The sequence below is a fragment of the Pseudaeromonas sharmana genome (assembly GCF_042649925.1).
GTDB classification, from domain to species: domain Bacteria; phylum Pseudomonadota; class Gammaproteobacteria; order Enterobacterales; family Aeromonadaceae; genus Pseudaeromonas; species Pseudaeromonas sharmana.
In genome coordinates, this window is sequence record NZ_JBHSAF010000002.1 from 1 (window position 1) to 114,711 (window position 114,711).

At 58.4% G+C, this 114,711-nt stretch carries 102 protein-coding genes (1 of these 102 only partly in view); 76 read left to right on the plus strand and 26 right to left on the minus strand.

What is annotated here, in order from left to right; genetic code table 11:
- Positions 1-127: 127 nt before the first annotated feature.
- Together ACFOSS_RS03460 and ACFOSS_RS03465 are read right to left on the minus strand one after the other, a co-directional pair.
- Positions 128-1,288 (minus strand): CinA family nicotinamide mononucleotide deamidase-related protein, encoded by a 1,161-nt coding sequence (locus ACFOSS_RS03460; protein ID WP_377150652.1) that lies wholly within the window; start codon positions 1,286-1,288, stop codon positions 128-130.
- Between the two features lie 64 nt (positions 1,289-1,352).
- Positions 1,353-2,621: an HD-GYP domain-containing protein gene (locus ACFOSS_RS03465; protein WP_377150653.1), complete on the minus strand. Its 1,269-nt coding sequence runs from the start codon at positions 2,619-2,621 to the stop codon at positions 1,353-1,355.
- Positions 2,622-2,791: 170 nt separating this feature from the next.
- On the opposite strand from ACFOSS_RS03465, the gene metA reads away from it, so the two are divergent.
- A complete protein-coding gene (gene metA, locus ACFOSS_RS03470) occupies positions 2,792-3,709 on the plus strand; it encodes a homoserine O-acetyltransferase MetA (protein ID WP_377150654.1) in 918 nt (305 codons plus the stop codon).
- Here the strand turns inward: metA and ACFOSS_RS03475 are convergent.
- Entirely contained in the window at positions 3,706-4,032 is a 327-nt protein-coding gene (locus tag ACFOSS_RS03475; protein ID WP_377150655.1) for an MGMT family protein, read from the minus strand. The genes metA and ACFOSS_RS03475 overlap by 4 nt on opposite strands.
- A gap of 116 nt (positions 4,033-4,148) precedes the next feature.
- On the opposite strand from ACFOSS_RS03475, the gene metH reads away from it, so the two are divergent.
- From metH to ACFOSS_RS03505, 6 genes are all read left to right on the plus strand, one after another.
- The gene (metH, locus tag ACFOSS_RS03480) at positions 4,149-7,874 is read left to right on the plus strand and encodes a methionine synthase (protein WP_377150656.1); all 3,726 of its coding nucleotides are present in this window, start codon (positions 4,149-4,151) and stop codon (positions 7,872-7,874) included.
- Between the two features lie 229 nt (positions 7,875-8,103).
- Positions 8,104-8,856, plus strand: coding sequence for a hypothetical protein (locus ACFOSS_RS03485; RefSeq protein ID WP_377150657.1), 753 nt, complete (start codon positions 8,104-8,106; stop codon positions 8,854-8,856).
- A 98-nt stretch (positions 8,857-8,954) separates the two neighbouring features.
- Positions 8,955-9,959, plus strand: a complete 1,005-nt coding sequence (locus tag ACFOSS_RS03490; RefSeq protein ID WP_377150658.1) for a LacI family DNA-binding transcriptional regulator — start codon at positions 8,955-8,957, stop codon at positions 9,957-9,959.
- Positions 9,947-10,471, plus strand: coding sequence for a GNAT family N-acetyltransferase (locus ACFOSS_RS03495; protein ID WP_377150659.1), 525 nt, complete (start codon positions 9,947-9,949; stop codon positions 10,469-10,471). Before ACFOSS_RS03490 ends, ACFOSS_RS03495 begins: the two co-directional genes overlap by 13 nt.
- Before the next feature lie 34 nt (positions 10,472-10,505).
- Complete coding sequence (locus tag ACFOSS_RS03500) at positions 10,506-11,237, plus strand: hypothetical protein (protein WP_377150660.1); 732 nt, start codon at positions 10,506-10,508, stop codon at positions 11,235-11,237.
- Positions 11,238-11,601: 364 nt separating this feature from the next.
- On the plus strand, positions 11,602-13,230 hold the full coding sequence (locus ACFOSS_RS03505) for a methyl-accepting chemotaxis protein (RefSeq protein WP_377150661.1): 1,629 nt from the start codon (positions 11,602-11,604) through the stop codon (positions 13,228-13,230).
- 51 nt (positions 13,231-13,281) lie between these two features.
- Here ACFOSS_RS03505 and ACFOSS_RS03510 read toward each other — a convergent pair whose 3' ends face one another.
- The 5 genes from ACFOSS_RS03510 to uvrA all read right to left on the minus strand — a co-directional run bounded on the left by ACFOSS_RS03510 (position 13,282) and on the right by uvrA (position 19,572).
- Positions 13,282-14,193, minus strand: coding sequence for an AraC family transcriptional regulator (locus ACFOSS_RS03510; protein ID WP_377150662.1), 912 nt, complete (start codon positions 14,191-14,193; stop codon positions 13,282-13,284).
- A gap of 302 nt (positions 14,194-14,495) precedes the next feature.
- A complete protein-coding gene (locus ACFOSS_RS03515) occupies positions 14,496-14,897 on the minus strand; it encodes a DUF2750 domain-containing protein (RefSeq protein WP_377150663.1) in 402 nt (133 codons plus the stop codon).
- Between the two features lies 1 nt (position 14,898).
- Positions 14,899-15,294 (minus strand): DUF2750 domain-containing protein, encoded by a 396-nt coding sequence (locus ACFOSS_RS03520; protein WP_377150664.1) that lies wholly within the window; start codon positions 15,292-15,294, stop codon positions 14,899-14,901.
- A gap of 95 nt (positions 15,295-15,389) precedes the next feature.
- Complete coding sequence (locus ACFOSS_RS03525) at positions 15,390-16,256, minus strand: sulfurtransferase (protein ID WP_377150665.1); 867 nt, start codon at positions 16,254-16,256, stop codon at positions 15,390-15,392.
- 481 nt (positions 16,257-16,737) lie between these two features.
- Positions 16,738-19,572, minus strand: a complete 2,835-nt coding sequence (gene uvrA, locus ACFOSS_RS03530) for an excinuclease ABC subunit UvrA (protein WP_377150666.1) — start codon at positions 19,570-19,572, stop codon at positions 16,738-16,740.
- A 233-nt stretch (positions 19,573-19,805) separates the two neighbouring features.
- Here uvrA and ssb point away from each other — a divergent pair, with 233 nt between their 5' ends.
- The 3 genes from ssb to ACFOSS_RS03545 all read left to right on the plus strand — a co-directional run bounded on the left by ssb (position 19,806) and on the right by ACFOSS_RS03545 (position 25,603).
- A complete protein-coding gene (gene ssb / locus ACFOSS_RS03535; protein ID WP_377150667.1) occupies positions 19,806-20,399 on the plus strand; it encodes a single-stranded DNA-binding protein in 594 nt (197 codons plus the stop codon).
- A 281-nt stretch (positions 20,400-20,680) separates the two neighbouring features.
- On the plus strand, positions 20,681-21,262 hold the full coding sequence (locus tag ACFOSS_RS03540) for a flavin reductase family protein (protein ID WP_377150668.1): 582 nt from the start codon (positions 20,681-20,683) through the stop codon (positions 21,260-21,262).
- A gap of 162 nt (positions 21,263-21,424) precedes the next feature.
- Positions 21,425-25,603 carry a PAS domain S-box protein gene (locus ACFOSS_RS03545; protein ID WP_377150670.1) on the plus strand — a complete coding sequence of 1,393 codons (4,179 nt, stop codon included), beginning with the start codon at positions 21,425-21,427 and terminating at the stop codon, positions 25,601-25,603.
- Between the two features lie 76 nt (positions 25,604-25,679).
- On the opposite strand, the gene ACFOSS_RS03550 is transcribed toward ACFOSS_RS03545, so the two are convergent.
- On the minus strand, positions 25,680-27,314 hold the full coding sequence (locus ACFOSS_RS03550; RefSeq protein ID WP_377150672.1) for a methyl-accepting chemotaxis protein: 1,635 nt from the start codon (positions 27,312-27,314) through the stop codon (positions 25,680-25,682).
- A gap of 163 nt (positions 27,315-27,477) precedes the next feature.
- Between ACFOSS_RS03550 and ACFOSS_RS03555 the strand changes: the two genes are divergently transcribed.
- The 26 genes from ACFOSS_RS03555 to tldD all read left to right on the plus strand — a co-directional run bounded on the left by ACFOSS_RS03555 (position 27,478) and on the right by tldD (position 57,258).
- Positions 27,478-29,406 (plus strand): EAL domain-containing protein, encoded by a 1,929-nt coding sequence (locus ACFOSS_RS03555; RefSeq protein WP_377150673.1) that lies wholly within the window; start codon positions 27,478-27,480, stop codon positions 29,404-29,406.
- Between the two features lie 95 nt (positions 29,407-29,501).
- Entirely contained in the window at positions 29,502-30,374 is an 873-nt protein-coding gene (locus tag ACFOSS_RS03560) for an MSHA biogenesis protein MshI (RefSeq protein WP_377150675.1), read from the plus strand.
- Entirely contained in the window at positions 30,371-30,985 is a 615-nt protein-coding gene (locus ACFOSS_RS03565) for a PilN domain-containing protein (RefSeq protein WP_377150677.1), read from the plus strand. Before ACFOSS_RS03560 ends, ACFOSS_RS03565 begins: the two co-directional genes overlap by 4 nt.
- On the plus strand, positions 30,982-31,623 hold the full coding sequence (locus tag ACFOSS_RS03570) for an MSHA biogenesis protein MshJ (protein WP_377150678.1): 642 nt from the start codon (positions 30,982-30,984) through the stop codon (positions 31,621-31,623). Before ACFOSS_RS03565 ends, ACFOSS_RS03570 begins: the two co-directional genes overlap by 4 nt.
- Positions 31,616-31,939 carry an MSHA biogenesis protein MshK gene (locus ACFOSS_RS03575; RefSeq protein ID WP_377150679.1) on the plus strand — a complete coding sequence of 108 codons (324 nt, stop codon included), beginning with the start codon at positions 31,616-31,618 and terminating at the stop codon, positions 31,937-31,939. The genes ACFOSS_RS03570 and ACFOSS_RS03575 overlap by 8 nt, the downstream gene beginning before the upstream one ends.
- Positions 31,936-33,582, plus strand: a complete 1,647-nt coding sequence (gene mshL / locus ACFOSS_RS03580; protein ID WP_377150680.1) for a pilus (MSHA type) biogenesis protein MshL — start codon at positions 31,936-31,938, stop codon at positions 33,580-33,582. The genes ACFOSS_RS03575 and mshL overlap by 4 nt, the downstream gene beginning before the upstream one ends.
- 5 nt (positions 33,583-33,587) lie before the next feature.
- Complete coding sequence (locus ACFOSS_RS03585; RefSeq protein ID WP_377150682.1) at positions 33,588-34,472, plus strand: ExeA family protein; 885 nt, start codon at positions 33,588-33,590, stop codon at positions 34,470-34,472.
- Positions 34,469-35,617: a tetratricopeptide repeat protein gene (locus ACFOSS_RS03590; RefSeq protein ID WP_377150683.1), complete on the plus strand. Its 1,149-nt coding sequence runs from the start codon at positions 34,469-34,471 to the stop codon at positions 35,615-35,617. The genes ACFOSS_RS03585 and ACFOSS_RS03590 overlap by 4 nt, the downstream gene beginning before the upstream one ends.
- Positions 35,618-35,619: 2 nt before the next feature.
- The gene (locus ACFOSS_RS03595) at positions 35,620-37,326 is read left to right on the plus strand and encodes a GspE/PulE family protein (RefSeq protein ID WP_377150684.1); all 1,707 of its coding nucleotides are present in this window, start codon (positions 35,620-35,622) and stop codon (positions 37,324-37,326) included.
- The gene (locus ACFOSS_RS03600; protein WP_377150686.1) at positions 37,326-38,552 is read left to right on the plus strand and encodes a type II secretion system F family protein; all 1,227 of its coding nucleotides are present in this window, start codon (positions 37,326-37,328) and stop codon (positions 38,550-38,552) included. Before ACFOSS_RS03595 ends, ACFOSS_RS03600 begins: the two co-directional genes overlap by 1 nt.
- Entirely contained in the window at positions 38,552-39,013 is a 462-nt protein-coding gene (locus ACFOSS_RS03605; protein ID WP_377150687.1) for a hypothetical protein, read from the plus strand. Before ACFOSS_RS03600 ends, ACFOSS_RS03605 begins: the two co-directional genes overlap by 1 nt.
- Positions 39,014-39,153: 140 nt before the next feature.
- Entirely contained in the window at positions 39,154-39,792 is a 639-nt protein-coding gene (locus ACFOSS_RS03610) for a type II secretion system protein (RefSeq protein ID WP_377150689.1), read from the plus strand.
- A gap of 58 nt (positions 39,793-39,850) precedes the next feature.
- Positions 39,851-40,303: a type II secretion system protein gene (locus tag ACFOSS_RS03615; RefSeq protein WP_377150690.1), complete on the plus strand. Its 453-nt coding sequence runs from the start codon at positions 39,851-39,853 to the stop codon at positions 40,301-40,303.
- A gap of 107 nt (positions 40,304-40,410) precedes the next feature.
- A complete protein-coding gene (locus tag ACFOSS_RS03620; protein ID WP_377150691.1) occupies positions 40,411-40,926 on the plus strand; it encodes a type II secretion system protein in 516 nt (171 codons plus the stop codon).
- Complete coding sequence (locus tag ACFOSS_RS03625; protein WP_377150692.1) at positions 40,916-41,497, plus strand: type IV pilus modification PilV family protein; 582 nt, start codon at positions 40,916-40,918, stop codon at positions 41,495-41,497. Before ACFOSS_RS03620 ends, ACFOSS_RS03625 begins: the two co-directional genes overlap by 11 nt.
- A complete protein-coding gene (locus ACFOSS_RS03630; protein ID WP_377150693.1) occupies positions 41,497-42,276 on the plus strand; it encodes a prepilin-type N-terminal cleavage/methylation domain-containing protein in 780 nt (259 codons plus the stop codon). Before ACFOSS_RS03625 ends, ACFOSS_RS03630 begins: the two co-directional genes overlap by 1 nt.
- A complete protein-coding gene (locus ACFOSS_RS03635) occupies positions 42,266-42,715 on the plus strand; it encodes an MSHA biogenesis protein MshP (RefSeq protein ID WP_377150694.1) in 450 nt (149 codons plus the stop codon). Before ACFOSS_RS03630 ends, ACFOSS_RS03635 begins: the two co-directional genes overlap by 11 nt.
- On the plus strand, positions 42,715-46,404 hold the full coding sequence (locus ACFOSS_RS03640; RefSeq protein ID WP_377150695.1) for a DUF6701 domain-containing protein: 3,690 nt from the start codon (positions 42,715-42,717) through the stop codon (positions 46,402-46,404). The genes ACFOSS_RS03635 and ACFOSS_RS03640 overlap by 1 nt, the downstream gene beginning before the upstream one ends.
- Before the next feature lie 147 nt (positions 46,405-46,551).
- A complete protein-coding gene (locus tag ACFOSS_RS03645; protein WP_377150696.1) occupies positions 46,552-47,595 on the plus strand; it encodes a rod shape-determining protein in 1,044 nt (347 codons plus the stop codon).
- A gap of 45 nt (positions 47,596-47,640) precedes the next feature.
- Positions 47,641-48,651, plus strand: coding sequence for a rod shape-determining protein MreC (gene mreC / locus ACFOSS_RS03650; protein WP_377150697.1), 1,011 nt, complete (start codon positions 47,641-47,643; stop codon positions 48,649-48,651).
- Positions 48,648-49,133, plus strand: coding sequence for a rod shape-determining protein MreD (gene mreD / locus ACFOSS_RS03655; protein ID WP_377150698.1), 486 nt, complete (start codon positions 48,648-48,650; stop codon positions 49,131-49,133). The genes mreC and mreD overlap by 4 nt, the downstream gene beginning before the upstream one ends.
- Positions 49,133-49,702 (plus strand): Maf family protein, encoded by a 570-nt coding sequence (locus tag ACFOSS_RS03660; RefSeq protein ID WP_377150699.1) that lies wholly within the window; start codon positions 49,133-49,135, stop codon positions 49,700-49,702. Before mreD ends, ACFOSS_RS03660 begins: the two co-directional genes overlap by 1 nt.
- A gap of 23 nt (positions 49,703-49,725) precedes the next feature.
- Positions 49,726-51,195 (plus strand): ribonuclease G, encoded by a 1,470-nt coding sequence (gene rng, locus ACFOSS_RS03665; protein ID WP_377150700.1) that lies wholly within the window; start codon positions 49,726-49,728, stop codon positions 51,193-51,195.
- Positions 51,195-54,986, plus strand: coding sequence for a YhdP family protein (locus ACFOSS_RS03670; RefSeq protein WP_377150701.1), 3,792 nt, complete (start codon positions 51,195-51,197; stop codon positions 54,984-54,986). Before rng ends, ACFOSS_RS03670 begins: the two co-directional genes overlap by 1 nt.
- Positions 54,986-55,822: a carbon-nitrogen hydrolase family protein gene (locus ACFOSS_RS03675; protein WP_377150702.1), complete on the plus strand. Its 837-nt coding sequence runs from the start codon at positions 54,986-54,988 to the stop codon at positions 55,820-55,822. Before ACFOSS_RS03670 ends, ACFOSS_RS03675 begins: the two co-directional genes overlap by 1 nt.
- Positions 55,813-57,258: a metalloprotease TldD gene (gene tldD, locus ACFOSS_RS03680; protein WP_377150703.1), complete on the plus strand. Its 1,446-nt coding sequence runs from the start codon at positions 55,813-55,815 to the stop codon at positions 57,256-57,258. Before ACFOSS_RS03675 ends, tldD begins: the two co-directional genes overlap by 10 nt.
- A 73-nt stretch (positions 57,259-57,331) precedes the next feature.
- Here tldD and yjgA read toward each other — a convergent pair whose 3' ends face one another.
- Positions 57,332-57,865, minus strand: a complete 534-nt coding sequence (gene yjgA / locus ACFOSS_RS03685) for a ribosome biogenesis factor YjgA (protein WP_377150705.1) — start codon at positions 57,863-57,865, stop codon at positions 57,332-57,334.
- Between the two features lie 103 nt (positions 57,866-57,968).
- On the opposite strand from yjgA, the gene pmbA reads away from it, so the two are divergent.
- Positions 57,969-59,312, plus strand: a complete 1,344-nt coding sequence (gene pmbA, locus ACFOSS_RS03690) for a metalloprotease PmbA (RefSeq protein WP_377150984.1) — start codon at positions 57,969-57,971, stop codon at positions 59,310-59,312.
- Between the two features lie 45 nt (positions 59,313-59,357).
- A complete protein-coding gene (can, locus tag ACFOSS_RS03695) occupies positions 59,358-60,032 on the plus strand; it encodes a carbonate dehydratase (protein WP_377150706.1) in 675 nt (224 codons plus the stop codon).
- A 107-nt stretch (positions 60,033-60,139) separates the two neighbouring features.
- On the opposite strand, the gene ACFOSS_RS03700 is transcribed toward can, so the two are convergent.
- Positions 60,140-61,234: a porin gene (locus ACFOSS_RS03700; protein WP_377150707.1), complete on the minus strand. Its 1,095-nt coding sequence runs from the start codon at positions 61,232-61,234 to the stop codon at positions 60,140-60,142.
- A gap of 240 nt (positions 61,235-61,474) precedes the next feature.
- Between ACFOSS_RS03700 and glpX the strand changes: the two genes are divergently transcribed.
- Entirely contained in the window at positions 61,475-62,482 is a 1,008-nt protein-coding gene (gene glpX / locus ACFOSS_RS03705) for a class II fructose-bisphosphatase (protein WP_377150708.1), read from the plus strand.
- Positions 62,483-62,546: 64 nt separating this feature from the next.
- Here glpX and ACFOSS_RS03710 read toward each other — a convergent pair whose 3' ends face one another.
- On the minus strand, positions 62,547-62,939 hold the full coding sequence (locus ACFOSS_RS03710) for an acetyl-CoA sensor PanZ family protein (RefSeq protein ID WP_377150709.1): 393 nt from the start codon (positions 62,937-62,939) through the stop codon (positions 62,547-62,549).
- 126 nt (positions 62,940-63,065) lie between these two features.
- Between ACFOSS_RS03710 and ACFOSS_RS03715 the strand changes: the two genes are divergently transcribed.
- The gene (locus tag ACFOSS_RS03715) at positions 63,066-63,320 is read left to right on the plus strand and encodes a YkgJ family cysteine cluster protein (protein ID WP_377150711.1); all 255 of its coding nucleotides are present in this window, start codon (positions 63,066-63,068) and stop codon (positions 63,318-63,320) included.
- A 10-nt stretch (positions 63,321-63,330) separates the two neighbouring features.
- Here ACFOSS_RS03715 and envC read toward each other — a convergent pair whose 3' ends face one another.
- Together envC and gpmM are read right to left on the minus strand one after the other, a co-directional pair.
- Positions 63,331-64,578, minus strand: a complete 1,248-nt coding sequence (envC, locus tag ACFOSS_RS03720) for a murein hydrolase activator EnvC (protein WP_377150712.1) — start codon at positions 64,576-64,578, stop codon at positions 63,331-63,333.
- A gap of 8 nt (positions 64,579-64,586) precedes the next feature.
- Positions 64,587-66,125, minus strand: coding sequence for a 2,3-bisphosphoglycerate-independent phosphoglycerate mutase (gene gpmM / locus ACFOSS_RS03725; protein WP_377150713.1), 1,539 nt, complete (start codon positions 66,123-66,125; stop codon positions 64,587-64,589).
- A 220-nt stretch (positions 66,126-66,345) separates the two neighbouring features.
- Between gpmM and ACFOSS_RS03730 the strand changes: the two genes are divergently transcribed.
- The 3 genes from ACFOSS_RS03730 to gpsA are packed head-to-tail and all read left to right on the plus strand — an operon-like array spanning position 66,346 to position 68,307.
- On the plus strand, positions 66,346-66,777 hold the full coding sequence (locus tag ACFOSS_RS03730) for a rhodanese-like domain-containing protein (RefSeq protein WP_377150714.1): 432 nt from the start codon (positions 66,346-66,348) through the stop codon (positions 66,775-66,777).
- A 48-nt stretch (positions 66,778-66,825) separates the two neighbouring features.
- A complete protein-coding gene (gene secB, locus ACFOSS_RS03735; protein WP_377150715.1) occupies positions 66,826-67,299 on the plus strand; it encodes a protein-export chaperone SecB in 474 nt (157 codons plus the stop codon).
- Positions 67,300-67,302: 3 nt separating this feature from the next.
- Complete coding sequence (gene gpsA, locus ACFOSS_RS03740) at positions 67,303-68,307, plus strand: NAD(P)H-dependent glycerol-3-phosphate dehydrogenase (RefSeq protein ID WP_377150717.1); 1,005 nt, start codon at positions 67,303-67,305, stop codon at positions 68,305-68,307.
- Positions 68,308-68,350: 43 nt separating this feature from the next.
- On the opposite strand, the gene nfuA is transcribed toward gpsA, so the two are convergent.
- The 3 genes from nfuA to amt form a co-directional block, all read right to left on the minus strand.
- On the minus strand, positions 68,351-68,929 hold the full coding sequence (gene nfuA, locus ACFOSS_RS03745; RefSeq protein WP_377150985.1) for a Fe-S biogenesis protein NfuA: 579 nt from the start codon (positions 68,927-68,929) through the stop codon (positions 68,351-68,353).
- Positions 68,930-68,948: 19 nt separating this feature from the next.
- Positions 68,949-69,704 carry a ComF family protein gene (locus tag ACFOSS_RS03750; RefSeq protein WP_377150718.1) on the minus strand — a complete coding sequence of 252 codons (756 nt, stop codon included), beginning with the start codon at positions 69,702-69,704 and terminating at the stop codon, positions 68,949-68,951.
- 82 nt (positions 69,705-69,786) lie between these two features.
- Entirely contained in the window at positions 69,787-71,256 is a 1,470-nt protein-coding gene (amt, locus tag ACFOSS_RS03755) for an ammonium transporter (RefSeq protein ID WP_377150720.1), read from the minus strand.
- Positions 71,257-71,559: 303 nt separating this feature from the next.
- On the opposite strand from amt, the gene bioH reads away from it, so the two are divergent.
- From bioH to ACFOSS_RS03770, 3 genes are all read left to right on the plus strand, one after another.
- A complete protein-coding gene (gene bioH / locus ACFOSS_RS03760) occupies positions 71,560-72,333 on the plus strand; it encodes a pimeloyl-ACP methyl ester esterase BioH (RefSeq protein ID WP_377150721.1) in 774 nt (257 codons plus the stop codon).
- A 69-nt stretch (positions 72,334-72,402) separates the two neighbouring features.
- Positions 72,403-72,645: a flagellar biosynthesis protein FlgE gene (locus ACFOSS_RS03765; protein WP_377150722.1), complete on the plus strand. Its 243-nt coding sequence runs from the start codon at positions 72,403-72,405 to the stop codon at positions 72,643-72,645.
- Entirely contained in the window at positions 72,645-73,526 is an 882-nt protein-coding gene (locus ACFOSS_RS03770; protein WP_377150723.1) for a putative metalloprotease CJM1_0395 family protein, read from the plus strand. Before ACFOSS_RS03765 ends, ACFOSS_RS03770 begins: the two co-directional genes overlap by 1 nt.
- A 98-nt stretch (positions 73,527-73,624) precedes the next feature.
- Here the strand turns inward: ACFOSS_RS03770 and ACFOSS_RS03775 are convergent, their stop codons facing one another.
- Complete coding sequence (locus ACFOSS_RS03775; RefSeq protein WP_377150724.1) at positions 73,625-75,916, minus strand: Tex family protein; 2,292 nt, start codon at positions 75,914-75,916, stop codon at positions 73,625-73,627.
- A gap of 199 nt (positions 75,917-76,115) precedes the next feature.
- Between ACFOSS_RS03775 and greB the strand changes: the two genes are divergently transcribed.
- Positions 76,116-76,652, plus strand: a complete 537-nt coding sequence (greB, locus tag ACFOSS_RS03780) for a transcription elongation factor GreB (protein WP_377150725.1) — start codon at positions 76,116-76,118, stop codon at positions 76,650-76,652.
- A gap of 197 nt (positions 76,653-76,849) precedes the next feature.
- Here greB and pckA read toward each other — a convergent pair whose 3' ends face one another.
- From pckA to hslR, 3 genes are all read right to left on the minus strand, one after another.
- Positions 76,850-78,472, minus strand: a complete 1,623-nt coding sequence (gene pckA / locus ACFOSS_RS03785; RefSeq protein WP_377150726.1) for a phosphoenolpyruvate carboxykinase (ATP) — start codon at positions 78,470-78,472, stop codon at positions 76,850-76,852.
- A 310-nt stretch (positions 78,473-78,782) separates the two neighbouring features.
- The gene (gene hslO, locus ACFOSS_RS03790; RefSeq protein WP_377150727.1) at positions 78,783-79,667 is read right to left on the minus strand and encodes an Hsp33 family molecular chaperone HslO; all 885 of its coding nucleotides are present in this window, start codon (positions 79,665-79,667) and stop codon (positions 78,783-78,785) included.
- 26 nt (positions 79,668-79,693) lie between these two features.
- Positions 79,694-80,098: a ribosome-associated heat shock protein Hsp15 gene (hslR, locus tag ACFOSS_RS03795; protein WP_377150728.1), complete on the minus strand. Its 405-nt coding sequence runs from the start codon at positions 80,096-80,098 to the stop codon at positions 79,694-79,696.
- 178 nt (positions 80,099-80,276) lie between these two features.
- Here hslR and gspC point away from each other — a divergent pair, with 178 nt between their 5' ends.
- The 12 genes from gspC to ACFOSS_RS03855 are packed head-to-tail and all read left to right on the plus strand — an operon-like array spanning position 80,277 to position 91,470.
- Positions 80,277-81,191, plus strand: a complete 915-nt coding sequence (gene gspC / locus ACFOSS_RS03800; RefSeq protein WP_377150729.1) for a type II secretion system protein GspC — start codon at positions 80,277-80,279, stop codon at positions 81,189-81,191.
- A 23-nt stretch (positions 81,192-81,214) separates the two neighbouring features.
- Positions 81,215-83,221 (plus strand): type II secretion system secretin GspD, encoded by a 2,007-nt coding sequence (gene gspD / locus ACFOSS_RS03805; protein ID WP_377150730.1) that lies wholly within the window; start codon positions 81,215-81,217, stop codon positions 83,219-83,221.
- 24 nt (positions 83,222-83,245) lie between these two features.
- Positions 83,246-84,751, plus strand: a complete 1,506-nt coding sequence (gene gspE / locus ACFOSS_RS03810; RefSeq protein WP_377150986.1) for a type II secretion system ATPase GspE — start codon at positions 83,246-83,248, stop codon at positions 84,749-84,751.
- Position 84,752: 1 nt separating this feature from the next.
- Positions 84,753-85,973, plus strand: a complete 1,221-nt coding sequence (gene gspF, locus ACFOSS_RS03815; protein ID WP_377150731.1) for a type II secretion system inner membrane protein GspF — start codon at positions 84,753-84,755, stop codon at positions 85,971-85,973.
- Positions 85,974-86,023: 50 nt separating this feature from the next.
- Complete coding sequence (gene gspG, locus ACFOSS_RS03820) at positions 86,024-86,458, plus strand: type II secretion system major pseudopilin GspG (protein WP_377150732.1); 435 nt, start codon at positions 86,024-86,026, stop codon at positions 86,456-86,458.
- A complete protein-coding gene (gene gspH, locus ACFOSS_RS03825) occupies positions 86,455-87,120 on the plus strand; it encodes a type II secretion system minor pseudopilin GspH (protein WP_377150733.1) in 666 nt (221 codons plus the stop codon). Before gspG ends, gspH begins: the two co-directional genes overlap by 4 nt.
- Positions 87,117-87,479 carry a type II secretion system minor pseudopilin GspI gene (gene gspI, locus ACFOSS_RS03830; protein ID WP_377150734.1) on the plus strand — a complete coding sequence of 121 codons (363 nt, stop codon included), beginning with the start codon at positions 87,117-87,119 and terminating at the stop codon, positions 87,477-87,479. The genes gspH and gspI overlap by 4 nt, the downstream gene beginning before the upstream one ends.
- Complete coding sequence (gene gspJ / locus ACFOSS_RS03835; RefSeq protein WP_377150736.1) at positions 87,466-88,080, plus strand: type II secretion system minor pseudopilin GspJ; 615 nt, start codon at positions 87,466-87,468, stop codon at positions 88,078-88,080. Before gspI ends, gspJ begins: the two co-directional genes overlap by 14 nt.
- The gene (gspK, locus tag ACFOSS_RS03840) at positions 88,077-89,063 is read left to right on the plus strand and encodes a type II secretion system minor pseudopilin GspK (RefSeq protein ID WP_377150737.1); all 987 of its coding nucleotides are present in this window, start codon (positions 88,077-88,079) and stop codon (positions 89,061-89,063) included. Before gspJ ends, gspK begins: the two co-directional genes overlap by 4 nt.
- Positions 89,060-90,244 carry a type II secretion system protein GspL gene (gene gspL, locus ACFOSS_RS03845; protein WP_377150739.1) on the plus strand — a complete coding sequence of 395 codons (1,185 nt, stop codon included), beginning with the start codon at positions 89,060-89,062 and terminating at the stop codon, positions 90,242-90,244. The genes gspK and gspL overlap by 4 nt, the downstream gene beginning before the upstream one ends.
- Complete coding sequence (gspM, locus tag ACFOSS_RS03850; RefSeq protein ID WP_377150740.1) at positions 90,241-90,714, plus strand: type II secretion system protein GspM; 474 nt, start codon at positions 90,241-90,243, stop codon at positions 90,712-90,714. Before gspL ends, gspM begins: the two co-directional genes overlap by 4 nt.
- Before the next feature lie 3 nt (positions 90,715-90,717).
- Positions 90,718-91,470 (plus strand): type II secretion system protein N, encoded by a 753-nt coding sequence (locus tag ACFOSS_RS03855; protein ID WP_377150741.1) that lies wholly within the window; start codon positions 90,718-90,720, stop codon positions 91,468-91,470.
- Positions 91,471-91,544: 74 nt separating this feature from the next.
- On the opposite strand, the gene yrfG is transcribed toward ACFOSS_RS03855, so the two are convergent.
- Complete coding sequence (gene yrfG, locus ACFOSS_RS03860; RefSeq protein WP_377150742.1) at positions 91,545-92,231, minus strand: GMP/IMP nucleotidase; 687 nt, start codon at positions 92,229-92,231, stop codon at positions 91,545-91,547.
- Positions 92,232-92,304: 73 nt separating this feature from the next.
- On the opposite strand from yrfG, the gene nudE reads away from it, so the two are divergent.
- Positions 92,305-92,862, plus strand: coding sequence for an ADP compounds hydrolase NudE (gene nudE / locus ACFOSS_RS03865; protein ID WP_377150743.1), 558 nt, complete (start codon positions 92,305-92,307; stop codon positions 92,860-92,862).
- Positions 92,863-93,118: 256 nt separating this feature from the next.
- Here nudE and metJ read toward each other — a convergent pair whose 3' ends face one another.
- Positions 93,119-93,439 carry a met regulon transcriptional regulator MetJ gene (gene metJ, locus ACFOSS_RS03870; protein WP_377150745.1) on the minus strand — a complete coding sequence of 107 codons (321 nt, stop codon included), beginning with the start codon at positions 93,437-93,439 and terminating at the stop codon, positions 93,119-93,121.
- 173 nt (positions 93,440-93,612) lie between these two features.
- On the opposite strand from metJ, the gene metB reads away from it, so the two are divergent.
- From metB to ACFOSS_RS03890, 4 genes are all read left to right on the plus strand, one after another.
- Positions 93,613-94,773 carry a cystathionine gamma-synthase gene (gene metB, locus ACFOSS_RS03875; RefSeq protein WP_377150747.1) on the plus strand — a complete coding sequence of 387 codons (1,161 nt, stop codon included), beginning with the start codon at positions 93,613-93,615 and terminating at the stop codon, positions 94,771-94,773.
- Positions 94,774-94,794: 21 nt separating this feature from the next.
- On the plus strand, positions 94,795-97,224 hold the full coding sequence (locus ACFOSS_RS03880) for a bifunctional aspartate kinase/homoserine dehydrogenase II (RefSeq protein WP_377150748.1): 2,430 nt from the start codon (positions 94,795-94,797) through the stop codon (positions 97,222-97,224).
- A 167-nt stretch (positions 97,225-97,391) separates the two neighbouring features.
- Positions 97,392-99,095, plus strand: coding sequence for a sensor domain-containing diguanylate cyclase (locus ACFOSS_RS03885; protein ID WP_377150749.1), 1,704 nt, complete (start codon positions 97,392-97,394; stop codon positions 99,093-99,095).
- A gap of 263 nt (positions 99,096-99,358) precedes the next feature.
- Positions 99,359-101,035 carry an amidase gene (locus ACFOSS_RS03890; RefSeq protein WP_377150750.1) on the plus strand — a complete coding sequence of 559 codons (1,677 nt, stop codon included), beginning with the start codon at positions 99,359-99,361 and terminating at the stop codon, positions 101,033-101,035.
- A gap of 62 nt (positions 101,036-101,097) precedes the next feature.
- Here the strand turns inward: ACFOSS_RS03890 and ybaK are convergent, their stop codons facing one another.
- From ybaK to argE, 3 genes are all read right to left on the minus strand, one after another.
- Positions 101,098-101,559, minus strand: a complete 462-nt coding sequence (ybaK, locus tag ACFOSS_RS03895; RefSeq protein ID WP_377150751.1) for a Cys-tRNA(Pro) deacylase — start codon at positions 101,557-101,559, stop codon at positions 101,098-101,100.
- Positions 101,560-101,699: 140 nt separating this feature from the next.
- Positions 101,700-104,330, minus strand: a complete 2,631-nt coding sequence (gene ppc, locus ACFOSS_RS03900; protein WP_377150752.1) for a phosphoenolpyruvate carboxylase — start codon at positions 104,328-104,330, stop codon at positions 101,700-101,702.
- A gap of 145 nt (positions 104,331-104,475) precedes the next feature.
- Complete coding sequence (gene argE, locus ACFOSS_RS03905) at positions 104,476-105,621, minus strand: acetylornithine deacetylase (protein ID WP_377150753.1); 1,146 nt, start codon at positions 105,619-105,621, stop codon at positions 104,476-104,478.
- Between the two features lie 212 nt (positions 105,622-105,833).
- On the opposite strand from argE, the gene argC reads away from it, so the two are divergent.
- From argC to rplV, 12 genes are all read left to right on the plus strand, one after another.
- A complete protein-coding gene (gene argC, locus ACFOSS_RS03910; RefSeq protein ID WP_377150754.1) occupies positions 105,834-106,841 on the plus strand; it encodes an N-acetyl-gamma-glutamyl-phosphate reductase in 1,008 nt (335 codons plus the stop codon).
- 14 nt (positions 106,842-106,855) lie between these two features.
- Entirely contained in the window at positions 106,856-107,635 is a 780-nt protein-coding gene (gene argB / locus ACFOSS_RS03915) for an acetylglutamate kinase (protein WP_377150755.1), read from the plus strand.
- A gap of 51 nt (positions 107,636-107,686) precedes the next feature.
- The gene (locus ACFOSS_RS03920; protein ID WP_377150756.1) at positions 107,687-108,604 is read left to right on the plus strand and encodes an ornithine carbamoyltransferase; all 918 of its coding nucleotides are present in this window, start codon (positions 107,687-107,689) and stop codon (positions 108,602-108,604) included.
- Positions 108,604-109,815, plus strand: a complete 1,212-nt coding sequence (locus tag ACFOSS_RS03925) for an argininosuccinate synthase (protein ID WP_377150757.1) — start codon at positions 108,604-108,606, stop codon at positions 109,813-109,815. Before ACFOSS_RS03920 ends, ACFOSS_RS03925 begins: the two co-directional genes overlap by 1 nt.
- 66 nt (positions 109,816-109,881) lie before the next feature.
- Positions 109,882-111,270, plus strand: coding sequence for an argininosuccinate lyase (argH, locus tag ACFOSS_RS03930; protein WP_377150759.1), 1,389 nt, complete (start codon positions 109,882-109,884; stop codon positions 111,268-111,270).
- Between the two features lie 318 nt (positions 111,271-111,588).
- Entirely contained in the window at positions 111,589-111,900 is a 312-nt protein-coding gene (gene rpsJ, locus ACFOSS_RS03935; protein ID WP_005307944.1) for a 30S ribosomal protein S10, read from the plus strand.
- 23 nt (positions 111,901-111,923) lie between these two features.
- Positions 111,924-112,562: a 50S ribosomal protein L3 gene (gene rplC, locus ACFOSS_RS03940; RefSeq protein ID WP_377150760.1), complete on the plus strand. Its 639-nt coding sequence runs from the start codon at positions 111,924-111,926 to the stop codon at positions 112,560-112,562.
- 17 nt (positions 112,563-112,579) lie between these two features.
- Entirely contained in the window at positions 112,580-113,185 is a 606-nt protein-coding gene (rplD, locus tag ACFOSS_RS03945) for a 50S ribosomal protein L4 (protein WP_377150761.1), read from the plus strand.
- Positions 113,182-113,487 carry a 50S ribosomal protein L23 gene (rplW, locus tag ACFOSS_RS03950; RefSeq protein WP_449301174.1) on the plus strand — a complete coding sequence of 102 codons (306 nt, stop codon included), beginning with the start codon at positions 113,182-113,184 and terminating at the stop codon, positions 113,485-113,487. The genes rplD and rplW overlap by 4 nt, the downstream gene beginning before the upstream one ends.
- Before the next feature lie 15 nt (positions 113,488-113,502).
- Positions 113,503-114,324 (plus strand): 50S ribosomal protein L2, encoded by an 822-nt coding sequence (rplB, locus tag ACFOSS_RS03955; protein ID WP_377150762.1) that lies wholly within the window; start codon positions 113,503-113,505, stop codon positions 114,322-114,324.
- A 20-nt stretch (positions 114,325-114,344) separates the two neighbouring features.
- Positions 114,345-114,623, plus strand: coding sequence for a 30S ribosomal protein S19 (gene rpsS, locus ACFOSS_RS03960; RefSeq protein WP_377150763.1), 279 nt, complete (start codon positions 114,345-114,347; stop codon positions 114,621-114,623).
- A 10-nt stretch (positions 114,624-114,633) separates the two neighbouring features.
- Positions 114,634-114,711: the 5' portion of a 50S ribosomal protein L22 gene (gene rplV / locus ACFOSS_RS03965; protein ID WP_377150765.1), read on the plus strand. The gene runs 255 nt beyond the window's last position; the window shows 78 of its 333 coding nt (coding positions 1-78); it begins with the start codon at positions 114,634-114,636; its stop codon lies off the right edge, out of view.

Below are 114,711 nucleotides of genomic sequence, written 5' to 3' on the forward strand. Positions count from 1 at the left end.
GGCTCAGTCGGTAGAGCGCACCCTTGGTAAGGGTGAGGTCCCCAGTTCGATTCTGGGTATCAGCACCAGCATAAAAGACCCCGCTTCGGCGGGGCTTTTGCTTTTGTGCTTTTGAAAAGGGAGCCGCTTAGTGCGGCTCAATCAACTCACTGCGTTGCAGTGCCTCGTACTCGGTGATGACGTTCAGTCCAGCAAGATAGCGACGCAGCATCTCGCTGGCGGCAAAAGCGATCACCTCCTGCCGTAAAACCAGGTTTTTTGTCCATGGCTTCAACGTCTGAGCCCATACGCGGCAGCCATCTTTGAGGAGTATGGGATACCCGGAATCGCTTTCGCGGCCGACTGCGACCATCAGATCGGTTTCCGCGGCAAAGTGATTGCGCAATGACTCTGCTGTGTCGGCTAATGGTTCCAAAGAGCCGGCGAGGTGTGGCAATGCAGTTCCAAGATGAGTCATCAGGCGCCCTCGTGTTGCATCTTCACATATCCTTAACGGACGTGCACCGAGTAGATGCCGAATCGTCGCGGCGTGCTCCAGTTCGTCGCGGGCAATCAGATAGGGTTCGATGACGGCAAGCAGTTGACGCTCTGCCTGTTCAAAATCGGTCGCTGCCGCATTTTGACTGATCAGCTTGAGCTCTATGATGGGCATTGACGAACGGTAACCGAGATCGATGTGTGCTGGCCAGGTTTGTGTATCCAGACGATCGCTTAATGTGGACTCCGAGACGCCAAAGGTGAAAAAACGACGGACCTCAGTCTGGGCGACGTTCAGATAGTGTTTGATATCCGGGATGATGTGCTCATCCACCATCAATTTGAATTCACTAGGAACGCCGGGTGTGAAGTAGCAACGAGCACGACCAATCTGCATGTGAAAACCACAGGCAGTTCCGACCGGATTATCAATCATACTTGCGCCGTCTGGTAGCATCGCCTGCTTGCGATTGCTCTCTGGCATGCTGCGGCCACGAGATGCGTACCGTTGCAGCAGCAACGCTAGCCAATCCTGATGGAGTTGCAGGTCAACGCCGGCAGCCCGAGCGGCGGCTTCCGTGGTTTTATCATCCGACGTCGGCCCCAAACCACCATTAACCAGCAGCACATCAGCCACCTGACTGCGCTCTTGCAATATCGCAACCAGATCGTCCATGCGATCGCCTACCGTGTGCCGGCGTCGCACCTGGCAGCCCTGTTCAAGTAGGCGCTGAGATAACCAGGCTGAATTGGTATCGACGGTAAAACCGGTGAGGACTTCATCACCGGTAGCAATGATTTCAATGATCATGGTGCTACTCCCTGTAAGGCAACGAACATACGCTGCCTGCTAACAGAGGGTCAAGCATCGGGTATCAGGCCTTGCCACTGAGATTGCTGTGCTCGAAGTAGAAGCTGATGCGTGTTCTCGGATTCAGGTACTCAAACACCGGGGGGGGTAATCGTGTCGGAGCCAGTACCTTGCCGATGGAAAGGCCGACATCCTCCAGATCTATGATGGCGGCCTCCTGCCTTGGGATGGAGGGATCATAGAGCATCACGCTGGGATAGAGCAGTCGCTTCGAGTTGACCGACATCACCAGCCCGATCTGGCCATTGGATAGTTGCACAACACTGCCCGGTGGGTAGATGCCAAGCTGTTTGACGAGCAGGCCAATGTAATCCTTGTTCAATTGCTTGGTGCGATTCTTGAACATGAATGAAAGGACGGCATGGGGCACCCTGGCCTTACTTTGATCCTGCGGATGGCAGAGCTCATCGTATTCATCGACGACACTGACCAGTTGCGTCAACTTGTCGAGTTGGGCCTCTTTGAGACCATCCGGGTAGCCTGAGCCATCAAGCCGCTCCTGGTGGCGCAATACCACACCTTTGACTTCAGTGGGGCACTCCTTGGTCAGCTCAAGCAATTCCAGTCCATAGCGGGGATGTTGCTTGAGCAGATTCAGCTCAGGTTTGGTCAGGGGCTCGGTCTTGCGCAGTATCTGCGTCGGGACCCGCAGCATTCCGATGTCATGCATCAGCGCGGAGAAACCGATTAACTTCATCTCTTCTTCGCTGAAACTGGCCTCTTTGGCCAGCAGCATCGACAGAATGGAGACATTCAATGAGTGGTAATAGATGCTTTCGCCTTCCGCGCTCTCCGACATCAGGTGCAGCACCATTTCGTCGGTGCTAAGCAACTGCGAGACGATACCATCAACCAGCTCTTGAGCTTCTTTCATCGCCGTGAGTGGGCGGGTCTGCAGCTTGCTCATCAGGTTGCGCAGTTGGCTCAGCGAGCGTTCAAATGCTTTTTCACTCCGTTGCAGGCCGCGTCGGTACTGTTTCAGTTGTTCGATACGCCGTTCTTTTTCGGCGTTCAGCTCGCTTTCTAGCGACTGCAGCGACTCTTCCGCTACCGATGGGGCATTTTCGACTTCCTGAACTGGTTTCGGACCGGTTTCAGACTTATCTGGAAAAATGATCACTTGTTTCAGCCCTAGCCGGCGAATGAGATCAATTTCGTCCTGGGTTTTAATCAGAAAGCTGGAAAACAGGAAGGGGTGATCCTTCCAACTGAGCGGGAGCTTGACGTAATTGCCTACCTGGAGGCGATCAACAGAAATCTTTATACCTGTCATGCGGTTAGAATAGCCTTTGTTTCGGCGCCTATGCTAGAGAAACGACCGCAGGAAAGAAAGCCTGAACTGATGAAGAATGAAAAGCGCAGTGCGGGGTGACATGATGGATGGCTTGGTGTAGATTTCTGGATGTCCAGACGTTTCTACTGATGCAGTACAGGAAGTGAGCCATGCCCATCAAGATCCCAGACAGATTACCGGCCGCCGGGGTGCTCAGCGAAGAAAATATCTTCGTGATGACTGAGTCCCGGGCAACCCATCAGGATATCCGCCCGCTGCGCGTATTGCTGTTGAACCTGATGCCGAAGAAGATCGAGACCGAGATCCAGCTGATGCGTATGTTGTCGAACTCTCCGCTGCAGGTGGATGTCGATCTGCTGCGTATCGACGACCGCGAGTCAAAAAACACGCCCAAGGCTCACCTCGATACCTTTTATCACGATTTTGCCCAGGTTCGAGACAACCGTTATGACGGCCTGATCATTACCGGGGCGCCGCTGGGTCTGGTGCCGTTTTCCGAGGTGGTGTACTGGGACACTTTGGTCGAGATCATCGAGTGGTCGCGTACCAAGGTAACCTCGACACTGTTTTTGTGTTGGGCGGCGCAGGCGGCGCTGAAGGTGTTGTATGGGCTGGAGAAACAGACCCGTGATGTCAAACTCTCAGGCGTCTATGACCATCGCCGTTTGATTGAACACGATCAGCTGGTGCGCGGGTTTGATGACCACTTCCTGGCACCGCATTCGCGTTATGCCAGTTTCGAAGGTGACTTCATTCGCGAGTTCACTGACCTGCGCGTATTCGCCGAGTCTGATGAGGCCGGCGTCTATCTGGCGGTGAGCCCGGACTGCCGCCAGGTCTATGTCACCGGCCACCCCGAGTATGATGCCGATACATTGCACAATGAGTTTGTGCGCGATAGCCACGCCGGTCTGAATCCGCAAATTCCAAAGAACTATTATCGCAACGATGACCCAACCCAGACGCCGCATTCGACCTGGCGCAGCCATGGTCATCTGCTGTTTGCCAACTGGCTGAACTACTACGTCTATCAGAACACGCCCTATGATTTAACGGCGTTAGGCTAGTCGCCAGACCAGCCGCAGTGCTGCAGGTCGATAGGGGTGGCCAACCCTGCAGTAATGCCTTCCGCCTGGAGTAGTGTGTGTTGGCGCAGAGCATCATCGCCTGTCAGTGAAATCAGACCATGCCGATTGATGACTCTGTGCCAGGGCAGCAGGCTGCCTTCGGGTAAACGGCAGAGGACACCCCCAACCTGGCGGGCGGCCCGTGGAGAGCCGGCCAGCCTGGCGACAGTGCCGTAGGTGGCAACACGTCCGGGGGGAATGGCCGCCACCACCTGAAACACTCGCTGACGGAACGAGCCGTCAGACGTATTATCACTAGACATAAATTCCCTCGGCAAAATGGGCCGCTGGCAGGGTGACACGCTCTGCAGACCAGGTCCAGCCGGGTGCAGTCATAAAGCGCCGCTCTTCAGCTGAGGAGTGGTGGTATTGAGAGGACATGCTGTTGGTTACGAACGCACAAGGAAGGGCGCACGAGCTCATTGACGCGCTGCGGCAGCGAATTCTGCTGATTGACGGTGGCATGGGAACCATGATCCAGAGCTACCAGCTCAAAGAAGCGGACTACCGCGGTGAGCGCTTTGCCGACTGGCGCAGCGATCTGAAAGGCAACAATGACCTGCTGGTGCTGACCAGGCCGCAGGTGATCCGCGAGATCCACCAGGCTTACCTGGCGGCCGGTGCCGATATTCTGGAAACAAACAGCTTTAACGCCACCCGCATCGCCATGGCCGATTACCACATGGAAGATCTCAGTGCCGAGATCAACCGTGAGGCAGCGCGGCTGGCACGCGAGGTGGCCGATGAGTGGACGGCCAAAGATCCGGCCAAGCCGCGCTTTGTCGCCGGTATTCTCGGCCCTACCAACCGCACCTGCTCCATCTCGCCGGATGTCAACGATCCGGGTGCGCGCAACGTCACCTATGACGAGCTGGTCGCCGCCTATATGGAATCCACAGCGGCGCTGATCGAAGGTGGCGCTGACATCATCATGATCGAGACCATCTTCGATACCCTGAACGCCAAGGCGGCGGTGTTTGCGGTGGAGAGCGTGTTCGACCAGCTGGGTCAGCGGTTGCCGGTGATGATCTCCGGTACCATCACCGATGCCTCAGGCCGTACCCTCTCCGGCCAGACTACCGAAGCCTTCTACAACTCGCTGCGCCATGCCCAGCCGCTCTCCTTTGGCCTGAACTGTGCCCTCGGCCCCAAGGAGCTGCGCCAGTATGTGGAGGAGCTGGCTCGCATCAGCGAGAGCTATGTCTCGGTGCACCCCAACGCCGGCCTGCCCAACGCCTTCGGTGGCTACGATCTGGAAGCCGACGAGATGGCGGTGCATATCCGCGAGTGGGCGCAATCCGGTTTCCTTAATCTGGTCGGTGGCTGCTGCGGCACCACGCCGGCCCATATCGCCGCCATGGCCAGGGCGGTGGCCGGTTGCCAGCCGCGCGCATTGCCCGAACTGCCGGTGGCCTGTCGTCTGGCGGGGCTGGAGCCGCTGACCATCAGCGCCGATTCGATGTTCATCAACGTCGGCGAGCGCACCAACGTCACCGGTTCGGCCAAGTTCAAGCGACTGATCAAGGAAGAGAATTACGACGAGGCGCTGGATATCGCCCGTCAGCAGGTGGAGAACGGCGCCCAGATCATCGACATCAACATGGATGAGGGGATGCTGGATGCCGAAGCCTGCATGGTGCGCTTCCTCAATCTCATCGCCTCCGAGCCGGATATCTGCAAGGTGCCCATCATGGTCGACTCCTCGAAGTGGGAGGTGATGGAAGCCGGGCTCAAGTGCATTCAGGGCAAGCCCATAGTCAACTCCATCTCGATGAAGGAGGGGGTGGAGAAGTTCATCGCCCAGGCCAGGCTGATTCGTCGTTACGGCGCCGCGGTTATCGTCATGGCCTTTGACGAGCAGGGGCAGGCCGATACCCGGGCGCGCAAGTTCGAGATCTGCCAGCGCGCCTACCGCATTCTGGTGGACGAGGTGGGGTTCCCGCCGGAAGACATCATCTTCGATCCGAACATCTTCGCGGTGGCGACCGGTATCGACGAGCACAACAACTACGCCATGGACTTTATCGAGGCGGTGAAAGACATCAAGGATCACCTGCCCCACGCCATGATCTCCGGCGGTGTCTCCAACGTCTCCTTCTCGTTCCGTGGTAACGAGCCGGTGCGCGAGGCGATCCACTCGGTATTCCTCTACTACGCCATCAAGAACGGCATGGACATGGGCATCGTCAACGCCGGCCAGCTGGCGATCTACGAGGACATTCCCGCCGAGCTCAAAGCCGCCGTCGAGGATGTAGTGCGCAATACCCATCCGGGTGCCACCGAAGCGCTGCTGGCGATTGCCGAGAAGTACCGTGGCGGCCCGGCTCAGCAAGCGGCCGATCCGCGCGAGCTGGAGTGGCGCAGCTGGCCGGTGGCCAAGCGGCTGGAGCATGCGCTGGTCAAGGGCATCACCGACTTTATCGACGAGGATACCGAAGAGGCGCGTGCCGCCTCGGCGCGCCCCATCGAGGTGATCGAAGGGCCGCTGATGGCGGGGATGAACGTGGTCGGCGATCTGTTTGGCGCCGGCAAGATGTTCCTGCCCCAGGTGGTAAAGTCGGCACGGGTGATGAAGCGTGCCGTGGCCTACCTGCAGCCCTATATCGAGCAGGAGAAATCCGGCGGCCAGAGCAACGGCAAGATCGTCATGGCCACCGTGAAGGGCGACGTGCACGATATCGGCAAGAATATCGTCGGCGTGGTGCTGCAGTGCAATAACTTCGAGATCGTCGATCTTGGCGTCATGGTGCCGTGCGAAAAGATCCTGCAGACCGCCCGCGAGGTGAATGCCGACATGATCGGCCTCTCCGGTCTCATCACGCCATCGCTGGATGAGATGGTGCATGTGGCCAAGGAGATGCAGCGTCAGGGCTTTACCATACCGCTGCTGATTGGTGGCGCTACCACCTCCAAGGCGCACACCGCGGTGAAGATCGAGCAGAACTACGCCGAGCCTGTGGTCTATGTCTCCAACGCCAGCCGCGCTGTGGGCGTGGCGCAAAGCCTGCTCTCGACCGAGCTTAAACCCGACTATGTGGCGCGTCTGGCCAAGGAGTACGAGACGGTGCGCGAGCAGCATGCCCGCAAGCATCCACGCACGGCTGCCGTGTCGCTGGAAGCGGCCCGCGCCAACGCCTGGTCTTGCGACTGGAGCGCCTATCAGCCGCCGAAACCGGCCCAGCCCGGCATCCATGTGCTGCGCAAGGTGGATATTGCCACCCTGCGTAATTACATCGACTGGACCCCGTTCTTCCTGAGCTGGGAGCTGGCCGGCAAGTATCCGCGCATCCTCGAAGACGAGGTGGTGGGCGAGGAGGCCAAGCGGTTGTTTGCCGATGCCCAGGCCATGCTGGATCGTCTCGAAGGCAGCGGCGAGGTGGAGGTGACCGGCATGCTGGGCCTCTTCCCGGCCAATCGGGTTGGTGACGACATCGAGGTCTATACCGACGAGTCGCGCAGTGAAATCAAACAGGTGCTGCGCGGTCTGCGCCAGCAGACCGACAAGGTCAGCCAGGCGCGCGATGGCAATGTGTTCCCCAACTATTGTCTGTCTGATTTTGTGGCGCCCAAAGAGAGCGGCGTCGCCGACTGGGTCGGCGCCTTTGCGGTCAGCGGTGGCTTTGGCGAGGCCGAGATTGCCGATGCCTACAAGGCGGCGGGGGATGATTACAACGCCATCTTGCTGCAGGCGGTGTGTGATCGTCTGGCCGAAGCCTTTGCCGAATACCTGCATGAGCGGGTGCGCAAGGAGTACTGGGGTTATGCCGCGGATGAAGATCTCTCCAACGAGGAGCTGATCCGCGAGAACTACCGTGGCATCCGTCCGGCACCGGGCTATCCGGCCTGCCCCGAGCACACCGAGAAGGGCACCCTGTGGCAGTTGCTGGCGGTGGAGCAGACCATCGGCATGCAGCTGACCGAATCCTATGCCATGTGGCCGGCAGCGGCGGTCTCCGGCTGGTACTTCAGCCACCCGGAGGCCAAGTACTTCGCGGTAGCCGGTATCCAGCCAGATCAGGTCAAGGATTACGCCGCGCGCAAGGGGATGACACTGGAAGAGGCCGAGCGCTGGCTGGGCCCGAATCTGGGGTATCAGCCGGAATAAGCGCTTAGCGCACGGTCGCGGATTATTAAGTTTGATTTAATAATCCGCGCAATTTGACCGTGCCTTTTTGCGGTAATCCGCCGCGCTATGTCGGTGACGCCCGCTTCCGCCGACGGCAGCCGGCGGCATTTTTGTCGCCTGCGCCGCAAACTGGTGGCTGTCACCTCGGCAGCGCCAGCGCGGCGCGGCATAATCGCCGCCTTTGTGATGTATGCCGTGGAGTCTCCCCATGTTTCCTTCTCTCTGTCGCCGGATGTTGCCGTTGTGGCTGGCCACTGCGGCACTTTCTCCTCTTCACGCCACCGAGCAAGCCAAACCGGCACCGGACGCCGAATACCAGGCTCTGGTGCAGCAGTTTTTTACCTTGTCGCAACGGCAGTCACCGCTGGCCTACCAGCAGATGCTGGCCGAGAAACTGCTGTCCGGGCAGGGGGATGGCGAGTATCAGAAGCTGGTTGCGTTGCTCCAACCCCATGTGCCCAAGGATGCGGTAGCCACCTTGATGTACGCCGCGGTACAGAGCCAGCAGGCACACAAGGGGTTATTACAGGCGGCTGCCAGTGGCGATCTGACGCCGGAACAGCAGGCGCGGTGGCAGCTGATGGACCAGGATCCGCGCGCAGTCGAGGCGGTGAAGCTGGTCAGCGGCTTGTGTCAGCAGCAAAACCTGCAGGCCTGCCTGGCGTGGTTTATGGAGGTCAAGGCTTCGGCCACCCCGGTGATCGCCAATGGCAGCCGCGAGGAACAACAGGCGGCGTTGCAGAGCCTGATTGAACCGGAGAATCAGGTGCGTCAGGTGGCGATCATGAACTTTGCGCAGCAGGCATCGCCGAGCCTGGGGCGTTTCATCGCCAGCCTGTATGAACGCGGCCTGGTGCCACTGGACCCCCAGGCGGCGGTACAGCTTGGGTATCAGCGTGATGCCGCCAAGGCAGAGCAGTGGCGGGCGCAGGCCGCCGCACTGCAGCAAACCGCGCAGTGAAACAGGTGGTCAGCAGGGTTGCTGCATTCCGGCACTGGCGTCGATAATAGACCCCCGGCCCATCGGTCGGGGGTTTTTCTTGATGGAGACAGGAACTGATGGTCACGATGCAGGATGTAGCCGAACACGCCGGCGTGTCCAAGTCCACGGTGTCACGGGTGCTCAGCGGCAAGGTGGTACTGAGCCAGGCTACCCGGGACAGGGTCAATGCCGCGATTGCCGAACTCGGATTCAGGCCCAATCGTCTGGCACAGGCGTTGGCCAACCAGACCTCGAATACCGTTGGACTGGTGGTTTCCAATTTCGAGGGGCCCTATTTCGGCCGCTTGCTGAAGACCATGGCGGAACAGGCCGAGCTGGCGGGCAAGCAGCTGATGGTCACCGACGGTCACGACGATCCGCAGCGTGAACAGGAAGCGGTGCGCCTGCTGGTGGAACGGTGTTGCGATGCCATCATCCTCTACAGCCGTTATATGCCGGAGGAGGATCTGTCGGCCCTGGTCAGCACATTGCCGGTGCCGCTGGTGGTGATGAACCGCCCGGTGCCGGGACAGCCGGAGCGTTGTGTCGTATTTGATCAGGCGGCGGCGGTGACGGCAGCCGTCGAGCATCTGCTGGCGCTGGGGCACCGCAGCCATGCCTGTATCAGTGGCCCGCTGCAGACGCTGACGGCCCGTAGCCGGCTGCAAGCCTGGCGCAGTGCCTTGCAACAGGCGGGCATCACGCCGCCTGCGGACGCGGTGGCCGAAGGGGATAACCTGGTGGCAGGAGGGTATCGCGCCTGCCGTCAGTTGCTGGCACGGGGAGTGGATTTCAGCGCGCTGTTTGTCAGCAATGACGACATGGCGATCGGGGCCATGCGCGCGCTGCATGAGGCCGGCCTGAGCGTGCCGCAGCAGGTGTCGCTGTTCGGTTTCGATGATGAACCGGCGGCCGCGTTTCTGTCTCCGGCACTGAGCACGGTGCAGATCCCGATTGAGCAGATGAGCGTCAGTGCCATGCGTCAGGCCCTGGCGCTGGCCGCGGGGGCGCCGGTTTGCGCGTTGCTGCCGTTTACCGGCATCCTGCAGTTGCGCGAGTCGGCGAGCCCATGTCGAGGATAGCGACGTCCGCGCCGCTCCCCGGGTTACCGGTGCCGGCTCGGTTCGCGGCCCAGGCCGTGGCACTGGGATTGCGGCTCTCTCTGGCGACCCGGGATGAGCTCGAACCGCTGTTACAACTGGAACGCTACTGTTTTTCCCCCTGGCTGGCATTCGGACGCAAGGTGTGGCGCGGCCACTTGCGTCGCGGCCGCCGCCGCATCTGGCTGTTATGGCAGCAGGAGCAGGTGGTCGCCTATCTGGCGTTATTACCCCATAACGGCTGGCATCAGGTGTCAGTGACCGCACTGGCGGTACACTGGCACTGGCGGCGACGAGGTCTGGCGACCCTGTTGCTGACGCTGGCGGAGGAGGAGGCGCGCTGCCGCGGACTGCGGCGCCTGAGGCTAGAAGTGGATTGCGACAATGAGGCTGCGCTGGCACTCTATCGGCGATTGGGCTTCACCACGGTGTGCAGCCTGCAGGATTATTATGGGATTGGCCGTCCGGCACTGCGCCTTGAGCGCTATCTGTGAGCCGGGGTGAGCCCGCAGCGAAGAAGAGACAGATATGAATTGGCAAGCAAAAGTGCGTTATCTGGGGTGGGGGTGTCTGGCTCTGGGCTGGGCGTTGAGCGCCGAGGCCACGTCGCTGGATAAGCAGCTGACCACTATGCAACAGGCCGCACAGAGCAGTCTTGACACCTACGTCTATACGGTGGATGGGCTGGATGTCACGGCGTGGATGGATGCGGTGCCTGTGGTCATCAAGGTGCCGATCTACGATGACAAGCGGCAATGGCAGGGTGACAGCTATTACTACTTCAAGCAGGGCAATCTGTTTGCGGTGCGCATGCCGTATGGCACCTATCAGTTCGATAGCAAAGGCAAGATGACGGTGTGGCTGGATGAGACAGGCCAGAGTAGCGAGCTGCCGGGCTCGGCGGCTTGGAGTCAGCGTCAGCAGTGGTTGCTGAAACGGGCGACGCAACTGGCGACCGCCTTTGCCCCCAGTGCCTATGCCCGGCGGCTGCACCAGCCAAACTCTGATGTGCACCTGCAAGGTGATGAGCGCACCGCCTACCTCTGTCTCGGTCAGTTGTATTCCTTAAGCGGTGCCGAGAAGCTGATCCACGAGGAGAAGGCGCTGCAGATTAACGATAACCAGCTCTCGGGGCCCTTGCAGGCGCGTTTCGCCGCAGGGTGGCGCCCGTTGCGGGTCGAGTGTCGGGTCAATGGCGCCGATCAGGTCAGCCAGTTGCTGTTCCATTACACGGGTCCCGTTGAACCCTTCAATAAATAGGCCATGGCCATGATTTCTCAGACCAGCCCCATGGCTGGTCTTTTTATTTGTGGCGAAGGTATCCGTTAACTATTTAACGAAAAATAAATTCCTTTGCTTTATTTTCGAACGAATCCCTGTTTTGGCGAAATATTAATCTCTTGCTCTTTGCTGAGTGAAAAAATAGCGATATCTGCACTGATTGAATTCAAATTTGAGTGAGGAGTCAAAACATGAAACAGCTTATAAAAATTCACTAACTTCATCTGTTAATTCAGTTTTTTGCGTTGCTCGATCATTTTTTGATCATTGTTGGTCGCTATTGTTAATTGCGGTATGCCCACCTTAACACGCAGAAAATAAAAATTAACATAGTGAGGAATCGATGAATTTTATCAAGGATATGAAAGTCAGAAATAAGCTGTTTCTGGCTGCCGGCGTATTGTTGGCCTTGATGTTACTCAATGGTGGCGTCGCCATCATGCAATTACGTCATGCCGAAGCCCTGACGGCCGAAATTCGGCAGACTGTGATTCCCGGCATTCGTCTGGCCGGCCAGATGGAGTCGCAATTACAGCGCAAACGCATTCTGGTGATGCGTCTGGTGGTGGCTGACGACGAGGCCGAGATCGCCAGGCAGGAGCAGGCGGTACAGCAACTGAACCATCAGATGCAACAACTTTGGCGCCAGTATCAACCGCTGGTGAACAGCCAGAGTGAACGTGATCAGTTCCAGCAGTTCCAGGATGCCTTCAATGAATACGATGTCGCCATGGGCATCAAGCTGATGCCGGCCATTCGCTCTGGCGACAGGCCGCAGGTCAAGGCGGTGCTGGCACAGCTCACCCCGGTCGCGGAGCGTCAGTCCCGGTCCCTGGATGCGCTGATTACGGCGAGCGATGATGCGGCGGCAGAGGCCACCCACCAACTCAGTGAGCAGAATACCCGAGCGATGGAGGTGATTGGTCTGTTGCTGGCGCTGGCCGTGGTCATCGGCGGCGGATGCAGCCTCTGGTTGGCCCGTTTCATTTCTCAGCCGCTGTTGCATCTGGTCACCCAGGCGCAGCGTGTTGCCGCAGGCGATCTGGCGATTCAGCTGCAGGCACACAGTCGGGACGAAGTAGGGCAGATGACGGAGGCCTTCAGCCGTATGGTGACCCAGCTGCGCGCAACCTTGCAGCAGGTCTCCGATAACGCCCTGTTGCTGGCCACGGCGTCCAGTCAGCTGCAGGGGTCGTCTGACCATATCGCCACGGCCTCGGAGCAGGTGGTCGCCCAGTCGATCACGGTGGCCACGGCTGGCGAGGAGCTGGTGGCGACCACGGCTGACATTGCCGGTAGTTGTCATACCGCCGCTGATAGCTCGCGCCAGGCCAGCAATACCACTCAGGCGGGGATGGATGTGGTGCGGGCCACCGTCGCGGCCATCCGCCAGCGTAGCGAACAGACCGCCAGCGATGCCGAGGCGGTGAATGCGCTTGGCAAGCGCAGTGAACAGATCGGCAGCATAGTGGCGACCATCCAGGAGATCGCCTCCCAGACCAACCTGCTGGCACTGAATGCGGCCATCGAGGCGGCGCGTGCCGGTGAACAGGGACGCGGTTTTGCCGTGGTGGCCGACGAAGTGCGGGCACTGGCGGCGCGGACCACTCACTCGACCCAGGAGATCAGCGACATGATCCGTGCCATCCAGCTGGAAGCGCGTGCCGCGACCGAATCCATGGCCGGCAGTGTCGAGGAGATGCAACAGGTGGCCAGCGAGGCCGGGCGACTGGAGAGCACGCTGGAGACCATTCTGTCCCAGGTGCATGATGTGAATCTGCAGATCACGCAAATTGCGACCGCGGCGGAGGAGCAATCAGCCACCACCGGCGAGATTGCCAGCAACATGAGCCAGATCACCGGCGTGGTGCAGGACGTGTCGCAGGCGGCGGAAGAGTCGGCGTCGGCGGCCAACCAGTTGGCACGCATGGCCGATGAGATGAAACAGCGGGTATCAAGTTTCCGCCTTTAATCCGCGTCATGAAAAATGGGGGGCTGGAGGCCCCCCGTTTTGTATGCCGGTTTACACTGGGCGTACCGGGGTATAGAGCTCCAGCTCCCAGACCCCCGTGTCCCGCCCGTCGTTGAGGTAGCGTTCGAAGCAGGGTCCGTCTGCCGGTTGATAGCCACTGTGGGGCAGCCAGTCGCCAAACAACGCATTCCACGGCGCAGCGAAGTCACCGTTCTCGACTCGGCAGCGATAGCAGGCATAGTTGCCGGCCGGAATCGTCTGCAGCTGGATGTCGTCGCTGACCTCAGTGCCGGCGGCTACCGAGACCGCAACGTCGGCACGCAACTGCGCCTCCGGGGTGGTTTCCGGATTGTCCCAATACAGCGCCAGCCAGTCTCCGTCAGCGTGGCCATGGGTGCTGGCCCACTGTTCGAGGCGGGCAAAACCCGCCGGCATGGTGTCGCAATAAGGACCGCTGACCCGCAGATAGGCGATTAGCTGACTCGGACGTGCAATAACATTGACGTGCATGGTGGGACTCCTGTCATCGGCAAAATAGGGTGGTCCTGCCAGGCATCGACGGGGTGCGCTGGCAGGTAGCGTCATCAGGTCAGACTGGCGCAGCAACTGCTCGACCCGAGTGAAATCACCACAGGCGCGGATGCGGCTCGGAGAGTGACCGTAAAACAGCCGGAACGATTTGGCAAAGTTCTGCGGGGTGGAGAAGCCCAGTTCACAGGCGATCTCGCCGATAGGGCGCTCCGGCTCCAGGATCAACTGCTGCACCGCCCGCTCCAGGCGTAACCGGCGCTGGTGGCCGGCAACCGTCTCACCGGTCAATGTGACAAACAGGCGATGGAAATGGTACGGCGAGAAGCAGGCTTCAGCCGCGACCTCGTGCAGTGTCACTTCACGATGCAGGTGCCGGGCCATATAGGCCAGCGCGCGGCCAAGCCGACGTTGATACTCCAGCGCATGACGCATATTGCCTCCTAGTTCCGACAGTCAGCATAACGCAGTATCTGTATAAAAATACAGTTCTCTATGGGGCTGAACGGCAACTTCGCAAGGCAGGAAACAGACGTGGAATGGACTGGTTCAGCGACGGGGCAACAAGCGGCGGCATGGATTCCGGCGCGTGAAATTGCGTGGCTCGGGCGGCACTGAATATGAAACGTTCTGAAATTCAGAAGGTTGATTTGACGCGTTCAGCGGGCGGGGAAATAAGGTCGCGGTGTGTCGGTGGCGGGGGGAAATAGCCCTGTCATCGCTGACAGGGCGGAATATCATTTCTTGCGATTCTGCTTGGCGGTCTGGCGCAACAGGGCTTCGGCGACGTCCGCCGGATCTTCGACCACGCCGATCTCTTCCGGCAGCGGGAAGACTGCGACGGCGAGGCCGTCCTCGGTCATGCCCTTGACCCAGTTATCCAGCCAGCGTTTGACGCTAATGGCCTCGGGTTGGCAGCCGGCCCACTCCTGCTCGGCCCACAACTGGGCCAGTTCGGCAGACGGCCATACCGGGATGCACTCGTCCTCATCGGCGGTCAGCAACATGCAGCCTTCGGCATCGCGCAGGATCCACAGCTCTCCGGCCGCCACCACGGCTTGAATGAAGTGGTCGTAACGCTGGTCAGCATCCAGTGCCAGCAGGGCTTGTTGTTCTGCACTCAGGTTAGCGTGGGACATGTTATTGCTCCTCGGCATCAAGCTTGGCTTGCAGGGCATCGGCCAGTTCGCTGGCATCCTCGACGATACCGGCGGCATCCGGCAGCGGAAACACGGCGACGGCGACATTGTCCTTTTCCAGACCGCTGGCCCAGTGTTCCAGCCAGACAGGCAACGTGATGGATTGCGGCGCGTAGTCGGCCAGCTCATCCTTGGCCCAGTCAGCGGCATAGCTGGCATGTGGCCACAGCGGCAGGCAGACCTCATCTTCACTCTCCAGCAACAGCAGACCCTTGTCGCCCTTCAGTACCCAGATCAGCCCATGACGCGCCACCTTGCTGATGAAGTGGTCGTGGCGATAATCGGCGTCCAGTTGCAGCGCGGCATTGCGCTCGGTTTCGGTCAGTTCGTAGCTCATAAGGCCTCGTACAGGTTAACAGGGTTGCCGGCGGCAACGACGTGCAAGCATGATCCCATCTTCGGCGCCGCTTGTGCAAGCGCTCGGCACTGTGCCTAATCTGTGACGCGTTCGCTGACCACAGGACGCGCCGGATCGGCTCCCCATTCACTCCAGGAGCCGTCGTAAACCGTCAACTGATCATAACCGGCCAGCTCGGCGGCAAGGGCCAGAATACAGGCGGTGACTCCCGAGCCACAGCTGAATATTGGCGCCGTCTGATTGCCGAGCAGCGCGCTAAACTGCTGTTGCAGATCAGCCAGCGGCTTCATGTGGCCGGCCTGCTGCAGTGTCGCGAAGGGCAGATTCAACGCACCGGGCATGTGGCCGCAGCGCAGCCCTGCCCGCGGTTCCGGGACCAGGCCGGCAAAGCGTTCGGCGCTGCGGGCATCGACCACGGGGCGTCGCCCGCTGACCAGCGCGGAGTGCACCGTATCGGCATCGCAGAACAGCCCGGGCTGAAGCCGCGCGACAAAATTCCCCTGCGGACCTTGATAGTCCGCCACGGCTGCAAGTGGATGTCCGGCGGCCTGCCACGCTGGCAGGCCACCATCCAGTACCGCCACTTGGGCGTGGCCCATGGCCCGGAACATCCACCAGGCGCGCGGCGCCGAAAACAGCCCGATGCGGTCATAGACCACGATCAGGCTCTGCTGCTGGATGCCGAGCGCCTGCACCTCGCGGTTGAACAGTTCAGGTGTCGGCAGCATATGGGGCAGCGTGGTATCCGGAGCCTTGATGCGGCCATCGAAGTCGAAGCGGCGCGCGCCAGGGATCTGCAGTGCTGCCTCAGCAGGAGCCGTCGTACCCGGAGGCGGCATATGAGCGTCCAGGATGACCAGCTGGGGATGATCGAGATGGGCGGCCAGCCAGTCGACACTGACCAGTGGCGTCGGGAGACCTGTCTGTGGTGTGTGTGTCATCGTCAGTTGTCCTGTCAGTTGTCGTGGGGTGCCAGAGGTCACGCGCTGAGCATACTGCGGCGGGCACAGCGGAACAATCATCCCGGGTGTCAGGGCGGCTCCGTGAGTGTCGGATGCGCCGTGGTCTCCGGGGGTGAGACTCAATTTGCGCGTGACGCGTGAGTAGCCGCCGGAAACGGCTGATGTCATCCAGGCCGGTTGCTGTCGCAATCGGCTTGATCTGCCCGGTGCTGTGCTCCAGCAGGCGCCGCGCCGCCTGCCTGCGCCTCCGTTGCAGGTATTGCCGTGGCTCGCGCCCGGCGCCGCCGGATCAGGGGCGTTCGCTGTTGGCCCGCTCGCCTGCTGTGATGCATGGCGGCTTGGCCGTCGAGGGTTACCGCTTGCCGGAGCACCAAGTTGGGCGTGCAGGCTGCAACCGGATGATCTGAGCCGGAAAAAAACAGGCCGGCATGATGCCGGCCTGGTGAGCCCTGTGCGGGGGTCAGTCGCGATCGCGTTCGAGCAAGGGTTGCAGGAAGCGGGCGGTGTGCGACGCCGCGCACTGCACCATCTGCTCCGGCGTGCCGGTTACCAGGATCTGACCGCCGCCTGAGCCCCCCTCCGGGCCGAGATCGACGATCCAGTCCGCGGTCTTGATGACATCAAGGTTGTGCTCGATGATCACCACGGTATTGCCGTTGTCGCGCAACTGGTGCAGTACCCCGAGCAGCTGCTGGATGTCATGGAAGTGCAAGCCGGTCGTCGGCTCGTCGAGGATGTAGAGCGTCTGGCCGGTGTCACGCCGCGACAGTTCCCGAGACAGCTTGACGCGCTGTGCCTCGCCGCCGGAGAGCGTGGTCGCCGACTGGCCGAGGGTGATGTAGGAGAGGCCGACGTCGATCAGCGTCTGCAGCTTGCGCGCCAGCGCCGGCACCGCATCGAAGAAGGCGCGGGCATCCTCTACGGTCATCGCCAGCACCTCGTGGATGCTCTTGCCCTTGTATTTGATCTCCAGTGTCTCGCGGTTGTAGCGCTTGCCTTTGCAGACATCGCACGGCACATAGACATCGGGCAGGAAGTGCATCTCGACCTTGATGACGCCATCCCCCTGGCAGGCCTCGCAGCGGCCGCCTTTGACGTTGAACGAGAAACGGCCCGGCTGATAGCCACGGGAGCGAGCCTCCTGGGTGCCCGCAAACAGTTCGCGGATCGGCGTAAACAGGCCGGTATAGGTCGCCGGGTTTGAACGCGGTGTACGGCCGATCGGGCTTTGATCGATGTCCACCACCTTGTCAAAGTGCTCCAGCCCCTCGATGTCGAGGTAGGGCGCCGGTGTCTCGACGGTGGCGCCATTGAGCTCGCGGTGGGCAATGCGGAACAGGGTGTCGTTGATCAGCGTTGACTTGCCGGAGCCGGAGACGCCGGTCACGCAGGTCATGACGCCGACTGGCAGATCCAGATTCACCTTGCGCAGGTTGTTGCCGCTGGCACCCTTGAGCTTGACCCACTTGCCGGTCAGCGGCGTACGCTGTGCCGGTACGGCGATCTTCTTGCGCCCGGAGAGGTAGTCGCCGGTCAGCGAGGCCTCGTTGGCCATGATCTCGGCCGGCGTGCCCTGGGCGACGATGCTGCCACCGTGGACGCCGGCGCCGGGGCCGATGTCCAGCACATGGTCGGCCAGACGGATGGCATCTTCGTCGTGTTCGACGACGATGACGGTATTACCGAGGTTGCGCAGGTGGAACAGTGTCTTCAGCAGCCGCTCGTTATCCCGCTGGTGCAGGCCGATGCTTGGCTCATCCAGGACATACATGACGCCGACCAGGCCGGCACCGATCTGGCTGGCCAGCCGGATGCGTTGGGCTTCACCGCCGGAGAGGGTCTCGGCAGAGCGTGACAAGGACAGGTAGTTGAGGCCGACATTGACCAGGAAGCCGAGGCGTTCGTTGATCTCCTTGAGGATCTTCTCGGCAATCTGCGCCTTTTGCCCGCTGAGCTCCAGTTGCTGGAAGAACGCCAGCGCCTCGCCGATCGCCATCTCGGTGATGGTCGGCAGGTTGACGCCGGCGACGAAGACATGGCGTGCCGCCTCTTTCAACCGGCTGCCGTGGCAGCTTGGGCACGGCTGGTTGGCGATGTGCTTGGCCAACTCTTCACGCACGCTATTGGATTCGGTCTCCTTGTAGCGGCGCTCCATGTTCGGGATCACCCCTTCGAACGGATGGCGGCGCACCACGACGTCGCCCCGGTCGTTCATGTAGCGGAATTCGACATCGGTACTGCCGGTCCCATACAGCACTGCCTTCTGTTGGGCGGCGCTCAAGGTCTCGAACGGTGCCTCGATGTCGAAAGCATAGTGGTCGGCGACCGATTTGAGCATCTGGAAGTAGTAGAAGCTGCGTTTGTCCCAGCCACGGATTGCCCCGCCGGACAGCGACAGTTCGCCATTGGCCACCACCTTGTGCGGGTCGAAGTACTGTTGCACGCCGAGGCCATCACAGGTCGGGCAGGCACCGGCCGGATTGTTGAACGAGAAGATGCGCGGTTCCAGTTCACTGATCGCATAACCGCACTCCGGACAGGCGAAATTTGCCGAGAAGACCAGCGGCTCGGCGGCGTCGTTATCCATCTCCAGCACCGAAACCAGGCCTCCGGAGAGCGTCAGCGCGGTCTCGAACGATTCGGCCAGGCGCAGTTGCAGGTCGGCGCGCACCTTGAAACGGTCGACGACCACTTCAATGGTGTGCTTCTTGTGCAGTTCCAGCGTGGGCGGATCGGAGAGGTCACACACCTCTCCATCGACTCGAGCGCGCAGGTAACCCTGGGCGGCCAGATTCTCCAGCAGTTGCTTGTGTTCGCCTTTGCGATTGCGCACCACCGGTGCCAGCATCATCATCTTCAACCCTTCGGGCTGCGCCAGCACCTGATCCACCATCTGGCTGATGGTTTGAGCTGCCAGCGGGATGTCGTGCTGCGGGCAGCGGGGTTCACCGACCCGCGCAAACAGCAGGCGCAGGTAGTCGTAAATTTCAGTGATGGTGCCGACGGTCGAACGCGGATTGTGCGAGGTCGACTTCTGTTCGATCGAGATGGCCGGCGAGAGGCCTTCGATATGGTCGACATCCGGTTTCTCCATCAACGACAGAAACTGGCGCGCATAGGCGGAGAGCGATTCGACGTAGCGACGCTGACCCTCGGCATAGAGGGTATCGAATGCCAGCGATGACTTGCCGGAACCGGAGAGGCCGGTGACAACGATCAGCTTGTCGCGTGGCAGTGTCAGGCTGATGTTTTTCAGATTGTGGGTACGGGCACCCCTAACTTCGATCTTGTCCATGGCTGACCTGATAAGAAAAGCAGCAGGGTTGTCAGTATGGCATAGCCGATACTGGATGAATAGACAGTTATTGGCGTAAGATAACGATCGGAGCCGGATGGCGCGAGTTGCCAACTCTGCGCGTTTGTTCACGGCAGCAAGGATGCGAAATGGGGGCTGGGCTGGTAATATGCCTGCCTTATGAATTGGGAATGCCAGGTGCAGCCTGGCCAGCACATTAGCGGAGTGACACTATGGCCAGTCGCGGCGTCAACAAAGTGATTCTTATCGGCAACCTCGGGCAAGACCCGGAAGTGCGCTACATGCCTAACGGCAATGCGGTAGCCAACATTACGCTGGCCACCTCGGAGTCGTGGAAGGATCAGCAGGGGCAGATGCAGGAACGGACCGAATGGCACCGCTGTGTGTTGTACCGTCGTCTGGCGGAGATCGCTGGCGAATACCTGAAGAAGGGCGCCAAGGTCTATCTCGAAGGCCGTCTGCAAACCCGTGAATGGCAGGATCAGCAAGGCCAGAAGCGCTATACCACCGAGATCGTCGTCAACGAGATGCAGATGCTCGATGGTCGTAACGCCGGTGGCGGTGCTGGCATGGGTGGTGGTCAATCACAAGGCGGTGGTCAGGGTAACTGGGGGCGTCCGCAAGGGGCTCCGGCAGCTCAAGGTGGTCAAGGTGGCTACGGTCAGGCGGCGGCAGCGCCTGCTGCTCAGGGAGGCCAGCCAGGTGGTTACAATCAGCCGGCCCCGCAAAATAACTTCAACCAGGCGCCGGCGCAGCCGATGTACAACGAGCCGCCGATGGATTTTGATGACGATATTCCGTTCTGATATGGCTGGCGCCTGCGCGCTGGCTCTGCTGAACCTCAACGCCCTGCCTCGCAGGGCGTTGTTATTTGTGCCGCCGGGTTGCTGTCGGCGCGGCATGTTATGGCAGCCGGCTGCCTGGTTTAATCCTGCTTTATGGGGTCACTATTGCTGTCGTTGCGCACGGCTCAGCCGTTGTGTTCAGACGCGGCGCAGGCTTTCCTTTTCGGCTGTTTTCAGAGAAAGTCAGGTAGGACTCGGCCTGTCATCTGGCGAGCGGGTGTCATTCAAGGGAGCTGGGGAGTATGAACGAGCATCTGTTGCCGGTCAGTCTGGACAAGGCTTATCGGTTATTGAATCACGGGCCGACTGTGTTGGTATCGGCACGACATGCCGGCGTCAGCAATGTGATGGCGGCAGCATGGGCCTGCGCCCTCGACTTCTCACCACCCAAGGTGAGTGTGGTACTGGATAAGTCTTGCATCACCCGCACGCTGATCGAAAAGAGTGGCGCGTTTGTACTGCAGATCCCCACCGTCAACCAGCTTCGGTTGACCCATGCGGTCGGCAACCGCTCCTTGGCGGATGATGAACAAAAGTTGGCACACTGCGGCGTGACGCTGTTTGACGCAGCGGAGGGATTAGGTCCTCTGGTTGAGGGGTGTTCTGCCTGGCTGTATTGCCGGTTGATTCCGGAGCCGCATAACCAGCAAACCTATGATCTGTTTATCGGCGAAGTGACCTCCGCCTGGGCCGATGCGCGGGCGTTCCGTGATGGTCACTGGCAATTTGAACATGCCGATCCGCGGTGGCGTTCATTGCACTATGTGGCGGGTGGGCATTTTTACGCGATAGGTGCGGCATTGGACGTCGAGACGTCAGACTGACCCCGGCGGCCCACGACGGCGGATGATGACGGACTGGATTGCGGCTTTGTGATCTTTGGCTGGCCATCTCATGCCGCAAGGCGCCTCGATTGACTAGAGTTAATAGGTGATTTTTTCGAGATAACCGATAGATAGCAAACATGCCGACGGAGACGTGACCGCATGCTGAGGACACCGAGAGGTCGTTTCATTGCCTTTGCTGTGCTGGCTTATATTGTGCTGGCCCTCGGCTGGATATATCTGTCAGATCGCTTGTTGCTGTTGTTTGTCGATGAACAGGCCATCATCTGGTTATCGACGGCCAAGGGCATCTTCTTCGTTGCCGTAACGGCGGTGTTATTGTTGTTGGCGTTGCGAGCCGTGCCGGAGAGCCACAATGGCGGCACGCCACTGGTCGGCTCCTTGATGCTGGGGCGGCCGCAGATGGCGATGCCAGCCTGGCTGCGTTACGGCTCGGCCATCCTGCTCTCGTTATCGATGTTGTTGTTCCGACAGGCACTGCATGTCGAGAGTGCCGAACACCCGCTGATGATCCTGTTCATACTTCCCGTCATCCTCAGTGCCCTGCTGGGTGGGTTGGGGCCGGGATTGCTGTCGACCGCCATCGTGGCCATCGGTGTGAACCTGATATCGTCACCTTCCATTCTCAGTGGCCAACTTCCCCCCTTTGTGCAATTGCAGTGGGCATTCCTGGTGATCAATGGTCTGGCTGTCAGCCTGTTGACATCCATGCTGCACCATTCACTCCAGGCGTTTCGTCGCCAGGGACAGTTGCTGGATGCGGTCGTCTCCGGCACCACAGATGCGGTGTTCATCAAGGATATTCAGGGGCGCTATCTGCTGGTCAACGAGGCGGCAGCGCGGTTTGTCGGGCGATCAGAGTCCGAGATTCTGGGGCAGGATGACCGGCAGTTGTTCAGTTCCGTCTCGGGTGAACAGCTGATGGTCGTAGACCAACGCATCATGGATTCCGGAACGGTGCAGAACCATGTTGAAGAGTTGACGACCGTTGACGGTCGCACTCTCACTTTCATGGTGACCAAGGGGCCGGTGCTGGATAGTCGGGGGAAGGTCAGTGGCCTGTTTGGCATCTCCCGGGATATTACCCAGGCGTCATTGCAGCAGCGAGCGCTGGAGCAAAGCCGGCGTGAACTGCTGGAGGCTCAGCGTCTGGCTCAGGTTGGCAGCTGGGAGTGGGACCTGCGCAGCGATAGCCATTTCTGGTCCGAACAGGTGTTTATGATCTACGGGCGAGCCCCTGATTTGGGGCCGGCGCGCTACCCGGAGGTCAGTCGCTACTTCACGGCAGAGAGCTGGTCCAGGCTCGCGGCGGCCGTCGAGCACTGCCTGCATAACGGCGAAAGCTATGAGTGCGAGGCCGAGCTGGTGCGAGAAAATGGGAGCCAGGGCTGGGTGTTGGCCCGAGGCGAGCCCCGTCGCGATGACGGGGGTGAGGTGATTGCCCTGCATGGCACAGTGCAGGACATCACGTCGGACCGTCAGCTGCGACAGCAACTGCAAGCCAGTCAGGCGCGCATGCAGCGCATCATGGAGGCAACCAGCGATGGCTTCTGGGAGTGGGATCTGACCTCGGGCAAGGTCTATCGCTCCCCCCGCTATTATGACGTCACCGGTTACCCAGCAGAGCTGGATAACGGCGATTACAGTTTCTTTCAACGGATGATTCATCCGGCGGACCGGGAGCGGGTCAAGGCGCTGATCGATGCCCATCTACAGGGTGAAACGGCCACCATGGCCTACGAGTGTTGCATTTTCACCCATGATAATCAGATCCGCTGGTTGCAAGTCAAAGGTCGGGTACAGGAGCGAGATGACCGTGGTCAACCATTGCGGATGGCCGGTTCGGTTGCGGATATCACCGAGCGCAAGCGTGCTGACGATGATCTGCGCATCGTGTTGAATGTCTCCTGCGATGCGATCTGGGTCAGTGATGAGCAGGGCAAACTGCTGTTTGCCAATCCTGCGGCGTGCCACCTGACCGGGTACACGGTGCAGCAGATCACGCAGTTAACAGTTGAGGCCTTGCTGGCGCCGCAGGAGCGAGCCCTGCTGCCGGCGCATCTTAGGGAACTGGAGCAGGCGCTGTTCCTGCGTCGGGAATGGCTCTTACAGCACCAAGATGGGCACTTGGTTCCGGTCGAATTGACGACCGGCCGCATGCCGGATGGCCGCTATATGGCGTTTGGCCGCGACCTGAGCGCGCAGCGTCAGGCTGCAGAGATACTCCGTGAGCGTGAGCGGCAACTGGCGCGGGTAATCGATGGTTCCGATCAGGGGTATTGGGACTGGAACCTGCAAACCAATCAGTTCCAGGTTAGTGAGCGCTGGGAGCGCATGTTGGGGTATGAGCCGGGGGAGATGGATGTCCGGGTAGAGAACTGGCCTGCCGTGGTGCATCCGGAGGATCTGCCGGCGGCCATCCGTTCCATTGAACGACACAAGCGGGGAGAGCATCCGGTTCACGAAGTCGAAATCCGTTGCCGTTGCAAGAATGGCGATTGGCGCTGGATCCTGTCACGCGGGCGCATTGTGGCATGGGATGAACAGGGACAGCCGCTGATGATGTCCGGAACCCACACCGATATTACCGAGCGCAAGATTCTGGAGCAGGCCCAGCAAGAGGCGGCCGTGGTCTTCGACAGCAGCTATGAAGGCATCATGGTGGTGAGTCCGGATCGTCGTATTGCCAAGGTCAACGCGGCATTTGAGCGGATCACCGGTTACAGTGCCGATGAGGTGCTCGGAAAGTCGCCCTCTCTCCTCTCTTCCGGGCGGCACGACGTGGCCTTTTACAAACAGATGTGGTCCTCGCTGGCAGCCCAGGATTTTTGGCGCGGCGAGATATGGAACCGACGCAAGAATGGTGAGGAGTACGTCGAGTTACTGTCCATCTCCATAGTGCGTGATGGCAGCGGCGGTATCTTGCACTATGTCGGTATCTTCTCCGACATCAGTCAGCTCAAGGCCCATGAAGCCGAGCTGGATCGGGTTGCACACTATGATGCGCTGACGGGCGTTCCGAATCGACGCCTGCTGTCAGAGCGTCTGGAACAAACACTGGCGGAAACGGATCGGCACGGCCGCAGTTGCGCGGTTTGTATGCTGGATCTGGATGGCTTCAAGACCATCAACGATCGCTATGGCCATGCAGTCGGGGATCAGATGCTGGTGATGGTCACCGAGCAATTGAAGTCGGTATTGCGTTCGCGAGATACGTTAGCCCGTCTGGGTGGCGACGAGTTTGTGCTGTTGCTGGCCGATTTGAATGCGCTGGCGGATGGTATCCATGTTATTGAACGCGTGCTTAAGGTGATCCAGCAACCGCTGGAGCATCAAGGGCAGCAGCTCAAGGTCACGGCCAGTATCGGTGTCAGTTTCTATCCGCAGGATAATGCCGATCCGGATACGTTGTTGCGACATGCCGATCAAGCCATGTATCTGGCCAAGGAGGCAGGCAAGAACCGCTACCAGTTATTTGACCCGGACCATGATCGACAGGCGCAGGATTACCGACGGCAGTTGGAGCAGATGCTGTATGCGCTCGAAGACGAACAATTTGTGCTGTTTTATCAGCCCAAAGTCGATATGCGCGACGGTCGGCTGATCGGTGTTGAAGCCCTGATTCGCTGGCAACATCCGCAGCGTGGCTTGTTACCGCCGATCGAATTTCTGCCCTACCTGCATGCCAGCGTACTTGAGGTGCGATTCGGCGACTGGGTGATTGCGACGGCGTTGCAGCAGGCTGCGCATTGGCTGGAGCAGGGGGAGACGATCCCGATCAGTGTCAACATCAGTGCCCGGCATCTGTTGACTGGCTCTTTCTTTGAATTGTTGACACAGGAGATGCAGCGCTATCCTCAGCTGTCGCCGTGCGCGCTGGAGCTGGAGGTGCTCGAGAGTGCGGCCATCGCGGATCTGGAGCAGGCGGCGCGAGTGATGCAGCAATGTCGCGCGCAGGGTTTTCGCTTCGCGCTGGATGACTTCGGAACGGGTTACTCTTCGCTGACCTACCTGCGTAAGCTGCCGGTGGATACGCTGAAAATTGATCAGAGCTTTGTGCGGGACATGCTGACGGATCCGGACGATCTTGGCATTGTCGATGGCGTGATCCGGCTGGCTTCGGTTTTCCAGCATCAGGTGATTGCAGAAGGCGTGGAGACCTGGGAGCACGGTGTGCGTTTGCGCCAGCTGGGGTGTCATCTGGCGCAAGGTTATGGCATTGCGCGACCTATGCCGGCCGACGAGTTGTTGCTCTGGCTGGAGCAGTGGCGTCGTTTGCGGCCCTGGGAGGTGAACCTATTGGACAACTATGAAGTGTGAGCCCCGCCGGGCGTTGAGCTAGTCAAAAAAGAAGAGGCGGGTTATCCCGCCTCTTCGTCGCATCACCCGCCAGAATTCAGAAGCGGAACCTGCGGGTCAATTCGCTTAAATGATGCGCCAGGGTGCTGAGATCTTTACAGGCACTGGCCGTCTGGGCGGTACCCTCCCCAATTTCCGTCGACAAGGTATTGATGTTGATGATGTTGCGATTCAGGTCTTCAGCGACGGAGTTCTGCTCTTCGGTCGCCGTCGCGATATGCGTATTCATATCCGAGATATCCGCCACCGCGCTGGCGATGGATTGAATGCTCTGACCAGCCAGTTCGGCCTGATGCACGCATTGTGCTGCCATCTGCTGTCCCTGCTGGGTGGCCTGCACCGCCTCGCTGCCGCGGGTTTGCAAGGTACCGATGATGGTATTGATCTCTTGCGTTGACTGCTGAGTGCGTTGTGCCAGCGTGCGGACTTCATCGGCGACCACGGCAAAGCCGCGACCCTGTTCACCGGCGCGCGCAGCTTCAATCGCGGCATTCAGCGCCAGCAGGTTCGTCTGGTCGGCAATGCCGCGGATGACCTCCAATACTACCCCGATACGGCTGCTGTCCTGGGCCAGGGCATCGACGACGCGAGAAACCTGTTCCACTTCCTGAGCCACTTTTTGGATGGTCTGTATCGTCTCGTTGACGACCCGCCCCCCATTCAAGGCCTCCTGATTGGCTTGTTGGGCGGCGGAGGCCGCTTGGGTCGTGCTGCGTGCCACTTCGTTCACCGTGCTGCTCATCTCGTTCATTGCCGTGGCCAGGTAGGTGATTTCGCTCTGCTGCCGCTGTTGGCCCGACGCTGATTGTGCGGCAATGGTGCTGACCTCTTCGGAGGCACTGCCAACCTGTTCGATGGCAGAGGAGAGTTCCTGTACCAGATTGCGCAGGTTCTGTTGCATGCGGCCGAATGCGCGGGCCAGGGTGCCAATCTCATCCATGCTGAAGCGGCTGTAATCCAGTGACGAGGTGAGGTCGCCGTTGGCCACCTGCTCCGCCTGGCCGAGCAGGCGTTGCAAGGGGGTGCGAATCAGGCTGCCTAAGCCCCAGGCACACAGAGCGACCAACAACAGCGATATGGCCATCAGGCTCCAGATCAGCACCTGTGCCTCGGCAAACAGGCGATCCCCTTCGGCGCTGGCATCGTTGGAATCCTGTTGCCGGGCTTTCAGCATGTTGCTCACCTGCTCCTTGAGTTGCCGGAACAGGGCATCACTCGGACCATTGAGCAGCGCGGCGGCCTCTGCCAGCTTGTCCTGACCGTTCAGGGTAACGATCTGGCGATGGTTCTGTTCATATTGTTGCCACAGTTGTCTGACGGTATTAGCCTCGGCCTGCAAGTGTGGTTGCGTGGCCATCTGTTCCATGCGGGCAAAGGCGGCATTGAGAGCGGCTTCGTCGCTTTGCAGGCGTTCGGCATATTTGCTCGCGCTTGCGGCGTCATGCTTTTCCAGCAAGCGCAGCTGGCGGCGGCGAAAATCGGATAGTTTGACGTCGATGGTGGTCACCGCCAGCAGACGCGGCAGGTGTTGTTCAACGATGACGGTACTGCTGTAGTTGACGACATCCAGCTGCCGCAAACTGAAGAACCCGAGCAGGAGCACGATCAACGCCATCAGGCCGAAGGCCGCCAATAATTTCTTGCCAATAGGCAGATTGATGAAAAAGGACATAACCATTCCCTGTACTAAATGTGGACTCGTTTAGCATAGTTCACGGCATTGGCAATTTGAGGGCGGTGTGAAAAATGCGACCGCTGTCGTTACCGACGCAGGCTGAACAATGCCGGTCTGACTGCTAGAATGGGTCGGCACTTGAGGCGGTTAGGGAAGACCGATGCGATTAACAAGACAAATAGTGGCCTTGCTGTGCCTCTGTGTGATGGGCGCCGTGCTGATGGTGTTGATCACCGGCTCCTTCAGCCTGTACGCCATGACGGATCGCTACCAGCGTGATGAGCTGCGCGCGCTGGTGCGCGTGTTTGAGCAGGAAGTCCTGCTGACCGCCCATGCGCCGAGGATCCAGGCCTGGTTGCCCCCCATGCTGCAGGCCAATGCCGTACAGGAGCTGACGATCACCCTGGAGGATGCGCCTCTCTATCACTATGTCGCGCCGGAACAGCCACTAGACCGTCAGGCGCTACAATCGGTTTTTCTGGCCGGCGAGCGCTATCCGGCCCTGCATATGCACTTCCAGATCCAGCCTGCCTTGTCCATCCTCGGCAATCAGCTGTGGCCGTTGCGGACTCTGGCCCTCGGTATCGGATGTGTGGTGCTGGGGGTCTGGTTGGCGCTGCGCTGGTTGCGACGTCAACTGAAGGGGGTTGAGCTGTTGGCGCGGCGCGGACAGCATATTCTCAGCGGCGATCCGGGCAAGTTACGCCATGAGTTGGCGTTAGAATGGCCTCCGATAGTCAGTGCGGCCCTCTCGCATCTGCAAAGCGAGCTGGAAGATGCCAAGAAGGAGCGGAGTCGCTTCGATACCTTCATCCGGCGCAACGTGTTTATCGACAAGCAACTTGGGATCGGTAATCGCATCTTTTTTGACAATCGGGTCGAAGCCGCGCTCAGCGATGCCGAATACAGTGCCGGAGCCATGATGCTGCTGTCGATTGATGGTGTGGATCTGCTGAAAAAAGCCCAAGGAGAAGAACAGGCGCGGGCCCTGCTGCTACAGGCCAGCGAGGTGACGACCACCTTTATTCAGCGCTTCAGCGGAGCGGTTCAGGCCCGCTATGCCGGTGATACCCTGGCGTTGCTGTTACCCAACTTGTCGAAGCAGGAAACCCTGACCGCAGCCGAGCAACTATGGCGCCAGCTCGTGCGTCTTGACTGGCCGACACCGCTTGATCCGGAACGGCAACTGTTCATCGGGGCCGTGTGTTATCAACCCGGTGAATGGCTGGCGCAAATCGAGGAAGAGGCTGAGATGGCGCTGCGTGGGGCGCGATTGCAGCGCGAGGGCGGCTTTTTCTTGTACGACAAGGTGCTGCGTGTCGAGGCGAATGGCAAGGGTAGCGTGCGCTGGCGCACGTTACTGGAGCGACAATTCGGTCGTGGGCAACTGACCTATCAGCTGCAAAGTGCCTGGAGCAGCCAGCCGGCCGAACCCATGTTGCATGAGTTGCTGGCGCGTCTGCCGGATGGCCGCGGCAATCTGCTGACGGCGGCCAGCTTTGTCACCATGGTGGAAAAAGTCGGCATGCAGCGTGAACTCGATCGTTTGATGTTGGGTAACGCCCTGGCGTTATTACCGGGCGATAACGGCGTGCCACTGGCCTTGAATCTGCATCCCCTGAGTCTGCTTGACGGAGCGTTTCGGCATCAACTATTAATGGCCCTGCTGCGCATTGGTAAGCGACGCGCCAGTCGGTTGGTCATCGAGCTCAATGAGTCGCTGGTGAGTCGCTACCTCGACCCGTTACGTGGGCCGTTGCGAGAGTTGCGTCTGCTCGGTTGTCGTCTGGCTGTCGATCACGCGGGACAGGATGTGGTCAGTACTCACTACATCAAGGAGTTTGAGCTCAGCTTCCTGAAAATACATCCCAGCCTGGTACGTGATATCGCTTCGCGACCTCTGAACCAGATGGCGGTGCGCTCTTTGGTCGGTGGATGCCTCGGTCAGACCCAGGTCATCGCCGTTGGCATCCAAAATGAGCAGGAGTGGCAGGTGCTACAGTCTCTGGGCGTGTCAGGCGGGCAGGGTTTCTGGCTGGATCAGGTGATGCAGGGTGATTTGCGAGCATTGAGCGCGCCCAGAGGATGATGAGGCGCATATCTCGGGCATCTGACTATTCAGGTTTGGTTAGGCTTGCCCTATTATGTTTTTTTTTTATGGGTTTCGGGTGAAGCATGCAGATGATGAGTCGGCTATTTCGGCGCCAGAGCGCACGACAGTCTGTGACGTTGAGTCTTAGCCAGGATCGCGTTCTGCTAGGGTGTTGCCAACCCGAGCCCAAGTTCGAGCAGGAGCCTTGTAGCGGCCAGAACGACTGGGGGCGCGCGATCGCTGATTTGTTGCAGCGGACCCAGAACAGTGGTGCCGACGTGCGGGTACTGCTATCGGCATCACTTTATCAGCAAGTCCAGATCGAGAAACCGGATGTGCCGGAGGAGGAGTTGGCAGGAGCGTTACCATGGGCGGTAAAGGACTTTGTCAACGAGCCGGTACTGCAGTTAGGCATCGATTACTACCACCTGCCGTCAAATCCGGCCAGTCGGCCCCGTCTCGCCGTGGTCTGTGCCAGCAAGGCGCGTTTGCAGCTGGTGGCGCATGCGGTCAATCAGGTGGCGGTGTTGCAACAAATTAGCACCGAAGAGTTGGGCCTCGTCGATCTGCTCGGCCTGCAGGAACCACTGCAACTGTTGCTGTTCCAACCTCCCGGCCAGGATCTGCAGTTGTTAGCCGTCTGTCGCGGCCAACTGTGCTTTAGCCGGCAACTGCGGGGTTTTGCTCGTCTGGCGCAGCAAGGTTTCGATAATTTGCAGCCGGATCTGCTGGATAATCTCTCGCTGGAAATTCAGCGCTCGGTGGATTATCTGGTCGCTCAGCTCAAATTGCCCGCAGCGAGCATGCTGCACGTGGCGATTGCCTCGCCGGATTTGGGGGGGCTGATTCGCCATCTGGCCGCCAATTTTTCTATGCCGGTGCAGGCGATGGCTAACCCCGCTGTTGCCGCTGGGCTGGAATACCTGCCGCTGTTTGGCAACTTGCAGGTTCTGGAGGTCGCGTGAAGTATCGGATCAACCTCTACAGTGAAGATTTGAAACCGCAACGGCAGTGGTTGTCGTTGCTCAATTTCAGCTTGTTGTGGGCGGGAACGCTATTGGTATTGCTGGCGAGCGGTAGCGTGATGGCACTCTGGCTGCATCAGCAAGAGGGTATCCACCGTGAGCTGAGCCTGTCACATAATGCTCTGCAGCTGGAACGAGACCGGTTGCAGGCTGAGCTGAATCAGCGTCGCTCCGATCTGGGTTTGCAACAGCGTTATGAGGCCAGTCAGGAGGAGTTGCTGTCTCGTCAGCAATTGTTGGAGGTCCTGCAAGGACGAGCGCCGTTACGCAGCGCCGGTTATGCTGCCGTGCTCGAAGATTTGGCCCGCGTTCGTGTTGCTGATATCGCCCTCGAGCGTATCCAGTTGCAGGCGGACATGATGTCGTTGCAGGGGGCGGCGCGCAGCAGTCCGTCGGTTCCGGCATGGGTCAGCCGTTTCTCATCTGCGAAGTCCTTGTCCGGACGTGCGTTTGCTGAGCTGCAGCTGACTCGCAACCCGCAAGGGTTGTTGCAGTTCCGTCTCAACAGTCTCCCCCCGGAACCGCCCAAAGCGAAGGGAGCCAAATCATGAGTGCTTACTGGCAAATGCTCTCTGCCCGCCTGGATGGCCTCAGTGCGCGTGAACGCATGTTGACGCTGTTGGTGGGGTTGGTGCTGATGATCCTGCCGCTGTATACGTTTTGGCTGGAGCCAAGTTGGTTGGCCCTGCAACGAAAAGAGCAGGATAACCAGCAACTACAAGCAGCCATACGGCTGCAAGAACAGGAAAACCGGGCATTAAGCGAAGCGCTGCTGCAGGATCCGAATCTAAAACTGCGCGAGCAGATGGCGCTGACCCGAGAGCGGATCGCCCAATTGGATGCTCAATTGCAGTCGCAGATGGTGGATTTAATCCCGGCGGCACAGATGCCGGGATTGTTGCAGTCGATGCTGGCACATTCCGAGCACCTGACGTTGCTGGAGTTGAAGTCTTTGCCACCGCAACCGCTGATGGATGGTGACAAGGCGCTGCCGCTGTATCAGCATCGCATTCGCTTGCATCTTAAGGGGCGTTACTTTGACCTGCTGCAATACCTCAGGACACTGGAGGCATTGCCAGGACATTTTTACTGGCAGGCTCTGGACTATCAGGTCCAACGGTATCCAGACGCCAGCATAGTGCTGGAATTATATACGCTGAGCGATAGCAAGGAGTTCATCCGTGGCTAGAGGGTGCCTTATCTTACTGCTCGCTTCACTGTCCGCTGCCGCAGGCGCGGACACCCTGGTGGATCCCACCCAACCCTTAACGGGGGCGACATCCACCGCGGGTTCCGGACAACAACGCCAGTCACTGCCGGCGCTGCAAGGCATTGTCATGTCCTCTTCAGGGCGTTCGGCCATGCTAAATGGCCAGAGTGTGCGTGTTGGGCAGTCGGTGGCTGGGTATCGTGTGTTGGCGATCCACACGGGAAACGTCATTCTGGAACGCGATGGTCAGCGCCATTCGCTTTCCCTTTATTCAGATAAGGTCCGCATTCAATGAGCAAGTTGCCGATACCGTTTACGTTTCTCGCCCTGGCTATCTGGATGACGGGGTGTGTGACATACCAGCATCCGAATCCTGAGGAGGCCAAAGCGGCGCTGAAGGATGCGCACCAGACGGCCACGCTGGCGGTTCCAGATGCAGTGCAGGCGGAATTGCTGCCCAGTACCCCGATTCTGCCCCAGAGCCGGGTTTATGCACCTGAGCGCCGCTTCAGGGTGGCGGCCAAAGATGTCGAGGCCAGCGAGTTTTTTGCTTCCTTGATGAAGGATGGGCGCTACAGCGTGGCCGTGCACCCCGGGGTATTAGGGCGTATTAGCCTGGATTTGAAAGAGGTGACCCTGTCCGAGGTGCTGGATACAGTGGCCAGCATGTACGGCTACGACATCCGCCGGCAAGGCGCTGTCTACCATGTCTATCCGGCAGGACTGCGTGCGGAGAGTTTTCCGGTCAACTATCTGATGTTGACGCGCCAGGGTAAGTCCCGCACCAGCATCACCTCTGGCGGTGTGACAGAACAAAGCAATAGCAACAGCAGCTCATCGACGAATAGCGACAGCAGTGCCTCTTCTGATCAAAGCAGTAGCAGCGCGAATAACAATGGCACCATGATCGAGACGGGCAGCCGCAGTGATTTTTGGAAAGAGCTGGAAGTGGCACTGCAAAATTTGGTCGGCAGCGGTAACGGACGTGCAGTCATCCTCAATCCTCAGGCGGGACTGGTGACCGTGCGCGCCATGCCGGATGAACTGTCTGCAGTGCGTGACTTCCTGACGCAATCCGAGCAACACCTCAAACGTCAGGTCATCCTCGAGGCCAAGATCGTCGAGGTCAAGCTCAACGAAGGTTACCAGCAGGGGATTGAGTGGAATAACCTCAGCGCCTCCTGGAATACCGGAAAAGGGGTAACTGGAGGAACGCTGGTCGGGCTACCGGCGGTGACGGACAAGATCGCCACCGCGATCGGGGGCGGTGCCGGGTTGCAGTTTACCGATGGCAATTTCGATATGGTCGTCAATTTGCTGAAGACGCAGGGCGATGTGAATACCCTGTCCAGCCCGCGCGTCACGGCCACCAATAACCAGAAAGCGGTGATCAAGGTGGGCAGTGATGAGTACTTTGTCACCAACGTTTCTACCGACACTGTGACGAGTAGCTCCAATAACGTGGTGTCACCGAATATTGAACTGACACCGTTTTTCTCCGGTGTGGCGCTGGATGTGATGCCGCAAATCGACGGCGATGGCAATGTACTGTTGCACATACACCCTTCGGTGATTGATGTTTCCGAGCAGGAAAAGACCATCCAGCTCGGTTCTCAAGGTGGCACGGCAAGCACCTATACGCTGCCCCTGGCCTACAGCAACATCCGTGAGTCCGACACAGTCGTGCAGGCCAAATCCGGTGACGTCATTGTGATCGGTGGCCTGATGCGGACCAACAAGGAGCAGGTGGTCAGCAAGGTGCCTTGGGTCGGTGACATCCCGTGGGTCGGTGAAGCGTTCACCAATCGCAAGGATGCGACCTACAAGACCGAGCTGGTCATCATGCTGAAACCTCAAGTCGTGGAGGCAGGTACCTGGCAGAAGGAGCTGGAGCGATCCAACCAACTGCTGGAAAAATGGTATCCGCAGGAGCGATAACGAGCGTGTATCAAGAGCACTTTGGTTTGCAGGCCGCGCCCTTTAGCCTGACCCCGAATACCGGACTCTATTACGGTTTGCCTCCCCATGAAGAGGCGATGCAGGTATTGCGCATTGCCTTGGCGGGGGGGGAGGGCTTTATCAAGGTGACGGGTGAGGTTGGCACCGGTAAGACGCTGCTGTTGCGCAAGATGATGGCGGAATTGGCGGCGAGCCATCAGGTCATCTACTTGCCGAACCCCTATCTGGCGGCTGACGAATTGCGGATGGCGCTGGCCCATGAGCTGGGCTTGACGCCTGAGCATGGCGACCTTGCCGTGACCGATGCTATCCACCGGCGTTTGGTCGAGCTGCATCGTGACGGGAGGCCGGCCGTGTTGTTACTGGATGAAGCGCAGGCGTTGCCCGATGCCAGCCTGGAAGCGATTCGGCTGTTTGGCAACCTGGAGACCGAATCCAGCAAGCTGCTGCAGGTGGTTCTGTTCGGACAACCGGAGCTGGATGGCCGCTTGCGCTCCGATGACCTGCGCCAGCTCAGGCAGCGCATTACGTTTTCTTACCGGTTGCGGCCGCTGTTGCGCGATGAAACCCGCGCCTACCTTGAGTACCGTCTCTCGGCCTCCGGTTATCGCGGTGTGCCGGTGTTCAGTGCCGCCGCGGTGCGACGCCTATGGCGGGCCAGTCGGGGTATACCCCGTTTAATCAATATATTGGCGCACAAGAGTCTGATGCTGGCCTATGGTCAGGGTGAGCGTCGGGTCGGGACGGCGCTTGTCAACGCCGCCATCAAGGATACCGAGGATGCCAGCACCACCATCCCCCTGCACTGGTGGCTGATGTGGGCTGTGCTGGCCGGCATCAGCCTCTGGTTGTTACGAGGTGCATTATGAGTGTCATCAATACGATGCTGAAGGATCTGGAGCAGCGCCAGGCCGCCGCTGGACATGGCCGCTATCAGCCGCCGCGGCGTGCGCCATGGTGGCCCTATCTGCTGCTGACCCTGGGCATGATGGGGGCAGCCGGAGGCGGGGTATGGTGGTGGCTCGACCGCCAGGCCATGGTGACGGATGCCGGGAACACGCCTGCGCAGCGTGCAGCCACAGACGCCAGCAAGACAGTGGCACCTGCCGCTGCAACCCCGGCAGCGCCGCAACCGCTGGTGGCACCCATGCCAATCACGGCGTCTGCGGGGAGCATGACCTCCGCGGCGCCGCAGCCGGAGACTTCATCCGCCGTCGCCGCGGTCGTGCCGCCAACGCCGCGGGCCGTGCTGACAGATAGCGCGGTATCCGCAGCCGAGGCCGACACTGTGACCATCAATGCGACGCCGTCCACGCTGGGCAGTGATGAGGCTTTGCTGGGGCCGGATGAGGGGCCTCAGGTTACGGAGGCCTCACTCCTGGCCGAAGGCGTATCAGCACAGGAACCGCAAGGCGAACTGCATATCGAAGAACAGCATTTGACGGCGGAACAGACGGCCGCCTTGGAGCGCAGCAAAGGCATGCAGGCCATGGCGCGTGGGGATCTGGCGCTGGCGCGAGAGGCCTTTGAACGCGCGTTGGCGAGCACCCCTCGGGATCGCGAGGTCCGGGAGCGTCTGGCCAGCCTGCTATATGGCGAGGGGCGCCTGGCCGAGGCGAGACAACTGGTACAGGAGGGCACGCGACTCGACCCCGGTTATGCCGATTTTCGCCTGCTGCAAGCACGGTTGGCGTTGGCGATGGGAGATAAACCCGGCGCACTACAAGTGCTGAGTGTGCTCGATCCTGTCGTGGGTCCAAATCAGGATTATTACGCCACGCGCGCCGCGCTGGCGCAGGAATTAGCCCAGTTCGACCTGGCTACCCGCAGTTACCAGCAGTTAACACTGGTGCAGCCCAACGAAGGGCGCTGGTGGTTGGGGCTGGCCATTTCACTGGATAAACAGGGACGAACCATGGCGGCACAGGATGCGTATCAGCGAGCCTCGGGGCTGAATCTCAGCCAGGCATCCCGTCAGTTCGTGTTACAACGTTTGCAGCAACTGGAGTCCTGACGATGGCACAACCCCGACTCAGAATGCGACTCGGCGACTTGCTGGTTGCCGAGCACATTATCGGTGATGACCAGTTGCAGCTGGCGCTGCAGCAACAGCGACAGACCGGGCGCAAGCTGGGTACGACGCTGATCGACCTGGGATTCATTGGTGAGGAACAACTACTGAAGTTCCTTGCGCAACAGCTGGCGATTCCTTTTTTCGACCTCTCCAAGCTGACCATTCAGCCACAGGCAGTCCAGCTGATACCCGAGGTGCATGCCCGCCGTTATCGAGCTCTGGCCGTCAATGTCAGTGGCGATGAGGTCACAGTGGCCATGTCGGATCCGGCTGATTTAGCCGCGCTGGACGCGCTGGCCGCGTTGGTGAGTCCGCGCCAGATGCAGTTGGCGGTGGCCCGGGAAGCGCAGCTGCTGCAGTATTTTGATCAGCTTTATCGGCGGACTCGCGAGATCGAGAGTTTTGCCGAGCAGTTGCAGGAAGAGTACCAGGCCACCGACTTTGACATGGGGCTGGCCGAAACTGCAAGCAACGAGAGCGAAGCGACCATCGTCAAGTTGTTGCGTTCGGTATTTGAAGATGCCGTTCAGGTGCGGGCGTCGGACATTCACATCGAGCCGGATGAGAAGGTGCTGCGCATCCGTCAGCGTATCGATGGCGTGTTGCACGAGAATATTCTGAATGAGGTGCGCATCGCCCCCTCTCTGGTGCTGCGTCTGAAGCTGGTGGCCGGGCTGGATATCTCCGAAAAGCGTCTGCCGCAGGATGGCCGTTTTAACATGCGGGTGCGCGGCCATGACATTGATGTGCGGATTTCGACCATGCCGGTGCAGCATGGCGAATCGGTTGTCATGCGGTTGCTGGATCAGTCGGCAGGGTTGTTGTCTCTGCATGATACCGGTATGCCTCAGGCGCTGTTGCAGCGTTTTCGTCGCCAGCTACAGCGGCCTCACGGCATGATAGTGGTGACCGGACCGACCGGGAGTGGCAAAACCACGACCCTGTATGGGGCGCTTTCCGAACTCAACCAGCCAGGTAACAAGATCATCACGGTTGAAGACCCTGTCGAGTATCGACTGCCTCGCATCAACCAGGTGCAGGTCAACGCCAAGATTGGCCTCGACTTTTCGACGGTCCTGCGTGCCACGCTACGTCAGGATCCTGACATTCTGCTGGTGGGTGAAATGCGCGACCAGGAGACAGTCGAAATTGGCCTGCGTGGTGCCATGACGGGTCACCTGGTCTTGACCACCCTGCACACCAATGATGCGATCTCCAGTGCTTTGCGCCTGATGGACATGGGGGCACCCGGCTATCTGGTGGCCAGTGCCTTGCGGGCGATCGTCGCCCAGCGGTTGGTGCGGCGTGTCTGCCGGCATTGCCACACTGTGCATGAGGTGGACGCCTCGGATATGACCTGGTTGGTGTCACTGTTCGGCGACGTGGCAAGTCAGCAGACGTTCTATCGCGGGCGAGGCTGTCAAAGTTGCAACTTTACCGGCTATACCGGCCGTATCGGGGTGTTCGAACTGCTGGAGCTCGACCAGTCGATGATGGATGCCTTGCGTGGTGGAGATCCGGAACAGTTTGCCCGCGCCGCGCGCAACCATGCCGAGTACAAACCTCTGGTGACGATGGCGTATGAATATGCCACCCAGGGGATGACCACGGTAGATGAAGTGTTGCGGCTGGCCGAGGTTGTCAGCTGATGCCAACTTACCAATATCAAGGGCGCAATGGCCGTGGTGAGGCCGTCAACGGTGCCGTGGATGCGCCGAATGAAATGGCCGCCGCAGAGATATTGATGCGGCGCGGCATTCTGCCAACGGCATTGCGTGCCGGGAAGGCCGCGCGGCGGAACATAGAATGGAGCCAGTTGCTCGAGGGGGGGGTAGACCTTGAGGATCTGGTGATGTTTACGCGCCAGATGTATGCGTTGACCAAGGCCGGTATCCCGATCATGCGTGCCATTCATGGTCTGGCGGAGTCGTCACACAACAAGCCATTGCGCAAGGCGTTGCTGGCGCTAGAAGCCGAGCTGGGCAACGGGCGTCCGCTGTCGCAGGCCATGCAATCCCATCCGCGTATTTTCAGTAGTCTGTTTATTGCCATCATTCACGTGGGTGAGAATACCGGCCGCCTCGAAGAGGCATTTTTACAGCTATCCAACTACTTCTCGTTGGAGCTGGAAACACGCAAGCGAATCAAGGCAGCGCTGCGCTATCCGCTGATGGTGATCATGGCGATTGCGATTGCATTGGTGATTTTGAATCTCAAGGTGATTCCGGTATTCGCCAGCATGTTTGCCAAGTTTGGTGTCGAGTTGCCGTTGATGACGCGCTTTCTGCTCGGCATGTCGGCGCTGTTTGTGAACTGGTGGTGGTTGATGGCGGCGGGGGTGATCCTGATCGTCGGCGGTTGGAGCTACTGGATCCGCACCCCCTCCGGCCGATTAATCTGGGGGCGTTGGCAGATGAAGATGCCGATTATTGGCAGCATCATCACCCGTTCCCTGTTGGCTCGCTTCGCCCGCAGCTTTGCCATGATGCTCAGAGCCGGGGTACCGCTTAATCAGGCGCTGAGCCTGGTGGCGGATGCGGTGGATAATGCGCATGTGGCCTTGCGGATCCGGGATATGCGCTCCGGCGTCGAGCGTGGCGAGAGTCTGTTGCGATGTGCTGCGGCCAGCCAACTGTTCACTCAGCTGGTGATGCAGATGTTCGCGGTCGGTGAAGAGACCGGTCAGGTCGAGGAGCTCATGCAGGAGGCGGCAGACTATTACGAGCGCGAGGTCGATTACGATCTCAAGACGCTGACGGCCCGCATCGAGCCGATCCTGCTGGTGATTGTCGCCTGTATGGTGCTGGTGCTGGCGTTGGGGATCTTTACACCGATGTGGGACATGTTCAGTGCCGTACAGGGCAAGGGGCACTGATGTCACAACAGGAGGAGGCCAATCGTGATGCGCTGGGCTTGTTGCGCTTTTGCCTCTACCTGTTGGTTCTGCTGTTGATTGTCGCGGCGCTGGTTTCGCGTTTTGATGGCGTCTCCGAAGGCGTGCGCGGTGCCAGCTTGCAGGAGTTGGCCCGGCAGATGAACGAACGAGTACAGTGGGTTCATGGCGAGTGGATGATGACCAACCGTCCTGCGCGGGTGTTTGTCACGCGGCCAGATGGTCGCCGTCAAGGATTTGCGATGAGTCTGCAGGGATGGCCACGACAGCCTTTGCCGGCAGATGAGCCGTCACCTTGCGGGCGCCTGTGGCAAGCGCTGCTCGATGAACCCTCGACGCAGCCATTGCGCGTCGAGGCGTTGGATCACGGATGCCTCTTTCGGCTGGATGAGCAGCGCTTGATCTATGATTGGCAGACGGGTGGTATCAATTTGGAACCCTGAGCCGTCATTCAGACTTGCGCCGACTGTGATTCGTCGCGCAGGCGCACGTTATTTAAGGTAAGGCGTGGTTCTATTAAGTTGTTGTTTGATATGCTGGGTTTATGCTGACCGGGCAACTGGCAGATAGGGGTGGTGAGATAATGTACAGAAATGTTCGACAAACAGGCTTCTCATTGATCGAGCTGGTCATCGTGATAGTGGTGCTGGGGATACTGGCGGTCACGGCATTGCCACGTTTTCTGGATGTCACCGAAGAAGCCAAGAATGCCAGTGTCGAAGGGGTATCGGGTGGGTTTGCGACCGGTGCGCTGCTGGTCCGTGCCCAGTGGGAGGCCAAGGGGCGCAGCAAGGAAGGCGGGCTGAATACGATTTTGTATGATGGCAATCGCTTCTACCTGACGACACCCACGGATAGCGAAATAGAAAATGGCGAAATTTCACCCGGTTATCCTATCGATACCGGTGCGAGCAGCAGTGTCGATGTCACGCCTTCCGGGTTGACGGCGGCGCGTTGTCTGAATATCTGGAATGGTTTGATGCAGAATCCACCGAAAGCAACCGATACGTTCAGCTCGGTGGTGGACAGTAAAAATGACCTCAAATATTACGTTTCGGTAGATGGGAGCGGCAATGACTCCCTGTGCCGTTACTATCTGGTGAGCGCCCTCGACAAGACCTCGGATGGCGGCTACCAGGATCCCAACAATCGCACCGACAAGTACAAGAGCTTCAGCTATCGTCCGGCATCGGGGCAGGTTGTTACCCATATCAACAACTGATCCGTGGCCGCGGATCAGCTTGATAAACAATGAACTAAAACAGTAAGGAAAAAAAACCATGAAACGTAATGCAGGTTTTACCCTCATCGAGCTGGTGATTGTGATTGTCATCCTCGGTATTTTGGCGGTTACCGCTGCACCCAAGTTCCTGAATCTGCAAGGTGATGCACGTGAGTCCACCTTGAAGGGCATGAAGGCGGCGATGGAAAGCGGCGCCTCCATGGTCTATTCCAAGGCAGTGATTGCCGGCAAGGAGACCACCGCGTCCTCAACTGTCTCCAACGGCAGCAGCACCATCGCGATTGTGTACGGCTACCCGGCGGCAACCTCTGCAGGTATTGGTGCCGTGCTGGATTTCAGCCCGACTGACTGGACGGCGGCTGTCTCTGGCTCTTCCTATACCCTGCAACCGGTGAACGCGCCTTCTGGCTGTGTGGTGACGTATACACTGTCTGCCACCTCCGGCTCTCGTCCTACCGTTACCGCAGTGACCGCCTCCAGCTGCAGCTGATCTGCCCCCTGAGGGATAAGCTGGAAGCAGTGTGGATACACGGGGTGTTGACCGCAAGGTCATGCCCCGTTGTTGTTTAGTGCAGCCAATGACCGGGTTACCTACAGATGACACAACGTGGCTTCACCCTGATTGAATTGGTCATTGTCATCGTACTGCTTGGCATCATCGCCGTGACAGTGATCGCGCGCTGGGGTGGGCAGAAGGAGTACGAATTGGTGACGCTGCGCGATCAATTGGTGACGCGTTTACGTCTGGTCCAGCTGCGCAATATGAATGAAGCCAATGTTGTGGGCAGCGCTCCCGACGCCCGTTGCAGCTGGTTGCGTATCGATGATGACCGCTTTGCCTCTGCTACCACCGCCGGGACCGTTAGCAGCTGTCCGGCTCCGGCCCCCATTGCGACCTGGGACAGCGCCACCCTGACCCGGGGCGGGCTGGTGACGGGCCAGAGCGGAGTTCGCATCCGGCTACCCTCTGGCAGCTCACAGTTTGCTCTGCATTTTGATCGCCTCGGGCGCCCGTTGGGCGCCTGCCTGAATGGCTGTGTGGTAACGTTGAGCCTCGATAGCTTTCAGGACACGGTTCGCATCGAGGCGGAGGGATACATCCATGCGGGCTAGGGTCACGGGATTCACCCTGATGGAGCTGGTGGTGACCATAGTCCTGCTGGCGGCGGTATTGGGTCCCATGGTCGGATTCTTGGTGAGTCAGAGTCGTCAGGCCGTGGATCCTTTGCAGCAAGTTAGGGCATCACAGCTGGCACAGCGCCTGTTCAACCAGATGCTGTCCCGAGCCTATGATCAGAATTCCGATTTGAATGGTGGCCGTTGGCGCTGCGGCGAGACCGTCGATGGCATCAGCTATGCCGAATGCACGGCCAGCAGCGACTATGGTCCGGACAGTGGCGAGTCCCTGCCGCTGTTGTTCAATGATGTTGATGATTTTGATACCACCGCCATCTGCCAGCAGGGGCTGACCAGCTGTAGCCCTGCCTCCTGGATTGCGGCGTCGTTTTTTACCCAGGGCAGTGCAGGTGAGCAGCAGGAGTATGCCAATTTCGCGATTAACATCAGGGTAACCCCGCGTAGCGGATGTGCCGCTCGGTGCGCCGTGGCTAAACACATAGCGCTGCAGGTGCGTTTGCCGGATGGCAGCGTGCTGCCGTTTGCCTTTGAGCGGGGGAACTACTGATGCGAGCCTGCAGTCGTGGATTTACCTTGATGGAGATCGTGGTCGTCATCCTGTTGCTGGGGGTGCTGGGCATCTACACCACCCAGTTTATCGGTTCCGGTACCCGCATGTATGCCGACGTCGCCGCTCGCGAACAGTTGATGAACGATGTCCGCTTTGGTGTCGAGCGCCTGAATCGTGAAGTACGGGACGCCATACCTGGCACCCTGCAAGTGACCTCGGCACCGGCATGTATTCGCTTCTGGCCCATCAAGGCAGCCAGTCGTTATCTGCAACTGCCCGGTAGTGCGGCAGGCAGTACCATGGTCGCATTTATCCCGGCGTTGGCGGAGCAGCAGGTTGCGCCGGGGGATCTGGCCCTGGTTTTCCCGCAAGGGCTGGATCCGGCAACGGCCCCCTATGCTTGCTCTCATGGCAACTGCGTGTTGCAGGTCGCATCGGTGACCAGCGCGGCACCGCTGCAGAGCATTCAGCTGCAGGCGCAGTCAGGACTGACGGGTACGCAATTCGCGACGCCTTCTCCCGGCCAGCGCGTCTACTATGCCGATCGTCGCGTCAGCTTCTGCCAGCAAGGCAGTCAACTGATTCGGCAGGAGCAGTTGCTTGCCAGCTCGGCGACGGAGTCGAACATCATGGCCGAGGCGTTGCAAAGTGCCAGTTTCTCCATGGAGAGCGGCGCGTTTAACAGCAATGGTGAGGTGCTGGTGCGTCTACTGTTTTCCCGACGCGATGAAGCGGTACAGTTCAGCCACCTGTTGGAGGTGGATAATGTCCCCTAATCGCACTCTGCAACAGCGCGGTGCGAGCCTGATGGTGGCGCTGTTTGTGATCCTGATCTTCGGGCTCTTGACGGCGGCTCTGGCCCGGCTGCTGACCGACAGTGGAGAAAAACATGCCGTCGAGGTGCTGTCACTGCGCGCCTTGATGGCGGCCCAAACCGGCATTGAGCACAGATTGCAGGCGCAGTACCCATCAGGGGTCTGGCAGAGTGCCAGTTGTCTGCAAAGCGACAGCAGCTACAGCTTCAACGATGAGGGGTTGGCTGGCTGCCGATACGATGTGCACTGTCAGATGGTCTCGGCGGCAACATCGACGGGGACGCAGAGCGTATTACGACTGAGCAGTACCGGCCGTTGTGGTAACGATGGTATTGGCAGCAATGCAGATTTTGCGGTCAGCCGTACCGTGGTGGCCGAGGCGTTTGACGGGGAGAGATGATGAATCAACATGGTGTTGTTGTTTTGTGCATGTTGTGGTTGGGCAGCGCTGCAGCTCAGGCCATGACCATCGACTATGCGTCGGTCTTCCCAACCGTGGTACAGGGTGTCACCGCCAATTTGAGTTCCAGCTGCAGTTCATCCAATGCCTCTACCTTGGAGATCACCAACAGCTCGCAGATCAAAGGCGGAAGCAGTCCTTCGCTGAACCTGTGCCGAATCAATGTGCAAAGCAACAATGGCAATTGCATTAACAGCGCAGGGAGCCTGGTCAAATGTACCGCGAATGGTTCCCAGATCTCGCCCTTGGTGTTGGATGCCTTTGCCACCTCCAGTAATACAAACAGTGTGACGTATAACAATGGTCAAGTGGTAACGCTGGGGGCCTCCGGGCTTAGCGAGTATGGCAACCTGATGGTCGATAATGCGACGCTGAAATTCAGTAATCTGAACACGACTTATAAAATCAAAAGTCTGACGGTGCGCAATGGTCAGGCGGCGGTTTACCTGGCCCCCGGGGATTACTGGATCGAGACGCTGGATCTGGATGGGCGCAAGCTGCTGCTCAGCGAGACGGGCACGACCCGCATTTTTGTGAAGAATTATCTCTCGGTTAAGAATCAGGCAACCTTGAACGAAGATAACACCGGCAGCCTGGTGGTGATCGGCTATGGCAGCATCGAACTGCTGGGCGGTACCCACAATGGTTATTTCTATGCCGATGACAATTTTATTGTCCGTAACCAGGGCACGGTGAATGGCCGTGTCACGGCCCGTGATATCTATGTTTATGATTCTTATATCTACGACACGTCGACGGTGCTACCCCCTGTACTCGGGTGTGTCAGCGATGACTTTAACGTCACGTCCTTGAGTAACGACTGGGTCGTCGCCAAGAGTAGCGGCACCTTTACACCCAAGATTGTTAATGGACGTTTGCGTCTGACGGAGGCGGTGACCTATCAGGCGACCTCGATCTCGTATCAGCGCCTGTTTCCCGCCGCCGACAACCTGGTCACGATCGAGTTTGACCAGGCGGCCTATGGCGGGAATGGCGCCGACGGGATTGCCATGGTGTTGTCTGATGCCTCGGTGACGCCGCAGCCGGGTAGCAGTGGCGGCCCGCTGGGGTACGGTTATAAGACCGGGTCTCCGGGGTTTGCCGGCGGCTGGCTCGGGGTGGGTATCGATGAATACGGTAATTTTCGGGCGGAAGGCGGCAGCAATAACCAGACCAGAAAGGCCAACACGGTTTCAATCCGCGGCTCGGGCAGCAATTACTCAGGCTACCGTTACCTCTATGGTACCGATACGCTGAGCCCTGCGGTACATAATGGCAGCAGTTACCCGACCCCTGCGCATCGCTACCGTCTGCGCGTCGACTCCCGGACCAGCGGTCAGGCACTGGTGTTGATTGAACGCAATACCGGTTCTGGCTATGTGACCCTGATTCCGCAATTCAATGCCATTGGTCAGACCGGACAAAGTGCCATTCCGGAAAATTTCTATCTTTCATTTACCGGCTCGACCGGTGGTTCGAACAATATTCATGAACTGGATAACGTTAAAATTTGCGCGCTGAAGTCCAGTACTGTCGGGACGCAGATAGATCACTTCGAGTTCGATTTTGCGGGCAATCCGTTGACCTGTACTCCGCAGACGATGACGATTCGCGCCTGTGCCAACGCAGCGTGCAGCAGCCTGGTGACGGAGTCTGTCACGGCCACGCTGGCACCGTCGAGTCTGGCGGATGGCAGCTGGACGGGGGGCAATGTGGTGACGTTTTCGGGTGGCAGCAGCACGCTGACGTTGGCAAAACGCACGGCTGGCAACGTCACCATAGGGGTTACAGGCTCCACTCCCGCGACCAAACCCTTGAGCACGACCTTGTGCCGCAATGGCAGTTCCGGGTCATTGTCGGCGGCCGCCTGCACCCTGAATTTTGCCGATAGCGGCTTCATCTTTGACGTCCCTGCCAAGCGAGCAAACCAGCCTGCGACGGGGATCAGCATTCAGGCGGTGCGCACGAGCGATAGTTTGGGATTGTGCGTCCCGGCCTTTGCCGGTGTGACACGCAATGTGGCGTTCTGGAGCAGCTATGTTTCCCCCGCTACTACCGTGAACTCTGCTAAACCGGCCGTCACGGTGAACAGCACTGCGGTGGGCTTTACCGAGGCGACTGCGACCTCCATTCCACTGGTGTTCGATGCCAAAGGGACGGCAACCCTGAGCGTCAACTATGCCGATGCCGGGGAGATGAGGCTGGACGCGCGCTATACCGGGACTGCGGCCAATGGCGATGCCAACCTGGTGATGAATGGCTATGACCAGTTTGTCAGTGCGCCGGTCGGACTGTGTATCGAGCCTGAACAGACGTGCAGTGCTGGCAATGCCAGTTGCCCGGCCTTCCGGCGTGCCGGAGAGACGTTTGCACTGAAGATCACGCCCCGAGCCTGGCAACAGAATAATGATACCGATCTGTGCAGCGGTAACCTGATTACGCCGAATTTTGCCCTGAGCGGCATTGCGCTCGGCAGTCAGCTGGTGGCTCCCGCATCCGGCGTGAATGCCACCGTGACGCAGACCAGTTACGACCACAGCGCGCTGGCCAGCGGTACGGCGACGTTGAACCAGGCCGTGAGTGAGGTCGGGGTGTTCCGCATGACGGCGACGCCGCCAAGTTACATGGGCATGAGTCTGCCCGTGGCGACGAGTGGCCCGGTCGGGCGATTTACGCCTTATGATTATCAGATTCAAAATCCGAGTCTGCAGGCGGCGTGTTTCGCCAATGGATTCAGCTACATGGACCAGCCCTTTGCCATTGGTTACCAGGCGATTGCCCGCAATAAGAGTGGTCAAACGACCTTGAATTACGATAGCCGCTTCGACAGTGGCGGGTTTGTACACGATGTCACGACGCTGGTGGCTGAAAACAACGATGATGGTGTGCCTCTGGATGCGCGCCTGAGTTCCGTGTCCGCTTCCTGGGTCCAGGGCATGCAGTCTGTCAGCAGTTATCCGGTCGCATTTTCGCGTCTGGCGTCAGGAGGGGCGGATGGTCCCTTTGCCCGTCTCGATGTCGGGGTCAAGCTGCTGGGCAATGACAGCCTGAGCGTCGATGTGAGTAACGGTGATATGCACAGTGCAACTAGCGGTAGCTGCAGTAGTTGTAATGCGGTCAAGTTGGGTACGCAGATGATGCGTCTGGGGCGACTGTCGGCTGGTAACGGCCGGACTTCACCCGCCAGCGGCTTGGCTTTGCCGCTGCAATTTGAATATTTCAACGGCAGCAATTGGGTGTTGAATACCATGGATAATTGCTCGCGGCTTGATCTGCAGGCGAGCGATGGTTTCGTGTTTGACCGTGGCTATGACCTCGCGAGTCGCGAGTTGACGTTGGCCAGCAATGCGCACAGCCGACTTAGCCTCAGCAGCTCGCGCTCCGTGGCCGGAACCGCTGCATCCCAGACGGCAAATGGCGGCTACATCTGGCTGCATTTCAGCGCGCCGAACGTCAATGATAGGGTCAACTATCAGATTGAATTGAGCAAGCAGCCATCAACTCCCGTCTGGTTGCGTTTTGATTGGGATGGTGACGGCAGTGCGGGGACAGCTGAAGCGAGTGGCTGGGCCTATTTCAATCAATGGCGAGGCAGTGACCGGATCATCTATCGCCGCGAACAGTCCTGATTGAGTCTGATGCCAGACTGGTAGCAACAGTGCGAGCCGTGTCGGATCTGCAGTGCCGGCGCTGGATGTTTGCTTGCTCAATGAGCGGGGGATTGGTAAAGTGAGCCGGCTTTTTCCAGTCTCAACATTCCAGGATCCTCCGTTACCATGTTCAAGAATCTCAGAGGCTTGTTTTCCAACGATCTGTCGATCGATCTGGGTACTGCCAACACGCTGATCTACGTCAAGGGCAAGGGCATTGTGCTGAACGAGCCGTCTGTGGTTGCTATTCGTCAGGACCGAGGCGGGAATGCCAAGTCTGTCGCAGCCGTCGGGCATGCCGCCAAGCTGATGCTGGGCCGTACCCCGGGTAATATTGCGGCGATTCGTCCGATGAAGGACGGTGTGATCGCCGATTTCTACGTGACCGAGAAGATGCTGCAGCACTTCATCAAGCAGGTTCACGACAACAATTTCCTGCGTCCCAGCCCGCGCGTGCTGGTCTGTGTCCCCTGCGGATCCACCCAAGTGGAACGGCGCGCGATCAAGGAATCGGCGCAAGGTGCAGGGGCCCGCGAAGTCTATCTGATCGATGAGCCAATGGCGGCCGCGATCGGTGCCGGCTTGCCGGTTTCTGAAGCGACGGGCTCCATGGTTGTCGACATCGGCGGCGGTACCACCGAAGTGGCGATTATTTCGCTGAATGGTGTGGTGTACTCTTCTTCCGTGCGCATCGGTGGCGACAAGTTTGATGAGGCGATCATCAGTTATGTGCGTCGTAACTACGGTAGCCTGATCGGTGAGGCCACGGCTGAACGTATCAAGCACGAGATTGGCTCTGCCTATCCGGGTGATGAGGTGCGCGAGATCGAAGTCCGCGGTCGCAACCTGGCCGAAGGGGTACCGCGTAGTTTCACGCTCAACTCCAACGAAATCCTCGAAGCGCTGCAAGAGCCGCTGACCGGTATCGTCAGTGCCGTCATGGTGGCGTTGGAACAGTCGCCTCCGGAGCTGGCGTCCGATATCTCCGAGAAGGGGATGGTCCTGACAGGCGGTGGTGCCCTGTTGCGCGACCTGGATCGTCTGTTGATGGAAGAGACTGGCATTCCGGTGGTCGTAGCAGAGGATCCGTTGACCTGTGTGGCCCGAGGCGGTGGACGAGCGCTGGAGCTCATCGACATGCACGGCGGCGACCTGTTCCACTACGAATAACCCTTAAGCCGGCCCCTCGCGGGCCGGTTTCGTATAACGGACAGCATGAATCCAATCTTCGGTCGGGGCCTGGCCCTGCAATTTCGCCTCTTCTTTACGGTACTGCTTTCAGTGGGCCTGATCGTTGCCGATGCCCGCTTTCACCTGTTTTCCGGGGCACGCCTTTATCTTGACTCGTTTGTCAGCCCGTTGATCTATCTGGCGGATACGCCGCGTAAGCTGGCAGATGGTGTCAGCGAGCAGATCCAGACCCGAAACGAGTTACTCGACGAGAACCGCAAACTTGAACAGCAGCTGTTCTTGCTGCGCAGTGATCTGCTGCGGTTTACCCAGATTTCACAGGAGAACGAGCGCCTGCGTAAGTTGCTGGGCTCGCCGGTACAGGCTGATTCACGCAAGATGGTGGCCGAGATTCTCGCCGTGGATTCAGATCCCTTTGTGCATCAAATCGTCATCGATCGTGGCGAACGCAATGGTGTCTATGAGGGGCAGCCTGTGGTCAACGACCTGGGCGTCGTAGGCCAGGTGATCAGTGTTGGTAAAACCACGAGTCGTGTGCTGTTAATCTCCGACCTGAGCCATGCTTTGCCGGTGCGCGTGATGCGCAACGATATCCGCGCCATCGCCAGCGGGACTGGCATCCTGGATGAGTTGACGCTGAAGAACATACCGCGCAGTGCCGATCTGCAAGAGGGCGACATGTTGGTGACATCGGGTCTCGGAGGCCGCTTTCCGATGGGGTATCCGGTGGCAAAAATTACCCGTTTTTCCTATGAAGAGGGTAAGCCGTTTGCCGAGGTGAAAGCCGAGCCGCTGGCGGCCCTGGATCGTCTGCGTTACCTGTTGCTGTTGTGGCCAGAGCCGCTCAGTAGTGGCGCCCAGCCAGTTGTGCAGCCGGCCAGTGGTGCCATGGCCACCTCTGCTGCAACGCCAACCGTGGTCGCTCCGGCTGCGGCGCCGAAGCCGGGCGCTGGCAAGCCTCAGCCGGCCAAAGCCAGGGCTCACAAGGCAGTGGCGCCAACGAAGCGCCCTGCGCCGACAGGAGAGGCGCGATGAATATTACCGGCCATGGGACTGGTTCCATCTATTTGACCATACTGGCGGCACTGATCCTCTCCATACTACCGATGCCGTCCCTGCTTGATTATCACCGTCCGGACTGGCTGGCGCTGGTGGTGATGTACTGGGTCATCGCCTTGCCGCACCGGGTGAATCTGGGCACCGCCTGGGTTGCCGGTTTGCTGCTGGATATCCTGCTCGGTTCGACGCTGGGTATTCATGCCCTCTCCATGGCCATCATGGCGTATGTTGCGGCGCTGCAGTTCCAGAAAATTCGTAATTTCTCGGTCTGGCAACAGGCGTTGGTGATGGGCTGCATCAGCCTGCTGGGTCAGCTGACGGTGTTCTGGGCCGAGCATTTGTTTGGCGTTGCGACGCTGAATTATCGCTTGTTCTGGGCCTCGCTGAGTACCCTGCTGCTCTGGCCGCTGACCTTTGTCACACTGCGCAAACTGCGCCGACGTTTTCGTATCCGATGATGACTGCTGCTGCCGTTCTCTATCTGGCGTCGGCGTCGCCCCGGCGTCGTGAACTGTTGACTCAACTTGGTGTCAACTTCTCGTTGTTGCGGGTGGATGTCGAAGAGTGTCGTCAGCCTGGTGAGGCAGCGCGCGCTTACGTCAGCCGGCTGGCGCAGGAGAAAGCCCGTGCCGGTTGGCTTGCCTGTCAGGGCTCTCTGCCCGTGTTGGGTGCCGATACCATCGTTGTCATCGATCAGTCCGTACTGGAGAAACCACGCGATCAAGGCCATGCCGCTCAGATGATGCGCCAGCTATCAGGCCGCACCCATCAGGTGATGACAGCAATTGCGCTGGCCACTGTGCACGGCATCGATCTGCGCCTCGTCGTCACGGATGTGACGTTTCGCCCCTTGGACGATGAGGAAATTGCGGCATACTGGTCTACCGGCGAGCCGGCAGACAAGGCAGGCGGCTATGGTATTCAGGGCATAGGTGGCAAGTTCGTCAGCCATCTCTCTGGCAGTTACAGTGCCGTAGTCGGGTTACCGTTGCTGGAAACCGATCTGCTGTTGCGTGAGCGCCTCTAATCTCTTCAGGCAAGGAACCCCTTATGTCGACCGAACTGCTGGTGAATGTGACTCCCTCGGAGACCCGGGTTGCCCTCGTAGAACATGGTACCCTGCAGGAAGTTCATATCGAACGCCAGGCAAAGCGTGGTCTGGTTGGCAACATCTACAAGGGTAAAATCAGCCGGGTCTTGCCCGGCATGCAGGCGGCGTTTGTCGATATCGGCATGGAAAAGGCGGCGTTCCTGCATGCGTCGGACATAGTGCCGCATACCGAATGCGTTGATGTGCGCGAGAAGGAACATTTCCAGGTTGGCAACATCGCCGAGCTGGTGCGCCAGGGACAGGACATCATGGTGCAGGTGGTGAAAGACCCCATCAGTACCAAGGGTGCGCGCCTGACGACGGATATCACTCTGCCTTCGCGCTATCTGGTCTTTATGCCCGGCAGTGCCCATGTTGGCGTGTCACAGCGGATCGAGAGCGAGACGGAACGTGAGCGTTTAAAGCAGATAGTGCTGCGTCAGGTGGATGAACTTGGCGGCTTTATCGTCCGTACTGCCGCCGAAGGTGTGGGTGAACGCGAACTGGAACAGGATACCCAGTTCCTGAAGCGGCTATGGCGCAAGGTACTGGAGCGCCGGCAACTGAACAAGCCCTGCAGCATCCTCTACGAGGACCTGTCGCTGGCGTTCCGTATCCTGCGGGACTTTGTTGGTGCCGATCTGGACAAGATCCGTGTCGACTCGCGACTGACCTTCGAACAGCTGAAGTCGTTCACCGAAGAGTTTGTGCCCGAAATGGTCGACAAGCTGGACTACTATGCCGGCGACTCGCCGATCTTCGATTTGCATGATGTCGAAAATGAAATCCAGCGCGCGCTGGAACGTAAGGTGGAGCTGAAGTCTGGCGGTTATCTGATCATCGATCAGACCGAGGCGATGACCACCATCGATATCAATACCGGGGCTTTTGTTGGTCACCGCAACCTTGAAGAGACGATCTTCAATACCAATATCGAGGCGACAGCTGCCATTGCGCGTCAACTGCGGTTACGTAATCTGGGTGGCATCATCATCATCGACTTCATTGATATGCAGTCCGAGGATCACCGTCGCCGCGTGCTGCAAAGCCTGGAGCAAGCCTTGGCGCGGGATCGGGCCAAGACTTCGGTCAATGGCTTTTCGCATCTTGGACTCGTCGAGATGACGCGCAAGCGCACCCGGGAGAGTCTGGAGCACATCCTCTGCTCTGAGTGTCCGGAGTGCAAGGGGCGCGGCAGGGTCAAGACGGTGGAGTCCGTCTGCTATGAGATTCTGCGCGAGATCCTGCGTGTCAATCGCGCTTATGACGCCGATCAGTTTATCGTTTATGCCTCCTTGCAAGTGGCCGAGGCGTTGCACGTCGAAGAGTCGCACAGCCTGGCTGAGCTGGAGGTCTTCATCGGCAAGCAGGTCAAGGTGCAGGCAGAACCGCTCTACAGTCAGGAGCAGTTTGACGTGGTGATGATGTAGTGATCCGGCGCTCACTGTTTCACTTCTGGCGTTTACTGGCACTGGTGTTGCTGCTGATTGCGTCGTTGGTGACGGCGGCGCGTTTCGGGCTGCCCTGGGTGCAGTCTCAACGGCAGGCGATGCTGGATTCGCTGCTGGCGGGGTCGACATTGCAGGCGGATGCCGGCGCCTTGGGGGTCAGCTGGAGCGAGTATGGCCCGGCCATCACCTTGCATGACCTGCGATTGCAACCGCAGCAGCATGCGGGCTGGTCGTTGGCGATTCGTGATGCCCAGGTGCGGATACGGCCATGGCAAAGTCTGCTGGCGCGCCGCTGGGAGCTTGGTGGTCTGCATTTCAGCGGCGTGCAGCTGCAACTCGATGGTCGCTGGTTGCAACAACAGACGGCGACTGAGCACAAAACACCGACCGAGTGGTTGCCGCTGGCGCGGCTGCTGCTGGGGCGTCTGCAATCCTTTAGTCTGGAGCAGAGTGAAATTCGCCTGTTGACACCGATGGGGGATTTGACCCGCCTGCAGGTGTCTCGGCTCTATTGGCAGAACCGCGGTGATCGTCATAGTGGCGTCGGTGAACTGACGTTTTCCCATCCCGGTGTACACAGCCGATTGCAGCTGCAGGCCGATTTCAACGGTAACGCCGAGGATCCCGATGCGATGGCGGGGACGCTGTTTGTGCAGTCGTTACCGCTTGCCGTCGAGCCGAGCGACACCGTGCGTCCTGGTGCATTGCAGGGCGCGCTCGACTTTCGTTTCTGGCTGCAGCGCGAACATCGCGCCTGGCAGCTGGCGCAACTGCAACTGGGGACGAACCAGCTCTCCTGGCTCGATGAGGGGCAGACCCGTGAGGTTGCGGTCCGTGGTGGCCTGTTGCAATGGAAACGACGGGGTACAGCCTGGCAGCTGAGCTCGCAACAGCTTGAGGTCCGAGATGAGCAACGCGACTGGCATCCCTGGCAATTGCAGCTTGATTGGCAGCAAGGTGTACTCGGTGGTCAGCTCGACCCGGTCAACATTGGCGCGGTCACCCCGGCGCTGGTGCTGCTGTCAGGCCCCCAGAGCGAGCTGTCCAGGGCGTTGGAGCAGATGCGTCCGCAAGGCCGGTTGCAGAACATTGTGCTGCAGCATCAGGGGGCACAGGGGCCATGGCAGTTATCGGCGCGTTTTAGCGACCTAGGTTGGGCGCGATGGCAGATGTTGCCCGGCGTGTCTGCCGCGCAAGGCTCGCTGTTGCTCACCCCGAACGGCGGGTGGCTGTCCATGCACCTTGGCACGCAAACCCTCAAGGTGGGAGACTATTTCCCGGCAGACATTCCGTTGACCTCGCTGGATGCGGAGCTGGCGTTGCAGAAACGACGCGATGGATGGTTGCTTTCGGCCGAACAGCTACAGGTGCAGACTCCGGCGTTGCGCGCCAACGGTCAGTTCCGGCTGACCTTGCCGGATGCGGCCTCTCCTGCGCTTTATCTCTTGTCGCAGATTGACTTACTCGATGCCGGCCAGGCCTGGCGCTACTACCCGCGGCTTGCCATGGGGCAGCCACTGACCGACTACCTCACGCAATCCCTGCAAGCCGGCACAGTACAGGATGCCGTTTTGCTGTGGGATGGGCCATTGGATGCGTTTCCGTATCACAATGGCGAGGGCCGCTTTCAGGTGGCGGTGCCCCTGCGCCAAGCCCGTTTCCAGTTTGATCCGGCGTGGCAGCCTCTGGAGGATCTGAGCCTCGATCTGCTGTTCCAGAATGACACCTTGGAGATGCGAAGCCAGGCCGCCCGTCTGGGGGCGGCGCACAGCGATTTCATTCATGCCTGGTTCCCGAGCCTCGATGCGGCGGCACACTTGTATATCAATGCCGATGTACAGGGCGAGGCTGCCGCCGTGCAGCACTATCTGGTGCACTCCGGCGTGGCCGACTCGGTCGGGGCGGCGATGCTGGCCTTGCCACTCTCCCGCCCGCTCAAGGGTGAGGTGCAATTGGATATTCCGTTGGATGGTGCACCAGTCGGCGTCCTGGGGCATGTCGATTTTGACGGCAATGAACTTACAGTCCGAGACCTTGGCCTGCCACTTTCCCGCCTGAAAGGCCGCCTGGCGTTTACCCAGCAGGAAACCCGGTTCGAGGGACTGACCGCAATGGTGGCAGGTCAACCGGTGACCCTGGACTACCTGGGGCAGTTACAGCATGACGCTTATCAGGTAAAGCTGAAGATGGGCGGACAGTGGAGCAGTGAGAGTGCGGCGCTGCCAGATCACTGGCAGGGGGTTGTGACCGGGAAGACGCCCTGGCAGGGGACACTCGACCTGGCGTTAACCTCGGCCGGATTCCGCTATCAGGCGCAATGGCAGAGCTCGTTGCGTGGATTGACCTTGGCGGTACCGGCCCCTTATAGCAAGGCGCGAGATGAGACGCGGTCATTGCGGGTGACGGCGCGCGGTGACCAGCGGAGTAGCCAGTTGCAAGCCGAGTGGCAGCCAGGCTGGCGCTGGCAGGGTGATTGGTCGCCTCGCGATCATCGCTTCAGCCGTTTCTGGCTGGGCAATCAGCAGCTGGAGCCAACCGGCCAGAGTTGGTCACCGCTGCACCTGCAGCTGAATTTCACGGCGCTGGATGGCGATGCCTGGCAAGCCTGGTGGCAAGCAAGGCAGGGGGATCCACGTCAGGCCCAGCAGGCGAGCCGCTGGCTGTCGTCGTTGTTACCGGAACAAGGCTCATGGCAGCTGGCCGTGCCGAAGCTGCGCTGGCAACAACAGAATTGGGACAAGCTGACCTTTTCCGGACGCCAGAGCCCGGACCAGCAGGAGTGGTCATTGCTGGCGAATCAGGTGACGGCCAGCGGCCAACGCCGTGGGGATGCGCCCTGGTCCTGGGATGTCGCCTATCTGGAATGGCACCCGGACCCCGCGTCAGACACCTCGCCAAGGCCGATGCCCGCACGGGATGAGCAGCGGCGCACCTTGTCTGCCATCCCGCCGTTCAATCTGGTCTGCCAGCGTTGTGTGGTGGGCAAGATGCAACTGGGGCGCGTTGAATTGCAGGCCAGGCCGGCACGTAACGGGCTCAAGGTGCCCCATCTGCTGATTCAGCAGGGCAACAACAAGGTCACGGGCAAGGGGGAGTGGCAGCTCGATGGTGCCGCTTCGCTGAGTCGTCTGCAGTTGGATGGCCAGATCGCCAGCCTGGAAACCTGGCTGCAAGCGTTGGACATGCCATTGGGGTTCAGTGGCACTAAGGCCACTTTTGGCGGTCATCTCAGTTGGCAGGGGCCGCTGTATCGTCTGGATAAACCCACGCTGGCGGGCAAGATGAATTTCGACAGCGGTGAAGGCATGCTGCGTAACATGGGGTCCACCGGTACCCGTTTGTTGTCGGTATTTTCATTGCATGCCGTCATGCGCCGCTTGAGTCTGGATTTCAGTGATCTATTTGAAAAAGGACTCTTTTTCCGCCGCATTCACTTTACCAACCACATCGAACAGGGCCGCCTGAGTAGTGACGATTTCCTGCTTGAGGCCGATTCAGGTGACATAAAGGCGAAGGGCTCTCTGGATTTGAACAGCCAGAAGATAGATTATCAAGTCAGCTTCCGGCCGCAATTCTCCAACGAGCTGTCGCTGGCCACGGCCGTGGCGGTGACCCCGGTAACGGGGATCTATGTACTGGCCGCCTCCAAGTTGCTGTCTCCGGTGCTGGATGTCATCACCGAAGTCCGTTTCTCGGTGGGCGGAACCCTGGGGGCTCCCGAAGTCATTGAAACAGGTCGCGATACTCGCCCGGCAGAGGGGAAGAAGTGATGAAGCTTGCCGTCGTGCAACTCAACAGCCAACCACAGTGGGAAGAGAATCGCCAACAGATTGCCGCACAGCTGGCGTTGTTGCCACCGCAGCGGCCGATGTTGGTGCTGCTACCGGAGAATTTTGCGGCCTTTGGCACCACGGCGGATTATCAGGCCATTGCCGAACCGCTGGGCTCGGGCCCAATCCAGCAGCAGTTGGCGCTGTGGGCTCGGGAATTCGGGATCTGGCTCGTGGCCGGCTCACTGCCAACGCTGGCTGCTTCCGGAAACGGACTGCATACCACCATGTTGGTATTTGATGAGCGTGGACAAGCACGCGCGCATTACCACAAGCTGCATCTGTTTGACGTCGATGTCGCCGATGGACAGCGTCGATACCGTGAATCCGACAGTTTTATTGCCGGCAGCGAGTGCCGGGTGGTGGCGTCACCTTTTGGTGGTCTCGGGCTATCCATCTGCTACGATGTGCGCTTTCCGGAGCTGTATCGCCGCCTGCGCGTCGGTGGTGCCGACATCCTGCTGGTACCGGCGGCGTTCACCGCCGTGACAGGAGAGGCGCACTGGCGTCCCCTGCTGCAGGCGCGGGCCATCGAGAATCAGTGCTATCTGCTGGCGGCCAATCAGGGTGGCGAGCATGTCGGCGGGCGTCGCACCTGGGGGCATTCGTTGCTGCTCGACCCCTGGGGCAGGCTGCTGGGTGAGCTGGATGACCAACCCGGTGTCCTGGTGGCCGACCTGGACCCGGCTTTGATTTCACAAATCCGCACCGATATGCCGGTGCTGGAGCATGCCCGGCTGACGGGCGCCTGGAGAGATGAAGCGTCATGTTGTTGAATCAAGTTTCTGAACGCCTGCTGCGGCCCCATGAACTGGATGAGGCTATTTTAGCCAGGATGTTGCGTCAGTTGATGACACATCAGGTCGAGTTCGGCGATCTCTATTTTCAGAGCAGTTATCATGAGTCCTGGGTGCTGGAAGACGGCATCGTCAAGGATGGCAGCTATAACATCGATCAAGGTGTCGGTGTTCGCGCCGTCAGTGGTGAAAAGACCGGCTTCGCCTATTCGGATGAGCTGAGTATCCATGCTCTGAGCCAGTCGGTGATTGCGGCCCGCGGTATCGCCCAGAGCGGTGGTCATGGTGAGATCCGCATCTGGCAACCGAGTCAGGCTCCCATGCTATACGCGCCGCTCGACCCGTTGGGGACGCTCGACAAACACCAGAAGATCGCGTTGCTGGAGCAGATGGATCGTTTCGCCCGTACGCTGGATCCTGCCGTCAGTCAGGTCATAGCGTCACTGTCCGGGGTTTATGAAGAAGTGCTGGTTGCTGCCACCGATGGCACCCTGAGTGCCGATGTCCGGCCGCTGGTCCGACTGAACTGCACTGTTCTGGTGGAGCGGGGCGGGCGGCGCGAGCGCGGCAGCAGCGGCGGCGGTGGACGTTGCGGCTATGACTATTTCTTCGATCCGGTCGCCGGCGAGATGCGTGCGCTGGGGTATGTGCGCGAGGCGGTACGTCAGGCCCTGGTCAACCTTGACGCCGTCGATGCGCCGGCCGGTACCATGCCGGTGGTGCTGGGCCCGGGTTGGCCTGGTGTGTTGCTGCACGAGGCAGTGGGTCACGGACTGGAAGGGGACTTCAATCGCAAGGGCTCCTCGGCATTTGCCGGTCGGGTGGGACAGAAGGTTGCATCCGAACACTGTACCATTGTCGACGATGGCAGCCTGCCGGGCCGTCGCGGCTCGGTCAGCATTGACGATGAGGGGACTCCTGGCCAATACAATGTGTTGATTGAGAAGGGGATCCTCAAGGGCTACATTCAGGACAAGTTGAATGCCCGTCTGATGGGGGTCGCCCCGACCGGTAACGGGCGCCGTGAGTCCTATGCTCACCTGCCGATGCCGCGGATGACCAACACCTACATGCTGGCGGGTGAGCATGATCCACAGGAGATCATCGCCTCGGTCAAGCAGGGGATCTATGCGCCGAATTTCGGTGGCGGTCAGGTCGACATCACCTCCGGTAAGTTCGTGTTTTCAGCCTCCGAGGCTTATCTGATCGAGCATGGCAAGATCACCGCTCCGATTAAGGGGGCGACGCTGATCGGCAATGGTCCGGAGGCAATGCAGCAGGTGTCGATGGTCGGAAATGATCTGGCGTTGGATGCCGGGGTTGGCGTCTGTGGCAAGGATGGCCAGAGTGTGCCGGTAGGGGTGGGCCAGCCGACCCTGAAACTTGACATGATGACGGTGGGCGGCACGCGTTAAGCGCTGTTGCTGCGTCAACCAGCAGGCAAAAGGGCGGAGAGTTCCGCCCTTTTCACTGCTCGGCAGCCGGTGATTAGATCAGGGTTTCCAGTTCATCACGCAGATACTGGAACAGCTCGCGGAATGCGGCGGGCGGTTTGTTCCCTTCGCGTTCCTTCTTGGCCTGGCGCACCAGCTGACGCAGCTTTTGTCGGTCCAGCTCATGGTAGTCGCCGAGCAGGGCATTAATCGCCTCGTCACCTTCGGCAATCAGCTTTTCGCGCAGTTGTTCCAGTTTGTGCATGCGGGCGTTACCGGCCACATGGCGACTGCGAATGACATCGAGGGCTTTCTCGATCTCTTCGACTTCGCTGTTGCGCATCAGACGGCCGATAAACTGCAACTGGCGGCGGAATGCTTCACGCTTGCCTTGCAGACGGTGCGCCAACGCGATGGCGTCCAGCATCTCTTCGTCCAGTGGCACCTTGGCCAGCTCGGTGGGTTTCAGATTTACCAGTTCCGTGCCCAGCTGCTGCAAGCGCTCTGACTCGCGCTTCATTTCGCTCTTGCTGGGGCCTTCATATTCCCACTCGTCTTCGTGGGCTGATTCGTCAAATTGATTGTGCATGTGTCGGTTTCCACTCCAGTTGACCGATATGTTACCAGCTTCTCCCGTTGATTGCTGGCCTGTGATAGGCTGGATGGCTAATGATGACAAGACAGTAGTGACTATGGATCTGCAGCAGCAAATACGCCAGGAACAGACCCAACTGGAGTCTGTGGTTGCCGATGCGCTGACCATCGCCCGTTCATTGGGGGCGGACAGTGCCGAGGTTTCGATCAGCAAACAGACCGGTTTGTCGGTTAACACTCGCGGCGGTGAAGTCGAGAGCATTGAATTCAATAAAGACGGTGCGCTGGGTATTGCCGTCTATCGTGACGGACGCAAAGGATCTTCGTCGACCACGGATCTCTCTCCCGACGCGGTGCGTCGTGCCGTCGAGGCGGCACTGGATATTTCACGTCACACCTCGGCCGATCCTTTTGCCGGCCTGGCCGATGCGGACTGGCTGGCTTGGGAGACACCTGAGCTGGACTTGCTGCACCCCATCGCCGGCGACCCGGAATTTGGTATTCAACTGGCCCGTGCCTGTGAACAGCATGCGTTGTCGCTGGATAGCCGTATCAAGCACTCGGACGGGGCGGGCTTCAGCAGTCACCATGGCATCAAGGTCTATGGCAACAGCCATGGTTTTGTGCGTGGCTATGCCGGTTCCCGCCATTCGCTGAGCTGTGTGCTGATTGGCGAGCAGGACGGCGAGATGCAGCGTGACTACGGTTATTCATCATGCCGGCATATCGACGACCTCTGGGCTCCACAGCGCATTGCCGAAGAGGCGGTCGAACGTACCGTGTCGCGACTTGGGGCGCGCAAGATAGGTACCTGCAGCGTGCCGGTGCTGTTCTGTCCCGAGTCGGCCTCTGGCCTGTTTGGTCATCTGGTCTCTGCGATCAGCGGTGGTAGCCTGTATCGCAAGTCATCATTCCTGCTCGATTCATTGGGGCAGCAGATTTTTCCGGACTGGCTAACGATTGCCGAGCATCCGTTGCTGCGTGGTGGTCTGGCCAGTGCCCCGTTTGATGCCGAAGGCGTGCGCACCGTCGAGCGCGACATCATAGCCGCAGGGCAGTTACAGACCTACCTGTTGACCAGCTACTCCGGTCGCAAGCTCGGCATGCCGTCGACGGGTCATGCCGGTGGCATCCACAACTGGCAGGTGCGAGGTCAAGGACAGAGCAAGGAGCAATTGCTGGCACAAATGGGGACCGGTCTGCTGGTGACCGAACTGATGGGGCAGGGTGTCAACATTGTCACTGGCGACTATTCGCGTGGGGCATCCGGTTTCTGGATCGAAAATGGCGAGATTGCCTACCCGGTCGAGGAGATCACCATTGCCGGTAACCTGAAAGAGATGTTCCGCAGCCTGGTTGCCGTTGGCGATGACTGGGATCTGCGCTCGAGCCTGCGCACCGGCTCGGTGCTGCTGGATAACATGAAGGTGGCGGGCAATTAAGCTCGCAATCGGATACGGACACGTTCCATCGCAAGGGAGTGAAACATGCGACTGCTGAATCATCTGTTTGAACAGAACCGCAGCTGGGCCGAGAAGATCAAGGCAGAAGATCCGCATTTCTTTGAGAAGCTGTCCCGGCAGCAAGCTCCGGAATACCTCTGGATCGGTTGTTCCGACAGCCGGGTACCGGCAAACGAATTGCTGGGCCTGTTACCGGGCGACGTGTTTGTGCACCGGAATGTCGCCAATTTGGTGATTCATACTGATTTCAACTGCTTGTCGGTGATCCAGTACGCCATTGATGTCTTAAAGGTGAAACACATCATAGTGTGTGGTCATTACGGTTGTGGCGGCGTGGTCGCGGCGATGGGCAATGATGAGCACGGTCTGATCGATAACTGGCTGCGCAATATCAAGGACATCTATTTCAAGTATCGGGAGCAGATCGAGGAGATTGTCGATGTGCGTGAGCGCCAGGACTTCCTGTGCGAGCTGAATGTACTGGAACAGGTGGCGAATGTCTGTTGTACCACCATAGTACAGAACGCCTGGAAGCGCGGTCAGGAGCTGGCCATTCACGGCTGGATCTATGGTCTGCAGGATGGCCTGTTGCGGGATCTGGGGGTGACGATCAACGCGCTGGATCAGATCCCCGATGTCTATCGCTCTTCTCGCGACATAGTGACTCAGTATCACAGCCCGGACGCGGGCAAAGACTGAGCCCGCATCGTGCGCTGCCCCAGGCGCAGGCGAGTGGCGGGCAGTAGCGTGCGCATAAAAAGCAGGGGCCCAAGGGCCCCTGCATCTGTATACGAAGTGTGGCGGTATTAGAAGTCGTAACGTGCAGCCAGTTGGTAGTCGTTTTCCACCGCTTCAGCGCTGGAGTCACTCTTGCCTTCCAGACCCTGGATGCGGTATTCGCCAATTACGCGCAGTGACTTGTTGAACTTGTACTGGGCGCCCAGCGTGTAGTAGTCGACGGTGTCGGTTTTGGTACCGGCCTTGTCGGACTCTTGCTTGTCATACACGGCCATCAGGCCAAAACCGTTGGCGAAGTTATAACCCAATGCAGCTTCCCAACCGGTGTGGTCGGTGCCGGTTGCCAGATAGTCGGTGCCATCGGCATAGTTCAGGGCGGCATACAGAGACTTGTTGTCGAACATGACGCCGACGATCGCCAGCTTGGCATCGTTCTCGCCCGCCTTGTCACGCTGGCCCACGTTGTAGCCGGCGCCGAAGCCCAGGCCATTTTCCAGCGTGTAGGAGGCAGAGATACCGTAAGCTGCATCGGCAGACGAGCTGGTCTTCTCTTCAGTGGTGTTACCGTCAAACTTGTAGGAGGCTTCGCCCTTGAAGCCGCCAAAAGTGGCGGAGTACTTCAGCAGGTCTGAAGAGCGGCCGGTTCCGAATTTATCGGCGCCATGGCCCAGCGCATCGGCACCGTAACCATCGGAGAGTGCGACGTCAGTCCAGTCGGCGATTTGCGAGATGGCGCCCTTTTGGCGACCGAAGGTCACCTGACCCCAGCTTTCTGACTTGAGGCCAGCGAATGCCAGACGAGTACGGATCTTGTCGTCCTGGCAAGTGGTGCTGTGTGTGCCATCAGTGGCTTCGGTGGTGGTGCAGGAGACGTTGTTGATCTTTTCGCTATCACCGATATTGAATTGGGCTTCGTATTGACCTACAGCCTTCAGCGTACCGGAGATGGCGCTGTCAGCCTTGACGCCAAAGCGAATGAACTGGTTGGCTCCGACCTTGGCACTGTAATCTTCGCTGTGGTTCTTCTTCTCACCGAAGAATTGACCGGCATAGATGCGGCCGTACATGTCGAGCGCCATCTGTTCATTCTTGTAGACTTCGGCGGCTTGCGCGGCAGAGGTGGCGGCCAGCAGGGCCACGGCAACAGCAGTCAGCTTTTTCATCATCGATCCTTGTTTAGTGTGGCTTTTTGCCTGAGGGTTAACGACGGGGCCATGCTAGAAGTCGCAGATGACGCTTCTGTTACGTCGGGGTGAAGTTTTTATTGCTGGGGAACTTTTGGGCCCGGACTTGACGCTATCTAATCCCGGCAGCAAGGATTGATGCAGGCAAAGGTTTTTCCTTGATGTTAGAATGCCGCCGTTTTGACGAATCCATTTCCTTTTTCACAGGTAGAAGCAGCTATGAGACGTGAACTGGCGATCGAATTTTCCCGGGTAACCGAGGCCGCCGCGCTGGCCGGTTACAAGTGGCTCGGCCGCGGGGACAAGAATCTGGCCGATGGTGCCGCGGTCGAGGCGATGCGACTGGTGTTGAACCAGGTCGAGATCGATGGCGAGATCGTCATCGGAGAAGGTGAGATCGACGAGGCACCGATGCTGTATATCGGCGAGAAAGTCGGCTGTGGCGGTGATGCAGTGGATATCGCCGTGGATCCGATCGATGGCACCCGCATGACGGCGATGGGCCAGGCGAATGCGGTAGCGGTACTGGCTGCCGCGGCTAAAGGTGGCTTCATGAAGGCACCGGATATGTATATGGAGAAGTTGATTGTCGGCCACAAGGCGAAGGGGGTCATCGATCTCGCGCGTCCGCTGGTGGAGAATATCGAAGCCGTCGCTCAGGCGCTGGAAAAGCCGGTTAATCGTCTGACGGTGATTACCCTGGCCAAGCCGCGCCATGATGACGCGATTCGCCAGATGCAGCAGATGGGCGTGCGTGTCTTTGCCATCCCGGATGGTGACGTGGCCGCCTCAGTCTTGACCTGCTTGCCGGATAACGAAGTCGACATGCTCTACTGCATCGGTGGCGCGCCGGAGGGCGTGGTCTCTGCCGCCGTGGTGCGTGCTCTGGATGGTGACATGCAGGGCCGCCTCTGGCCGCGACACAAGGTAAAGGGTGACACCGAAGAAAACCGTCGACTGGGCACCGATGAATTGGCGCGCTGTGAAAAGATGGGCATTCAGGCAGAAGTCGTGCTCAAGCTGGATGACATGGTGCGTACCGATAACGTCATCATCTCGGTGACCGGTATTACCAAGGGCGATCTGCTGGAAGGTATCACCAGCGATGGCACCCTGGCGACCACGGAAACCCTGTTGATTCGTGGCAAGTCACGCACTATTCGTCGCATTGGCTCGACCCACTACCTGGATCGCAAGGACCAGCAACTCCGCGATATCATTCTGTGATGGCATGCGCCGTCCGCATCGGTAGCAAGAGAGCGCATTGGCGCTCTCTTGGCATTTTTAGCGCTCAGTGATTGAGTGTCAGCAGATAGCGATTGCCATTGCGCGTGAAGCCATTATGTAGCAAGAAGGCATTCAGGGCCGAGTGCTCTTCGGGACGGGCGGCATGGGTTGAGAGCATGGCCTGGGAACAGCCTTGGGCCTGCATCCAACCCAGGGTTTCGGTCAGCAAGTATTGGCCTATGCCGCGCCGGCGGGTGACATCCCGTACGGCGAAGTAAACGATCTCTTCATCGCGAGTCACGGCGAGACCGACAATTCGATCGTTGAATGTGGCGACATGCCAATGACCGGCATGGAGCAGCTGCTCGTGATTGAGATTGTCGGCGGCCAGCAGCTTGTTCAGGCTGTCGAGCCAATAGGGTGAGAGTTCGGAACTGTGATGGACTGTGAGGCGCATGGTCGGTCTCCTGAGACGTTCGCCGCGGCGGCTGACGACTTTCCACGGTTAGCAAGCCGTTTCGTATGAGCCAAGTTTAACACGTCTACCCCCAGCCGGGCGGCATGACAGGGAGATGAGAGCAGAATGGAGTGTCGACTGGGATGTGGTGCCTGTTGTATTGCCCCGAGTATCAGTTCGGTCATCCCGGGGATGCCGGATGGGAAACCGGCGGGAGTGCGCTGCATACAGCTGGATGAAGGCAACCTGTGCCGGCTGTTTGGCTCAGCATTACGGCCAGCCGTGTGCTCTGGTTTTCGCCCGATGGCCGATGTCTGCGGGCAGAGTGCTGCACAGGCGTTGACGCTGCTCGCCGAGTGGGAACGTGTGACGCTGACGTAAGAAACAGGGCTCAGCGGGCCAGCCAGGCTACCGGATTGACCGGTTTGCCTTGCCAGCGAATTTCGAAATAGAGGCCGGACTGAGGCTGCCCGCCACTGTTGCCGGTGCGGGCGATGACATCACCGGTATGCACGGCATCGCCGCTTTGCTTCAGCAGGCTGTCGTTGTTTCCATACAGGCTCAGATAACCGCTGCCATGGTCGATGACCATCACATTGCCAAAACCATCCAGCCAGTCGGCAAAGACAACATCGCCATCGGCGATGGCTCGAACCGGTGCGCCATTGGCTGCGCCGATGAGGATGCCTTTCCAGCTGACTTCGCCACTGCGATGTTCACCGAATTGACGCACCAGGGCGCCTTTGAGGGGCCATGGCAGACGACCTCGTTGTTTGCCGAGCCCTTTGTGATCACCGAGGGCAATCGTGGCGTTGGCTTTGGCCTCGGCTGCGGCCTCGGACTTGCCCTGTTCGCGGGCCTTGGCGCGGGCGCGGGCAATGGCCTCGGCCTTCTTGCGTTTGCGTTCCGCCTCCAGGCGCTTGCGGGCCTCTTCAATCTTGCGCGTGAGCTGTTTTTCGGCAACTTGCAGTTTCGCCAGCTGTGCCTGGTCATCGGCCAGCGAAGACTTGATGGCGGCAACGGTGGCTTCCCGTTGCTGCTGCTTGGTCTGCAGGCTTTGCTTGTCTTGTTGCTGACTCTTCGCCAGACCGCTGAGCGTCGCTGTGGTCTTGGCCGTCGCTCGCTTGTTTTGCTCAAGCTGGTGCAGCGTCTCTTTCAGATCGGCGATCGCTTTGAGGCGCGCATCATTGAAGTAACCGTAGTAATCCAGTGCGCGGCCAATCGCCGCAGGATCTTGCTGGTTCAAGAGCAACTTCAGATAGTCGTGTTCCCCCATGCGATAGGCATGGTCGAGCTGTTCCGCCAGCAACTTTTCTTGTCGCTGTTGTGCGCTCTTGAGCTCACGTTGCTGCTGTTCGAGGCTGCGTAACTGTTTGCGTGTGGCGTTGAGACGATTCTGGGTGGTTTGCAGTCGGCTCGCCAGCTCGGTGACGGCGTTTTCGTCTTTGCGCAGTTGTTCATGCAGGCTGCTCAGATCCTTCTTTTGGCTCTGGATTTCCTGCTGTTTTTGCTGGATTTGTTCGCGGACCTTGTTCAGATCCTGGTGGTTGGCTGCGGAGAGTGGCGAGACAAAAAACAGCGCGCCGGCCAGCAGGCCGACGCGTGTCATTATCTTCAGGATGGTGTCAGATATCCGCATGGGGCGGATTATTTCAGAACCATCAGAGGCTTGCCAGTCATTTCCGCCGGCACGTCCATGCCCATCAGCGTCAGCATGGTCGGCGCCAGATCTGACAGCTTGCCGCCCTCTACTGCGGTGGCCGGGCGACCGAAATAGATGAGCGGAACTGGCAGGCTGGTGTGCGCAGTATGTGCCTGGCCGGTCTCTTCGTTCATCATCTGCTCGGCGTTGCCATGGTCTGCAGTGATCAGACATTCACCGCCCACTTCCTTCAGTGCTTCGATGACGCGGCCGACGCTGGTATCGACGGCTTCACAGGCCTTGACGGCTGCTTCATAGATGCCGGTGTGACCCACCATGTCGCCATTCGGGTAGTTACACACGATGACATCGTACTTGCCGCTCTTGATGGCAGCGACCAGTTTGTCCGTCAGCTCGCCGGCGCTCATTTCTGGCTGCAGATCGTAGGTGGCGACCTTCGGGCTCTGGATCAGTTCACGCTCTTCACCCTTGAAGCACGTTTCCTCGCCACCGTTGAAGAAGAAGGTAACGTGAGCATACTTCTCGGTTTCAGAGATGCGCAGCTGGGTCTTGTCGTGCTTGGCCAGCCATTCACCGAGGGTGTTGACCAGGGCTGTCGGCGGGTAGGCACAGCTGGTTTTGATGTCGGCGGCGTATTCGGTCAGCATGACGAAGTCAGCCAGCTTAGGCTGCTTGGCACGCACAAAACCGGTGAAGTCGGCATCGACGAATGAGCGGGTGATTTCACGGGCGCGGTCGGCACGGAAGTTCATGAAAATCAGGGCATCGCCATCTTCCAATACGGCGGCCTCGTTGCCGATGACACTGGCCTTGACGAATTCGTCGTTCTCGTCACGGGCGTAGGCGGCAGCCAAGGCCGCAGTCGCATCGGCGTAGTTGGCGAACTGGCTCTTGCCTTCAGTCAGCAGCTCGTAGGCTTCCTGGACGCGATCCCAGCGGTTGTCACGATCCATCGCGTAGTAACGACCGATCATGGAAGCGATACGACCCTTGCCCAGCTTGGCAAACAGGGCATCGAAACGGTTGATGGAGTCTTGAGCACAACGTGGTGCCACGTCACGGCCATCGAGGAAGGCATGGAAGTAGATCTTCTCGGCACCACGCTGGGCGGCCAGCTCGACCATCGCCATGATGTGATCTTCGTGGCTGTGAACGCCACCCGGGGACATCAGTCCCATCAGATGCACGGCCTTGCCCTGGGCAACGGCAGCATCTACGGCTTTGCACAGCGCCGCGTTCTTGAAGAAGTCGCCGTCGCGGATCTCCTTGGTGACGCGGGTCAGTTCCTGATAAACGATACGGCCGGCACCGATATTGACGTGGCCGACTTCGGAGTTACCCATCTGGCCATCCGGCAAGCCGACGTCCATGCCAGATGCAGAGATCAGGCTGTTGGCATAGTTGGCGCACAGGGCGTCGAGATTCGGGGTCTTGGCGGCGGCAACAGCGTTGAACTCTTGCTTGGTGCTGTAGCCCCAACCGTCCATGATGATCAAGACCAACGGTTTCTTGGCGGTAGACATGAGGGAATCCTCTTGGAAGTGAAAGAATCGGGAAAACCACTGGGGGCGCATTTTACAACATCTGTCGAAATAGTCACCTGACTCACACATTTTCAGGGGCAGGCTTGACTTGAGCAGGCTGGGAGCCGACTCCCAGCTTTCGTGTCATGGCGGCTGCTATTCTACTCCCCCCCATGTATACTGCCGGGGTTTCTTTTTTAGCGACTGGATCTCGACCAAGATGCAAGAATATATCGACTTTATCGGCCGCAACCCCATGTTGGTTGCAGCGTGGTTCGGCCTGTTTGCGGCACTCATTTACACCACCATCCGCGCCGCGCTTTCGCCCATCAAGACCATCGGCAATAACGATGCGACCTTGCTGGTCAACCGCCAGAACGGCATCGTGCTGGATGTGCGTTCTCAGGACGAGTTCGACAAGGGCCATATTGCGGGCTCAGTTCACATTCCGGTAAGCCAGATCGAGGCAAATAACGTTACCCAGATTGAAAAGCACAAGGATGCCCCCACTATCGTGGTGTGCGAAACCGGTATGCGTGCCCAGACAGCGGCGCGTGCGTTAAACAAGTCCGGTTTCAAGCAGGTTTTCGTACTGCGTGGCGGGCTGACCAGCTGGCGTGGTGACAACCTGCCGGTCACCAAAAAACGTTAATCGCCCGTTTATTCTGAGCCCCGCTCATTTTTTACAAGGAATCAAGTCATGTCTGAAGCAGTCAACAACGAAGTCAAGCAACCTGAGTTCCACATCCAGCGCGTGTACATCAAGGATGTCTCCTTCGAAGCACCTAATACACCCCACATCTTCCAGAAGGAGTGGCAACCTGAAGTCAAGCTGGACATGGACACCAAGACTGTCGTTCTGGCCGAAGATATCTACGAAGTCGCGTTGACACTGACTGTGACCTGCACACTGGGCGAAGAGACGGCGTTCCTGTGCGAAGTTAAACAGGCCGGTATCTTTACGGCCTCCAATCTGGAACCACAACAACTGGCTCATTGCCTCGGCTCCTACTGCCCGAACATTCTGTTCCCGTATGCACGTGAAGTGGTTGCCAGCCTGGTCACCAAGGGTTCTTTCCCGCAACTGAATCTGGCTCCGGTCAACTTTGACGCTCTGTTCGCCTCCCACATGGCTAAGCTGGAAGCCGAGCAGCAACAAAGCGCGAGTCACTGAGCCATGGCACAGGACGTCGTTGTATCTGTCCTGGGGGCGGGGTCTTATGGCACCGCCCTTGCCATTTCATTGGCGCGAAAAGGGCTGCGCGTGCTGATGTGGGGCCATGAAGAGCCGCATGTTGCTGCACTGCAGTCAGAGCGCTGCAATACGCAATTCCTACCGGATGTTCCCTTCCCGGACAGCCTCGAAGTCACGTCGGATCTGGCTTATGCCGTCAGTGCGACGCGTACCCTGCTGGTCGTGGTACCCAGCCATGTGTTTGGCGCTGTGCTGTCCCAGGCTAAACCCTTCATGACGGCAGACTGCCGGGTAGCATGGGCTACCAAGGGGCTGGAACCGGATAGCGGTCGCTTGTTAGGCGAGGTTGCCCGTGATGCATTGGGTCCGGATGTTCCGCTGGCTGTTATCTCCGGACCAACCTTTGCTCGTGAATTGGCCGCTGGTCTGCCAACCGCCATCTCGGTTGCCGCGACAGATGACGCCTTCGCGGATGAGCTCTCCGACTTGATGCACTGCGGAAAGTCATTCCGGGTCTACACCAACCCTGATTTCATCGGTTTACAGTTGGGGGGCGCGGTCAAGAATGTCATCGCCATCGGTGCGGGTCTCTCTGATGGTCTGGGGTTTGGTGCCAATGCCCGTACTGCCCTGATCACCCGCGGTCTGGTGGAATTACAGCGGCTCGGCGTGGCGTTGGGGGCCGATGCCAAGACATTTATGGGCATGGCGGGACTGGGCGATTTAGTGCTGACATGCACCGATAACCAGTCACGAAACCGCCGTTTTGGTTTGGCCCTCGGGGCCGGCAAGAGCGTTGACCAAGCCATGACTGAGATTGGTCAAATCGTAGAGGGGTATCGCAACACGCGCGAGGTCCATTTACTGGCGGCTCGCATCGGTGTCGAGATGCCAATTTGTGAACAGATCCATGCCATTCTCTATGAGGGCAAGCCTCCCAAAGAGGCGGCGTTGGCGCTGTTGGGGCGAAACAAGAAAGACGAATGAAAAAAGGCCCTTGCGGGCCTTTTTTATGCGGTGACAGGCGAGCTCAATAAAACGAGTGCTCACCACGCTGGTGTTCGGTTGCGTCGCGAACGCCTTTAATCTCGCCGGCAAACAGCTCGAGAAACTGCTTTTCAATGCCATCCTTGAGGGTGACGTCAACCATGGAACAGCCATTGCAACCGCCGCCAAATTGCAATATGACGTAACCCTCCTCCGTGATCTCCAGCAGCGTCACCTTACCCCCGTGGCCGGCCAGGGAGGGATTGACCTGGGAGTGAATCACGTACTCGATGCGCTCGATCAATGGCGCGTCATCGGCAACCTTGCGCATTTTGGCATTGGGTGCCTTCAGGGTCAGCTGGGAGCCCATTTGGTCAGAGACGAAGTCGATGACGGCCTCTTCAAGAAACGGGGCACTCTGCGGATCGATCAGGGCTTCAAAGCCATCAAATGGCAGGTGCAAGTCCTCTGGCTCCACCGCATCAGGAGGGCAATAGGAGACGCCGCATTCGGCATTGGGTGTCCCGGCATTCATGACGAAGACCCGGATATTGGTGCCTTCGTTCTGGTTGGCCAACAGTTTGCGGAAATGCGCCTGAGCGCCTTCGGAAATAGTGATCATCGCCATGCTGTAATCCTGACTAAATAGCTCGGAAATTATCATACTCTGCCTGACTGCTGTCGCCTAGCCTGTTTTGTGGTGGCTGGGTGCGACAGATGGCCCAGACCTCTATCTCCTCGACTCCAGCCTGCCGCAAGAGCTGGCACAGGCTTTCCATCGTGCTGCCTGTGGTGATCACATCATCTACCAGTGCCACATGTCGCCACGGCAGCTCGCGAACACGAAAAGCTCCGTGCAGGTTCTGTCGTCGTTCGGTGCGAGTCAGTCCGACCTGGGAGCGTGTCGCGCGGATCCGTCGTAACGCACGCATGTCTACCGGAAGTCGGTATTCGCGCCCCAATGCCAGCGCCAGCTCCTGGGCCTGATTGTAACCCCGCCACCATTGGCGCCATGGGTGCATGGGCACGGGCAGCAATGCCTGTGGTAACGACAGGGGAGCCTGGTGCTGGTGGAACAGCTGACCGAGCAAGCTGGCGATTTCGGGTTGACGTTGATATTTTAACTGGTGGACTAAAAACTGCCATGCACCCTGATAGTCAGCGATAACGCGCATCTGTCGCCAGCGTGGCGGATGGCGCAGGCAGTCGCCGCAGACACCTGTACTGCCGGGGGGGAGGGGATAGCCGCATCCTGGGCACGGGGTGGTGAGATAGTCGAGCGAGGCAGCGCAGTGCTCGCACAGTAATGCCCGGCACAGGGTTGGTTGCAGGCAGAGCAGGCAGTCTCCCAGCCAGGGCGGCTGATGCAGCCAGCGTAACCAGTTGGATGAGGACATATCGACTCGCACACGAGAAATGCCGAGTCTAGACCACGAAAAAGGGCGCCATGAGGCGCCCTTGTTGAACTGACAGTGACAATCAGTAGTTGTAAGCACGTTCGCCATGAGAGGTCAGGTCCAGACCTTCGCGCTCGGCTTCGACCGGTACACGCAGACCTACCAGCTTGTCGACGATGAAGAAGGCGACCAGCGAGACCAGGCCAGACCAGATGATAGTGGTCAGAACGCCGATGGCTTGCACCTTGACTTGAGCAGCGATGGAATAATCTGCCGCAACCGCGTTAGAGACGTAGTCCCACACGCCAGTACCGCCCAAATCCGGAGAAGCAAAGACACCGGTCAGGATGGCACCCAGAATACCGCCGACACCGTGAACACCGAACACATCCAGCGAATCATCAACATTCAGCAGACGCTTCAGGCCATGCACACCCCACAGGCAAACAACACCGGCGATCGCCCCGATAATCATGGCACCACCGACCCCGACAAAGCCGGCTGCCGGAGTAATGGCTACCAGACCGGCAACGGCACCAGAGATAGCACCCAGCAGGGAAGGCTTGCCCTTCAGACCCCATTCAGCCAGCAGCCAGGTGAAGGTTGCTGCTGCCGTGGCCACCCAGGTGTTAACCAGTGCCAGCGCGGCGATGCCGTTAGCCTCAAGTGAGGAACCAGCGTTGAAGCCGAACCAGCCGAACCACAGCAGACAGGCACCGATCATCGACATGGTCAGGCTATGTGGTGCCATGGATTCGCGACCGAAACCGACACGCTTGCCGACGAAATAGGCACCGACCAGACCCGCAACCGCAGCGTTGATGTGCACAACGGTACCGCCTGCAAAGTCCAGATCGCCATGTTGGAACAACCAGCCGGCAGTGGCATTGGCGGCTTCGGCTGCAGCGGCATCAGTATATGCATCCGGACCAGCCCAGTACCACACCATGTGCGCCATCGGGATGTAGGAGAAGGTGAACCACAGCACCATGAACAGCAGCACGGCTGAGAAGCGGATACGCTCGGCAAACGCACCGAGGATCAGGCAGCAGGTGATGGCTGCGAATGCGCCCTGGAACACGACATAACCGAACTCGGAGATGCCGACACCCTTGGAGAAGGTGGCCGCAATAGAGTCAGGCGTAATGCCGCTCAGGAATAGCTTGCTCGCATTACCGAAAAACGCGTTGCCTTCTGTGAATGCAAAGCTATAGCCGTATGTGACCCAAAGCAGCGTGGCCAGCGCAAACACCACAAACACCTGGACCAGGACTGACAGCATGTTTTTGCTGCGCACCAGCCCACCGTAGAACAGCGCAATGCCCGGAATGGACATCAGAATGACGAAGGTGGCAGAAACAAAAATCCAGCCGTTATCGCCTTTGTTGACGGTGACGACAGGAGCCGGTGCGGGAGCCGCTGCAGTTTCTGCTGCTGGCGCGCTAGCCACTTCGGTAGCCGGTGCCGCACTGGTGGTTGTCTCGTCGCTCCAGGCCGGACTGGTGAAGCCGAAGGCTCCTACCAGTGCCAGTATTGCAAATAAGCGTTTCATTGTAGGTATCTCCCTGAAAGAATCGTGTCCTGGTATTCGCACAGACATGGTCTGTTGAACTTGGCGGCTGGACAGGATGTCACTAACCTGTCGTTCCTATCGCAGGAAGTGTGCCAACCTTTAAAATCGGTGCTAGAGGGTTGTTCAGCCTGTTTTTGTGCCGCGAATGCGCAAAAAAGCGGCAAGGTGCGATCCTGATTGATGCATCGCTATACAGTCTAGCACCATAATGGTGCGCTCGGATGGTGCGTTGCCGTCGTCTGAACAACCAGAGTGCGGCAGGCCCCAGTAAGGAACAAAATGATGTCGATCCATATCGAGACACAGGGCCAGGGGACGGATCTGATCCTGCTACCTGGCTGGGGGATGAACGGGGCTGTATTTGAGGCGTTTGCCGGACAATTGGCGTCGTTTTGTCGAGTGCATGTGGTTGACCTGCCAGGGTATGGGTTTACGCCCTGGCACGTCGATTATGCAGCCCTGCCCAAGATGCTGACGGCGCTGGAGAGAGAATTGCCTGCCGCTGGCTACCTGCTTGGCTGGTCATTGGGGGGCATGTTGGCCTGGAAACTGGCATTGCGTCAGCCTCAACGCTGGCAAGGCGTTATTACCATGGCCTCTTCGCCCCGATTCGTCGCGTCTGAGGAGTGGCCGGGAGTACGCCCAATGGTTTTGGCAGGCTTTGAACAACAGTTGCAACAGGAGAGTGCCCGCACCGTGGAGCGCTTTTTGGCGATTCAGGCCATGGGGAGTCCCTCTGCTCGAGAGGATGTTCGCCAAATGAAAATGCGTCTGGAGAGCCGGCCCGCAGCCGACGCTGCTGCTCTCAGTGCGGGATTGACGTGGCTGGAGTCCCTGGATCTACGGGAAGCGCTGTCTAGGTTGCAGGTGCCTTCGCTGAGCCTGTTTGGGCGCCTTGATGGCCTGGTTCCTGTCGCAGTCATGTCCCAGCCCTGCCTGCAGCATCCTCAGCTGCGTACTGTGTGCCTGACGAATTCGGCGCACGCCCCGTTTTTAACTGAACCAGACGCCGTATGCCAGCAACTACAGCTTTTCATGTCACATCCTGGTCGATAGTGACTTTCACTTCGGCGGGCTTTGGTTAATAATTATACTGTCATAACCGCCAGTGTCTGGAGGAAGACCATGGAAATTAATGGCGCCATGAACAGTGGCATCACCGGCTTCCAGCGAGCCAGCAGCCAGGTGGACCAAAGTGCAGCCAAGTTGGCCTCCGCCGCGGCCACGCCGACGGCAGCAGAATCTACCGTCAACGTGACAGATGAGCTGGTGAGTCTCAAGGTGGCTGAGCAATCCGGTCTCGCCAGTGGTGAAGTGATCAAGACAGCAGATGAGATGATGGGAACCCTGATCGATATTCGGGTTTGATGATGAATATCTCGCCGACCTATCCCAATCTGGTGCCGTTGGCATTGCATCCGGCGACGGAAGCGGCTCGACGCGACACCCGGCAACGTGAACTGGTTCCCGCCACGAACCAGAGCGAGGCCTATGCTCGCGAATCCCAGGTCGGCAGTGAAAAAGATCGCGCGCGTAACAACGAAAGTCGCCCTGTGACGTACTCTGCCCTGGAGTCCTCTGTCACCCTGACGGAGCAAGCGGTACAGTCACGCCAGGAGGACGAGGGACAAAAACAACAGCAGCAAACCCGTTCTGATGATGCTCAGCAGGATTCCCGTTCGGGAAGCGATGAGACGCGCGGGCAGGATGGTAGCCAGCTCAGTGAAAGCGAGCAAAAGCAGGTCGAGGAGCTGCAAGCGCGAGATGACGAGGTGCGGCGGCATGAGCAGCAGCACCAGAGTGCAGGTGGCCAATATGCCTCGGCACCAACCTATGACATGACGAGAGGCCCGGATGGCGCCATGTATGCCACCGGGGGCGAGGTGCGTATCGAGCTGGGCAAAGAGTCGAGCCCGCAGGCCACCATCGACAAAATGCAGCAGGTCCGCGCGGCTGCCTTGGCGCCTCAGGAGCCCTCCTCGCAAGACCGCCGTGTCGCGGCTCGGGCTGCGCAAATCGCCAGTGAAGCGCGCGGCGAATTACTGGCTCAGCAAAATGGACCAGCAGAGAGTGCGGATAGCGTGACGCAAGAGGATCCTGCCGTCGCCAAGGTCATTGGCAGCATTGCAGAGGGCGGGGAGCAGTACACGCCGTATATGACATTGCGGCGGCGGGTTATCGCCGATCGTTATGCCTCCTCTTGGCAGAGCGAGCGTAATGGCAACCAAGGTGTCAGCCGCTATGCCTGATCCCTGTTGCGCCAGAGCATCAGCTCGTCGGGCATGAAAAAGGGAGCATTGTGCTCCCTTTTTTGTAGATGTAGTCGACCCAGTGGAGGTGGGCCTATTCAGCGGCGTTTGGCATTGGCAAAGGCTTCAGCCAAGGCGTTGTTGCCAACCGGTGAGGCTTCACGACGTGAATCGCGTTTCGGCGGCGCGCTCGGACGCGTCCGGGAGGCCGGAGCGGCACCTGGCTGGACTTCATCCTGCAAACGCATGGTCAGGGCAATTCGTTTGCGTGGAATGTCGACTTCCACCACCTTGACGCGGACTATGTCTCCGGCCTTGACGACTTCGCGCGGATCCTTGATGAAGCGATCCGTCAGTGCCGAAATATGCACCAGGCCATCCTGATGAACGCCCACGTCGACGAAGGCCCCAAAGTTGGTGACGTTGGTCACGCAGCCCTCTAGGACCATGCCCGGCTGGAGATCCTGCAAGGTCTCCACGCCCTCGCGGAAGCTTGCAGTTCGAAACTCAGGACGCGGGTCGCGACCTGGCTTGTCCAGTTCGGCAATGATGTCAGTGACAGTGGGGATCCCAAAACGCGCATCGGTGAAGTCGGCGGCGTTCAACCCCCTGAGCAACAGCCCATTCCCCAGCAGTTCACGCACGGATTTTCCTGTTTTGGCCAGGATTTGCTCGACGACTGGATAGGCTTCAGGGTGAACGGAGGAGGCATCCAGAGGATTGCGGCCATCGGTGATGCGCAGAAAACCAGCACACTGCTCAAAGGCTTTGGGACCCAGTCGGCTGACACGCAACAACTGCTGCCGATCATGGAATGGCCCGTGTTCATCACGATGCAGCACTATGTTCTGAGCCAGGGTTTTACTCAGACCAGAGACTCGGGTAAGCAGGGGTACGGATGCGGTATTGACGTCGACCCCAACGGCGTTGACACAATCTTCGACGACGGTATCGAGGTTCTTCGCCAACTGACTCTGGCTGACATCATGCTGGTACTGACCCACACCGATGCTCTTGGGATCGATTTTGACCAGTTCGGCCAGCGGGTCCTGCAAGCGGCGGGCGATCGAGACGGCTCCTCGTAGTGATACGTCCAACTGTGGGAACTCCAATGCCGCCAGCTCGGAGGCGGAGTAGACAGACGCCCCTGCCTCGCTGACGACGACTTTCTGTGCCGTGAGCTCGGGATGACGCTTCAGCATGTCACTGACCAGGCGCTCTGTCTCGCGGGAGGCGGTGCCGTTGCCAATACTGATGAGTGAAACCTGGTGCCGCTGGCACAGGTTAGCCAGGGTTTTTATCGCCGCCTCGACCTGCAGGCGAGGTTCGAATGGATAGACGGTGTCCGTGGCCACCAGTTTGCCAGTCGCGTCGACGATGGCGACTTTGACCCCGGTGCGGATGCCAGGATCCAACCCCATGGTGGTTTGCATACCGGCAGGCGCCGCCATCAGCAGATCCTTGAGGTTATTGGCAAACACCCGTATGGCTTCCGCTTCGGCCTGCTCACGCAGGGTACCAATCAGCTCGGTTTCCATCTGCGGGGCCAGTTTGATTTTCCAGGTCCAGCTGACGACACTGCTTAACCAGCGATCGGCGGGCCGGTTGGCAAGTTTCAGTGCCAGATGACTGGCGATCAACCCTTCACAAGGGTGTGGCATTCCCTCTTCACCGACGACCAGACTCAGCGCCAGTATGCCTTCGTTGCGACCGCGCAACATGGCCAGCATGCGGTGGGAGGGCACCTTGGCCAGTGGCTCCTGATGCGCGAAATAGTCTTTAAACTTGGCGCCTTCATGCTCTTTGCCTGCCAGGACGCGGGCTTGCAATTCGGCCTGCTGCCACAGGTAACGGCGCAGGGTGTCCAGTAGCGCGGCCTCCTCGGCAAATCGCTCCATCAAGATGTAACGCGCGCCGTCCAAGGCGGCTTTGGTATCGTCGATCTGATGGTCGGGGTTGAGGAAAGTGCGGGCTTCCTGTTCCGGATCCAGCATCGGATTGGCGAGCAGTCGCTCGGCCAGCGGTTGCAGTCCGGCTTCAATGGCCATCTGGCCCTTGGTTCGCCGTTTTGGTTTGTAGGGCAGATAGAGGTCTTCAAGGCGGGTTTTGGTTTCGGCGGCCAACAACTCAGCGCGTAATGCCGGGCTTAATTTGCCCTGTTCTTCGATACTGGCCAGGATGCTCTGTCGACGATCTTCCAATTCACGCAGATAACCCAGTCTCTGCTCGAGGGTACGTAATTGGGTATCGTCGAGTCCGCCGGTCACCTCTTTCCGGTAACGGGCGATAAAGGGGACGGTTGCCCCTTCGTCAAGCAAGCGGATGGCGGAATCGACCTGTTCGGGACGGGCCTGGAGTTCAGTGGCGATAAGCTGACTGATAGCGGTCATCGATCTTCTCTTGTGCATGCGGATATCGAGAGCGGAAAGTCTGAGCTTTCCGTCGGCATGGGCACAGCATACCGCAGTTGTCGGGGAGAACCCAAAAGCCGCCCCCAGCCTCGGACATGGCGACTGAGTGTCGGCTGCTGGCCATGAGTCCGGCCGGCAGTATAGAGTAGCGCGTTGCGATAGATGAGGACGTCATGCCATGAGAACACCGCTTATTACCCGTGAAGGCTACGAGGCGTTGAAACAAGAACTCGATTACCTGTGGCGCGAGCTGAGGCCCGAGGTGACGCGCAAAGTGGCCTGGGCTGCCAGTCTGGGCGATCGCAGTGAGAATGCCGATTATCACTACAACAAAAAACTGTTGCGCGAAATCGATCGCCGCGTCCGCTATCTGCGCAAAGGACTGGAGCTGCTAAAGGTGGTGGACTACTCGCCGCAGCAGGAGGGTAAGGTCTTCTTTGGGGCCTGGGTGGAAGTTGAGAATGACGATGGCGAAATCAAGCGCTTCCGGATTGTCGGGCCGGATGAAATTTACCAGCGTAAGGATGTCATCTCGATTGATGCGCCGATGGCTCGAGCCTTGTTGAAACGCGGTGTCGATGAGGAGGCCGTCGTGCCGACGCCCGCCGGTCCGAAAAGCTGGTATATCAATTTGATCGCCTATCAGCTGCCGCCGGGATGGCCAGCACCCGCACCTCGCAGCCGCTGGCAGCGAGATGAGGACGATCCCGTGTAACGAATCGGATGCCCAGCGGGCGAGTTACACGCTTAAGGAAAGAAGCTGGACGCGTCCAGTTTGCCCGCTAGTCGTTATCTCTGCGCTGGAAACGCGATGGCGGCATCCCTGCCGCCAACGTTGGGTTCACTGGGGTACATAGAGCCTTATCCGATCAGCATTGGCCTGAAGTTCCCTGTAACGCGAGGCCCTCCTGATTACGGCAACTGGGGGCCAGCAGCAACCAGCCGCTTGCCTTCATCGTTGTCGGTGTACTGGGTGAAGTTTTTGATGAAACGGGCGGCTAAATCTTCTGCCTTGCTCTGCCATTGTGCCGGGTCGGCATAGGTCATGCGCGGATCCAGAATGTGCGGATTGACATTTGGCAGGTCGAGCGGCATGGCCAGGCCGAAGATTGGCAGTGTACTCATGGGGGCCCGGTCGATCGCGCCGTCCAGAATTGCATCGATGATGGCGCGAGTGTCCTTGATGGATATCCGTTTTCCTGTGCCATTCCAGCCGGTGTTGACCAGATAAGCTTCAGCACCGCAGGCTTCCATGCGCTTGACCAGCTCTTGTCCATACTGCGTCGGATGCAGTGTCAGAAATGCCTTCCCAAAACAGGCAGAGAAGGTCGGCTGAGGTTCAGTCACTCCGCGCTCCGTGCCGGCCAGCTTGGCCGTAAACCCAGAGAGGAAATGGTATTTGGTCTGTTCCTTGGTCAGCTTGGAGACGGGCGGCAGCACGCCAAAAGCATCGGCGGTCAGGAAGATGACCTTGGTGGCATGTCCGGCGGCCGAGACGGGTTTGACGATGTTGTCGATATGGTACAACGGGTAGGAGACGCGGGTATTTTCCGTGCGGCTGCCATCGTCAAAGTCCACATTGCCGTCGTCGTCGACGGTGACGTTTTCGAGCAGGGCATCGCGACGAATGGCATTGTAGATGTCCGGTTCGGCTTCCTTACACAGCTTGATGGTCTTGGCGTAGCAGCCCCCTTCAAAATTGAAGACACCGCTGTCGTCCCAGCCGTGTTCGTCATCACCGATCAGGGCTCGCTTGGGATCGGTAGACAGCGTGGTTTTGCCTGTGCCTGACAAACCGAAGAAAATGGCGACATCCCCCGCTTTGCCTACATTCGCGGAGCAGTGCATTGAGGCAATACCGCGCAGCGGCAGCAGGTAGTTCATCACCGAGAACAGTCCTTTCTTCATTTCGCCACCGTACCAGGTGCCGCCGATGACCTGCATCTTCTCGGTCAGATTGAACGCGACGAAGTTCTCTGAGTTCAGCCCTTGCTCTTGCCATTGCGGGTTGGTGCATTTGGAGCCGTTTAGCACGACAAAATCCGGTTCAAAGCCCACCAGTTCATCTGCGCTAGGACGGATAAACATGTTTTTGGCAAAGTGCGCTTGCCAGGCGACCTCGGTGATGATGCGCACACGGAGACGACTGTCAGGATTGGCGCCACAGAAGCCATCGATGACATATAGCCGCTTGCCGGAGAGCTCTTCCTGGACCAGTGACTTCAGGTGACTCCACACTTGCGACGTAATCGGTTTATTGTCATTTTTTCCCCCCTCGCTCCACCAGACCGTGTCCCGGGTCGTGTCGTCGAGCACCAGGTATTTGTCCTTTGGTGAGCGTCCGGTAAAGACACCGGTATCTACCTTGACGGCGCCCAGAGCGGTGACCATTCCCCGCTCGTAACCGGTGAGTGCCGGATTGGTTTCCTCTGAGAACAACTGCTCGTAGGAGGGGTTGCGTACTATCTCGGTAACGTCGTGGATACCGTAACGGTCGAGGCTAGGAACGTCAGCCAGGGTCGTATGTGTTGTCATAGTCTTCTCCTGGTGTGCTAGGGGCATAGCGGTACTGGATCTGAGTCTAGACAGCCGGATGCCAGCTAAACGCGATAACGTTCAAATTACGGGGACTTGGTCGGAGACACGTATCGCTGTTCGTCGTGAAATGCGGATGGATATTCTGACTTAAATCAATTTTTCGAGCCTTTATATGGCGAACGGTGCGGCGGATAGGTAATAAAAACCTTGTTAATCAAGTGTTTATTTTGGGGGCGTCCATTAACCTGTAGATAACAGATAACAAAAAGGAGGCGGTGGCCTCCTTTTCAAATTTGTGAGCTATCACTCAATGTGTATGGTTATCCGTAGGATGGCCATTGGCGTGAAACAACGCCTGTACGTCGACGGCATCGAACCGGTAATGACTGCCACAATAGTCACAGTGCATGTCAATTTCACCTTGCTCGGCAACTATGGAGTTTGCCTCTGTCTCGCCGATCTGCAGCAGGGCATCGGCACAGCGTTCACGCGAGCAGGTGCAACGGAAGCAGACGGATTGCGGATCGAATAACCGTACCTCTTCCTCATGATAGAGGCGGTAGAGGATTTCCTCGGCAGGCAGGTTAAACAACTCCTCACATTTGATGGTGTCAGTGAGCGTTGCCAGGTGTTCGAAATCATGTTGATGTTCGTCATGACTGGCTGGCAGGGCTTGCAGCAACATGCCTGCTGCTTGCGGCGCATCGAGTTGGGTATTGGTATGGATCCAGATGCGGGTTGCCAGCTGTTCTGACTGGGCGAAATACTCTTCGAGACAGGCCGCCAGGCTGTCCCCGCTCAGAGCGACGATGCCTTGGTATCGTTCGCCTTGCAGCGGTTGTATGGTGATGACCATGAAACCGTCACCAATCAGCTGATGCAGCTTTGCTTCAGCGGGCAAATCGCCTTCCCAGCGGGCAACACCGCGCAGCTGTTGGCGGTGATCGCCATTAATCACCGCCAACTGCACCGGACCCTTGCCCTGCAGCTGCACTGTAATCGAACCCTCGAATTTCAGCGTTGCGGTCAACAAACTGGTGGCGACCAGCAGTTCACCCAGCAGTTGGCGGATCGGGGCTGGATAAGACTGCGCATCCAGCATCTGAGCGTAGGTCTGCTGCAGTTGTACCAGTTCACCACGGACTTGATGGTGTTCAAACAGATAGCGGTGCAGTTGATCCTGTTGTGTCATAACTCTCTCTCTTGCGTCTCGGCGTATTAGCCACTGTGACTCTCTTTCCAGCGCTGCAGATCGCGGCGCTGTTTTTTGTCGGGTTTAGTGTCTGGATGTGGAGCATACAGGCTATTCAAGCGCCGTGCTTCGGCCAGTTTTTCCCGCCGTTCGCGGCTGGCTTCGCTCTCCAAGTAAAGGAACGTGGCCTCACTGGCGCTCCGGCGCTGTTCGCTCAAGGCCATAACCTGGATCTCTTTTTCATCGTTACCCTGCCACAGACGCAACAGGGCTCCTACTTCGACCAGTTTACTCGGTTTGCTGCGTTGACCATTGTAATGGACTTTACCGCCTTCGATCATGCTGCGTGCCAGTGCTCTGGTCTTGTAAAATCGGGCAGCCCAAAGCCATTTGTCGAGCCGAACCGCGATCGGCGCCGTCTCTTTGTTCATTGCTGCTTCCAAAATGTAACAAAACACCAGTATAACAGAGCGATTTGGTTGGCAGGACTCACGAATTTGAACTACCGCCTGTCAATCAGGTTGTCAGCTCGGAGCGCACGGGTAAGAATACCGAGCTCACTGGCGAAGTGGTGCCAGGCGGCTGACAGGCTATTCCGGGAATTCATTGATGTTAGATCAGGAACGTTTGCGTAAAGTGTTGACCCAGCTTCCGGTTGCACGCCTCAGTCAGGGCTTGTTCCTGCTGCTGTTAGTGCTGTGTTGCCAGCAGTTGGCTACGCTAACATGGCAGTTGATGCCGGCTCCGGCGGCGACGCGAGGCATCAGTTGGAAACCATCTGCCAGCCCGGCCACGGCAAACGCGAACCCGCTTGATGTCCGTGACCTGCTGGCGCTGGCGTTATTTGGCAAAGCAGTCACTCCGGAGACGCAAGCTGCAACCCTGGCATCAACCGAGATGCAGGGCGCGCTGCAGCAAAATGCACCTCGCACCCGCCTGAACCTTACGCTGACAGGATTGCTGGCCAGCCAGGATAACCCGGGCCGCTCGATTGCCATCATCATCAATAATGGCGAAGAGAGTGGTTATGGGGTGGGCGACACCATTACTGGAACTCAGGCCAAGATCCGCGCCATTTTGCGCGATCGGGCCATTCTCTCCAACCAGGGTAAAGATGAGACCTTGATGCTGGATGGTGAAGAGTTCAAGGCACTCGGCGCACCACAAGACAAGCCGGCAGCGTCAGCCTCAGCCTCATCAACGGAACCTGCGGCTGACCTGAAACAACTGCGCAACGAACTGGTGAAAAATCCTGGAAAGTTGCTGGACTACGTCAACATCTCTCCGATCATGAAAGACGGCAAGCTCAGCGGCTATCGGATCAATCCGGGCAAGGATGTGGCGTTTTTCCACCGGATAGGGTTGCAGTCGAACGACCTGGCCACGGCCATCAATGGTTATGACCTGCGGGACAATGCCCAGGCCATGCAGATCATGGGGCAATTGTCGACACTGACCGAAATGAACCTGACTGTCGAGCGCAACGGACAGCAGCAGGACGTCTACATAAAACTGACAGAATAACGAGAAGCGGAGTTGAATCGTCAATGAGAACCAAGGGAATTTCTGCGCTGCTGGCTGCGATTGTGGCGTCGGCACTGCTGGTGGCACCGCAGGCGATGGCGGCCGAGTTTTCTGCCAGTTTCAAGAACACTGATATTCAGGAGTTCATCAACACCGTTGGCAAGAATTTGAACAAAACGATCATTGTTGACCCATCGGTCCGCGGCAAGATCAACGTGCGTAGCTACGACCTGTTGAACGATGAGCAGTATTATCAGTTCTTCCTCAGCGTGCTGGATGTTTATGGTTTCGCGGTCGTGCCGATGGACAACGGCACCTTGAAGGTGGTGCGGTCGAACACCGCCAAAACCTCCGGGATTCCAGTCGTTGATGATGCCGCTCCCGGCTCCGGCGATGAAATGGTCACGCGTGTGGTACCGGTGCGAAACGTCTCGGTGCGGGAACTGGCGCCCCTGCTGCGACAACTGAATGATAATGCCGGTGGTGGTAACGTCGTGCATTATGAACCGTCGAATGTCTTGCTGATTACCGGTCGGGCCATGGTGGTCAATCGTCTGGTGGATATTGTGCGCCGCGTAGACAAGGCCGGGGATCAGGATGTGGATATCGTGCGCCTCAAATATGCATCGGCCACCGAGATCGTGCGTCTGGTGACTGCACTGACCAAGGATGAGGGCAAGACCGGGATGGGGTCATTGCTGACACCCAAGGTGGTTGCCGATGATAGAACCAACTCGGTTGTCGTTTCCGGTGAGCCCAAGGCGCGACAACGGGTACTGCAGATGATCCGTCAGCTCGACAAGGATCAGCAAAGCGATGGCAATACCAAGGTCTACTACCTCAAGTACGCCAAGGCCAAGAACCTGATGGAAGTCCTGACTGGGGTCAGCAAGAGTATCCAGGATAAGAAGACTCCCGGCGGCCAGGCAACGAACAACGACAAAAAGCTGAGTATCGAAGCGGATGAGCAGACCAACTCACTGGTCATCACTGCGCAGCCCGACACGATGCAGGAGCTGGAAAAGGTGATTGCTCGTCTCGATATCCGTCGTGCTCAAGTCCTGGTCGAGGCGATCATCGTCGAAGTTGCCAATGGCAACGATGCCCAGTTTGGCATTCAGTGGGGTAACAGCAATGCCGGCATGGTGCAATTTGCCGATAGCACCACCTCACCGATACCGGTGAGCACCTTTGTCGATGCCATCGGTGATAGCCCGTCTGACTCGTCGACTGCCTCGCTGGCCGGGTTGTCAGGCGCGGCATTGGGTTTCTACCATGGTGACTGGTTCGGACTGGTGACCGCACTGAAGACGGATTCCAAGAGTGATGTTCTGGCGACACCGAGTCTGTCGACGATGGACAATCAAGAGGCTGAATTTAATGTCGGGCAGGAAGTGCCGGTGTTGACCGGGAGTCAGACCTCCACCGACAGCTCGACTGTTTACAATACGGTTGAACGCAAAACGGTGGGCACCAAGCTGAAGTTCAAGCCACAGATCAATGAAGGTGACTCTGTGTTGCTGGAGATTGAACAGGAGGTCTCGAGCGTCGATAGCACCAGCGCCAACAGCAGCCTCGGTTCGACCTTCAACGTTCGGACCATCAAGAATACCGTGCTGGTCAAGAGCGGGGAGACAGTGGTGCTCGGCGGATTGCTGGATGAAAAGACCAATGAGGTCGTCTCCAAGGTGCCGGTGCTGGGTGATATTCCTGTGCTTGGCGAGCTGTTCAAGTCCACCAGTACCGACAAAACCAAGCGCAATCTGATGGTGTTTATCCGTCCGGTGATTCTGCGTGACCCTGTGACCTATTCCGGCATCTCCAACAGCAAGTACACCATGTTCCGGGCCGAACAGCTCGAACGTGCCAGCAAAGGCTTGCGCCTGATGCCGGATGACATCACGACGCCGGTGATGCCGGAGTTCAAGTCGGACACCACCCTGTCTCCCGAGATGCAAAAAGAGATCGAAAACTATCGTGCCCGACAGTCTGACGCGGCCGCAGCTGCTCGCGCCGCTATGGATCAGTAAGGAGTGACGGGGGTGGAGCAGTCATTGGAACAAGATCTCCTCACACCATCAGAGGAGTGGAATGAAGGGGTTAAACTGCACTTCGCATTTGCCCGGGATCGCGGCGTAATTCTCGAAGAAGGGGCCGAGGGCCTGCGGCTGCTGTGCCGCGCCGATGTCACGCCGCAGACGTTACTCGAGGTGCGTCGTGTCGCCGGCGCGGCTTTTAGTGTCGAAGTCCTGGATGCCGAGGCGTTTGACGAGCACCTGATGGCCAATTATCAGCGTGACTCGTCCGAAGCGCGCCAGCTGATGGAGGACATAGGTAACGAGGTGGATTTCTTCACCCTGGCCGAGGAGCTACCAGAGAACGAAGATCTGCTGGATGCCGAGGATGATGCACCGATTATCCGGCTTATCAATGCCATGCTCAGTGAGGCCATCAAGGAGGAGGCATCGGATATTCATATCGAGACCTTCGAGCGCAACCTGATCATCCGCTTCCGCATTGATGGCGTGCTGCGCGAGATCCTGCGTCCGCATCGCAAGCTGGCCTCCCTGCTGGTGTCGCGGATCAAGGTAATGGCCAAACTGGATATTGCCGAGAAGCGGGTACCGCAGGACGGACGCATCGCACTGCGCATCGGCGGCCGTGCCGTAGACGTTCGCGTTTCGACCATGCCATCGAGCCACGGCGAACGGGTGGTGCTGCGTCTGCTGGACAAGAACAATGTGCGTCTTGAGTTGAAGCAGCTTGGGATGACCGCCCGCAATCGCGAGCATATCTCGACCCTGATCCGTAAGCCTCACGGCATCATCCTGGTCACCGGGCCGACAGGTTCGGGTAAGAGTACCACCCTGTATGCGGCCTTGTCGGAGATTAACTCCAAGGACCGTAACATCCTGACGGTGGAAGACCCCATCGAGTATGACCTTGAGGGCATCGGCCAGACGCAAGTCAATGCTAAGGTCGATATGACCTTTGCGCGCGGACTGCGGGCGATCCTGCGGCAGGACCCGGATGTGGTCATGGTCGGGGAAATTCGTGATCTGGAAACGGCACAAATTGCAGTTCAGGCATCGTTGACCGGCCACCTGGTGATGTCAACGCTGCACACCAATACCGCCATCGGTGCCATTACCCGTCTGCGTGACATGGGCATTGAACCTTTCCTGCTGTCGACCTCACTGTTGGCGGTGCTGGCGCAACGCCTGGTGCGGACCTTGTGTCCTGAATGCCGGATCCCTCATCCGCCGACGGAACAAGAACGTCTGCTGCTGGGCGTCGAAGGCGATGACACTGTGGTCATCTATCGTCCCCATGGCTGTGATGCCTGCAACCACTCCGGTTATCGCGGCCGTACCGGCATTCATGAACTGTTGCTGGTGGATGAGACGGTGCGCGAGGCGATTCATGCCGAAGCTGGCGAGTTATCGATTGAGCGTCTGATCCGCGATCATACCCCCAGTATTCGTCGCGATGGTCTGGACAAGGTGTTGCTCGGGCAGACGAGTCTTGAAGAAGTCCTGCGCGTGACGCGGGAGGATTAAGATGGCGGCCTATGAATACGTCGCGCTCGATAGCAAGGGGCGGCGCAAGCAGGGGGTACAGGAGGCCGATTCGGCCCGGCTGGTGCGCCAGATCCTGCGCGAACAGGGTCTGACCCCGCTCGAAGTGACCGAGAGCAGCGAGAAAGTGCGTCGCGAGGCCAGCGGTTTCTCGTTGCTTCGTCCGACCATGAGCTCCGGCGAGCTGGCCCTGGTCACCCGTCAGCTGGCAACGCTGGTCGCCGCCGCGCTACCGATCGAGGAAGCACTCAAAGCCGTAGCTCAGCAATGTGACAAGCCGCGTCATCGGACGCTGATGGCGGCGGTGCGTAGCAAGGTGGTCGAAGGCCATAGTCTGGCCGAGGCGATGTCCGGCTTCCCGTCGATTTTCGATCAGCTCTATCGGGCCATGGTGGCTGCTGGCGAGAAATCCGGTCACCTCGATACGGTGCTCAATCGCCTTGCGGATTACACCGAGCAGCGCCATCAGATGAAGAACAAGCTGATGCAGGCGATGATCTATCCGGTGATGTTGACGCTGGTTGCCATCGGCGTAGTGGCGATCCTTTTGTCGACCGTGGTGCCCAAGGTGGTCGAGCAGTTTGTGCATATGAAACAGCAGTTGCCGCTGTCGACCCGAATCCTGATGGCCTGCAGTGATTTTGTGCGTGATTACGGGCTCTGGGTGGTCATGCTGCTGGTGGCCTTGCTGCTCGGCTTGCGCTGGTGGTTGCGCCACCCTGAGCGTCGGCGTCGCTGGCACCGTCTGTTGTTGCGCCTACCGGTCATTGGCCGCGTCAGCCGAGGGCTGAATACGGCGCGCTATGCGCGCACCTTGAGCATTCTCAACTCGAGTGCCGTACCGCTGTTGGAGGGGATGCGGATTAGTGGCGAGGTCCTGACCAATGATCATGCCCGCGCCGTCTTGACCGACGCGGCAGAGCGGGTGCGTGAGGGCAGTAGCCTGCGGACGGCATTGGAACAGACCCGGCTGTTTCCGCCGATGATGTTGCATATGATCGCCTCTGGTGAACGCAGTGGCGAGCTCGACAACATGCTGGAACGGGCCGCGGATAACCAGGATCGTGAATTTGAGGGACAGGTGTCACTGGCACTCGGGGTGTTTGAGCCCCTGTTGGTGGTCACCATGGCGGTAGTGGTGCTGGGGATCGTCGTTTCCATCCTGCAGCCGTTGATGGATCTGAACAACATGATGAGCCGCTGACCTGAAGGTAGGGCCGTCGCATGATAATTCGTAACAAGAGGACTGGATTGATGACACAAGCTACACAACGACAACGCGGTTTTACCCTGCTGGAAATCATGGTCGTGATCGTGATCCTTGGCATTCTGGCCAGCATAGTGGTACCGAACCTGATGGGTAACAAGGAGAAAGCCGATCGTCAGAAAGCGGTGACGGATATCGTGGCTCTGGAAAACGCGCTTGATATGTACAAGCTGGATAACAGTCGCTACCCGACCACGGAGCAGGGGCTGGAGGCGTTGGTCAGCAAGCCGTCGGGCGATCCTGAACCGAAGAACTACCGTGATGGCGGCTACATCAAGCGCCTGCCGAAGGATCCGTGGGGCGGCGACTATCAGATGTTAAGCCCGGGTGAGCATGGCAAGATCGACGTGTTCTCAATGGGGCTGGACGGTGAAGCCGGCTCGGATGATGACGTTGGCAACTGGAACATGGATCAAAAGTGAAGTCTGTAATGCGTTCCGCCGCCAGTCGCGGTTTTACCCTGATTGAAATCATGTTGGTGGTGGTGATCATCGGCTGTGCGGTGGGAATTGTCGTGTTATCGATCCCCGGTTTTGCCCCGGGGGGAACCGTTGACCTGAAGACGCGAACCGAAAACATGACGGTGCTGATGAATCAAGTCGCGGAACAGGCGCTGCTGGAGGGGCGAACCATAGCGTTGCGTGTCGACCCTGAGGGCTATCAGTTCATGGTGCGCGAGCCGAAGAAAGAGGCGCAGGCGGCCGCCACAGATAGCACGCTGATCCCGACTGCATGGGAGGACCAGGTGTGGGCGCCGTATCAGAACGAAAAGCTGGCCGTCAAAGGCTCCTTCCCCGAGGGAACCAGCGTCGAGCTGGAACTGGGCGGCCTGATGCTTGATAGCGAAGAGCGCACTCTGGGACTGGAGAAACAGGACTGGTTTGGTCGTGATGAGGATCAGGAAAATCGAGAACCGCAGATTCTGTTCCTGCCCGGCGGCGAAATTACCCCATTTCATCTGACGCTGACCGGCGCGGAAGAGGAGGGCAGTGAAACTCAGCCCTTCCTGGCCCAGATCCGGGGCGATGAGAGTGGCAAGGTCCAGTGGCTGGATCGGGCTGCCCTGGCGGCGGAAAAGCAGTGAACCAGTGCCGGGGCATGACGCTGCTGGAAGTGCTGGTGGCACTGGCTATCTTTGCACTCGCCGGTTTGACCGTGGTGCAGACGGTCACCCAGCAGATGTCGGGTCTGGCCGATCTGGAAGAGAAGACCTTTGCCACCTGGGTGGCCGATAACCGCCAGGTCGAAGTGTTATTGACGCGCAACTGGCCCGGCTTATCGTGGATCAATGGCGAAGAAGAGATGGCGGGACGAACCTGGTATTGGCGCTGGAAAGGGGTTGAAACTGCAGATGCCAGCTTCCGGGCACTCGATGTCGAGGTTCGGAGCGAGAAGGAGGCGAAGAATCCCCGTGCGACGCTACGAACCTATGTCTCCCGCTAGGATGCGCGGCTTTACGCTGATAGAAGTGCTGGTGGCGTTGCTGATTTTTGCCAGCCTGAGCCTGGGTGCCTACCAGTTGCTGACTGCGGTGCTGCATAACGACGAGATGGCGCGCGAAAAAGTCGCCCAGCTTGGTGAGCTGCAGCGGGTGTTTGGCATGATGGAGCGGGATTTCAGTCAGATGATCGCGCGCCCTACCCGGGTAAATGGTGAGGCGAGCTCGGCCGTGATCCAGACTGGGCAATTCCAGATGCAGAGTGATGACTGGTCCATCTTGTTTGTCCGAGGCGGCTGGTTCAATCCTGGTGCGCAGTTGCCACGTTCGCAGTTGCAAAAAGTCGGTTACCGACTGCGAGAGGAAAAGCTCGAACGGCTCAGTTATGTCTACCTGGATCCCGTGGTTGGTACTGAGCCGACGGCGACAGTGTTACTCGACGGCGTGAAAAGCTTCCGTCTCCGGTTCTTCCATAACGGTCAGTGGGCTAGTGCCTGGAACAGTACCAGCCAGCTACCCAAAGCGGTGGAGGTCGAACTGGAGCTGACTCACTATGGCAAAATCCGGCGCCTGTTTCTGATTGCCAGCGAGAGTACCACATCATGAGACGGCAACGAGGTGTAGCCCTGTTGGTGGTATTGCTGATTCTGGCGGTGATGATGATGGTCGCCACCAGTATCAGCAGCCGTTTTCAGAGTGCTTTGTTTCGCACCAGTAATCTGGTGAACCAGACCCAGGCGCGCTGGTACGCCTATGGCTCGGAGGCGTTGGTGGCCAAGGTGCTGAATCAAGATATCAAGGACAGCCCTCTGGTCACCCAGCTGGGGCAGTATTGGGCGAGTGAGAATCAGAATTTTCCGGTCGATGGTGGCCTGATTACCGGGCAGGTTGTCGATGCTCAGGCGTGTTTCAATCTCAATGCGCTCGGCAAGACAGAGAGTGGTTTACCTGCCGGGCAGTTGCCGTTTGCCGGCAAGGTCTTCAAGCAGCTGCTGATCCAGTTGCAGGTGGATGACTATGAAGCCGAGCAGATCACTGCGGCGATGATCGACTGGCTGGACAGTGACGATACCCTGTTTTCCAGCCTGGGCGCGGAAGATGCCTGGTATCAGTCGCTGAAGGTGCCTTATCTGACAGCAAACAAGAAAATGAGCGATGTCAGTGAGATACGCATGGTCAGGGGGATATCGCCGGCATTATACCGCCGCTTGTTGCCGCAAGTCTGCGCATTGCCGAACACCGACCTGAAGATCAACGTCAACACCTTGCGTGGCTATCAGGCCCCCCTGATGGCGGCCTTGTTCCTCGGCAAGATGAGCAATGATACCGGGTTGGAGTTGATTCAGGATCGCCCGACAGACGGTTGGCAGCAGGAGGCAGATTTCAAGGGCATGAGCCAGGTGACTGCCGCTGTGACCGGTCTGAGCGAAGTCAGCCAGATCTATTCGGCGGTGGTGGTCAGCAGCTATTTTTTTGAGGCGCGAATGCAGATAGAGATCGATAGCTTGCGTCTGCGGGTCAACAGCCTGTACAAGCGTGCGAACAATAAAGTCAGTGTGATAAGACGGCTGTACGGAGGCCAGGAGTGAACGAAATTCTGCTGATCCGCCTGGGAGCACAGGCCAGTGACGTGATTGATTGGCTGGTCTGGTCGCGCAGTGAACGGGAGATCATCGCCAGTGGAACCCTGGCCGGTGCCGAGGCATTGAGCCAGTTGCAAGAGCGTGCCGGCGGACGGCCGGTCATAGCGCTGGTGCCGGCCGCCGATCTGTTGTTCAAGACAGTGGCGTTGCCCGGTCGTGGTGGCCGTCAGGCACTGAAGGCACTGCCATATCTGCTGGAGGAGGAGGTGGCAACGGATGTCGAATCCTTGCACCTCGTCGTATTACAGCAGCAGGGGAATCAAGTGCAACTGCTGGCCGTCGATCACCAGCGCATGCAGCAATGGCTCGCCTGGCTCAGCGCCGCCGGGTTGACCGCGGAGCGCATCCTCCCGGATGTGCTGGCCTTACCCTTGGCAACCACGGGCTGGAGCGCCGTTGCGCTGCGTGATCTCTGGTTATTCCGCACGGGGGCCTGGTCTGGCATGCAGGTTGAGAACAGTTGGCTCGGCCCTCTGCTGCAAGGTTTCGATCCCCCTCCTGTTATCGTGAGTTACAGTCCGCTTCCCGTTGACGTGCCAGGGGAGTGGCAGAGTGCGCCTGCCGAATTGCCGTTGCATCTGCTGGTGGCAGGGGCGTTGGAGAGCCGGGTGACGTTGCTGACCGGTGCCTACCGTCGGCAACCTGAGTGGCAACGACTATTGCAACCGTGGCGGAAAGTCGGGCTGGCAGTGGCTGTCCTGGCGGCCTTGTGGTTGGGAAACCAGGTGCTGTTTCTACAGCAATTACAGGCCGAAGCGAAGTCGGTTAAAGCGCAGACCGTCACCCTTTACAAACAGTTATTTCCCGGCGAGACCAAGGTCATCAATGCCAAGTCACAGATGACCCAGCATCTGAAGGCACTGGACGGCAAGGGAGCGACGACCAGTTTTGTGCGTCAATTGATGCTACTGGGGCCGGTCTTCGGACAGGTGCCGGCAGTCCGTCCAGATCTGTTGCGTTATGACGCTGCTCGTAACGAATTTCGACTGCAGGCAACCGCAGGGAGTTATCAGGATTTTGACCGTTTCCGTCAATTGGCTGGTGAACAGTTTACGGTCCAGCCAGGGGACATGAAGAGCGAGGGTGGCAAGGTGCAGGGTACCCTGGTATTGAGGAGCAAATCATGAAGCAGTGGTGGTATTCGATTTCGCTTCGCGAGCGGCGTCTGGTGTTGATTGCGTTCAGCTGTCTGCTGCTGGCGTTTCTCTACTGGGGGATGTGGCAACCCTTCCATCAGCATGTCGAGGATGCCCAGCGTCAGCTTAAGGTACAGCAGGAGACGCTGAACTGGATGCAGATGCGTGCCGGAGATGTGGTGGCACTGCGTTCATCCGGGGCCCGTCCGATCGATGTGAACATGACGCTGGAGGCGGTGGCCAATCAGACCGCGCGTCAGCTGGGGCTGAGTTTGACCCGCCTGCAGCCGATGGAGAAGCAGTTACAAGTCGAACTGGCGCCTGTCGAATTTGAGCGCCTGATGAATTGGCTGGTGATTATGGAACGTGACTATGGCGTCACGGCGCGCCTGGTTGAGCTGGCCAGCGAGGGCGGCAAGGGGCTGGTACGGGTCAGACGACTGCAGTTGGGGCGCGAATAAGCGATGAAAAAGAAGATTGTGATCGCCCTGGCGGGGTTGTGTTGTTACCTGCTGTTTTTGTTGGCACAGGCTCCGGCCGCGCGGGTGTTGCCATGGGTAACATTGCCTCCCGGTCTATTGGTGTCCGGCGTCAGCGGCAGCCTGTGGCATGGTCAGATTGAGCAACTGAGTTGGCGTAACCTGGTTTTGAACAAGCTGGAGTGGCGTATTCCGCTCACCAGTGTGCTACTGGCCGATCCGGTGATTGAGTTGACGCTGCACGACCGTTATACGTTGTCCGGTAGCGCGGAGCTGGGCTGGCAAGGGGGGCCGCGGGTGCGGGATGTCGCCCTGAAGGCTGATGCTGACTGGTTGCTGAGTCAGTCGCCGCTGCCCTTGCCCGTAACGGCGAGTGGCAGCATGCAATTGACTCTGGCGGTAGCGCGCCTCACCCTGCAGGGCGAATGTCAGGAGCTGACCGGTCGATTACAGTGGATGCCGGCCGAGGTAACCACCCCGATGGGGGCGTTGCAAGTCGGGCAGGCACAGGCTGACCTGAGCTGTGAGAAAGGGGCGCTGGTGGCCAAGCTGCAACAAACTTCGCAACACTTCTCGCTGGTCGGGCGCGGTGAACTGGATGCCAAACGCAACTATCGTTTTGAGGGCAAGTTGACACCGGGGGCCGATATGCCGCCAGCCTTTGCTCAGAACCTGAACTTTGTTGGTCAGCGCGACAGCCAGGGGGCGATTCGTTTGAATTATGCGGGTCGATTCTGAATCGGCCTTGGGACGCCTATTCACCTCATCATCCGGTGAATAGGCGCTAATCTCGGTATCGAGCGGGTACAGGGCTAGCCTGGCTTGCCAAGGGGGGCTGCCGCGCTGAGCGATGCTAACAACTCGCGGTAGTGATGGATGGCCGGGAAGCCGGGCAATGCCTGGGCCGGGCGCTGACTGTCCGGTGCCAGTATGCCGAGCAGATGGCGGATTCCGAATTGCCGTGCCGACTGCAGGATGCGTAACGAGTCATCAATAAACAGCGTGCGCGCCGGATCAAATCCCAGCGTCTGTTGTAACGCCTGCCAGCAGCCCTGCTCCTCTTTGGGCAACCCAAAACTGTGTGTCGAATAGAGGCCGTCTAGATAGCGATCCAGTCCGGTACGCTGCAGTTTGAGCGCCAAGCTGTCCGGGTGGGCATTGGTAAACAGATAACAGCGGCGTCCACTGGCGCGTAGCTGCTGCAGAAATACTTGCGCATCTTCTCGCCAGGCGATTTTGTCCGCCACTTCCTGCTTCAGTGCCATGATGTCGAGGCCCAGTTCGCGGCGCCAGTGATCGAGACAATACCAACTCAGTGTCCCGGCCACACCGGAAAATACCGGCGCCAGTGTCTGCTGTGCCGTGGCCAGATCCAGTCCTCGGGCGGCCCCCCAGCGTTCCGGGACCAGGTGCTGCCAGAAGAAGTTGTCGAAATGCAAGTCGATCAGGGTGCCGTCCATGTCCAGCAGGACTGTCTCTATCTGTTGCCAGGCGAGCATGTTGTTCCTCGTCTCAGTTGGCTTACAATGGCCTGTCTAGGCTGGTGGAGGCGGCGAGTATAGCCGAACAGGCATGAGTCGGGAAAAGCGTAAACCAGAGATTCTCCGGCGTGAGCTGGTAGCCCAGAGCCGGCTGTTTCGTATCGAGTCCCTGCACCTGAGGTTCGCCAATGGGGTTGAGCGGCAGTATGAACGGATGCAGGGGGGGCACCAGGGTGCAGTCATGTTGGTACCGATCCAGGACGACGGCACCCTGCTGCTGGTGCGCGAGTATGCCGCCGGGACCCACGCCTATGAGCTGGGTTTTCCTAAAGGGGTGATTGACCCTGGCGAAAATGCGGATCAGGCCGGCAACCGCGAGTTGATGGAGGAGACAGGCTTCGGTGCCGGAACGCTTATTCCGCTGAAAGAGCTGACGCTGGCACCAGGATTCCTCGGTAGCAGGATGAGTGTGTTACTGGCGAGAGATCTCTATCCGGAGCAGCGGGACGGCGATGAACCCGAGCCCTTGGAGCGGGTGAGTTGGCCCTTGGCGCAGGCGCAGGCGCTGCTGGCAGAGCCGGAGTTCAGTGATGCGCGCAGCGTTGCCGCCTTGCTGCTGGCGCTGGAGTGGTTGAAAATGCAGCGCTAATTGCACCATTTATGCACAAGAAAATGGTTTCGGTCACTGTGCCGTCAGCGGGGATTACCTACTATGGTGTTGTCTTGAGGCGAAAGCCCGGGTGACAAGGAGTGTCCACCGCTAGTCGTGTGAATCCTTGTGCGAATAACACACAGCTTGTACGGCCCGAACAGGGCCGCTTTTTTGGCAACAGGTTCCAACTGACAGATTAAATAAAAGGCGACCCTCAGGGTCGCCTTTTGTTTTTTCGGCGTTGGACGTGAACTCAGTCGTCGAACTTCTCAATCGGCTTACCCAGCTCCTGCATGATACGCTGGACATCGCTGGGGATGTCATCCGGGCGGTCCTTGCGCAGGTCTTCGTCACACGGCAGTGGCTGACCGGTGAAGGCATGCAAGAATGCCTCGCACAGCAACTCACTGTTTGTGGCGTGGCGCAGATTGTTTACCTGGCGGCGGGTGCGTTCATCGGTCAGAATTTTCAGCACCTTCAGCGGGATGGATACGGTGATCTTCTTGACCTGTTCACTCTTCTTGCCATGTTCGGCATACGGACTGACATAGTCACCATTCCACTCTGTCTTCATGTTTCACCCGTTGACTATTGAATCCCGCGCGATTCTAACCCGTACCGGAAGTAATGGCAATCTGAAGGCAAAGCCATTTAGACGTCTAGAAGTGTTGACGGCCCATGTCGGGCTCGGTAAGGTGTAGCAACAATCCCAGTTTCCAGCACGGTAGCCAGAACAGGAGAGATGTCATGGCCAACTACAAACAGCAGACCCACGCGGTCAAATCAGGAATTGGCGAGGATCACCAGTTCGGATCCGTGGTGCCTCCTATCTACTTGTCGACCAACTATACCTTTGCTGGATATGGGCAGAAACGGCAATACGATTACAGCCGTTCCGGCAATCCGACCCGGGATACCCTGGGCCAGGCATTATCGGCCCTGGAGGGCGGCGCTGGTTGTGTGATTACCGGAACCGGCATGGGCGCCGTCAACCTGGTGGCCAGCGCGCTGTTGCAGGCCGGCGATCTGCTGCTTGCCCCCCATGACTGTTACGGCGGCACCTATCGCTTATTCCAGCATGTTGCCGCGCGCGGTAGCTATCGGGTGCTGTTTGTCGATCAGGGGGATCCGCTGGCATTGGCCGCGGCGTTGGCACAGCAACCCAAGCTGGTCTGGGTCGAAACCCCGTCCAACCCCTTGCTGCGCGTGGTCGACATTCAGGCCCTGTGCGATGCCGCCCATGCCGCAGGGGCGAAAGTGGCCGTCGACAACACATTTCTGTCGCCGCTGTTACAGCAACCCATCAAGCTGGGTGCGGACATAGTGGTGCACTCCACCACCAAATACATCAACGGTCACTCCGATGTGGTTGGCGGCGCTGTGATCGCGGCGACGCCTGAATTGGCGGAGCAACTGGCCTGGTGGGGTAACTGTCTGGGACATACCGGTGGGGCATTTGATGCCTATTTGACCCTGCGTGGCTTGCGCACCCTGGCACCGCGGCTGCGTCAGCACCAGGAAAATGCCGCATCTATCATTGCGTTTTTACAGCAGCAGTCACAGGTAACACGCATCTATCACCCAAGTTTGCCAAGCCATCCCGGACACGAGATCGCCTGTCGTCAACAGCAGGGCTTTGGTGCCATGCTCAGTTTCGAAGTGGATTTTGATCTGGCGCAGATGCAACGCTTCCTTGACGCGCTGGAGTTGTTTAACCTCGCCGAGTCGCTCGGTGGCGTCGAGAGCCTGGTCGCTCATCCGGCAAGCATGACCCATGCCGGTATGGACCCGGAAGCGCGACGAGTGGCCGGTATTTCCGACCAGTTGCTGCGGTTGTCGGTCGGCATTGAAGATGCTGATGACCTGATTGCTGATTTGGCACAGGCGTTTTCTCAGGCCGCAGCCTGATTATTTTCTAGCGAGGAATGTATGCAGCAGTTCACGACGCCACTGGCGCGTCAGGTTCACAAATTTGGTGGTAGCAGTCTGGCCGATCCTGGCTGTTATCGGCGGGTGGCCGGTCTTATTGAACAGCAGGGGCGTGGCGATGAGCTGATCGTCGTTTCGGCTGCAGGCAAGACCACCAATAGGTTGATCCAACTGCTGGATCTGAGCGAAAGCGGCGATCACGCTTTGGCGGCGGTGTTCGGTGCTTTGCAGAGTTATCAACAAGGTCTGATTGACGGCTTGTTGGAGGGAGAACGCCACCTGCAGTTGTCGGCTGCGCTAGCTGCCGATTTGGAGGAGATCACCCGGACGCTACAAGGCGCTATGGATGCGCTGGAGCGCAACCGGCTAATGGCGTTTGGTGAGGTCTGGTCCGCACGGCTGTTGGCGGCCTTGCTGCAGGAGCGTGGCAACCAGGCCAGCTGGCTTGATGCCCGGCGTTTCCTGCTCGCAGAAGAGGCTGCACTGGCGCGTGTCGCCGTGGCCGCATCCCGTGAACGTCTGCAGAGCCTGCTTTCCGAGCTGGGCAGCCAGTATGTGGTGGTCACCGGTTTTATTGCTGCCGACGCCGCTGGGCGCACCCTGTTGCTGGGGCGGAACGGTTCCGACTACTCGGCGACACTGTTGGGCTCGCTGGCGGGGGCTGAAGCCACCACCATCTGGAGTGATGTCGCGGGTGTCTACAGTGCCGATCCGCGGCGTGTCAAATCGGCACACCTGCTGGAACGGCTGTCGCTAGCTGAGGCCAATGAGCTGGCGCGTTTGGGCTCGCCCGTGCTGCACAGCCGCACCCTGCAACCTGTCATCGATAGCCAGCAACGGCTGGCGTTGCGTTGCAGTTACGATCCGCAGGCTGGCTCGACACAAATTCTGCGCCGCAAGTCGCTGGTAAAAGGGGCTCGCATTGTCACGTCGCTGGACCAGGTGGTGCTGATTGAGCTCAAGGTGTTACCGCACCAGGAGTACGGGAGTGTCATCGGCGCCATAGAACAGCAATTAGCGGCCCAGCAGCTCAGCGCCTTGGCCTGTCACGCTCAGCCGGATCGCAAGGTGCTGCGACTGGCCTATACCCCGGAAGCGGCGCCCAACGCGTTTGCATTGCTGCAGGCTTTTCAGTCGGAAGGGGGCTATACCGGACTGATACAACGTGAAGGCTACAGCTTACTGGCACTGGTCGGTGCCGGGGTCTGTGATCATGCCGAGCAGTGTCACCGCTTCTATCGTTTGCTGGCCGAGTTGCCGGTGGAGTTTATTCAGACCAGCAAAGAAGGTATTAGCCTGATTGCCGTGGTGCGTGAGCTGACGTTGGAGCCGTTGTTGCTGTCGCTGCATGCCTGTTTATTTCACCATACCCGCCGGGTTGGGGTGGTGCTATTTGGCCGCGGCAACATCGGCTCGCAATGGTTGGCGCTCTACGCCCGGGAGAAAGCGCGCCTGGAGGCGGCACATCATCTTGAGCTGACGTTGTTTGGCGTGTTCGATAGTCGAGGTGGTCTGTTGGCTGATGGTGGACTCGATCCGCTGCAGATGCTGGACAACTTTCATCCGCAGCCGCAGTCCTGGGCCGAGATCCTGGCGCAGCTGGAGCAGCACAGTTTCGATGACCTGATTGCCATTGATTTGACAGCCAGTATCGAACTCAGCGCTGCCTACCCGGAGCTGGCACAGGTTGGCGCGCATCTGATCACGGCTAACAAGTTTGCTGGTTCGGCACCGGCGGAGATATACCAGAAGGTCCGGCAGAGCTTTCTCGATCACCAGCGGCAATGGCGTTATAACGCCACCGTCGGTGCTGGTTTGCCAATCCAGAGCACGTTGCAGATGTTCTCCCACTCCGGTGACCGAATCCACGGCATCAGCGGTATTTTCTCCGGTACGCTCAGCTGGCTGTTCCAGCAGTATGACGGCACGCGCCCCTTCTCCGAGCTGGTCGAGGAGGCGTGGCAACATGGCTTGACGGAGCCGGATCCGCGGGAAGACTTGTCCGGGCAGGATGTCCGCCGCAAATTGCTGATTCTTGCCCGCGAGGCAGGTTTTGCGCTGGAACCGGAACAGATCAGCCTGCAGAATCTGGTACCGCCCGCGTTGCGTCAGTTGAGCCGAGAGGCATTTATGGAGCGGCTGGCCGAGCTGGATGATCCCGTACTGGATGCGTTTGAAGAGGCACAGCAGCAGCAAAAAATGCTGCGTTATGTCGCGCGTCTGGAGCGGGATGGACGCGCCAGTGTGGGTCTTGAGGCGCTGGAGCCGCATCACCCGTTCGTCAATCTGCGGCCATGCGACAATATCTTTGCTGTCGAGACGGACTGGTACCGCACCAACCCGCTTATTCTGCAGGGGCCGGGTGCGGGGCGCGAAGTGACGGCCGCCGCCGTGCAGGCCGACCTGTGGGCGGTTTGCGCCGCCCTTTGAATGCAAAGGCCCCGGGTTAGGGGCCTCCTCATTTGGCGCTTAATGATCGTGTTTTGGCAGAGGCTGACTCGATTCACTAAGCGTTCAGCTGCAGTTTTTGTGCCCTGTGGCGACAATATTAGCAATGGCAGATACACTGTTCCGGTCGGATCAGAGGAGCCGTTTTCATGTCGTTGCGGTGGTGGTGTGCCTGCGTGTGTTATGTGCTGATGAGTCCGGTCTGGGCGGCGTTGCCGGCGCTGGATCTGGCCTGGCCACATGAGGCGATAGGTGAGTCTGTCGCTTACCTCGCTGACCCGCAAGGCAATCTGACGCCGGAGTATGTGGCCTCCTTACCTCGCGAACGGTTCGTGCCGCTGGCTCAGCCGGTGGCCAGTCACACCTTCACGCGTGCGGCCTATTGGTACCGTTTCTCGGTGCAAAATCGGAGTTCAGAGCCGGTTTCGCGCATCCTCTGGCTGCTACAGGGGTGGCTAGATAAGGTCGACTTCACCATAGTGGCACCGAACGGGGTCGTCTCACACTATCATACAGGTAACGGTTTGCCATTCAGTGCGCGTGCAATCGCGGTACCTGCACCCAATGTGCGAGTGCTGTTTTTGCCTGGACAATCCGAAGTGCTGTTGCGCGTGCAAACACCGGATCCGTTCATCGCCTCCATCAACGTGACCACCGAAAGTCAGTTTCTGTATAGCCAAATGTTCGATGGGATCTTCAGCGGCTTGGTCTATGGTGCCATCCTGGCCATGTTACTCTACAACCTGCTGTTGTTTGTCGGTACGCGTGAGCGTTATCAATTGGCCTATGTCGGCTATCTGGCCACCTTTGTGCTGATGAACGCCGCTTATAACAACTACACGTTCCCCTGGCTGTTCGCCGATAATCCCGGCGGGCAGGACTGGATGCAGTCCGGGGCCATCTTCCTGTTTTTGTGTGCTGGGCTGATTTTTACCCGTTCCTTTCTCGAACTGCATCGGCGCCATCTGAGTCTGTATCGACTAACCTCCGGTTTGCTGTATCTGACGCTGTTGCTTGCCCTGAGCGGCCCCATCATCGGCTATCCCTGGCATGTCGAGATCGCGATCGTCATGTCGTCGTTGGTCAGTGCCTATTCATTTTGTTTGGGGCTCTACTCCTGGCGGTGTGGCGATCGTGCCGCGCGCTTTTTCCTGCTGGGTACCATGAGCGGACTGGTTGGTACCATGGTAACCGCCTGTACCGTGATGGCATTTGTGCCTTTTCATTACGTGACTTATAAGGCGATTGATGGTGGGCTGGTGGTGGATGGCATTCTGATGTCGTTGGCACTGATCGATCGTATCAAGCAGGTGCGTGAGCAGCGTTTGCGTGCCGAACTGGAGTCGCGAACCGACAGTCTGACGGGGCTCTATAACCGCCGTGCCTATCAGGAGATCAGCCAACAGGAGGTTGGTGTGTTGCAACAGCGCGAGCAAGCGGTCGCGGTGCTGTTGCTGGATATCAACCATTTTAAGCAGATTAATGATATTCACGGCCATGCGGCTGGAGATGCGATGCTGCAACACGTTGCCAGCCTGCTGCGTCAGCAGCTGCGGCACGGTGATTATGCCTTCCGCATGGGTGGAGACGAGTTTTTGTTGCTGCTGCCTGGGCTGGAGGCGGATCAGGCCGCCTTGCTGATCGCTCGCTTGCGCCTCACGCTGAGTCGCTGTCCATTGCGATGGCAGGATGGCGTACTCGCAGTTTCGGTGAGTATCGGCAGCAGTCAGTGGCTCTCTGGCGAACCCTGTTTCGACAGCGTGCTAAGACGCGCCGATGCGGCCATGTATCAGGACAAACAACAACATCGGGACGCAGCGAGTGCAGTGCCCGAGCTGGTAAATCCTAGCTAAATCATTGTTAATAGTATGGTTAATAATGACGCGCCAATAATGAGCATATGCTCTATTTTTGGTGGTCCAGACACCTTGTCCACACCGTATTTCACGAAACCCAAGCCCTGGAACCGAGCGCTATCCCCCCGCATGGCTGCGGTTGAGGGGCACTGAATGTGGCGACGTGGAAGTTGGCATCATCATTGCGATATCTGGATTCTCCTCTGCGCAGGAGGAGATGAATCGAATCCAGTTTGGACCATTTGCAAAGGATGCCCCCCATGTTGTTTGTGCAATCAAAGACGCTTGTATTTTGTCTGCTGGCCAGCGCGGTATTGTCCGCCTGCGGCGACGCTGACACCACCACTGTGCCGCCCGATCCCGCTCCGCTGGCTGAATTCAAACCGGTTGAGGGAACCATTGCTCAGCTACATGCTGCGCTGGCCGCCGGCACGACCAGTTGCGAGCAGGTGGTTCAGCACTATATCGATCGCATCAATGCCTACGATAGTCTGGGCCCGACCCTCAACAGCGTCATCGCGGTCAGCGCCACGGCACTCGATACGGCGCGAGAGCAGGATCTCGCGCTGGCCAGTGGCGAGAGCATGCAGCCATTACAATGTGTCACTGTGTTGTTGAAAGACAATATTGACACTGCCGATATGCCTACCAGCGCGGGCGGCTTGGCATTGCAATACAGCCAGCCAGAAGATGATGCCTTCATTGTGCAGCGTCTGCGTGCCCAAGGGGCCATTATTCTGGGTAAAGCCAATCTGGATGAATTTGCCTTTGGTTATCAGGGCAGCAGCTCGATGCGAGGACAGGTCAAGAATGCCTATGACCAGACTAAGGGGCCCGGTGGTTCCTCGGCAGGAACGGGAGCGGCCATCGCAGCCAGTTTTGCCATGGTCGGGCTCGGGACCGATACCGGCGGCTCGATCCGGGTTCCATCCTCGCTGGAGGGGCTGGTAGGGTTGCGTCCTAGTCTGCGTCTGGTCAGTCAGGATGGCATAGTGCCGCTGGCGCACACTCAAGACACGGCGGGTCCCATGTGTCGCACCGTTGAGGATTGTGCGCTGGTGATGGATGCCCTGGTCGGGTACGACGCCTCCACACACAGTGGACAGCGCCGCAGTTATGAACATGATGCGGAACTGGTGGGCTCAGCTGTGGCGTATCGGGATATGACCAATCTGCCGGATAGCTATGCTGCGGAATTGTCTGCCACCGCATTGCAGGGGGCTCATATCGGTGTTGTGCGTGCCTTGTTTGGCGATGGTAGCAGTGAGGAGAACGCGGCAGTACAAGCGGTGATGAACGCCGCGCTGGAGAAGATGGCGGCGGCCGGTGCGACGGTTGAAGATGTGACTATTCCCGGCCTCGATACCATTCTTAGCAAGTACAAGAGTGTGTCGCGCTATGAGTTCTGCAATGATCTGACGGAGTATCTGAGCTCTTGGTCCAACACGCTGGATAATCACTACACCAGCTTTCAGGAGGTCGCACAAAGCCTGGCGTATGAGACGCGCAACCAATCAACCTTCACTTTTTATGGTTCCTATTGCGGCGATCAAAGTGCCAATGCCGATTACCAACTGAATCTTGTCGAACGTCCGCAGGTTGTGCGCGCGGCATTGCTGCAGGCGTTGGAAAATCTTGATGACGCTGGCATTGCTCAGGGTGCCGAGTTTGATGTCATTGTTTATCCCACCATCCTCGGCCTGGCCCCGGCGCTGGGTACCTCTCCCACGGCGGGGAGTAACAACCGCTTGAGCCCCTTCTCCGGATTCCCGGCGCTGACGATGCCGGCAGGCATGGCGGCGACCACGCCGGCGTTGCCCGTTGGCCTTGAGATGTTAGGCCGCGAGTTCGCAGAGGCGACCTTGTTGAAGCTGGCGTACAGCTATCAGCAACAGGCCTCGCCGCGTCAGGCCCCGCTCTATACCCCGGAGCTGTAATCAGCTGCGCCAGAATAAGAGAAGCCGCCCATCGGCGGCTTCTTCGTCTTCGCCACGGCCGTTTATTCACCTATTGGTGCCACAGTGGCATTCAGTAACTGGATAAAATCCTGTGGAGCCAGGCCCACCGACAAGCCACGCTTGCCGCCGCTGACCAGAATCGCTGGCTGTTGTAACGCTCGAGTGTCGAGCAGCGTTGGCAATTGTTTCTTCTGCGCAAATGGACTGATGCCTCCCACCTTGTAACCGGTCAAGCGCTCGGCATCGGCAGGTTTGAGCATCTCCACCTTCTTCAGACCGGCGGCCTTCGCCACCTCTTTGAGATTCAGCATGCAATTAACCGGGATCACGGCGGTCACCACCTGTTTGTCGTGGTGCAGCAACAGGGTTTTATACACCTGCTCGGCAGGCAACCCGAGTTGCGCTGCGGCATGCAGACCGAAGTCATCGGTGACTTCACATTCGTACAGGTGGGTGGTGAATTGGGTGCCGGTGTGGCGTAAGTAGCGGACGGCAGGGGTCATACGTCTGTTCTCCTCTGGCTGTGGGTGCAGGCTAACGGGACTGTATGTCACGGCGATGAATTCGGGGTGACGCAGATAAACATGCTCTCAGATAACAGAAACAAACAGGCCGGGGAATCCCCGGCCTGGTTCAGCAAGTACTAACCGGTATTTCTCATCCCGGCGGCAATGCCGGCGATGGTCACCATCAGTGCCTGGTCAACCTGTGGATGCAACTCGTCCGGATTGGTACGCGAGCGATTCAGCAGTTCGACCTGCAATACGTTCAGCGGATCCGTGTACGGATTGCGCAGCTTGATGGACTCCTTGATCCATGGCTGGTCATCCAGCAGACCACCTTGTGGACGCAGACGCAGAACAACTTCAGTCGAGTCTTTCAGCTCCTGGCGCAGACGCTGGCCGAGCGGCCACAGGCTTTCTGGAGCCAGGCGTTGGTCATAGTATTCGGAGAGCCAGTGGTCGGCCTTGAGGAACACCATTTCCAGCATCTCGAGGCGGGTGCGGAAGAATGGCCACTCCTTGCTCATCTCGACCAGCAAGGGTTCCTTGCCTTCTGCCACCACCGTATTCAGGGCGATGTGGGTGCCCAACCAGGATGGCAACATCAGACGGTTTTGTGTCCAGGCGAAGATCCAGGGAATGGCACGCAGGGATTCGACGCCACCGTTTGGCTTACGCTTGGAGGGGCGTGAGCCAAGGGGCAACTTGCCCAGTTCCATTTCTGGGGTCGCGGCACGGAAATACGGGACGAAGTCCGGCTCGCCACGGATGATGCTGCGGTAGTGGTCACAAGAGATCTGTGACAACTGTTCCATCACCTCACACCATTCGCGTTTCGGCTTCGGTGGCGGCAGCAAGTTGGCCTCGAGTACGGCGCTGGTGTAGAGCTTGAGGCTGGTGATCGCCACTTGCGGCAGGCCGAACTTGAAGCGAATCATCTCGCCTTGTTCTGTGACGCGGAAGCCCCCCTTCAGGGATCCCGGCGGCTGCGACAATATCGCCTGATGTGCCGGTCCACCACCACGACCAATGGTGCCGCCGCGGCCGTGGAACAGGTTCAGCTTCAACCCTTCACGCTCGGCGATCTCAACCAGCTGCTCCATGGCGCGATACTGTGCCCAGTTTGCGGCGATCATGCCGGCATCCTTGGCCGAATCCGAGTAACCGATCATCACGTACTGCTGACCCTGAATGTAACCGCGATACCAGTCAACCGACAGCAGACGGTTGAGCACAGCGGCGGCGTTTTGCAGATCATTCTGGGTTTCAAACAGCGGTGCTACCGGCATACGGAACTTGCAGCCGGCTTCTTTCAGCAGCAACTGCACGGCCAGCACATCGGACGGCTGGCGTGCCATGGAAATGATATAGATACCAAAGGCACCGGGATCGGTTTCGGCGATCACGCGACAGGTATCCAGCACTTCCTGGTTATCCGGGGTCGGTTGCCAGTCTGGCGGCAACAGCGGCCGGCGCGAGTTCAATTCGGTCAGCAGGAAGGCTTGCTTGTCTTCTTCATTCCACTGGGCGTAATCCCCCAGACCCAGATAACGGGTCAGCTCGGAAAGTACCTCACCATGGCGTTCTCCATCCTGGCGGATATCCAGCTTCAGCAACGTGATGCCAAAACAGGAGAGCTTGCGCAGCACATCCAGCAACAGACCATCGGCGATGATGCCCATGCCGCACTTGTGCAAGGAGTGATAGCAGATTTCCAACGGCTTGCGCAGCTGCTCGGTACGAGAGATCAGGTCTCGGTTTTCGGTGTACTGGCCGTTCAGGCGGGCTGTCAGGTTGTGCAGGGTTTCTTTGATTTCGTCACGCAGCTTGCGCAGGACGGCGCGGTAAGGCTCATTATGGCCGCCGGCGCGGGCACGCAGCTCGTCGTCGCAATCGATCATCGAGAGCTCGGAAACCAGCTCCTGTACGTCGCTGAGAAACAGGCTCAGTGCTACCCAACGCGAGGTCAGCAGCACTTCACGTGTCACTTTGGCAGTGACAAAGGGGTTACCGTCACGGTCGCCCCCCATCCAGGAAGCAAAGCGCACGGGAGCGGCATCCAGCGGCAGACGGAGTCCAAACGTCTCAAACAGACGCTCATCCAGCTGGCGCATAAAATCCGGAATGGCGGGCCAGAGGCTGTTTTCGATGACCGCAAAACCCCACTTGGCTTCATCCACCGGCGTCGGACGCTGTTCGCGGATTTCGTTGGTATGCCATGCCTGATTAATCAGTTGTTCAATGCGGTGCAGAATCACACTGCGTTCCCGGTCTGTCAGGTCGCCCAGCTCTAGATGCTCAAGGCACTCATTGACTTGAACCTGCTTGTGAATCAGGGTGCGGCGGGTGACTTCGGTCGGGTGGGCAGTCAGAACGAGCTCAATATCCAGCGCCTTGACGGCATCGAGGATCTCCTGTTCGGAGTGCTTGCTGGCCTTGAGTTTGGTGAACAGCTTGTCGATCGCATCCGGCCCGCGGTTGTCTTCATTGTTGCGGGAGGTGGTATGGAACTGCTCCGCCACGTTGGCCAGGTTCAAAAACTGGCTGAAGGCACGCGCCACCGGCAACAATTCATCGTCGCTCAGGCTGTGCAGAATGGATAACAGATCTTGGCGCGCTTTTTCATCCCCTTTACGAGATGCCTTGGCCAATTGGCGAATCGTCTCAATCTTCGCCAGAAATTCGTCACCCAGATGGTCCTTGATTGTCTTCCCTAGCAGTTGACCCAGCAGGCCAACATTTCCGCGTAGCGCCGCGTACTTCTCGTGCATAACGTCCGTCCTTCCCTTTTCTTGTGAGGATTACCACAAAAAGGCCCTCACCGACCGAGGGTACAATCTATCCGTAATCGGTGAGCCAGGTCAAATCATGGCCCATTAAATGTGCAAATTTATGCGAATGGGGCGCAACCGTGGATCACAGACAGAACCGTTTGACCAGATGCTGCAACACTTCGCGGGTGGGCTTCACGAATGAAAGATCAAGGTATTCATCAGGTTGATGAGCCTGCGCTATATGGCCTGGCCCCAGCACCAGCGTATCGCAGCCCAACTGCTGGATGAAGGGCGCCTCGGTACAATAGTTGACCGCCTCGGCTGCATGGCCGGTAGCCTGCTCGGCCTCGCCGATCAGCGGGGAATCCTCACCGCAGGCATAAGGCGGGATTGGTTCGTGCAAGTGACTGATATGCAAGCAACCTGGATGGCATTCGTGCACCGGATTCAGGTTCTGCCGCAGCATGCCGATCAGCTCCTGCGGGGCGACACCCGGGATCGGCCGCAGGTCGATATGCAAGTCGCAACAGCCACAGATTCTATTCGCACTGTCACCACCGTGAATGGCACCGAAGTTCAAGGTCGGGTAGGGCACCTTGAAGTGCGTATTGTTGTATTTTTCTTTCAATTCCTGTTGCAGCGACATCAAGTTGGTCAGGACTTGCTGCATGATTTCGATGGCATTGGTGCCATTGGCCGGATCCGAACTATGGCCACTTCTACCTGTGATACGGATGGACTCGGACATGTGCCCTTTATGCATGATCACCGGTACCAGTCCGGTCGGTTCGCCAATGACGGCGTAATCCGGTTTGATGGCCTGGCTCTCGGCGATGGCCCGAGCGCCGGCCATCGTTGTCTCCTCATCGGCCGTGGCGAGAATTCGCAGCGGTTTTTGTAGCTTGCCGAGATCCAGCTCCTGCAGCGCAGAGACGATAAAGGCAAAGAAGCCTTTCATATCTATGGTTCCAAGACCATACAGACGGTTGCCCTCTTCGGTGACCTTGAACGGATCCTTGCTCCAGCGGCCAGCGTCGTAAGGGACCGTATCGGTATGGCCGGCTAGCAGCAAGCCACCTTCCCCCTCTCCTAGCGTGGCGACGAGATTGAATTTTCCCGGCAGGCCGGCGATCGGCGTGATATCACAGCGAAATCCCAGTGCGCTGAACCAGTCGGCCAGCAGATGAATGACGCCCTGATTACTCTGATCCCAGGCAGGATCCGTGCTACTGATCGACGGAATCGCGATGATATCCCGGTATAACTGAAAAAAGTCGAGATTTGCCATACATCCTCCTTGCACCCCGGATACTAATTTGATAAATAATATAAATGCAAGTTGAATGCATAAATATTAAGTCGCAGCGAGCGCGAACTGTGTGAACTATTTGTAAGGCAATGCAGCCAGGATGTCACTGCTTGATTCATCCGCCCTGTAAATGCCGCAGGCGGTTTACTGCGTCTCCTGGGTGGTCAGTCAGCGTCTTACGGAATATTGTCATGTTGAATGTCGTCATTATCGGAGCCAGTGGGTATGCCGGAGCAGAATTGGCTGCCCTGGTTCAGAAGCACCCGCACCTCAATCTGCACGGTCTATTTGTTTCGGCCGGGAGTCAGGATGCCAACAAGCCGTTTTCCAGCCTGCATCCGCGTTTTCTCGGTCTGGTGGATCTGCCGGTCAAGCCGTTGAACGAAGAGGGGATGGCAGAGGCCAAGGCCGGAACCGATCTGGTCTGTCTGGCAACGGCTCACGAGGTAAGCATGGAGCTGGCACCGCAGTTTCTGGCGGCCGGCATCAAGGTGTTCGACCTATCTGGCGCGTTCCGTGTCGAGCAGGAAGGTTTCTACGATCAGTACTACGGTTTCAGCCACAACCAGCCGGAGTGGTTAGAAAAGGCGGTCTACGGACTGGCGGAGTGGAATGAGGATGCCATCGCCCAGGCCGAATTGATTGCTGTACCGGGCTGTTATCCGACCGCTTCTCTGACGGCGTTGAAGCCGCTGATGAGTGCCGGGGTGATTGCCAGCGGGACGACTCCGATTATCAATGCGGTCTCCGGCGTCTCGGGTGCCGGACGCAAGGCGGCGTTGAACACCAGCTTTTGTGAAGTCAGTCTGAATCCTTACGGTGTGTTCAAACATCGTCATCAGCCGGAAATCAGCCATCACCTCGGCAACAAGGTTCTGTTCCAGCCGCATTTGGGCAACTTTGCGCGTGGCATTTTGGCCACCATCTATGTGCAATTGTCCGATGGTGTGACCGCTGAGCAGGTCGCTGCAGCCTATGCCAAGGCCTATGAAGGCCAGCCTATCGTGCGCCTGTGTCAACACTGGCCATCGATATCCGGTGTGGCTGGCACCCCGTTCTGCGATCTGCACTGGCAACAGGAAGGGAATCAACTGGTCGTCGTTTCGGCCATCGACAATCTGCTGAAGGGCGCCTCGTCGCAGGCCCTGCAATGCATCAACATCAATTATGGATTTGAACAGACCTGCGGTCTGATCTGACGGAGCAAACGAAGATGGCGAACAATACCCTGATCATCAAACTGGGCGGCGCTCTGCTGGAGAGCGATGAGGCGCTGACGGCGCTGTTTGATGGCCTGACACAGTTCCTTGAGCAGCAACACCGTCCGCTGGTGCTGGTACATGGTGGTGGCTGTCTGGTGGATGACCTGCTCAAGGGGTTGGGCCTCAAGAGCAGCAAGAAGAACGGCTTGCGTGTCACACCGTTTGACCAAATCCCGATCATTGCCGGAGCCTTGGCCGGAACCGCCAACAAACAGATGATGGCCAAGGCCATTCAGAGCGGCTTGAAGACGGTCGGGCTGTGCCTCGCCGATGGTGGTTTGTGCAACGTGACCCAACTCGATCCTGAACTGGGTGCCGTCGGCGATTGCCAACCAGGGGATGCCAGTCTGCTGCACAGCCTGCTGGATGGTGGCTTCCTGCCAGTCATCAGCTCGATTGGTATTACCGCAGATGGCCAACTGATGAACGTTAATGCGGACCAGGCGGCGACAGCGATCGCTGAAGCATTGGGCGCCGACCTGGTGATGCTGTCTGATGTCAGCGGCATCCTTGACGGTAAGGGGCAACTGATCAGCGAAGTGACACCAGACAAGGCCGAGGAGCTGATCGCCAAGGGTGTGATTACTGGCGGCATGGAAGTGAAGGTCAAAGCTGCATTGCATGCGGCTGCCAGCCTTGGCCGTCCCATCAGCGTCGCCAGTTGGCGCTACCCGGATCAGCTCAGCAAGTTGCTGGCTGGTGGCGATGTGGGCACCCGCATCAGCGCCTGATAGCGCGTCGGCAAAAAACAACGAGCACGAGCAAGCAGCAAGGAGAAAAGCATGCGGCATCTGTTAACGACTCAGGAATTCAACCAGGACGAGCTGTTGGCGCTGATTGCGCTGGGCAAGGCGATGAAAGCCAACCCGGCCGCCTACCGCTCCAGCCTGGCCGGCAAGAGCGTGGTGACGCTGTTCGAGAAGCCGTCACTGCGCACCCGCGTCACCTTTGACATCGGGATTCACCGCCTCGGCGGGCATGCCGTTTACCTGGATCAGCAAAACGGAGCCATGGGACAGCGTGAGACGGTGAAAGATTTCGCCGGCAACCTGTCGCGCTGGTGTGAGGGCATTGTGGCACGGGTCTTTGACCACAAAACGCTGATTGAGCTGCGCAACCATGCCAGCGTGCCGATCATTAACTCGCTGTGTAACCTGTATCACCCTTGCCAGGCGCTGGCGGATTTCATGACCATCGCCGAGAACTATGATGATCTGACCAAGGTCAAGTTGGCCTATCTGGGAGATGGCAACAATGTGGCTCACTCGCTGCTGCTGACCGGGGCCATTCTCGGCACCGATGTCACTATAGTGGCACCGAAGGGTAATGGTCCCGATGCCCAGATCTTCAATGAAGCGGTCATGCTGGCCAACAAGTCGGGGGCGCGTCTTGCGGTAACCGATAGCATTGAGGACATTCGTGGTTTTGATGTGGCCTATACGGATACGTGGGTCTCAATGGGTGACAACACCCCCATGGACACGGTAAAAGACAAGTTCATGCCCTACCAGATCAATCAAGGGCTGCTGGATAAGACCGGAATTCGCCATGTGCTGCATTGCCAGCCGGCGCACCGGGAGCTGGAAATAACCTCTGACGTCATGGATGGACCGGCATCACTGATTCTCGATGAAGCCGAGAACCGGATGCATGCGCAAAATGCCATCCTGCACACACTGATCAATCAAGGAGACAAGTAATGGAAGGCATCAACAAGGTAGTGCTCGCCTATTCTGGCGGTCTGGATACGTCGGCGATCGTGCCATGGCTGAAAGAGAACTATAACTGCGAAGTCATCTGCTTCGTAGCTGATGTTGGTCAGGGCGCTGATGATTTGGAAGGGGTTGAACAGAAGGCCATCGCTTCCGGTGCCTCCAAGTGCATCGTCAAGGATCTGAAAGAAGAGTTCGTCAAAGACTATGTTTACCCGACGCTGAAGACCGGCGCCATCTACGAAGGCACCTACCTGCTGGGTACCTCCATGGCGCGTCCGGTGATTGCCAAGGCAATGGTCGAGGCGGCGATGGCTGAAGGTGCCGATGCCATTGCTCACGGCTGTACCGGCAAGGGTAACGACCAGGTGCGTTTCGAAGGTGCGGTAGCTGCTCTGGCTCCGCAGCTGAAGGTGATCGCACCGTGGCGGATCTGGACCATGCGTTCCCGCGAAGAGCTGCTCAACTATTTGTCTGAGCGCAACATTCCCTGCAAAGCATCGATTACTAAGATCTACAGCCGTGATGCCAACGCCTGGCACATCTCCACCGAAGGTGGCGAGCTGGAGAGCACCTGGAACGAAGCCTCTGCCGCCGTATGGCAGTGGACTGTGGATCCGGAAAATGCCCCGGACAAGGCCGAATATGTCAAGCTGACTATCGCGCAAGGTGAAGTGGTGGCAGTAGATGACAAGCCACTGAGCCCCTATCAGGTGCTGGTTGAGCTGAACGAGCGTGCCTCCAAGCACGGTGTCGGTCGTATCGACATCACCGAGAACCGTCTGGTAGGCATGAAGTCTCGTGGTTGCTACGAAACTCCGGGCGGTACTGTCATGATGGCCGCACTGCGTGCCGTTGAAGAGCTGGTACTGGATAAGACCACTCGCGCCTGGCGCGAAAAGCTGGGTGCCGAGTTCTCGCACCTGGTGTATGACGGTCGCTGGTTCACGCCGCTGTGCAAAGCCATCGTCGCCTCTGCCGATGCCATCGCCGAAGATCTGACAGGCGAAGTGGTACTGAAGATGTACAAGGGCTCGGTCAACGCGGTACAGAAGCGCTCCGTCAATAGCCTTTATTCGGAAGACTTCGCCACCTTCGGTGCCGATGAAGTGTACGATCAAAGCCATGCTGAGGGCTTTATCCGCCTTTACACCCTGGCCAGCCGCATCCGTGCATTGAAGGCACAGAGCAAGCAGTAATTTCTCGCCGGCCACATCGCCAGGATGTGGCCTCATTTCTGATGACCCGATTTATGGAGAATGCCCATGGCGTTATGGGGTGGACGTTTCAGTCAGGCTGCGGATACGCGCTTCAAACAATTCAACGACTCACTGCGTTTTGACTATCGACTGGCTGAACAGGATATTGTCGGCTCCGTTGGCTGGTCACGTGCGCTGGTACAAGTGGGTATTTTGAGCGTCGACGAGCAACAACGACTGGAAGCGGCTCTCCAGGCATTGTTAGCCGAGGTGCAAGCTAATCCACAGCAAATTCTGAGCTCTGATGCCGAGGATATCCACTCGTGGGTTGAAGGGCAGCTTATCGCGCGGGTCGGGGATCTGGGTAAGAAGTTGCACACTGGTCGTTCACGTAACGATCAGGTGGCAACGGATCTTAAGCTGTGGTGCAAGGCGCAGGGGCAGCTGCTGTTGCAGTCGATTCATCACCTGCAACAGGCATTACTGGCCGCAGCCAAAGCGAATGAATCTGTAGTGCTACCGGGTTATACCCATTTGCAGCGCGCCCAACCGGTGACGTTTGCGCACTGGGCTCTGGCCTATGTCGAGATGCTGGAACGCGATTTCAGTCGTCTGCAGGATGCATTGGCGCGGCTGAATCTGTGTCCTCTGGGATGTGGTGCGCTGGCTGGTACGGCGTATGCGATCGATCGTGAAGCGCTGGCGCTGGATCTGGGATTCGCCGGCGCAACACGCAATAGCCTGGATTCGGTTTCGGACCGTGACCACGTCATCGAGTTAATGAATTGTGCCAGTCTGTCGATGGTTCATCTGTCGCGTTTTGCCGAAGATCTGATTTTCTTCAACACCGGGGAAGCTGGTTTTGTCGAGCTCTCCGACAAGGTGACTTCCGGTTCGTCGCTGATGCCGCAGAAGAAGAACCCGGATGCACTGGAACTGATCCGTGGCAAGGCTGGTCGGGTGGTTGGGGCACAAACAGGCATGTTGATGACGTTGAAGGCACTGCCTCTGGCCTACAACAAGGACATGCAGGAAGACAAGGAAGGGTTGTTTGATGCCCTGGACACCTGGTATGACTGCCTGGACATGGCGGCATTGGTATTGGAGGATATCCGAGTTAACCAGGCGCGGACTCTGGCCGCGGCACAGGGCGGTTATGCGAATGCCACCGAGTTGGCTGACTATCTGGTTGCCAAGGGCATTCCGTTCCGTGAGGCTCACCATATTGTTGGCGAAACAGTGGTCTTCGCGATTAAGGTTGGCAAGCCGCTGGAAGCACTGTCGCTCGTCGAATTGCAACAGTTTAGTCCGGTCGTGGCAGATGATGTCTATCCTGTCTTGTCGCTCGAGTCGACGCTGGGCAAGCGCGTCGCCAAAGGCGGCGTCGCGCCGCAGCAGATTTCAGCCGCGCTGGGCTGGATGAGTGCTCATCTGGCAAAAAGAGAGTTCAACTAAGAAATGCCGCATCCTTGTGACAGTGCAACTGCATGAACAATCTGGGGCCGACAGGCCCCGTGTCTTTGTGGGCGCGACGCAAGAAGTACGCTGGTGAAAATAAGTACTAGACTACTTGCACCTTGATTGCCGATCCGTATAATACGCGGGCTCGTCAATTTGACGGCAGAGCCTCTGGCTCGGTTCGTAGCGATATGCTCGGACCTACAATCTCCCCGATTGGGGGAGAGTCGTTTAAAACAACCTCCGAACCTCCCGCTAGGGTAAGGTGCGGGCGGTCTGTTTTTATGTTCTTTAATCCATTTGGAGCTCTGGTCAATGCAGAACCAAAGAATTCGTATCCGCCTGAAGGCTTTTGATCACCGTTTGATTGATCAATCCACGGCGGAAATCGTCGAAACTGCTAAGCGCACTGGCGCACAGGTTCGCGGTCCCATCCCGCTGCCGACTCGCAAAGAGCGCTTCACCGTGCTGATTTCTCCACACGTGAACAAAGATGCACGTGATCAGTACGAGATCCGCACTCACAAGCGTCTGGTAGACATCGTTGAACCGACCGACAAGACCGTAGATGCTCTGATGCGTCTCGATCTGGCCGCTGGTGTCGATGTTCAGATTAGCCTGGGTTAATTACGGAATAGAGGTTGATAACAATGACAATCGGTCTCGTAGGTCGCAAGGTAGGTATGACTCGCGTCTTCACTGAAGACGGTGTGTCCGTTCCTGTGACTGTTATCGAAGTTGAAGCAAACCGTGTGACTCAGGTTAAGTCTCTGGAAAGCGACGGTTACGTTGCCATCCAGATCACCACTGGCTCCAAGAAGGCTAACCGCCTGAACAAGGCCGAAGCGGGTCATTTCGCTAAAGCTGGTGTCGATGCTGGTCGTGGTTTGTGGGAATTTCGTCTGAATGAAAGCGAAGCGGCTGACGTTGCTGTTGGTGCTGAGCTGAACGTTGGCGTTTTCGCTGATGTTAAGAAAGTAGACGTTACTGGTACTTCCAAGGGTAAGGGTTTCGCCGGCACTGTAAAGCGCTGGAACTTCCGTACTCAGGACATGACCCACGGTAACTCCCGTTCACACCGTGTACCGGGTTCTATCGGTCAGAACCAGTCCCCGGGTAAGGTGTTTAAGGGCAAGAAGATGGCCGGCCATCTGGGCAACGAGCGTGTAACCGTTCAAAGCCTGGAAGTGGTTCGTGTTGACGTTGAGCGCAATCTGCTGCTGGTTAAAGGTGCAGTTCCTGGCGCAACCAACGGCGACCTGATCGTTAAACCTGCCGTTAAAGCGTAACGTCTGAGGAGATAGTAATGGAATTGGTAATGAAAGACGCCCAAGGCGCTCTTCAAGTTTCCGAAACTACCTTCGGGCGTGAGTTCAACGAAGCCCTGATCCATCAGGTAGTCGTAGCCTACGCCAATGGTGCGCGTCAGGGTACTCGCGCTCAGAAGAGCCGTTCTGAAGTGTCTGGCGGTGGTAAGAAGCCGTGGCGTCAGAAGGGTACCGGCCGTGCACGTGCTGGTAGCATCCGTTCCCCGATTTGGCGTTCTGGTGGCGTGACTTTCGCAGCCAAGCCGCAAGATCATAGCCAGAAGGTGAACAAGAAGATGTACCGTGCTGCTCTGCAGAGCATTCTGTCTGAGCTGGTACGTCAAGAGCGTCTGATCGTTGTTGAGCAGTTCTCCATCGAAGCGCCGAAGACCAAGGAACTGGTAGCCAAGCTGAAAGGCCTGGAACTGACCGATGTTCTGATCGTCACTCCGGAAGTAGATGAGAATCTGTTCCTGGCCGCGCGCAACCTGTACAAGGTTGACGTTCGTGATGTCACCGGCCTGGATCCGGTCAGCCTGATCGCTTTCGACAAGGTATTGATTACTGCTGATGCAGTGAAGCAAATCGAGGAGATGCTGGCATGATCCGTGAAGAGCGTCTGCTGAAAGTTCTGAAGGCTCCGCACATCTCTGAGAAGAGCACCATGGTAGCTGAATCCCTGAACACTATCGTGTTCAAGGTTGCTACTGATGCTACTAAGGCGGAAATCAAGGCAGCAGTTGAAAAACTGTTCGAAGTTAAAGTTGAAGCTGTACGCACCCTGAATGTGATGGGCAAGACCAAGCGTACCGGTGCTCGTGTTGGCAAGCGTTCCGATTGGAAGAAAGCCTACGTGACTCTGGTTCCAGGTCAGGACATCGACTTCATGGGCGGCGCTGCCGAGTAAGAGGAGTCTAGATAAATGGCAATCGTTAAGTGTAAGCCTACTTCTCCGGGTCGCCGTCACGTCGTCAAGATCGTCACCCCGGAACTGCACAAGGGCAAGCCGTTCGCAGGTCTGATCGAAGATCAGCGCAAGACCGGTGGCCGTAACAACAACGGTCGTATCACCACTCGTCACATCGGTGGTGGTCACAAGCAGCACTATCGTCTGATCGACTTCAAGCGCAACAAGGACGGGATCCCGGCCAAGGTTGAACGCCTGGAATACGATCCGAACCGTTCTGCTCACATCGCTCTGGTGCTGTACGCAGATGGCGAACGTCGCTACATTCTGGCTCCTAAGGGCCTGAAGGCTGGCGATCAGATCGCTTCCGGTGTTGATGCTGGCATCAAGGTAGGTAACGCCCTGCCGATGCGCAACATCCCGGTGGGTTCCACTGTCCACGCTATCGAAATGAAGCCGGGCAAGGGTGCTCAGATCGCTCGTTCTGCTGGCGCATTCGCTCAGATCCTGGCCCGTGAAGGTGCCTATGTGACTCTGCGTTTGCGTTCTGGTGAGATGCGCAAAGTGCTGGCCGAATGCCGCGCCACCATTGGTGAAATCGGTAACTCCGAGCACATGCTGCGTCAACTGGGTAAAGCTGGTGCCAACCGCTGGCGCGGTGTTCGTCCGACCGTTCGCGGTATGGCGATGAACCCGGTCGACCACCCGCACGGTGGTGGTGAAGGCCGTAACAAGGGTATCCAGCCTGTATCTCCTTGGGGCACTCCGTCCAAGGGTTACAAGACCCGTAAGAACAAGCGCACCGACAAGTACATCGTACGTCGTCGTAACAAGTAATTCTTTAAAGAGGAATCACCATGCCACGTTCTCTCAAGAAGGGTCCATTCATTGACCTGCACTTGCTGAAGAAGGTAGAGAAAGCGGTGGAAAGCGGGGACAAGAAGCCAATCAAGACTTGGTCCCGTCGTTCAATGATCATCCCGAACATGATCGGTTTGACCATCGCTGTCCATAATGGTCGTCAGCACGTACCGGTATACGTTTCCGATGAAATGATCGGTCACAAGCTGGGTGAGTTTGCGCCAACTCGTACTTATCGCGGTCATGCCGCTGATAAGAAGGCCAAGAAGAAATAAGGGGTAAATGATGGAAGCTATCGCTAAACACCGTTTCGCCCGTACTTCTGCCCAGAAGGCTCGCTTGGTCGCGGATCAAGTACGTGGT

What these genes read in the sequence shown, in the direction of transcription:
- ACFOSS_RS03460 (WP_377150652.1), bottom strand. Translation starts at nt 1,288, where the DNA reads ATGATCATTGAAATCATTGCTACCGGTGATGAAGTCCTCACCGGTTTT.
- ACFOSS_RS03465 (WP_377150653.1), bottom strand. Translation starts at nt 2,621, where the DNA reads ATGACAGGTATAAAGATTTCTGTTGATCGCCTCCAGGTAGGCAATTAC.
- metA (WP_377150654.1), top strand. Translation starts at nt 2,792, where the DNA reads ATGCCCATCAAGATCCCAGACAGATTACCGGCCGCCGGGGTGCTCAGC.
- ACFOSS_RS03475 (WP_377150655.1), bottom strand. Translation starts at nt 4,032, where the DNA reads ATGTCTAGTGATAATACGTCTGACGGCTCGTTCCGTCAGCGAGTGTTT.
- metH (WP_377150656.1), top strand. Translation starts at nt 4,149, where the DNA reads ATGCTGTTGGTTACGAACGCACAAGGAAGGGCGCACGAGCTCATTGAC.
- ACFOSS_RS03485 (WP_377150657.1), top strand. Translation starts at nt 8,104, where the DNA reads ATGTTTCCTTCTCTCTGTCGCCGGATGTTGCCGTTGTGGCTGGCCACT.
- ACFOSS_RS03490 (WP_377150658.1), top strand. Translation starts at nt 8,955, where the DNA reads ATGGTCACGATGCAGGATGTAGCCGAACACGCCGGCGTGTCCAAGTCC.
- ACFOSS_RS03495 (WP_377150659.1), top strand. Translation starts at nt 9,947, where the DNA reads ATGTCGAGGATAGCGACGTCCGCGCCGCTCCCCGGGTTACCGGTGCCG.
- ACFOSS_RS03500 (WP_377150660.1), top strand. Translation starts at nt 10,506, where the DNA reads ATGAATTGGCAAGCAAAAGTGCGTTATCTGGGGTGGGGGTGTCTGGCT.
- ACFOSS_RS03505 (WP_377150661.1), top strand. Translation starts at nt 11,602, where the DNA reads ATGAATTTTATCAAGGATATGAAAGTCAGAAATAAGCTGTTTCTGGCT.
- ACFOSS_RS03510 (WP_377150662.1), bottom strand. Translation starts at nt 14,193, where the DNA reads ATGCGTCATGCGCTGGAGTATCAACGTCGGCTTGGCCGCGCGCTGGCC.
- ACFOSS_RS03515 (WP_377150663.1), bottom strand. Translation starts at nt 14,897, where the DNA reads ATGTCCCACGCTAACCTGAGTGCAGAACAACAAGCCCTGCTGGCACTG.
- ACFOSS_RS03520 (WP_377150664.1), bottom strand. Translation starts at nt 15,294, where the DNA reads ATGAGCTACGAACTGACCGAAACCGAGCGCAATGCCGCGCTGCAACTG.
- ACFOSS_RS03525 (WP_377150665.1), bottom strand. Translation starts at nt 16,256, where the DNA reads ATGACACACACACCACAGACAGGTCTCCCGACGCCACTGGTCAGTGTC.
- uvrA (WP_377150666.1), bottom strand. Translation starts at nt 19,572, where the DNA reads ATGGACAAGATCGAAGTTAGGGGTGCCCGTACCCACAATCTGAAAAAC.
- ssb (WP_377150667.1), top strand. Translation starts at nt 19,806, where the DNA reads ATGGCCAGTCGCGGCGTCAACAAAGTGATTCTTATCGGCAACCTCGGG.
- ACFOSS_RS03540 (WP_377150668.1), top strand. Translation starts at nt 20,681, where the DNA reads ATGAACGAGCATCTGTTGCCGGTCAGTCTGGACAAGGCTTATCGGTTA.
- ACFOSS_RS03545 (WP_377150670.1), top strand. Translation starts at nt 21,425, where the DNA reads ATGCTGAGGACACCGAGAGGTCGTTTCATTGCCTTTGCTGTGCTGGCT.
- ACFOSS_RS03550 (WP_377150672.1), bottom strand. Translation starts at nt 27,314, where the DNA reads ATGTCCTTTTTCATCAATCTGCCTATTGGCAAGAAATTATTGGCGGCC.
- ACFOSS_RS03555 (WP_377150673.1), top strand. Translation starts at nt 27,478, where the DNA reads ATGCGATTAACAAGACAAATAGTGGCCTTGCTGTGCCTCTGTGTGATG.
- ACFOSS_RS03560 (WP_377150675.1), top strand. Translation starts at nt 29,502, where the DNA reads ATGAGTCGGCTATTTCGGCGCCAGAGCGCACGACAGTCTGTGACGTTG.
- ACFOSS_RS03570 (WP_377150678.1), top strand. Translation starts at nt 30,982, where the DNA reads ATGAGTGCTTACTGGCAAATGCTCTCTGCCCGCCTGGATGGCCTCAGT.
- mshL (WP_377150680.1), top strand. Translation starts at nt 31,936, where the DNA reads ATGAGCAAGTTGCCGATACCGTTTACGTTTCTCGCCCTGGCTATCTGG.
- ACFOSS_RS03590 (WP_377150683.1), top strand. Translation starts at nt 34,469, where the DNA reads ATGAGTGTCATCAATACGATGCTGAAGGATCTGGAGCAGCGCCAGGCC.
- ACFOSS_RS03595 (WP_377150684.1), top strand. Translation starts at nt 35,620, where the DNA reads ATGGCACAACCCCGACTCAGAATGCGACTCGGCGACTTGCTGGTTGCC.
- ACFOSS_RS03600 (WP_377150686.1), top strand. Translation starts at nt 37,326, where the DNA reads ATGCCAACTTACCAATATCAAGGGCGCAATGGCCGTGGTGAGGCCGTC.
- ACFOSS_RS03605 (WP_377150687.1), top strand. Translation starts at nt 38,552, where the DNA reads ATGTCACAACAGGAGGAGGCCAATCGTGATGCGCTGGGCTTGTTGCGC.
- ACFOSS_RS03610 (WP_377150689.1), top strand. Translation starts at nt 39,154, where the DNA reads ATGTACAGAAATGTTCGACAAACAGGCTTCTCATTGATCGAGCTGGTC.
- ACFOSS_RS03615 (WP_377150690.1), top strand. Translation starts at nt 39,851, where the DNA reads ATGAAACGTAATGCAGGTTTTACCCTCATCGAGCTGGTGATTGTGATT.
- ACFOSS_RS03620 (WP_377150691.1), top strand. Translation starts at nt 40,411, where the DNA reads ATGACACAACGTGGCTTCACCCTGATTGAATTGGTCATTGTCATCGTA.
- ACFOSS_RS03625 (WP_377150692.1), top strand. Translation starts at nt 40,916, where the DNA reads ATGCGGGCTAGGGTCACGGGATTCACCCTGATGGAGCTGGTGGTGACC.
- ACFOSS_RS03630 (WP_377150693.1), top strand. Translation starts at nt 41,497, where the DNA reads ATGCGAGCCTGCAGTCGTGGATTTACCTTGATGGAGATCGTGGTCGTC.
- ACFOSS_RS03635 (WP_377150694.1), top strand. Translation starts at nt 42,266, where the DNA reads ATGTCCCCTAATCGCACTCTGCAACAGCGCGGTGCGAGCCTGATGGTG.
- ACFOSS_RS03640 (WP_377150695.1), top strand. Translation starts at nt 42,715, where the DNA reads ATGAATCAACATGGTGTTGTTGTTTTGTGCATGTTGTGGTTGGGCAGC.
- ACFOSS_RS03645 (WP_377150696.1), top strand. Translation starts at nt 46,552, where the DNA reads ATGTTCAAGAATCTCAGAGGCTTGTTTTCCAACGATCTGTCGATCGAT.
- mreC (WP_377150697.1), top strand. Translation starts at nt 47,641, where the DNA reads ATGAATCCAATCTTCGGTCGGGGCCTGGCCCTGCAATTTCGCCTCTTC.
- mreD (WP_377150698.1), top strand. Translation starts at nt 48,648, where the DNA reads ATGAATATTACCGGCCATGGGACTGGTTCCATCTATTTGACCATACTG.
- ACFOSS_RS03660 (WP_377150699.1), top strand. Translation starts at nt 49,133, where the DNA reads ATGACTGCTGCTGCCGTTCTCTATCTGGCGTCGGCGTCGCCCCGGCGT.
- rng (WP_377150700.1), top strand. Translation starts at nt 49,726, where the DNA reads ATGTCGACCGAACTGCTGGTGAATGTGACTCCCTCGGAGACCCGGGTT.
- ACFOSS_RS03675 (WP_377150702.1), top strand. Translation starts at nt 54,986, where the DNA reads ATGAAGCTTGCCGTCGTGCAACTCAACAGCCAACCACAGTGGGAAGAG.
- tldD (WP_377150703.1), top strand. Translation starts at nt 55,813, where the DNA reads ATGTTGTTGAATCAAGTTTCTGAACGCCTGCTGCGGCCCCATGAACTG.
- yjgA (WP_377150705.1), bottom strand. Translation starts at nt 57,865, where the DNA reads ATGCACAATCAATTTGACGAATCAGCCCACGAAGACGAGTGGGAATAT.
- pmbA (WP_377150984.1), top strand. Translation starts at nt 57,969, where the DNA reads ATGGATCTGCAGCAGCAAATACGCCAGGAACAGACCCAACTGGAGTCT.
- can (WP_377150706.1), top strand. Translation starts at nt 59,358, where the DNA reads ATGCGACTGCTGAATCATCTGTTTGAACAGAACCGCAGCTGGGCCGAG.
- ACFOSS_RS03700 (WP_377150707.1), bottom strand. Translation starts at nt 61,234, where the DNA reads ATGAAAAAGCTGACTGCTGTTGCCGTGGCCCTGCTGGCCGCCACCTCT.
- glpX (WP_377150708.1), top strand. Translation starts at nt 61,475, where the DNA reads ATGAGACGTGAACTGGCGATCGAATTTTCCCGGGTAACCGAGGCCGCC.
- ACFOSS_RS03710 (WP_377150709.1), bottom strand. Translation starts at nt 62,939, where the DNA reads ATGCGCCTCACAGTCCATCACAGTTCCGAACTCTCACCCTATTGGCTC.
- ACFOSS_RS03715 (WP_377150711.1), top strand. Translation starts at nt 63,066, where the DNA reads ATGGAGTGTCGACTGGGATGTGGTGCCTGTTGTATTGCCCCGAGTATC.
- envC (WP_377150712.1), bottom strand. Translation starts at nt 64,578, where the DNA reads ATGCGGATATCTGACACCATCCTGAAGATAATGACACGCGTCGGCCTG.
- gpmM (WP_377150713.1), bottom strand. Translation starts at nt 66,125, where the DNA reads ATGTCTACCGCCAAGAAACCGTTGGTCTTGATCATCATGGACGGTTGG.
- ACFOSS_RS03730 (WP_377150714.1), top strand. Translation starts at nt 66,346, where the DNA reads ATGCAAGAATATATCGACTTTATCGGCCGCAACCCCATGTTGGTTGCA.
- secB (WP_377150715.1), top strand. Translation starts at nt 66,826, where the DNA reads ATGTCTGAAGCAGTCAACAACGAAGTCAAGCAACCTGAGTTCCACATC.
- gpsA (WP_377150717.1), top strand. Translation starts at nt 67,303, where the DNA reads ATGGCACAGGACGTCGTTGTATCTGTCCTGGGGGCGGGGTCTTATGGC.
- nfuA (WP_377150985.1), bottom strand. Translation starts at nt 68,929, where the DNA reads ATGATCACTATTTCCGAAGGCGCTCAGGCGCATTTCCGCAAACTGTTG.
- ACFOSS_RS03750 (WP_377150718.1), bottom strand. Translation starts at nt 69,704, where the DNA reads ATGTCCTCATCCAACTGGTTACGCTGGCTGCATCAGCCGCCCTGGCTG.
- amt (WP_377150720.1), bottom strand. Translation starts at nt 71,256, where the DNA reads ATGAAACGCTTATTTGCAATACTGGCACTGGTAGGAGCCTTCGGCTTC.
- bioH (WP_377150721.1), top strand. Translation starts at nt 71,560, where the DNA reads ATGTCGATCCATATCGAGACACAGGGCCAGGGGACGGATCTGATCCTG.
- ACFOSS_RS03765 (WP_377150722.1), top strand. Translation starts at nt 72,403, where the DNA reads ATGGAAATTAATGGCGCCATGAACAGTGGCATCACCGGCTTCCAGCGA.
- ACFOSS_RS03770 (WP_377150723.1), top strand. Translation starts at nt 72,645, where the DNA reads ATGATGAATATCTCGCCGACCTATCCCAATCTGGTGCCGTTGGCATTG.
- ACFOSS_RS03775 (WP_377150724.1), bottom strand. Translation starts at nt 75,916, where the DNA reads ATGACCGCTATCAGTCAGCTTATCGCCACTGAACTCCAGGCCCGTCCC.
- greB (WP_377150725.1), top strand. Translation starts at nt 76,116, where the DNA reads ATGAGAACACCGCTTATTACCCGTGAAGGCTACGAGGCGTTGAAACAA.
- pckA (WP_377150726.1), bottom strand. Translation starts at nt 78,472, where the DNA reads ATGACAACACATACGACCCTGGCTGACGTTCCTAGCCTCGACCGTTAC.
- hslO (WP_377150727.1), bottom strand. Translation starts at nt 79,667, where the DNA reads ATGACACAACAGGATCAACTGCACCGCTATCTGTTTGAACACCATCAA.
- hslR (WP_377150728.1), bottom strand. Translation starts at nt 80,098, where the DNA reads ATGAACAAAGAGACGGCGCCGATCGCGGTTCGGCTCGACAAATGGCTT.
- gspC (WP_377150729.1), top strand. Translation starts at nt 80,277, where the DNA reads ATGTTAGATCAGGAACGTTTGCGTAAAGTGTTGACCCAGCTTCCGGTT.
- gspD (WP_377150730.1), top strand. Translation starts at nt 81,215, where the DNA reads ATGAGAACCAAGGGAATTTCTGCGCTGCTGGCTGCGATTGTGGCGTCG.
- gspF (WP_377150731.1), top strand. Translation starts at nt 84,753, where the DNA reads ATGGCGGCCTATGAATACGTCGCGCTCGATAGCAAGGGGCGGCGCAAG.
- gspG (WP_377150732.1), top strand. Translation starts at nt 86,024, where the DNA reads ATGACACAAGCTACACAACGACAACGCGGTTTTACCCTGCTGGAAATC.
- gspJ (WP_377150736.1), top strand. Translation starts at nt 87,466, where the DNA reads ATGTCTCCCGCTAGGATGCGCGGCTTTACGCTGATAGAAGTGCTGGTG.
- gspK (WP_377150737.1), top strand. Translation starts at nt 88,077, where the DNA reads ATGAGACGGCAACGAGGTGTAGCCCTGTTGGTGGTATTGCTGATTCTG.
- gspM (WP_377150740.1), top strand. Translation starts at nt 90,241, where the DNA reads ATGAAGCAGTGGTGGTATTCGATTTCGCTTCGCGAGCGGCGTCTGGTG.
- ACFOSS_RS03855 (WP_377150741.1), top strand. Translation starts at nt 90,718, where the DNA reads ATGAAAAAGAAGATTGTGATCGCCCTGGCGGGGTTGTGTTGTTACCTG.
- yrfG (WP_377150742.1), bottom strand. Translation starts at nt 92,231, where the DNA reads ATGCTCGCCTGGCAACAGATAGAGACAGTCCTGCTGGACATGGACGGC.
- nudE (WP_377150743.1), top strand. Translation starts at nt 92,305, where the DNA reads ATGAGTCGGGAAAAGCGTAAACCAGAGATTCTCCGGCGTGAGCTGGTA.
- metJ (WP_377150745.1), bottom strand. Translation starts at nt 93,439, where the DNA reads ATGAAGACAGAGTGGAATGGTGACTATGTCAGTCCGTATGCCGAACAT.
- metB (WP_377150747.1), top strand. Translation starts at nt 93,613, where the DNA reads ATGGCCAACTACAAACAGCAGACCCACGCGGTCAAATCAGGAATTGGC.
- ACFOSS_RS03880 (WP_377150748.1), top strand. Translation starts at nt 94,795, where the DNA reads ATGCAGCAGTTCACGACGCCACTGGCGCGTCAGGTTCACAAATTTGGT.
- ACFOSS_RS03885 (WP_377150749.1), top strand. Translation starts at nt 97,392, where the DNA reads ATGTCGTTGCGGTGGTGGTGTGCCTGCGTGTGTTATGTGCTGATGAGT.
- ACFOSS_RS03890 (WP_377150750.1), top strand. Translation starts at nt 99,359, where the DNA reads ATGTTGTTTGTGCAATCAAAGACGCTTGTATTTTGTCTGCTGGCCAGC.
- ybaK (WP_377150751.1), bottom strand. Translation starts at nt 101,559, where the DNA reads ATGACCCCTGCCGTCCGCTACTTACGCCACACCGGCACCCAATTCACC.
- ppc (WP_377150752.1), bottom strand. Translation starts at nt 104,330, where the DNA reads ATGCACGAGAAGTACGCGGCGCTACGCGGAAATGTTGGCCTGCTGGGT.
- argE (WP_377150753.1), bottom strand. Translation starts at nt 105,621, where the DNA reads ATGGCAAATCTCGACTTTTTTCAGTTATACCGGGATATCATCGCGATT.
- argC (WP_377150754.1), top strand. Translation starts at nt 105,834, where the DNA reads ATGTTGAATGTCGTCATTATCGGAGCCAGTGGGTATGCCGGAGCAGAA.
- argB (WP_377150755.1), top strand. Translation starts at nt 106,856, where the DNA reads ATGGCGAACAATACCCTGATCATCAAACTGGGCGGCGCTCTGCTGGAG.
- ACFOSS_RS03920 (WP_377150756.1), top strand. Translation starts at nt 107,687, where the DNA reads ATGCGGCATCTGTTAACGACTCAGGAATTCAACCAGGACGAGCTGTTG.
- ACFOSS_RS03925 (WP_377150757.1), top strand. Translation starts at nt 108,604, where the DNA reads ATGGAAGGCATCAACAAGGTAGTGCTCGCCTATTCTGGCGGTCTGGAT.
- argH (WP_377150759.1), top strand. Translation starts at nt 109,882, where the DNA reads ATGGCGTTATGGGGTGGACGTTTCAGTCAGGCTGCGGATACGCGCTTC.
- rpsJ (WP_005307944.1), top strand. Translation starts at nt 111,589, where the DNA reads ATGCAGAACCAAAGAATTCGTATCCGCCTGAAGGCTTTTGATCACCGT.
- rplC (WP_377150760.1), top strand. Translation starts at nt 111,924, where the DNA reads ATGACAATCGGTCTCGTAGGTCGCAAGGTAGGTATGACTCGCGTCTTC.
- rplD (WP_377150761.1), top strand. Translation starts at nt 112,580, where the DNA reads ATGGAATTGGTAATGAAAGACGCCCAAGGCGCTCTTCAAGTTTCCGAA.
- rplW (WP_449301174.1), top strand. Translation starts at nt 113,182, where the DNA reads ATGATCCGTGAAGAGCGTCTGCTGAAAGTTCTGAAGGCTCCGCACATC.
- rplB (WP_377150762.1), top strand. Translation starts at nt 113,503, where the DNA reads ATGGCAATCGTTAAGTGTAAGCCTACTTCTCCGGGTCGCCGTCACGTC.
- rpsS (WP_377150763.1), top strand. Translation starts at nt 114,345, where the DNA reads ATGCCACGTTCTCTCAAGAAGGGTCCATTCATTGACCTGCACTTGCTG.